The sequence below is a fragment of the Burkholderia sp. MSMB1589WGS genome (assembly GCF_001636105.1).
In the GTDB taxonomy this organism is placed as follows: Bacteria; Pseudomonadota; Gammaproteobacteria; order Burkholderiales; family Burkholderiaceae; genus Burkholderia; species Burkholderia humptydooensis.
Map to the genome: position 1 here is coordinate 1140390 of NZ_LNJT01000006.1, position 112567 is coordinate 1252956.

Here is a 112567-nt window from a genome sequence, read left to right on the forward strand (position 1 = left end):
TGATCTGCGCCTGGATCGTCACGTCGAGCGCGGTCGTCGGCTCGTCGGCGATCAGGAGCTTCGGATTGCACGCGACCGCCATCGCGATCATCACGCGCTGGTTCATGCCGCCCGACATCTGGTGCGGGAAGGTGTCGATGCGGTTCTTCGCATCGGGAATCCCGACCTGGTCGAGCAGTTCGAGCGTGCGCTTTCTCAGCGCGTCGCCGCGCAGGCCCTCGTGCAGCCTCAGCACCTCCTTGATCTGATAGCCGACCGTGTAGCTCGGGTTCAGGCTCGTCAGCGCGTCCTGGAACACCATCGCGACGTCCTTGCCGATGATCCTGCGGCGCGCCTTCGGGCTCGCCTTCAAGAGATCGACGCCGTCGAACGTGACTTCGTCGGCGGTGACGATGCCGGGCGCGTCGATCAAGCCCATCAGCGCCATCATCGTCACGCTCTTGCCCGAGCCGGATTCGCCCACCACGCCGACCACTTCGCCGCGCGCGACCGACAGGTTGATCCTGTCGACCGCGGGCAGCCCGTTGAAGTTCACCGCGAGATTGCGGATGGTCAATAAATCGCTCATGTCAGGCCATCCGCTTGAGTTTGGGATCGAGCGCGTCGCGCAGCCCGTCGCCGAGCAGGTTGATCGCGAGCACCGAGATCAGGATCGACAGGCCCGGCATCGTGACGATCCACCATGCGTTGTCGATGTAGTCGCGCGCCGACGCGAGCATCGCGCCCCACTCGGCCGTCGGCGGCTGCACGCCGAGGCCGAGGAAGCCGAGCGCGGCCGCATCGAGGATCGCCGACGAAAAGCCGAGCGTCGCCTGCACGATGAGGGGCGCCGTGCAGTTCGGCAGCACCTGCGAGAACATCAGGCGCGGCGTGCCCGCGCCCGCGACGCGCGACGCCGTCACGTACTCCTTCTGCAGCTCGCCGAGCGCCGACGCGCGCGTGAGGCGCACGTACGCGGGCAGCGCGACGATCGCGATCGCGAACATCGTGTTGGTCAGGCCCGGGCCGATGATCGCGACGACCGCGACCGCGAGCAGCAGCGACGGCAGCGCGAGCAGCACGTCCATCACGCGCATCACGGGCGTGTCGGCCCACTTCTGGAAGAACGCGGCGACGAGCCCGAGCACGACGCCCGGAATCAGCGCGAGCACGACCGAGACGAAGCCGATCCAGAACGACATCCGCGCGCCGTACATCAGCCGCGAGAGGATGTCGCGGCCCGCTTCGTCGGTGCCGAGCACGAATTGCCAGTTGCCGCCCGCGAGCCACGCGGGCGGAATCTTCACGTGGTCGCGGTACTGCTCGATCGGGCTGTGCGGCGCGAGCACCGGCGCGAGCAGCGCGACTGCGACCAGCGCGAGCACGACGATGCCGGCGCCGACCGCGCCGCGGTTGCGGGAGAAATTCGCCCAGAATTCGCGCAGCGCGAGCACGCGGCCGCTTGCGGGCGCCGCCTGCGACGGCATCGCGTTTTGCAGGTCGCTCATCGGGCCTCCCGCGTGGCCGCGCGCGCGCGGTCGAATGCCGCGGCGGCGCTCGGGCGCCGGCGCAGCGAATGGATATGAGTATGGGGATGCATGTTCGATTACCTCGTATGGCGAATGCGCGGATTCAGCACGCCGTACAGCAGATCGACGACCAGGTTCACGACGATCACGAGCGTCGCGATCATCAGGATGCCGCCTTGCACGACCGGATAGTCGCGGCGGCCGATCGCGTCGATCAGCCATTTGCCGACGCCCGGCCACGAGAACAGCGTCTCGGTGAGCACGGCGCCCGCGAGCAGCGTGCCGACCTGCAGGCCGATCACCGTGACGACCGGAATCAGCGCGTTGCGCAGCGCATGCACGACGACGACGCGCGCGGGCGACAGCCCCTTCGCGCGCGCGGTGCGGATGTAGTCCTCGCGCAGCACTTCGAGCATCGACGAGCGCGTCATCCGCGCGATCACCGCGAGCGGAATCGTGCCGAGCACGATCGCGGGCAGGATCAGGTGGCTCACCGCCGACGCGAACGCGCCCTCCTCGCCGGAGAGCAGCGTGTCGATCAGCATGAAGCCCGTCGCATGAGGAATCTCGTATTCAACGGCGATGCGGCCCGACACGGGCGTCCAGCCGAGCGTCGCCGAGAACACCATGATGAGGATGAGCCCCCACCAGAAGATCGGCATCGAATAGCCGGTGAGCGCCGTGCCCATCACGCCGTGATCGACGATCGTGCCGCGCCGGAGCGCGGCGAACACGCCGGCCGGCAGCCCGAGCGCGAGCGCGAACGCGAGCGCGCAGATCGACAGCTCGACCGTCGCCGGAAAGCGCGCGAGGAACTCGCCCATCACGCTCGTGTTGGTGATGATCGACATGCCCAGGTCGCCGCGCAGCGCGCGGCCGACGTAGTGCAGGTACTGCATGGGAAGCGGCTCGTCGAGCCCGAGGCGATGCAAGGCTTCCGCATGCATCGCCGGATCGACGCCGCGCTCGCCCATCATCACTTCGATGGGGTCGCCCGGTATCAGGTGGATCAGCGCGAACGCGAGCACCGTGATGCCGATGAAGGTCGGGATCACCATGCCCACGCGGCGCAAGACGAATCGGAACATGACGCTTCTCGATATTTTCTTGTGGGAAATGTGCGACCGGCGACGAGGAGCTCGTGGCCCCCCGTCGCCGGGTGATTATCGTGCAGTCGGGCTAACGGCGCACCAACGCGCTTATTTCACGCTGACGCCGTCGAAGCGCGCATAGCCGAGCGGCTCGATCCGCATGTCGACGACGTTCTTGCGCACGGGCTGATAGACGGTCGAGTTCGCGATCGACGAAAACGGCAGTTGCTGCGCGAAGATCTGCTGCGCCTGCATGTAAATCTTCGTGCGGCCGTCCTGCGACGTCGTCACGCGCCCCTTCTGGATCAGCTCGTCGAACGGCTTGTAGCACCACTCGGAGAAGTTGTTGCCCTTGACCGCCTCGCAGCCGAGCAGCGTGCCGAGCCAGTTGTCGGGGTCGCCGTTGTCGCCGTTCCAGCCGATCAGCATCGTATCGTGCTCGCCCGCATGTGCGCGCTTGATGTACTCGCCCCACTCGTACGTGACGATCTTCGCCTGCACGCCGATCTTCGCCCAGTCGGCCTGGATCATCTCGGCCATCAGCTTCGCGTTCGGGTTGTACGGGCGCTGCACGGGCATCGCCCACAGCGTGATCGGGAAGCCGTTCGGGTAGCCCGCCTTCGCGAGCAGCGCCTTCGCCTTCGCCGGATCGTAGGCGGCGGCCTTCAGGTTCTTGTCGTACGACCATTGGGTCGGCGGCATCGGCGCGCTCGCCGCCTGGCCCGCGCCCTGATAGACGGATTCGAGAATCGCCTTCTTGTTGATCGCCATGTCGAGCGCCTGGCGCACTTCGAGCTTGTCGACCGGCTTGTGCTGCACGTTGTACGCGAGGTAGCCGAGGTTGAAGCCCGGCAGCGACGGCATGTCGACGTTCGAATCGGCCTTCAGCGTCGCGATGTCGGCGGGCCGCGGATAGCTCATCACCTGGCACTCGTTGCGCTTGATCTTCTGCACGCGCACGCCCGGATCGGGCGTGATCGAGAAGATCAGCTTCGAGATCTTCACCGCGCCCTTCTTCCAATAATCGGGATTGCCGTCGAAGCGGATCGTCGCGTCCTTCGTGTAGCTGCGGAAGATGAACGGGCCCGTGCCGATCGGCTTCTGATTGATGTCGGCCGCCTTGCCCGCCTTCATCAACTGGTCCGCGTATTCGGCGGACAGCACCGACGCGAATTCCATCGCGAGGTTCTGGATGAACGGCGCGTTCGGCTCCTTCAGCGTGAAGCGGACCGTATACGGATCGACCTTCTCGATCTTCACGATCAGCTTGTCGAGGCCCATGTCGGTGAAGTACGGGAACGACACCGGATACGCCTTGCGGAACGGCTGGTTCGGATCGAGCATCCGCTCGAACGTGAACGTGACGTCGTCCGCGTCGAATTCGCGCGTCGGCTTGAAGAAATCGGTCGTGTGGAATTTGACGCCGTGGCGCAGATGGAACGTGTAGACCTTGCCGTCGGGCGAGATGTCCCACTTCTCGGCGAGGCCGGGCTCAACCTTCGTGCCGCCGCGCTCGAACTCGACGAGGCGGTTGTAGATCGGGAACGTCGACGCGGTGAAATCGACGCCCGTCGTGAATTGCGCGGAATCGAAGCCCGCCGGGCTGCCTTCTGAGCAGTAGACGAGCGTTTTGTTCGGGATCTGTGCGAATGCAGAGCCCGCGATGCCGCAAGATGCCGCTGCAACGCCCGCGATGGCGGTAACACGCAGTGCGCGCAACAGACGGTTATGTTCCATGTTTCCTCCAGGTCTCCGGTTCAAGGCCGGCCCAGGCCGGCGTAGGCGGATATTACTTGAGCTTTCGTAAGAGGAACAAGCTGGAGAAAAAACCGTTCGTCATATGCTCGCAATCGTCAATTGCAAGGAGATGCGCGGCTTTGCGGCGCAAAACGCGCGCGATGCCGAGCCGATTCGGCACGATGCGCCGAGATCAGCGTTATCCCTTATATCTTCGTATATTCGCAACGGTCTTCGGAGATCGAACGGATTCGGGCCGCGGCTGTTACGGAATGCGTGATGCTTTTCGGCGTGCGGCCGTCAACGTCGATCAATCGGGATCGTTGCTTCTCGCCGGCACGAACGCGAGCGCGACGACCGACAGCGCGAGCCCCGCCATCACGTAATAGGTCGGTGCAAGCGGCGTGCCCGTCGTCTTGATGAGCCACGTGACGATGAACTGGCCGAAGCCGCCGAACACCATCACCGCGACGTTATAGGCGAGCGACAGCCCCGTCGAGCGCACGTTCGCCGGAAAGAGCTCGGCGATCATCGCGCCGAACGGGCCATAGTAGCCGGCGAGCGTCACCGACAGGATCGCCTGCACGACGATCAGCCGCGCGATGCTCGGCAACGCGTCGAGCCACACGAAGAGCGGATAGATCATCACGAGCGTGAGCCCGAGCGCCCACAGCGAGAGCCCCTTGCGCCCGATCCGGTCGGACCACGCGCCCGCGACGGGCGACAGCGCGGTCAGCAGCAGGTTGCCGATGATCACCGCGTAGAACGATTGCCCGTAAGGCAGCTTCAGTTGCTTGACGGCGAACGTCGGCAGATAGCTGATCAGCACGTAGACGGTGACGGTGAGCGCGATCACCGCGCCGAGCCCGCACATCACCGCGCGAGCGTGCCGCGCGAACACTTCGCGAAGCGTCACGTGCTCGCCGCGCTCGCGCGCCTGCAGGAACGCCTCCGAATCGACGAGATGGCGGCGCACGTAGAAGCCGACCGGCCCGATCACGAGCCCGATCAGGAACGGCACGCGCCAGCCCCACGCATGCAGGGCCTCGGTCGACAGGCCGCGCGTCACGGCCACGCCGACGAGCGAGCCGAGCAGAAGCGCCGCCGCCTGGCTCGCCATCTGCCAACTGCCGTAGTAGCCGCGCCGCGAAAACGGCGCCGCCTCGATCAGCAGCGCGGTCGCGCTGCCGAATTCGCCGCCCGCGGAGAAGCCCTGCAACAGGCGGCCGAGCACGATGAGAAGCGGCCCGCCGATGCCGATCGCCGCATACGGCGGCGCGACCGCGATCAGGAAGATGCCGACCGTCATCAGCAGGATCACGAGCGACAGCGCCGCCTTGCGTCCCGCGCGATCCGCGTAGAGGCCGAGCACGATGCCGCCGATCGGCCGCATGAAGAACGCGACGCCGAACGTCGCGGTGGTGAGGAGCAGCGACGAATATTCGTTGCTGGTCGGAAAGAACAACTGCGCGATCACGACCGTCATGAAACTGAAAACGGTGAAGTCGTACCACTCGAGCGCGTTGCCGATCACGGCCGCCGCCACCGCGCGCCGGTTCAGCGCATGTCCCGCCGTTTTCGTCGAAACCGCAATGGATGACATCCTCGCTCCTCGCTGTCGTCGTGCTTTCGTGATGCGCCGTGCGCCGATATCGCCGCCTGAAAAAAAGGGCGGGCGCCGCGCCGAGCGTCGTGGAGCGAGTGTAGAAAGCGGCGGAATCGATTTCAAGCAATAAAAAAAACGCCCGCCGTCGTCGGACGGCGGGCGTCTGTGCATGTCGATTCGGCACGGTGCGGCGCGGCGCGACGCCGCGCCAGGCCTGCGTCACGCCATCTTCTTCGTGAACGCGCTGCACCAGCCCTTCGCCACCACCTGCTTGCCGGGGAACGCGCCGCACGGGCCCGATGCCGAGCCCTTCTTGCCCTGATACAGCATGCAGCCCGAACAGGTTTCGCCTGCCACGTATTTCTGGAACTTCGCCTTGTCCACCTTGGTGGCGTCGGCCTTGTAGCCGAGCGCGACGGCGGTCGGATCGGTTTCGGACAGCATCGGCAAATCGACCGAGAACGCTTCGCGCGTGAGCGCGAGCGCCGACACGGCGCCGACGCTCGTGATCAGGAAACTCCGGCGGGACGTTTTCATGGGAATTCGCTCCAACATTGTGGGTTGTCGCTGCTCTGGCGGCAGCAGCGCACAAGCATACCGCTCACGCGCCCCGATGTGTCGCGGGTAATTCCGAAGATAAGCCAACGGAGAACAAGAAATCGTCACGCAGCCTACGCATGCGGCGTGCGCGCCGCCATTTCGCCGACGCGCTGCGCGATCGCGAGCGCCGCGGTGAGCCCGGGCGACTCGATGCCGAACAGGTTCACGAGCCCGCGCACGCCATGCTGCGCCGCGCCCTGGATCACGAAATCGGCAGCGGGCTCGCCGGGCCCGGAGACTTTCGGACGAATGCCCGCGTAAGCCGGCTGAAGCGAGCCGTCGGGCAATCCGGGCCAATACGCACGGATCGACGTGTAGAACGATTCGGCGCGATGCGGATCGACGTCGTAACGCAGCGTGTCGATCCATTCGACGTCGGGCCCGAAGCGCGCGCCGCCGGCGAGATCGAGCGTCAGATGAACGCCGAGCCCGGCGCGGTCCGGCACCGGATAGACGAGGTGCGCGAACGGCGCGCGGCCGGACAGGCTGAAGTAATTGCCGCGCGCGAGATAGAGCGGCGGCACCCAGCGCGAATCGAGCCCGCGGATGCGCTTGGCGAGCGCCTGCGCGCCGAGCCCCGCGCTGTTGATCACGCACGCGGCCTCGATTGCGGCCGGCGCATCGCCGCCCGTGCGCACAACGAAGCGGCCGCCCGCCGCGTCGATCGATTCGACGGGCGAGCGCAGCGCGCACGATGCGCCGCCGCGCTCGGCGTCGCCGAGCAGCGCGAGCATCAATTGATGGCTGTCGACGATGCCCGTGCTCGGCGAGAACAGCGCCTCGATGCATTCGAGCTCGGGCTCGAGCGCCTGCACCTCGTCGCGCGACAGCGTCAGCAGATCGAGCACGCCGTTTTCTTCCGCGCGCGCGGCGATCGCCTTCAACTGCTTCGCCTGCGCGGGCGAGGTCGCGACGACGAGCTTGCCGCAGCGCCGGTGCGGCACGTGGTGCGTGTCGCAGAAGTCGTACAGCAGGTCTCGCCCGTGCACGCACAGCGACGCCTTCAGCGATCCGCGCGGGTAGTAGAGCCCCGCGTGGATCACCTCGCTGCTGCGCGAGCTCGCGCCCGTGCCGACCGCGTCGGCCGCTTCCAGGATCAGCGTCTCGCGGCCGCGCGCGGCCAGCTCGCGCGCGATCGCCACGCCGACAACGCCGGCGCCGATCACCACACAATCAATCCGCTCCATTGTCATTCGCTTCGCTCACGCTTCGAAGGCAGGACCTTCGATTGTACGTCGCGCGAAGCGTGCGCGCGTGGCGGCCGTCAAAAGCCGATCGGCCGGCGTCGCCCCGCGCTTTCGTCGGTGCGGATGTCGCGCGGCGCGATCGCGTCCCGCCCGTCGAGCCGCGCCGCGCCGAACGCGTGCAGCAGCACGCGGCGCATCGTGCGCGGCGGCATCGCGGCGAGCACGTCGAGCGCGTCGCAGCCGAGCGCGTCGGGAAAGCGCCGCCCCCACGCGTGCGCGTTGCGGATCTCGCCGTAGATCGTCTGCGCGATGCGGCGCGCGCCCGACGCGTCGGGCGGCTCGATCTCGTACACGTTCATCCGGTTCATGATCGGCTCGGGAATCGCGCTCGCGTCGTTCGCGGTCGCGATCCAGATCACGTTGCCCGCGTCGATCGGCACCTCGGCGAATTCGTCGACGAACGCGCACGCGGTATCGTGCTCGAGGAGCGCATACAGCGCGCCGAGCGGATCGTACTGCGCGTCGCTGCCCGCCTTGTCGATCTCGTCGATCGCGATCACGGGGTTCGAGTAGCAGCCGTTGACGAGCGCGTCGAACACCTTGCCCGGCTTCGCGTTCTTCCACTGCGACGACGCGCCCGACAGCACCCAGCCGGCCGTCAGCGAACTCATCGGCACGTAGTGGTAAGCGGTCCCGAGCATCTTCGCGAGCGCCTTCGCGAAATACGTCTTGCCGATGCCCGGCTCGCCGAGCAGGAGGATCGGCATCAATTCGAGACGGTCGTCGGTTTCGAGGCACAGCGCCACCTGCTTGCGCACGTCGTCGAGCGGCTCGGCGAAGTTCGGCAATTCGTCCGTGAGCGAATCGAACGCGGGCATGCGCGTCGGCTTCACGCAAAAGCGCAGGTTGCCCGTCTTCAGCATCTTCTCGTAAGTCGCGCGCAGCGCATCGCTCGCGCCTTCGTTCAGATCATTCAGCGCCGTCTCGACTCGCTCGATATCGTAGACCGTGCTGAACGAAGCCACCGCCAGTTCCTGTTTCACCATCGCCGTCGTCATCGCCCACCTCGCCTTGCTACCGCTGTCCGTCCATCGGACCCCTTCGATTTCAGTGTAGCCAGCCCGGCATCCCGTGCAAGCGAGCAGCCGTCGGGGTCTGCTGCTGACATGCTCGCGATGCTGCACGCGACACGCGCCGCGCGTATGATCATGAGTTCACGTCGTGCGCATCGCGCCGCCATCCGCGGCGCGCCGCCCCTGCGCGCCGCGCCGCCGCGCCCGTTTGCCGCGTCGCCCGACGCTTGAAAAATCCGCGCGTCGCGCACATGTCGTCGATGTCCCCGATAACGGCGCCGCGCGCGAAAATTGAACCGAGCAAAAACCCGCGCGGTCGGAAGTTCGATGATTTCGTTTAAGCGTAAGATGTCCGCCTGTCCCGCCTCCCGGCTCGCCCGCGCCGGAGAATTCGTGCTCGAAGCCTGCGTCGCGGGCGCGCTCGCCGGCGCCGCGCTCGTCGCGCATGCGCAAAGCGGCCCGCAGCCCGTGATCGATTGGGAGATCCAGGTGGTGCGCGACGGCCAGACGATCGACACGTTCGAGCAGAAAACCACCGTCGGCCAGGCCCGTTCGGACACGCACAGCTTTCCCGTCGCGCCGGCGCAAGGCTGCGCCGCAGCGGCCGCGTCGGCGGCCGACGCACCCGGCTCCGGCCTGTCGCGCACGATCACCGTCGCGCCGCTGTACGTCGAGGACGGCGCGGTCGCGCTCGCGATCGACGCGCAGGAGACGCTCGCCGACGAAGGCGCGGCGCCGTCCGCCGGCGCGCCGTGCACGTCGGCGCCGCCGCGGCGCATCGTCGCAAGCCACCCGGACTTGAACGCGCGCGCCGCGCAGTGGACCGACTGGACGCTCGCCGACCGCGGCCCGCAGCTCGTCTACCGCGTGCGCGCACGCGTCGTCGCGGACTGAGCGGCCATGCACGTCCCCGAAACCGTGCTGCTCGCCGAGCCGCTGCCCGCCGCCAACGAGATCACGGCGGTCAGTTGGAATCTGCACAAGGGGCGCTCGCCGCTCGGCTTCACCGCGTGGGACGCGATGCGCAGTTGGGTGGAATCGACGCACGCGGACATCTATTTCCTGCAGGAAGCGATGGCGCGGCGCATGCCGCGCCCGGTGCTCGCGTCCCGCTTCGGCACGCCGATGGCGGAGCCCGTCGACGACATCTGGCACTGCCAGGCGACCGAGATCGCGCGCGCGCTCGACTGGCAGATCGCGCTCGGGCCAAACGTGTTCAAGCCGTCGTGGCGGCACGGCAACGCGATCCTTTCGCCGCACCCGCTCGATCTCGGCGGCCGCTGGGACATCTCCGCGCACCGCTTCGAGCGCCGCGGCCTGCTCGTCGCGCGCGCGACGCTCGCGGGCGGCGCGCCCGTGACGCTGCTGTGCGCGCACCTCGCGCTCACGCGCGCCGCGCGGCTGCGGCAGATGCACTGGATCGCGCACTGGATCGTGCGCAACGCGAGCACGGGGCCGCTCGTGCTCGCGGGCGACTTCAACGACTGGCGCAACGATTCGATCCCGCTTTTCGGCGAGATCGGCCTGTCGGAAGTGGCGACGCTGCTCGGCGAGCCGGGCCGCACGTTTCCGGCGTTCTCGCCCGCGCTCGCGCTCGACAAGATGTTCGTGCGCGGGATGACGCCGCTCGAATGGCGTGCGCCCGGCGACGAGACCGCATGGCTGTCCGACCATCTGCCGTACATCGCGCGGCTGCGGCTGGACCCGCCGTGAGCGCGGCGGCGCGGCACGCGCTACATTAACGGCTTGCCCCCGCCGCCGAGCCCGCGCCGCCATGAACCTGTTGCCGATCCTGCTGCAAATCGCCGCCGTCTACCTCGTCGCGCTCGTCACGCCGGGCCCGAACGTCTTCATGATCTCGCAGTTGTCGCTCTCGGGCCGCCGCGGCCTCGGCGCGGTGTCGGCGCTCGGCGTCGGCACCGCGTCGCTCACGTGGGCGACGCTCGCGATGCTCGGCCTCGCGGCCGTGCTGCACCAGCTCGCGTGGCTGTACGAGGCGATCCGGATCGGCGGCGCGATCTATCTCGTGTATTTCGGCCTCAAGCTGCTGCGCGCGAGCGCGCGGCGCGAGCCGGCGCTGGCGGCCGACCGCCCGGACGACGCCCGCGCCCCCCTGCCGCCGCCCGCGATGCGCGATTACCTGCGCGCGTACCGGACAGGGCTCTTCACGTGCCTGACCAACCCGAAATCGTGCGCGTTCTGGACGAGCGTGTTCGCGGCGATGATGCCCGCGCACGTGCCGCTGTGGTTCAACGGCGCGACGCTGCTGACGATCGGCGCGATGTCGGGCGGCTGGTATTGCAGCGTCGCATACCTGTTCGCGAACCCGCGCGCGCAGCGCGGCTACCGGCGCGTGCGGCGCCCGCTCGACGCGCTGTGCGGGGCGGCGCTCGTCGGCCTCGGCGCGAAGCTCGCGGCCGACCGATGACGGTCGTCGGCGCGCATTCGCTGCGCCAAATCCGCGCGCGCCGCGGGGGTCAAGCCCGCGCTTGCCCCAAGCAGGGTAAAATGGCAAGTTCCTCAATCGTCTTTTGATCGAGAAGGCGCGTGTCCGACGCGCCGGCCGGCCGATCCGTGATCGGGCCGACGCCCTCGGTTTGGGCCCGTTTTGGGGCCCGTTATACGCGTCAGTTTCCGAATCCATGAGCAAATTCGACACCGCTACCGTCCTGTCCGTCCACCACTGGACCGACACGCTGTTCAGCTTCACCTGCACCCGCGACCAAGGCCTGCGCTTCAACAACGGCGAGTTCACGATGGTCGGCCTGGAGGTCGACGGCAAGCCGCTCACGCGCGCCTACAGCATCGTGAGCCCGAACTACGAGGAGCATCTCGAATTCTTCAGCATCAAGGTGCAGAACGGGCCGCTCACGTCGCGGCTGCAGCACCTGAAGATCGGCGACCCGGTCCTGATCGGCAAGAAGCCGACGGGCACGCTCGTCGCCGACAACCTGCTGCCCGGCAAGACGCTGTGGCTGCTGTCGACGGGCACGGGCCTCGCGCCGTTCATGTCGATCATCCGCGATCCGGACATCTACGAGCGCTTCGACAAGGTTGTCCTCACGCACACGTGCCGCCTGAAGGGCGAGCTCGCGTACATGGACTACATCAAGCACGACCTGCCGGGCCACGAGTACCTTGGCGAGGTGATCCGCGAGAAGCTCGTCTACTACCCGACCGTCACGCGCGAAGAGTTCGAGAACGAAGGCCGGATCACCGATCTGATCGCGTCCGGCAAGCTGTTCGCGGATCTGGACGTGCCGCCGTTCTCGCCCGAGCACGACCGCGTGATGCTGTGCGGCAGCACCGCGATGCTGAAGGACACGACCGAGCTGCTGAAGAAGGCGGGCCTCGTCGAAGGCAAGAACAGCGCCCCTGGCCACTACGTGATCGAGCGCGCGTTCGTCGACTGACCCCGATTCTTAATCGACATCAAAAACCGGAGCCTCGCGCTCCGGTTTTTTTGTGCCAAATCCTGGCAACATGGTTACAAAATGTCATATTTGCATCTCAAAATAGTTACAAGTTCTCGTTGGCTTGCGGCATTTGTCTGTCGGTGTTTGTCCTACATCGGGAACATCCCGACGCGTGACAATCGCCTTCAAATGTCCGTCTGGTATGACCTTTTCTATAATTCTGCGATATCATGCGCCGCTGTGAAAACGGTCCCACACGCTGTTACAGTGCCAGACCAAATGTTACAAGATGTAAATAATGTTTCCGCGCCACGTGGCTGACGCCGCCCCGGCAAATCGCGCCGGTCGGCCATCGTTTCAGCAGGTGTCTGAACAGCTTTCTGAACAGAAAGGGAGAGTCATGGATACGCCGTCCGTTGCGCCGTCGATTGCAAGCGCCTCCGCTTCGTCGTCGGGCGACCTCGCCCGCGAGGTCGGCACTCCTTTCGTTTCCCGCTCCGCCCCGCCCGCGCCCGCCGCCGAGCGGCTCGGCGCGCGCGTCGCGCAGTTGTCCGCCGAGCTCGTCGCCGCCGACGAATCCGCGCGCCGCCATCTCGCGGGCGAACTCCACGACGGCCTCGGCGCCGATCTCACCGCCGCGCGCTTCGCGCTCGCGAACGTCGAAACGTGGCTGCCGGACGGCGCGCCCGACGCGTGCCGGCGCGCGCTCGCGCTCGCGCAGCAGGCGCTCGACGCCGCGACGGCCGCGAATCGCCGCCTGATCGACGGCCTGCGCACGCCCGCGCTCGAAGCCGGGCTCGTCGGCGCGCTCGCCGCCTGGATCGGCGCGCACGGCGCGCGCACCGGGCTGCGCACGAGCTTCGTCTGCGCGGCCGACGCGCGCGTCACGCAGTTGTCCGCCGACGGCGCGCTCGCCGTCTTCCGCGTCGCGCAGGAAGCGCTTGCAAACGTTGCCAAGCATGCGCGCGCGTCGGCCGCCGACGTGCGGCTCGACGTCGACGACACGCACCTGACGCTCGTCGTCGCCGACGACGGCGTGGGCATCGCGGCCGCGCGCCGCCGCGGCGGCTACGGGCTCGGCAGCATGCGCGCGCGCTGCGAGGCGCTCGGCGGCACGCTCGAGCTCGCTTCGGCGCGCGCGGGCGGCACGGGCGCCGCGCTGCGCGCGCGCTTCGCATGGAGCGCGCTCGCCGCCGCGCGCGCGCCGGCCGCCGCGCGCAGGGTGCGCCAGGAGGCGAGATGAGCCTGCAGATCCTGCTCGTCGACGACCATGCGATCGTCCGCCAAGGCATCCGCCAGTTGCTGATCGACCGCGGCATCGCGCGCGAAGTCACGGAAGCCGAGTGCGGCAGCGAAGCGCTCGCGATCGTCGAGAAAAGCGCGTTCGACGTGATCCTGCTCGACATCTCGCTGCCCGACATCAACGGCATCGAGGTGCTCAAGCGCCTGAAGCGCAGGCTGCCGCGCGCGCCGGTGCTGATGTTCTCGATGTACCGCGAGGATCAGTTCGCGGTGCGCGCGCTGAAGGCGGGCGCGGCCGGCTACCTGTCGAAGACCGTGAACGCCGCGCAGATGGTGTCGGCGATCAGCCAGGTCGCCGCGGGCCGCAAGTACGTGAGCCCGGCGATGGCCGAGGCGCTCGCCGAGTACGTGTCGTTCGAGAACGAGCCGCTGCCGCACGAGAAACTGTCCGACCGCGAGTACCAGACGCTTTGCATGATCGCCTCGGGCAAGCGGCTCACGGACATCGCGCACGCGCTGTCGCTGTCCGTGAAGACGGTCAGCGTCTATCGGACGCGCCTGCTCGAGAAAATGAAGCTGTCGAACAACGCGGAGCTTACGTTCTACGTGATGAGCAACCGCCTCGTCGACATGAACCCGGCGATCGGCGCGTAGACGTGTGACAAGACGGCGGCCCGGCCCCGGCCGCCGCATGCAAGCAATTGTTTTCATTGGGCGATTTTTTTGCTCCCCGCGTCACGATCGCGCATCGTCCGGCGCGGGCGAGCACGCCATATCCGCTAAAATGGCGGATTTTCCACTTGTCCGGCGCGCGCCCCGCGCCGCCCGGTAATCCCTCGCAATGTCTCTCTTCCGCAAGAAAAACGTCGACCGCATGATCGCCGGCGCGCACGCGGCCGGCCTCAAGAAAGCGCTCGGCGCGGTCGACCTCACCTTTCTCGGCATCGGCGCGATCATCGGCACCGGCATCTTCGTGCTGACCGGCACGGGCGCCGTGCAGGCCGGCCCCGCGCTGATGCTGTCGTTCGTGATCGCGGCGCTCGCGTGCGGCCTCGCCGCGCTGTCGTACGCCGAATTCGCGTCGACGATCCCCGTCGCCGGCTCGATCTACACGTATTCGTACGCAACCCTCGGCGAGCTCGTCGCGTGGATCATCGGCTGGGACCTGATGCTCGAGTACGGGCTCGCGGCGTCCGCGGTGTCGGTCGGCTGGTCCGGCTACCTGCAATCGCTGCTGCAAGGCTTCGGCGTGTCGCTGCCGACGGCGCTCACCGCCGCGCCGGGCGCGCTGCCGGGCGTCGTCACGTATTTCAACCTGCCCGCGTTCGTCGTGATGCTCGTCATCACGACGCTGCTGTCGATCGGCATCCGCGAATCGACGCGCGTGAACAACATCATGGTGTTCATCAAGGTCGCCGTCGTGCTGCTCGTGATCGCGGTCGGCGTCTTCCACGTGACGCCCGCGAACTGGAAGCCGTTCATGCCGCACGGCTGGAACGGCGTGTTCGGCGCGGCGGCCGTGATGTTCTTCGCGTTCATCGGCTTCGACGCAGTGTCGTCGGCCGCCGAGGAAGTGAAGAATCCGAAGCGCGATCTGCCGGTGGGCATCATCGCGTCGCTCGGCGTGTGCGCGTTCCTGTACGTCGCGGTCGCGGCGATCGCGACGGGCATCGTGCCGTGGGCGCAGTACGCGAACGTCTCGCACCCGATCTCGTACGCGCTGCAGGTCGCGGGCGAGAAGTGGGTCGCGGGCTTCATCGATCTCGGCGCCGTCATCGGCATGCTGACCGTGATCCTCGTGATGAGCTACGGCCAGACCCGGATCATCTTCGCGATGTCGCGCGACGGCCTGCTGCCCGCCGCGCTGTCGCGCGTGCACCCGCGCTTCGCGACGCCGTTCCTGACGACCTGGCTCGTCGGCCTGTTCTTCGGCCTGATCGCCGCGCTGATCCCGCTCAACGTGCTCGCCGAGCTGATCAACATCGGCACGCTCGCCGCGTTCTCGATGGTGTCGATCGCGGTGCTCGTGCTGCGCCGCACGCACCCGGATCTGCCCCGCGCGTTCCGCTGCCCGGGCGTGCCGCTCGTGCCGATCCTCGCGGTCGCCGCGTGCCTGTTCCTGATGCTGAACCTGCAGCCCGTCACGTGGATCGCGTTCCTGACGTGGCTCGTGCTCGGCCTCTTCGTGTACTTCGCCTACTCGCGCAGCCGCTCGAAGCTCGCGCGGCGCTGACGCGCCGCCGGCTCGCGCACGCGCGTTCCGCCCGAAACGCTCCCGGCTTCCGGGAGCGTTTTTTTGCGCGCGAAAGCCCTCCTGCACGCTTTCGTCGGACGCGCCATAATCGCGCCATCGAGCGGCCGGCTCTCCCGCCGGCCGGAAAGCTGCAGGGGCGAATCATGGAAAGCGTGGATCTCGAGGTGCTGCGAACGAGCGCACGCTGGCTCGGCGAGGGCCGTCGCGCGCTGCTCGTCACGGTCGTGCGGACCTGGGGTTCGTCGCCGCGCCCCGAGGGCGCGATGCTCGCGGTGCGCGACGACGGGCTCGTCGTCGGTTCGGTGTCGGGCGGCTGCATCGAGGACGATCTGATCGCGCGCGTGCAGGCGTCGGGCGTCGCGAGCTGGACGCGGCCCGAAGCGGTCAAGTACGGCGTGACGGCCGAGGAGGCGCATCGCTTCGGCCTGCCGTGCGGCGGCACGATCGAGCTCGTGCTCGAGCCGCTCGCGCCGGCGAGCGGCATCGCCGCGCTGTGCGACGCGGTCGAGCACGGCCGGCTCGTCGCGCGCACGCTCGAGCTCGCGACGGGCGAGGCGACGCTCGCGAGCGCGATCGCGACCGACGGGCTGCATTTCGACGGCGCGCGCCTCGTGACGATCCACGGGCCGCGCTATCGAATGCTCGTGATCGGCGCGGGGCAACTGTCGCGCTACCTGTGCCAGATCGCGGCGGGGCTCGATTATCAGGTGACGGTCTGCGATCCGCGCGACGAGTACACGGATGCGTGGGACGTGCCGGGCACGCGCGTCGTGCGGACGATGCCCGACGACACCGTGCTCGACATGCAGCTCGACCGCCGCTCGGCGGTGATCGCGTTGACGCACGATCCGAAGCTAGACGATCTCGCGCTGATGGAGGCACTGAAGACGCCGGCGTTCTACGTCGGTGCGCTCGGCTCGCGGCGCAACAGCCAGGCGCGGCGCGAGCGGCTGCGCGAATTCGATCTGAGCGCGGCGGAGCTCGCGCGGCTGCACGGGCCGGCGGGCATCTACATCGGCAGCCGGACGCCGCCGGAGATCGCGGTGTCGATCCTCGCCGAGGTGACGGCGGCGAAGAACGGCGTGTCGCTGCCAACGATCCTGCAGGTCGAAGGGGCGAAGGCGGCGCGGGAAATCGGGGCGAACAGCGGCGTGGCTTGCGGGATTTAGTGCGGCGGCCGCGCCCCGATCGAATGCTCGCCGTCGCCGCCGCGACGCTCAGCGACCGCGCGCCCCGCCCCGCGTGGGCCGCGCGACGCCCGTCGTCCCGCGCACCAGCAATCTCGGCGCGGAAGTCGTCCGCACGCGCGCCGTGGCCGGCAGCGCGCCTTCGCCCTCGCCGCCCGCCTCGCGCAACGCGTTGAGCAGCTCGACCGCCAGGTCCGCCGCTTCGTCGATCGGAATCGCGACGGTCGTGAGCGCCGGCCGCACGTCGTTCGCCAGATGAATGTTCGTGATCCCGACGATCGACAGATCGTCCGGCACCCGCATGCCGCGCTCGGCCGCCGCGTGCATCGCGCCGATCGCGGGCAGGTCGTTCGTCGCGAAGAGCGCGCTCAGATGCGGCTTCGCGTCGAGCAGCCGGCGCGCCGCGCGCACGCCGCCGTCGATCGTGTCCGGCTCGCACGCGATGGCCGCGACATCGAGCCCATGCTCGCGCATCGCGCCGGCGAAGCCGTCGAATCGCGCCGCGTGCACGCCGGTCTCCGAGCGGCCGCCGACGATCACGCCGACGTCGCGATGCCCGAGCTCGATCAGATGCTGCGCCGCGAGCCGTCCCGCGAGCCGGAAATCGACGGCGACGCACGGCAGCGCTTGCGGCGGCGCGTCGGGGCGCTCCCACATGCAGAGCACGACGGGCACACCGCGCCGCTGCGCGTCGAGCAGGTCCGGCAGATGCAGATTCGCGTTCGTCACGAGAATGCCTTCGGAAATCGTCCCGGCGATCTGGTCGAGATACGCACGCCCTTCGGGCGGGTTGTCGTTCGTATTGCAGACGATCAGGAACTGCCCGTTGCGCCGCACCGCCTTCTCGACCGCGAGCGCGAACTCCGGATAGAACGGATTCGCGATGCTCGACACCATCAGCGCGACCGTCGGCGCGCGCCCTTCGGCAAGCGCGCGAGCGGCGAGGTGCGGCCGATAGCCGAGCGCGCGCACCGCGTCCAGCACACGCGCCCGCGTATCGGCGCCGACGCGCCCGCGATTGCGCAGCACGTTCGATACGGTTGCGGCCGTCACCCCCGCGCGCCGCGCGACTTCGTTCAGCGTTGCCATCCCGTCTCTCACTATATGAGAAGCCAATTCAATATTTGATTCACCGATTTTTCCGGCGCACCATCGTCGCACATCGAGTCGCCCGCGATACGGGCGCGATACGGGCGCGACGCCACCGCGATCGCACGCGTTATACGCAGTCGTTTTTCGAGCCCGATGATTAAGCGCTTAATCATACTCGATGCATCAGAACATGGAGTGGAGACAATGGCGAGCATTTCATTGAGGCGCGTGCGCAAAGCCTATGGTGACGGCGCGCCCGTCATCCGCGACGTCGATCTGGAGATCGGCGCGCACGAATTCTGCGTCTTTCTCGGTCCGTCCGGCTGCGGCAAGTCGACCTTGCTGCGGATGATCGCCGGGCTCGAAGACCCGAGCGACGGCGAGCTGCTGATCGACGGACGGCGCGTCGACGACGTCCCCGCCGCCGAGCGCGGCGTCGCGATGGTGTTCCAGAGCTACGCGCTGTTTCCGCACATGACGGTCTACGAAAACATGGCGTTCGGCCTGAAGCTCGCGCGCACGCCGAAGCCCGTGATCGACAGGAAAGTGCGCGACGCCGCGCGCATCCTGCAGCTCGACGCGCTGCTCGAGCGCAAGCCGAAAGCGTTGTCGGGCGGCCAGCGGCAGCGCGTCGCGATCGGCCGCGCGATCGTGCGCGAGCCGGGCGTGTTTCTGTTCGACGAGCCGCTCTCCAACCTCGATGCGACGCTGCGCGTGCAGACCCGCATCGAGATCGCGCGCCTGCACGCGCAGTTCGCGAACGCGAGCGTCGTCTACGTGACGCACGACCAGACCGAGGCGATGACGCTCGCCGACAAGATCGTGCTGCTGCACGCGGGCGCCGACACCGCGCGCGCCGGCAGCATCGCGCAGGTCGGCACGCCGCTCGAGCTGTATCACCAGCCGAACAGCCGGTTCGTCGCGGGCTTCATCGGCTCGCCGCGGATGAACTTCCTGCCGGCCGTCGTCGCCGGCCGCGACACCCATCGCACAACCGTCACGCTCGCCACCGGCGAAGCGCTGACGCTGCCGCGAGGCGACGCCGCGCTGCGCGTCGGCGATGCGGTGACGCTCGGCATCCGCCCCGAGCATCTCGCGCTCGCCGACGCCCAGGCGAGCGCGACGCTCACACGCGACGTCGCACTCGTCGAGCACCTCGGCGAGCTGAGCTACGTGCATCTCGACGAGCCGGGCGGCGCGACGCTCGTCGCAAAGGTGCCGGGCGACGCGCGGATGCGCGCGGGCGATCGCGTGCGGCTGCAGGCGAGCGCCGCCGCCTGCCATCTCTTCACCGAAGACGGCCGCGCGGTGCCCGCGTGCGCCGACGTTCCCCACTACGCATAAGGACCCGGCATGCGCATCGGCGTTTGTTACTACCCGGAACACTGGCCCGAATCGATGTGGGCGGAAGATGCCCGCCGGATGAAGGCGCTCGGCATCGAGCAGGTGCGGATCGGCGAATTCGCGTGGAGCCGCATCGAGCCCGAGCCCGGCGAATACGACTGGGGCTGGCTCGATCGCGCGATCGACGTGCTCGGCGCGGCGGGGCTCGACGTCGTGATGTGCACGCCGACCGCGACGCCGCCGAAATGGCTGATCGACCGCCATCCCGACATCCTCGCGATCGGCGCCGACGGCCGGCCGCGCGCGTTCGGCTCGCGCCGCCACTACGATTTCTCGTCGCCGGCGTACTACGAAGCCTCGCAGCGGATCTGCACGGCGGTCGCCGGGCGCTACGGCCGGCATCCGGCCGTGCGCCACTGGCAGACCGACAACGAGATGGGCTGCCACCACACGGTCGTCAGCTACTCGAGCGCCGCGCTCGCGCGCTTTCGCGACTGGCTGAAGGCGCGCTACGGGACCGTCGACGCGCTGAACCGCGCGTGGGGCACGGTATTCTGGAGCATGGAGTATCGGCGCTTCGACGAGATCGACGCGCCGGTCGGCACCGTGACCGAAGCGCATCCTTCGCATCGCCTCGACTATCGCCGCTTCGCGTCGGATGAGCTCGCGCGCTATCACCGGATGCAGGTCGACGCGATCCGCGCGCACTCGCCCGGGCGCGGCGTCACGCACAACTTCATGCAGCTCTTCACCGAGTTCGATCACTACGCGGTCGCGCGCGATCTCGATTTCGCCGCATGGGACAGCTACCCGCTCGGCGCGCTCGAAGAGCAATGGTTCGCGCCGGAGCTGAAGGCGCGCTGGCTGCGCACGGGCCATCCGGATTTCGCATCGTTCAACCACGACCTCTATCGCGGGATGTCGAAAGCGCCGTTCTGGGTGATGGAGCAGCAGCCCGGCCCCGTCAACTGGGCGCAATGGAATCCGGCGCCGCTGCCCGGCATGGTGCGCCTCTGGAGCTGGGAAGCGTTCGCGCACGGCGCGGGCTGCGTGTCGTACTTCCGCTGGCGGCAGGCGCCGTTCGCGCAGGAGCAGATGCACGCCGGGCTGAACACGCCGGACGACGTGCTCGACGTCGGCGGGCATGAAGCCGCGCTCGTCGCGCAGGAGATCGCCGCGCTGCGCGACGCCGCCGGCGCGCAGGCCGACGCGGCCGTGCGCGCGCCGGTCGCGCTGATCTACGACTACGAAGCGAAGTGGCTGTTCGAAGTGCATCCGCAGGGCGCGGACTTCCACTACCCGCGCTTCGCGTTCGAATACTACTCGGCGCTGCGCGCGCTCGGCTTCGACGTCGACGTGATCCCGGCCGACGCGCCGCTCGACGGCTATCGGCTGATCGTCGTGCCGCCGCTGCCCGTCGTGCCCGATGACTTCGCCGCCCGGCTCTCGGCGTCGAGCGCGCACGTCGTGCTCGGCCCGCGCACCGGCTCGAAGACGCGAGACCTGCAGATCCCGCCGACGCTGCCGCCCGGCCCGCTCGCCTCGATCGTGCCGATCCGCGTGTGGCGCGCCGAGTCGCTGCGGCCGAATGTCGCCGAACGCGTCGAAGGCGCGCTCGGCGACGGCACCGCATTCTCGGGCGCCGCGCGTCACTGGCGCGATCTCGTCGAGCTGCGCGACGCCGCGCGCGGCGACGTGCGCGCCCGCTTCGCCGACGGCCATCCGGCGTGCGTCGCGCACGGCCGGCTGCACTATTGGGCCGCCCTCTTCGACGAAGGGACGACCGCGCGGCTCCTCGCCGACGTCGCCGCCGAGGCGGGGCTCGCGCCCGTGCCGCTTGGCGACAGCGTCCGCGTAAGCCGCCGCGGCGGCATCACGTACGTCTTCAACTACGGCAACGCGCCGTACACGATCGACGCGATCCCGCCGTCGGACTTCGTGCTCGGCGCGGCACGGGTCGAGCCGCGCGGCGTCGCGGCCTATCGCGGCTGACGGAGCCGGCCGTACCGGCGCCCGCGCGGCGCCGCTCACCCACACCCACATCGGAGACATACATGGACCATCGCCCCATCCGCTTCGTCGCCGGGCTCGCGGCGGCCGCCGCCGTCGCGGCCGCGTCGTTCGGCGCCGCATCGCCCGCCCGCGCGGGCACGCTCGCGGTCAACATCGCGTTCAAGGGCGCGAGCCAGCGCGCGGTATGGCAGTCGACATTCGACGCGTTCCACAAGGCGCACCCGGACATCGACGTGAAAGCGACCTTCGTGGACGAAGAAGCGTACAAGGTGCAGTTGCCCGCGTGGCTCACGACAGTCGCGCCCGACATCGTCAACTGGCACGCGGGCGAGCGGATGGCGTACTACGCGCGGCGCGGCCTGTTCGAGGACCTGAGCGCCGACTGGGCGAAGAACGGCTGGAACGCGATGTACGCGTCGACGCGAGACGCGTCGTCGTACAACGGCAAGCAGTACGCCGCGCCGACCGTCTACTACTCATGGGGCCTCTTCTACCGGAAGGACCTGCTGCGCAAGGTCGGCGTGACCGACGAGCCGAAGACCTGGGATCAATTTCTCGCCGCATGCAAGAAGCTGAAGGCGGCGGGAATCACGCCGATCGCGATCGGCGGCCGCGACGCGTGGACGCTCGCCGGCTGGTTCGACTATCTCGATCTGCGGATCAACGGCAACGCGTTCCACCAGCGGCTCATGGCGGGCGACGTGCCGTACACCGACCCGCGCGTGAAGAAGGTCTACACGGCGTGGAAGACGCTGATCGACGCCGGCTACTTCATCGACAACGCGCTGTCCTACGATCTCGACGGCGCGCAGCCGTTCCTGTTCCAGGGCAAGGCGGCGATGATGCTGATGGGCACGTTCATCGCGGCGGGTTTTCCGCAGAACGTGAAGCCGCAAATGGGCTACTTCCAGTTTCCGATCATCGATGCGTCGGTGCCGACCGCCGAGGACGGTCCGGTCGAGTCGCTGCACATCCCGGCGAAGGCGAAGAACAAGGCCGACGCGCGCACGTTCCTCGCGTTCGTCGAGACGCCGGAGATCGGCGCGAAGCTCGCGCAGGGGCTCGGCTCGCTGTCGGCGAACAGCAAGTCGCCGGAACCCGACGATCCGATCTCGCGCATCGGCTTCCGGATTCTCTCGGACACGAAGGGCGGCGTCGCGCAGTTCTACGATCGCGACATGACAAAGGAGATGGCCGACGAAGGAATGAAGGGCATGCAGCAGTTCATGGCCAGTCCCGCGCAACTCGACGCCGTGCTCGCGCAACTCGAGCAGACCCGCAAGCGAATCTACAAGAAGTAAGCCGGCGGCGGCCGCGCGCCGCCGCCTTCCTTCCGGTTCAGGAGTTCGCCGTGACCCGTTCGACCATGCCCCGCCGAGTCGACGCCCGCCCCGCCGCGCGATCGCGCCGGGACGCCGGGCCTCGCGCGCCCGTCGCGCCAATCGCATCCGCCATGCCGGCCATGCCGGCCGCGCGCCGGCCGTCGCGCACCGCGCGCGGGCAGCGGCGCGCCGCGTGGCTCTTTCTCGCCCCCGCCTGCGCGATGGTCGCCGTCTACGTGATCTGGCCGATCCTGTCGACGATGTGGCTGAGCCTCTACAACTGGGACGGCATGACGGCGCGCACCTTCGTCGGCGTCGCGAACTACGTCGAGCTGCTGCACGCGCCGACGTTCTACACCGCGCTGAAGAACAACGTGATCTGGCTCGCGCTCTTCATGCTCGCGCCGCCGCTCGGCCTCGCGTTCGCGCTGTACCTGAACCAGGCGGTCGGCGGCATCCGGCTCGTCAAATCGCTTTGCTTCGCGCCGTTCGTGCTGTCGGGCGTCGTCGTCGGGCTGATCTTCTCGTGGTTCTACGATCCGACCTTCGGCCTGCTCGCGCTTGTCGTCGGACACGGCGTGCCCGTGCTCGGCGACGCGCGCTATGCGACGTTCGGCATCGTGCTCGCCGCACTGTGGCCGCAGACCGCGTACTGCATGATCCTCTACCTGACCGGCCTCACGGCGCTCAACGCCGAGCAGATCGAGGCCGCGCGGATGGAGGGCGCGCGCGGCTTCACGCTGTTCTGGCACGTCGTGCTGCCGCAACTGCGGCCGACGACCTTCATGGCGCTCGTCGTCACCGTGATCGGCGCGCTGCGCAGCTTCGACCTGATCTCGGTGATGACGGGCGGCGGCCCGTTCGAGAGCTCGACGGTGCTCGCGTATTACATGTACGACCAGGCGATCAAGTATTACCGCCTCGGCTATTCCGCATCGATCGCCGTCGTGCTGTTCGCGATCATGCTCGTCTACATCGTCTTCCAACTGCGCCGCATGCTGCGCAACGAACAGTGAGGTGCCGCCATGTTTCCGATGCCGGTCCAGCAATGGAAGCCCGTCTCGCGCAATCTGTACAGGCTGTCGCTGCCCGTCGCGCTCGTCGTCTGGCTGCTGCCGATGATCGCGGTGCTCATCACGTCGGTCCGCTCGACCGAGGAGCTCCAGGAAGGCCGCTACTGGGGCTGGCCGAAGCGCTTCTCGATGATCGAGAACTACCGCGACGCGCTGACGGGCTCGCCGATGCTCCATTACTTCTGGAACAGCGTGCAGATCACGGTGCCTTCGGTGCTCGGCTCGATCGCGCTCGCGGCAATGGCGGGCCACGCGCTCGCGACCTATCGCTTTCGCGGCAACACCGCGCTGTTCGGCACGTTCGTCGCGGGCAACTTCGTGCCGGTGCAGGTGCTGATGATCCCCGTGCGCGATCTGTCGCTGCGGCTCGGCGTGTTCAACACGGTCGAGGCGCTGATCCTGTTCCATGTCGCATTCCAGACGGGCTTCTGCACGCTGTTCCTGCGCAACTTCATCAAGCAGTTGCCGTTCGAGCTGATCGAGGCCGCGCGCGTCGAGGGCGCGGGCGAATGGACCGTGTTTCGCCGCATCGTGCTGCCGCTCATCCGGCCCGCGCTCGCCGCGCTCGCGATCCTCGTCTTCACGTTCGTCTGGAACGACTATTTCTGGGCGCTGTGCCTCACGCAGGGCGACGAGGCGGCGCCGATCACGGCGGGCGTCGCGGCGCTGAAGGGGCAATGGACGACGTCGTGGAATCTCGTGTCGGCGGGCTCGATCCTCGCCGCGCTGCCGTCGGTCGCGATGTTCTTCGCGATGCAGAGGAATTTCGTCGCGGGAATCACGTTCGGCGCGACGAAGGGGTGAGTGGGGCGATCCGCGCGTCGGGGCGCTCGGGCCGCCGCAAAGCGCGCGTCGCGCGCGTCGCCCGGAAAGCGGCGGCCGGCGGCGCGCGCGTCAGGACAAGCCCGCCACCAGCGCCGCGGCCACCGAGCCGGCGACGAGCACGACGCCGACCGTGCGCCGCTTGTTGAGCTCGGTCCAGAGCAGCACGCCCGTCAGCGACAGCAGCACCATCGATCCCGCGATCGTATCCATCAGCAGCACCCAGAACAGGTTCATGCCGACGCCGCGATGCAGGTTGTTGAGCGTCGTGAGGAACGCGTTGTCGGTGTGCTTCACCGACACGTAGCCGTTCCCTTTCCAGTATTCGACCTGCACGTTGCTGCGCGGCCCGAAGAGGCCGAACTGCCAGTGCTCGGGCTGCTCGACGCGCCGGCCGCCCCACGCGACGGGCTGCGCGGGGTCCTTGCGGACGCGGCCGAGCCGGCCGTCGAACGCGAGCTCGCGCCGGACCCACGCGGCCATCGCGTGAGGCGTCGCGGGCGCGGGCGACGGCAGCGCGAGCTGGAGCTGGCTGACCTGCGGCTCGCCGGACGAGATCTTGAGCGGCGGCGCGCGGTGATTGAGGAGCACGCCCGTCACGCCGAACAGCAGGCCGAGCACCGCGCCCCACAGGCCGACCCAGCCGTGCACCTTGCGCAGCCATTTGATGAACGTCGCGCGCCGCGAGCGGCGGCGGCGATCGGCCAGCGCGGATTCGTCGAGCTTGCGCGGCGAGCCCGGATACGGCACCACGACGCCGGAGTGTTTTTCGATCGATTCGGGCGCGTTCACGCTTCGGCTTCCATTCGCACAAAATATCGGGCGGCGCGCAACCGAGTCGCGCGCCGCCCGCATCAATTAAATGAGAATGGATATCATTACATAAAATGGCGACGGACTCAATGTCGCCGGATGGGGGATCGCCGAACAGCAAGGTCCCGAGGCGGAGCCGTCGGGCCATTCGTCGATCGTTCGACTTGTCGATCCGGCGATGCGGCGATCCATCGATCCCCCGATTCCTCGCCTCACCGCCCCCAAGTCCCGCGAAGCGACCGGCCGGCGTCACGCGCGCCGAGCCCGAAACGCCCGCCACACGCGGGACACCTCGCGCCCACGCTCGACGTCCGGCGCCAAGGCACTCACCGCTTCGGCAGCGGCGGAAAAACCGGCAGCGCGCCGCCGCCATCGCCGCTGTCGCCCGCGCCGCTTTCGAGCGCGTACAGCCACGCCAGCAGTTCCGCGACCGCCCGATACAGTTGCGGCGGAATCCGCGCGTCGAGGTCGACCTGCATCAGCAGCGACACCATCTCCGGCGCGGTGTGCACGTACAGTCCGGCATCGCGCGCGCGCTCGATGATCCGCTCGGCGACGAGCCCGTAGCCCTTCGCCACGACGCGCGGCGCGGTGTCGCCGCCCTTCGCGTCGTACGCGAGCACCGCGGCGCGCTTGCGCTGCGGCCCGCTCATCGCGCGAGCTCCCAGTCGTCGCCGGCCCCGACCTGCGACGGCGGCTCACGACGCCCGGCGCCCGACGCGCCGGCCATCCCCGCCGCCCCGGCTTCGCCGCCCGCCGCCGCGCGCGCATACGCGGAGGCGGCCGCCCGCGCGGCCGCCGTGTCGAAGCCGTCCGGCGCGCCGTCGATCGCGCGGATCGACAGGCCGCTCACCTGCAGCCCGAGCGCCTGCAAACGCGCGCGCAGCGCCTCGCCGTGCAGCGCGAGCCGCGCCGCGCCCGCCTCGCTCGCGCGCAGCCGTGCGGCAAGCTGCTCGCCGTTCAGCACGAGCTCCGCGTCGACCGTGCCGAGCAACGGCAGCGCGAGCGTGAGGCGCGTGCGCCAGCCGCGCGCATCCGGGAAATCCGCGTCGGACGCGGGCCGCTCGCGGCCTTGCTGCTCGTCCGGCTCGATCGTCCAGTCGAGCCGCGCGCCCGGCCACGCCTCGCCGATCCAGCGAAACTGATCGGTCGCGAGCAGATCGAGCTGCTGGCGCACGATCGGCAGCGTCGCCGCATGCAGCGAGGCCGCGACCGGCGCCGACGCGTCGACGCTCGCCGCCGGCATGCCGGGCCGCGCGAGCGCCGCCTGCGCGGCCGGCGCGCCGACGGGCTTGCCATTGGCGTCTGCGAGCGCCGCATACGCATCGACGGAACGCGCGAGCGCCGCCGCGTTCTCCCGCGCGCGGCCGGACGCCGCCGCGCCTTCGTCCGCGCCGCCCCCCGGCGGTGCCGGCGCGCGCGCGCCCGCCTGCGCGGGCGCATCGCGGCCGCCCTCCGGCAGCGGCAGACGCGCGGCGAGCAGATCGGCGAGCGCATCGTCGAGTGCATCGCCCGCTTGGCCGGCCGGCGCGCCCGGCGGAGCGCCGCTTGCAAGCCGCGCCTGCGGCTCGCGCGCGAGCTCGGCCGTCGTGCGCTGGCCGGCGAGCCATTGGGCGAGGTGGGACTCGTAGAAGAGGCCGCTCTGAGCAACAGCCTGCGCGAGCGCGAGGCTCAGCGCGGCGGCGGGCGACGCCGCCAAAGCCGCTTGCGCGGCGGCCTGCGCGCCTGGCGCGCCCGCCTCCGCCGCGGAAGGCGCAGGATTGCCGGCGCGGGCATCGGGCGTGACGAGCAGCGGATCGAGCAGCGCCGCCCGCACGGCGGAAGCGGCAAAAGCGGCGGAAGCAGCGGGCGCCGCGGGCAGCAGCGGCGCGGCGCCGACGACGGCGGGCGTCGCGCCGCCGCCGTAGCGGGAAATCGCGTCGAGCGTGAGTCCGACCTCGGACAGCGCGGCCTGCGCGGACGCAGGCGGCGGCCCGCCCGCACCCGGCTGCGGTGTCGCGGCCGCGGGCGGCGTGCCGGACGTGCCGACCTGCGCCGCCGCAGCGCCGCCCGCCGAGGGCTGGATCGCGTCGAGAAGGCTGTCGATGCGGCTCGCCAGGATGGCGGCGGCAGCGGTGTCGATACCGGTCATCGTGAATCCTGACGCGCGCCGAATGAAATCCGGGCCATCCGCGGCAACGAACGCGCGCCGTTCGTCCGCGCGAGCCGGCGCGCCAGAAGGCGGCGGCGCGCCCTGCCCTTTAGCCGCGCGCCCGGTACAGATCCTTGAGCGTCGAGCGGCCCGCGTGGAAGAACGCGGACAGCCGCGCGACCTCGGGGCTCGCGAGATTGCGGATCGCGGCGTCGTCGGCGAGGATGCGGCGGATCAGCTCGAACTTGCGGGTGCGCTCGGCTTCGTCGAGCAGGACGCCCCGCTCGGCCTCCTTCAGCCCGTCGACGAGCCGCAGATATTCGTCCTGAAGCCCGCCCATCGCGTGCCATGCCGCATCGCGAGCCGCGACGAGCATCCGCCCGGACACGTCGGCGATCGCTTCGTAACGGGCAAAGTATTCGTCGTTCCGATTCATCGCGACTGTTCCGTTGCCGCTTGCGCGCTCATCCTGGCCACTTCCGGGCCGATGCCCGTCCACGCGTCCTCGAGCGTCGCGAGCAGGCCATCGACTTCGATCAGCATCGGCTCGCTCGCATCGGCGTTCGCCTGCAGCAGACGCCGGCAGACATACGCGTAGAGCGCGTCGAGGCGCGATGCGATGTCGCCGCCGGCTTCCAGATTCAGCGACTGCTGCAGGCCGCTCTCGACGATGCGGATCGCCTTGCCGATCGCCTCGCCGCGCGCGGCGACGTTGCCCTGCTGCAAATGCAGCCGCGCATGCGCGATCGCCTGGCGCGCGCCCTGATACAGCATCGCAATGAGCCGGTGGGGAGACGCGCCCATCACCCCGGTTTCGACGCCGACGCGCGCATAGGCACTAGCTCCCGCGTGGCCTGGGGTAAACATGGCGTTGCTCCTCTTTGGTGCATTCGATTCGATACCCCCGCTCCGTGCGCGGCACGGCGCGGGCTTGTATCGACGTTATCGGTAAGGAAGCCCGAAAGCTTTAGCGAAATGACGCAGCGCCGGCGGGCGCCGTCAGACGGACATCTGCATGATCTCGTTGTAGGCGCTCACTAACTTGTTGCGCACCTGGAGCCCGAACTGAAAGCCGATGTTGGCCTTCTGCATGTCGACCATCACGTCGTTGAGCGACACGTTCTGCGCGCCGATCTCGAACGCGTGCGCCTCGCCGAGCGCCTTTTGCTGATCGCCGCTGATCTTGTCGAGCGAGGCCTTCATCGCGCTCGCGAACGAGCCGGCCGTCGCCGCGCCGGAGCCGGCGAGCGCCGTGGCCGGGCCTGCCGCGCCGCCCGCGGCCTGCGCGGCCATCGCCTGCATCTGTTGCAGCGCCGAAGCGATGCCGTTGACGGGGGCAACCATGTGATCTCCGCAAAAGAAGCCGGGCCGCGCGGGCCCGGCGGGGGGAACTCCGGCTTCCCGCGAGCGTTGCGAGGGCCGGATTGCGAAAAAGCATAGCAGCCGCGCCACGGCGAAAGCCGCAGAAGTACGGCCGAAACCCGGCTCTATTCGTCCGATCGCGCTTGGCCGCGCTGCGGATAATCGCACCGTGTCAATGTCCGCCTGCTCCGCCGAGCCGGCATTCAGCCCGCAGTGGAGATACTCGACGCATGGACTCGCAGGCCAACTCGCTGATCAACCCCGACGCCCGTTCGAGCCTCGCGGGCGCGCCGCCGCAAGCCGCGGCCGCGGCGGGCGCGCTGCCCGGCGCAGCGGCGGGCGGCGCGGATTTCGGCCTGGGCGGCTTCGCCGAACGCATCCCGGGCCTCGCGCGGATGAGGACCAATCCGCGGCTGCCGCTCCTGATCGGCGCGGCGCTCGCCATCGCCGCGATCGTCGCGATCGTGCTGTGGAGCCGCGCGCCCGACTATCGCGTGCTGTACAGCAACCTGTCCGACCGCGACGGCGGCGCGATCATCACCGCGCTCCAGCAGGCAAACGTTCCCTATAAGTTCGCCGACGCGGGCGGCGCGATCCTCGTGCCCGCGAACCAGGTGCACGAGACGCGCCTGAAGCTCGCCGCGATGGGGCTGCCCAAGGGCGGCTCGGTCGGCTTCGAGCTGATGGACAACCAGAAATTCGGCATCAGCCAGTTCGCCGAGCAGGTCAACTACCAGCGCGCGCTCGAAGGCGAGCTGCAGCGCACGGTCGAATCGATCAACGCGGTGCGCGCCGCGCGCGTGCATCTCGCGATCCCGAAGCCGTCGGTGTTCGTGCGCGACCGCGAGGCGCCGTCGGCGTCGGTGCTCGTCGATCTGTACCCGGGCCGCGTGCTCGACGAAGGGCAGGTGCTCGCCGTCACGCGGATGGTGTCGTCGAGCGTGCCCGACATGCCCGCGAAGAACGTGACGATCGTCGACCAGGACGGCAACCTGCTCACGCAGACCGCGTCGGCCACGGGCCTCGACGCGAGCCAGCTCAAGTACGTGCAGCAGATCGAGCGCAACACGCAAAAGCGCATCGACGCGATCCTCGCGCCGATCTTCGGCGCCGGCAACGCGCGCGCGCAGGTGAGCGCCGACGTCGACTTCTCGAAGATCGAGCAGACCTCGGAGAGCTACGGGCCGAACGGCACGCCGCAGCAGAGCGCGATCCGCAGCCAGCAGACGAGCACCGCGACCGAGCTCGCGCAAAGCGGCGCGTCGGGCGTGCCGGGCGCGCTGTCGAACACGCCGCCGCAGCCCGCGTCCGCGCCGATCGTCGCGAGCAACGGCCAGCCGGCCGGCCCGGCCGCGACGCCCGTCAGCGACCGCAAGGATTCGACGACGAACTACGAGCTCGACAAGACCGTGCGCCACGTCGAGCAATCGATGGGCACGATCAAGCGGCTGTCGGTCGCGGTCGTCGTCAACTATCAGCCGGCCGCCGACGCGAAGGGCCGCGTGACGATGCAGCCGCTCGCCGCGGACAAGCTCGCGCAGGTCCAGCAGCTCGTGAAGGACGCGATGGGCTACGACGAGAAGCGCGGCGATTCGGTCAACGTCGTCAACAGCGCGTTCTCGGCCGCGGCCGACCCGTTCGCGAACCTGCCGTGGTGGCGCCAGCCCGACATGATCGAGCTCGGCAAGGACATCGCGAAGTGGCTGGGCGTCGCCGCGGCGGCGGCCGCGCTGTACTTCATGTTCGTGCGCCCGGCGCTGCGCCGCGCGTTTCCGCCGCCCGCCCAGCCCGTGGCGGCGGCCGTGCCGGCGCTCGACGGCCCGGACGACGCGCTCGCGCTCGACGGCCTGCCGAGCCCCGACAAGAAGCAGCTTGTCGAGGAGGACGAAGAGCATCCGGCTCTGCTCGCCTTCGAAAGCGAGAAGAACCGCTACGAACGCAACCTGGACTACGCGCGCACGATCGCGCGCCAGGACCCGAAGATCGTCGCAACCGTCGTGAAGAACTGGGTGTCCGATGAACGCTGAAGGCTTGACCAAGAGCGCGCTCCTGCTGATGTCGATCGGCGAGGAAGAGGCCGCGCAGGTATTCAAATTCCTCGCGCCGCGCGAAGTGCAGAAGATCGGCGCCGCGATGGCCGCGCTGAAGAACGTCACGCGCGAGCAGGTCGAGGACGTGCTCAACGATTTCGTTCAGGAAGCCGAAAAGCATACCGCGCTGTCGCTCGATTCGAGCGAGTACATCCGCTCGGTGCTGACGAAGGCGCTCGGCGAGGACAAGGCGGGCGTGCTGATCGACCGGATCCTGCAAGGCAGCGACACGAGCGGGATCGAAGGGCTCAAGTGGATGGATTCGGCGGCCGTGGCCGAGCTCATCAAGAACGAGCATCCGCAGATCATCGCGACGATTCTCGTGCACCTCGACCGCGACCAGGCGTCCGAGATCGCGTCGTGCTTCACCGAGCGGCTGCGCAACGACGTGCTGCTGCGGATCGCGACGCTCGACGGCATTCAGCCGACCGCGCTGCGCGAGCTCGACGACGTGCTGACGGGCCTCCTGTCCGGCAGCGACAACCTGAAGCGCGCGCCGATGGGCGGCATCCGCACCGCGGCCGAGATCCTGAACTTCATGACGAGCGTGCACGAAGAGGCGGTGCTCGAAAACGTCAAGCAATACGATCCCGATCTCGCGCAGAAGATCATCGACCAGATGTTCGTGTTCGAGAACCTGCTCGACCTCGAGGACCGCGCGATCCAGTTGCTGCTGAAGGAAGTCGAATCGGAGGCGCTGATCGTCGCGCTGAAGGGAGCGCCGCCCGCGCTGCGGCAGAAGTTCCTGTCGAACATGTCGCAGCGCGCGGCCGAGCTGCTCGCCGAGGATCTCGACGCGCGCGGCCCGGTGCGCGTGTCCGAAGTCGAGACGCAGCAGCGCAAGATCCTGCAGGTGGTGCGCAACCTCGCCGAGAGCGGCCAGATCGTGATCGGCGGCAAGGCGGAAGACGCGTATGTCTGATCGCGCGAGCGTGCCGGGCAAGCCCGTCACCGCGTACCAGCGGTGGGAGATGGCTTCGTTCGATCCCCCGCCGCCGCCTCCGCCCGACGACGGCGGCGCGGCGGCGGCGGCGCTCGCCGCCGAACTGCAGCGCGTGCGCGACGCCGCGCACGCGGAAGGACTCGCCGCCGGCCATGTCGAAGGCCAGGCGCTCGGCTATCAGGCCGGCTACGAACAAGGGCGCGCGAAGGGCTTCGACGAAGGCCAGGTCGAAGCGCGCGCGCACGGCGCGCAGCTCGCCGCGCTCGCCGCGTCGTTTCGCGACGCGCTCGCGGGCGTCGAGCGCGATCTCGCCGACGACATCGCGACGCTCGCGCTCGAGATCGCGCAGCAGGTCGTGCGCCAGCACGTGCAGCACGATCCGGCCGCGCTGATCGCGGCCGCGCGCGAGGTGCTCGCCTCGGAGCCCGCGCTCGCCGGCGCGCCGCATCTGATCGTGAATCCCGCGGATCTGCCCGTCGTCGAGGCGTATCTGAAGGACGAGCTCGACACGCTCGGCTGGAGCGTGCGCACCGACGCGGGCGTCGAGCGCGGCGGCTGCCGCGCGCACGCGTCGACGGGCGAAATCGACGCGACGCTCACGACCCGCTGGGAGCGGGTCGCGGCCGCGCTCGGCAAGGTGAGCGCATGGTGAACGACGCCTGCGGCGACGTGCTCCGCCGCGACGAACTCGACGCGCTCGAGCGCGAGCTCGCGCTCGCGTCGCGCGGCCCCGAGCACGAAGACGCGGCCGCGCGCGACGGCGGCTTCGGCGCCCATCACCACGCGCCCCCGCGCCCGCTCGCGACGGGCACGCCGAGCCCGCGCGCGGCGCTCGCGAATCCGCATCTCGCGCACTGGCGCACGCATCTCGACGGCATCCGCGAGCGCAACGCGCGCGCGCTGCCGCTGCGCCCGTGCGGACGCCTCACTCGCGCGGCGGGCCTCGTGCTCGAAGCGATCGGGCTGCGGCTGTCGGTCGGCGCCGAGTGCACGATCGAGCTGCCCGCAGGCAGCGCGCTGCCGTATGCGCAAGCCGAGGTCGTCGGCTTCGCGGGCGAGCGCCTGTTCCTGATGCCGACCACCGCGGTCGCGGGCGTGCTGCCCGGCGCGCGTGTCTGGCCGCTCGAAAGCGCGCCCGTGGCCGATCCGCTCGCGGGCGCGAAGCGCCTGCCCGTCGGCTGGGAGATGCTCGGGCGCGTCGTCGACGCGTCGGGCCGCCCGCTCGACAATCTCGGGCCGCTCGCGTCGAAGGTCGACGCGCCGCTCACCGCGCCTTCGATCAACCCGCTCGATCGCGAGCCGATCCATCACGTGCTCGACGTCGGCGTGCGCGCGATCAACGGGCTGCTGACCGTCGGCCGCGGCCAGCGGATGGGCCTCTTCGCGGGCTCGGGCGTCGGCAAGTCGGTGCTGCTCGGCACGATGGCGTGCTACACGAGCGCCGAGGTGATCGTGATCGGCCTGATCGGCGAGCGGGGCCGCGAAGTGAAGGAATTCATCGAGCAGATCCTCGGCGAGGACGGGCTCGCGCGCTCCGTCGTCGTCGCGGCGCCCGCCGACGTGTCGCCGCTGTTGCGGATGCAGGGCGCCGCATACGCGACGACGCTCGCCGAATACTTCCGCGATCAGGGCAAACACGTGCTGCTGCTGATGGATTCGCTCACGCGCTACGCGATGGCGCAGCGCGAGATCGCGCTCGCGATCGGCGAGCCGCCCGCGACGAAAGGCTATCCGCCGTCGGTGTTCGCGAAGCTGCCGGCGCTCGTCGAGCGCACCGGCAACGGCCCCGAAGGCGGCGGCTCGATCACCGCGTTCTACACGGTGCTCACCGAAGGCGACGACCAGCAGGACCCGATCGCCGATTCCGCGCGCGCGATTCTCGACGGCCACATCGTGCTGTCGCGCTCGCTCGCGGAAGCCGGCCACTACCCGGCCATCGACATCGAAGCGTCGATCAGCCGCGCGATGACCGCGCTGATCGACGACGCGCACCTCGAGCGCGTGCGCCAGTTCAAGCAGATGCTGTCGCGCTACCAGCGCAATCGCGATCTGATCGCGGTGGGCGCATACGCGCCGGGGCGCGACGCGCAGCTCGACCGCGCGATCGCGCTATACCCGCGCATCGAATCGTTCCTGCAGCAGGGCTTTCGCGAATGCGCGCCATACGCGCCGAGCCTCGCCGCGCTCGATGCGCTGTTCGAATCCGAAGGAGGCTGATCGTCATGGCCCAAACGTTTCCGCTCCAGCTCCTGCTCGACCGCGCGCAGGACGAACTCGACACCGCGACGAAGCAGCTCGGGCGCGCGCAGCGCGAGCGCACCGACGCGCAGGCGCAGCTCGACGCGCTCGTGCGCTATCGCGACGAGTATCGCGTGCGCTTCGCCGAGTCCGCGCAATCGGGGATGCCCGCCGGCAACTGGCGCAACTTCCAGGCGTTCCTCGACACGCTCGACGCGGCGATCGAGCAGCAGCGGCGCGTGCTCGCCGCCGCGCAGACGCGCATCGACACGGCGCGCCCCGAGTGGCAGGCGAAAAAGCGCACGCTCGGCTCGTACGAGATCCTGCAGGCGCGCGGCGCGCGCCAGGAAGCGCAACGCGCCGCGAAGCGCGAGCAGCGCGACGCCGACGAGCATGCGGCCAAGGCGCTGCGCATGCGCGCGGACGCGGCGAAGTAAGCGCCCTCCATCGAACCCGAACACGAGATCCGCCATGCCTCCTCTTCCCCTGATCGGTACGCTGCTCGGCGCAGCGAGCGCGATGGTCAAGTCGTCGGCCGGCGCCGCGGCGAACGCGTCCGGCGCATCGGGCGCGCCGTCCGGCGACGCATCGTCCGCCGCGCCGTTCGCGCAGACGCTCAGGCAAAGCGTGCAGACGCAGCGCCAGGCGAACGCGAGCGCCGGCGCGCCAAACACCGGCAATGCGACGAATGCCGCGACGAATGCCGCGACGAAACCCGCAACGAATGCCTCGACAGATACCGCGACGGGCAATGCCGCGAACGCTTCCACGCCGAGCGCGAGCGGGCAGACGGCGGCGAGCGCGAACAACGCGAAGGCGTCCGGAAAGCCGGACGATCAGGACGACGACAAGAACGCGACGCAGTCTGCATCAGCGGATGCCGCGACGCTCGCCGCGGCTGCATCGCTGCAAGCGCAATTGCAGGCGCGGCCGGATGCGCAGGCCGCGCAGGCCGCGCAGACCGCCGCCGCCGCGCAAGCGGGCGCGAGCGACGCCGCGCATCCGCCGACGACGCCCGCGACGAACGCCGCCGCCAACGGCGACGCCGATTCGTCCGCGCCCGCCGGCGCGCAGCCGCCGGTCGGCGATGCGCTGAACGCGGCGTTGAGCAAGCTGACAGGCGCCGGCCGGACGAGCGCGCCGGCCGCGCAGCCGGCGGGCCGGGGCGGCGGCGCGCCCGCCTCGCTTGCCGCGAACGGCGCCGCATTCGACAAGGTGCTCGCGGGCGCGAAGGCTCCCGCCGCGCAAGCGGCGCTTGCCGACGCTTCGGGCGCAAACCCGGCGAACGCAAACACAATCGCGAACGCGGCGGCGAACGCCGCCCGGCCCGACGCGCTGCGGGACGCCGCCGATTCCGCCCGCTCGACGCTCGCGGCGTCGAGCGCGCCGGCCGCGCTGCAACAGACGGCGCCCGCCGCGCTCGCCGCGAACGCGAACGCGAACGCCGCGGCGGCATCGGCTGCGCCGTCGCTCGCGCCGCCCGTCGGCACGCCGGACTGGACCGACGCGTTGAGCCAGAAGGTCGTGTTCCTGTCGAACGCGCATCAGCAGAGCGCGGAGCTCACGCTGAATCCGCCCGACCTCGGACCGCTGCAAGTCGTGCTGCGCGTTGCCGACAATCACGCGCATGCGCTCTTCGTATCGCAGCACGCGCAAGTGCGCGAAGCGGTCGAAGCCGCGCTGCCGAAGCTGCGCGAAGCGATGGAAGCGGGTGGACTCGGGCTCGGCAGCGCGAGCGTCAGCGACGGCGGCTTTGCGTCCGCACAGCAGCAGCAAACCCCGCAACGACAATCGCCGGACGGCTCCGCGGCGCGGCGCGCGTCCGGCGCATCGACAGCCGACGCCGCGCCCGGCGACGCGGCGGCAGCATCTTCCAGCGGCGCGACGCAGCGCACCGTCGGGATGGTCGACACGTTCGCCTGACGGTCGCGCCCGCGGCATCTCGCGCGGCGGCGCGCATCAGCCGCCGTGCGTCGCCGCGACCCGCTCGTGAGGAACGGACGCGGCCTGCCCGTTGCGCGCGGCCACGATGAAATCCGCCGCGCGCTCGCCGATCATCACGGTCGGCGCATTCGTGTTGCCGCCGATCAGCGTCGGCATCACCGATGCATCGACGATCCGCAACCCGTCCACCCCTTTCACGCGCAATTGCGGATCGACGACGGCGCGCGCGTCGGTGCCCATCCGGCACGTGCCGACCGGATGGTAGATCGTGTCCGCGTGCGCGACGATCGCGGCGCGCAACTGCGCGTCGGTGTCGCCCGGGTCGGTATACAGCTCGCGGCCGCCCTGCGACGCGAGCGGCGCGGCCGACAGAATCCGGCGCATCGCCTTCGCGCCGCGGATGAGCAGTTCGAGATCGCGTTCGTCGCTGAAGAAGCGCGGATCGATGAGCGGCGCGACGCGCGCATCGCCGCTCGCGAGCGCGACGTTGCCGCGGCTCTTCGGCCGCAGCGCGCACACGTGCAGCGAATAGCCGAAGCCCCAGTGCATGTTGCGGTTGTGGTCGTCGACGAGCGCCGTGCAGAAGTGCAGTTGCAGATCGGGGCGATCGAGGCCGGGGTCGCTCTTGATGAAACCGCCCGCCTCGGCGACGTTGCTCGTCATCATCCCTTCGCGCTTCGACAGGTAGCTGAACAGCGCGGGCGTCATCTTCGCGGCGCCGCGCACGCAAATGCCGACGAGCTCGGACGAATTCACGCGCTTGTTGATGATGAAATCGATGTGATCGATCAGGTTCTCGCCGACGTCGGGCGCATCGTGCACGAGCGCGACGCCGTGACGGCGCAACTGAGCGGCGGGCCCCACGCCCGAGCACATCAGCAGTTGCGGCGTATTGAACGCGCCTGCGGACAGAATGACTTCCGCGCGCGCGCCGAGCGTCTCGACGCGCCCGCCGCGCGCGAGCTCGACGCCCGTGGCGCGCTTGCCGTCGAACACGACGCGCAGCACCGTCGCATCGACGATCACGTGCAGGTTCGGCCGCGTGCGGCCGTACACATAGGCGCGCGCGACGCTGCAGCGCGCGCCGTCGCGATGCGTGACCTGATAGAAGCCGACGCCTTCCTGATTCTCGCCGTTGAAGTCGTCGTTGAGCGGATAGCCCGCTTCGTGCGCGGCCGCGATGAATCGTTCGGAGAACGGATTATGGAAGCGCAGGTCGGACACCGTGAGCGGGCCGTCCGCGCCGTGCCATTCGTTCGCGCCGCGCTCGTTGCCTTCGGCGCGGCGGAAGTACGGCAGCACGTCGCGCCATCCCCAGCCGGTGCAGCCGAGCCGCTCCCATTCGTCGTAATCGTGCGGATGGCCGCGCGTGTAGATCATCGCGTTGATCGCGCTCGAGCCGCCGAGCCCGCGGCCGCGAGGCTGATAGCCGCGGCGTCCGCCCAGGCCCGGCTGCGGCACCGTTTCGTAGCCGTAGTTCGTGCCGAGCCTGAACGGCACGAGCGCCGCGATTCCCACCGGCATGTTGACGAGCAGATTGCGTTCGGTGTGACCGCCTGCTTCGATCAGCGCGATCGTCGCGTCCGGGCACGCGTCGGCCAGGCGACCCGCGAGGCTCGCGCCGCCCGACCCTGCCCCGACAATAATGTAGTCGTACTGCATGTCACGTCTCCCTGTTTTGTCATCCACGCACCGGCGACTGGAATCGCAATCGAGACCGCCGGATGAGGCCTGTCATGTTCGCGCATTTTAGGAACGCAAAACGAGCCGGGACATCCCGACTCAAGAGCGATTCCTCTAAACGTCGGCGTGAACTAAATTTAAGATGACCGGATTCGCCTCGCGCGGAGGACGCGGTCAACAGAAGCCGGGCCCCGCGAAATGGGAGACAAAGGCATGCAGCAAAACCTGATGACGGCGACGCACCGGGTGACGAACCAGGCGCCGCCGCTTTCCGATTACAACGCGTTTGAAACGGATGCCGCGCTCGTCGATGCCGTTCGACGATACGACGCGAGCTGGCATCAAACGGCGCTATCACGCGACGGCGCCGCGCTGACGACGCCCGATGCGCTCGCGCTCGCCGAGCTCGCGAATCGGCATGCGCCCGAGCTCGCGACGCACAGCCCGCGCGGCGAGCGGATCGACGCGCTCGAATTCCATCCGAGCTGGCACCAGTTGCTCGCGCTGCTGCGCGGCGAAGGGCTGCACGCGCTGCCGTTCTCGGAGCCGCAACCGGGCGCGATGGCCGCGCGCTGCGCCGGCTATTTCCTGCATGCGCAACTCGAATCCGGCTCGCTCTGCCCGCTCACGATGACGTTCGCGAGCATTCCGGTGCTGCAACACGAACCGGCCCTTTTTGCGACGCTACGCGAGAAGCTGTATGCGCGCGAGCACGACGCGCGCGACGTGCCGCTGCCGCAAAAGCGCTCGATGATGGTCGGCATGGGCATGACCGAAAAGCAGGGCGGCTCCGACGTGCGCAGCAACGAGACGCACGCGTACCCGCTCGGCGCGGCAGGGCGCGGGCAGGCGTATCGGCTCGTCGGTCACAAATGGTTCTTCTCCGCGCCGCAATGCGACGCGCATCTCGTGCTCGCGCGCACGTCCGGGCGCGCGGGCATCTCGTGCTTCTACGTGCCGCGCTTTTCGCCCGACGGCGGCAAGAACGCGGTGCACGTGCAGCGCCTGAAGGACAAGCTCGGCAACCGCTCGAACGCGAGCGGCGAAGTCGAATTCCTGAACGCGTACGGCGTGATGATCGGCGACGAAGGGCGTGGCGTGCCAACGATCATCGAGATGGCGAACCACACGCGGCTCGATTGCGTGATCGGCAGCGCCGCGCTGATGCGCGCGGCGCTCGTGCAGGCGATCCATCACGCGCGGCATCGCAGCGCATTCGGCCGCCTGCTCGCCGAGCAGCCGCTGATGCGCAACGTGCTCGCCGATCTGGCGCTCGAATCGGAAGCGGCGACCGCGCTCTTCATGCGGCTCGCGCACGCGTTCGAAGAAGACGCGGCCGCGCGCTCGCCGCAGGCGCGCGGCTGGCGGCGCATCGTCACGCCGGCCGCGAAGTTCTGGGTCTGCAAGCGCACGCTCGAATTCACGGGCGAAGCGATGGAAGTATGGGGCGGCAACGGCTACGTCGAGACCGGGCCGATGGCGCGCTTCTATCGCGAGGCCCCGGTCAATTCGATCTGGGAAGGTTCGGGCAACGTGATGTGCCTCGACGTGCTGCGCGCGATCGAGCGCGAGCCCGACGCGGCCGCCGCGCTCTTCGACGAATGGCGCGACGCGGCGCGGTACAGCGCGCCGCTTGCCGACGCGCTCGCGGAATTGACGCGCCTGCTGTCGCTCGAACCCGAGCCGCGCGAAGCGTGCGCGCGCCGGATCGCACAACGCATCGCACTCGTCGCGCAGGCCTCGCTGCTGCTGCGCGACGGGCCCGCCGCCGTCGCGCAGGCATTCGTCGCCACGCGCTTCGGCAACGCCAGCAGCGAAACCGGACGCGTCTTCGGCACGCTGCCGGCCACCATCGATCACGCCGCGCTCATCGAGCGGGCGTTCCCGGCCTGAATGCCGGCCACACCCGTATCGCACAGGAGACGCCATGAAGAACGATCTGCCCGGCTTGGCCACGCTCGACGCGCTGTTGCGCGACCAGCGCGCCGCGTATCTGCGCGCGCCGTATCCGTCGTGGGCGACGCGCGCCGACCATCTGCGCGCGCTGCGCAAGATGCTGCTCGACCATCGCGACGCGCTCGCGGCCGCGATCCATGCGGACTTCGGCCATCGCGCGAAGGAAGAAGTGCTGATGTCCGAGATCTGGCTCGCGAAAGAGGAAATCGACGAAGCGCTCAAGCACGGCAAGCGCTGGATCAAGCCGAAGAGCCGGACGATGAACAAGTGGCTGCGCCCCGCGCGCGCGAAGGTGATGCCGCAGCCGCTCGGCGTCGTCGGCATCGTCGTGCCGTGGAACTACCCGGTGCTGCTCGCCGCGGGCCCGCTCATCTGCGCGCTCGCCGCCGGCAATCGCGCGATCGTCAAGATGTCCGAACTGACGCCGCGCACGTCGCAACTGTTCGAGGAACTGATCGCGAAGACCTTCGCGCGCGATCACGTCGCGGTCGTCAACGGCGATGCCGAAATCGGCGCCGCGTTCAGCAGGCTGCCGTTCGATCACCTGCTCTTCACCGGTTCGACGAACGTCGGCCGTCACGTGATGCGCGCGGCCGCCGAGAACCTCACGCCCGTCACGCTCGAGCTGGGCGGCAAGTCGCCCGTGATCGTCGGGCCGCGCGCGCGCTTCGACGCGGCGGTCGACGCGATCGTCACCGGCAAGACGCTGAACGCGGGCCAGACCTGCATCGCGCCCGACTATGTGCTCGTGCCGCGCGGCCGGGAAGCCGAATTCGTCGCGCGGGCGCGCGAGCGGATGGCGAAACTCTATCCGAATCTGCCGACGAACCCGGACTACACGTCGATCATCTCCGAGCGCCACTTCGCGCGGCTGCAGCGGCTCGCGAGCGAAGCGCAGGCGGGCGGCGCGCAGCTCCACCCGCTCACCGACGCCGCGCCCGATCCCGCGCTGCGCCGCCTGCCGCCCGTGCTCGTCACGCAGGCGCCGGAAGCGTCGCAGTTGATGCAGGAAGAGATCTTCGGCCCGCTGCTGCCGATCGTCCCTTACGACACGCTCGACGATGCGATCGCCTACGTGAACGCGCGCCCGCGGCCGCTCGCGCTGTATCTGTTCGACGAAGACCGTTCGAGCGTCGAGCGCGTGATGCGCAATACGATCTCGGGCGGCGTGACGGTCAACGACACGCTGATGCACATCGCATGCGGCACGCTGCCGTTCGGCGGCGTCGGCGCGAGCGGGATGGGCGCGTACCACGGCTACGACGGCTTCGTCACGTTCTCGAAGATGAAGCCCGTGCTCACGCAGCCGCGCCTGAACACGCGCGCGATGATCGCGCCGCCGTACGGCAAGCGCTTCGCGGCCATCCTCAAGCTGATGCTGAAGTTCTGACGCGCGCTATCCGGTGCATGACGCACGAAGGGCCGCTCGCGCGCGGCCCTTTCCTGCGGGATTCGCGTGCGCGAGCTCCGCTCAACCGCCCGCGCTCGACGCCGCGCGCGCATGCTCGGGCGCGGCGTTCGACGGTGCGCGGGGCTGCGCGTCGGGCAGCAGCGTCCACACGACAATTGCGCCGACGATATCGAACGCGGCCAGCGCGACGAACAGTGGATCGTAGCCGACGACGGCGACGAGCGCGCCGACCGCGAGCGAGAAGAGCGTCGCGCCGAGATAGCCGGACATCCCCGCGAGCCCCGTCGCCGTCGCCACTTCGTGCCGGCCGAACACGTCTGACGCGAGCGTGTAGAGCGCGCCCGACAGCGTCTGATGCGCGAAGCCGCCGATGCAGAAGAGCGCGATCGCGGTGTACGGGCTCGTCGCGAGCCCGATGCACGCCGGCCCGATCATGCACAGCGCGCCCGTGGCCATCACCATCTTGCGCGACGCGATCAGCGTCGTGCCGAAACGCTTCCGGTACCACGGCGCGAGATAGCCGCCGAACAGGCAGCCAAGGTCCGCCGCGAGGAACGGCAGCCACGCGAACATCGCGATCTCCTTCAGGTTCATGTGGCGCACGGTCGCCATATACAGAGGAATCCAGAAGTTGAACGTCTGCCACGCGGGCTCGGACAAGAAGCGCGGAATCGCGAGCCCCCAGAAGCGCCGGCTCCTGACGATCGCGCTCCACGACGGCTTCGCCGCATCCGTGCGCGGCGCTTCCTGCCCGGCGACGATGTAGTCGCGCTCGGCGGCGCGAAGGCGCGGCTGCTGCGCGGGCGATCGATAGAACGCGAACCACAGCGCGCTCCACACGAGCCCGATCGCGCCGACGACGACGAACGCGATGCGCCAACTGCCGTGCAGCATGCACCAGACGACGAGCGGCGGCGCGATCAGCGCGCCGAGCGACGAGCCGATATTGAACCATCCGGTCGCGATCGAGCGCTCGTGCGCGGGAAACCACTCGGACGTCGCCTTCAGCGCCGACGGAAATCCGGCCGCCTCGGTGATGCCGAGCAGGCCGCGAAACGCGGCGAGCGCGATCCAGTTGCCGGCCGTGCCGTGCAGCATGCAGACGAGCGACCACGCCAGCGCGAAGAGGGCGAAGCCCACCCTCGTGCCGAGCAGATCGAGCGCGTAGCCCGCGATCGGCTGCATCACCATGTATGCCGCCTGGAACGACGCGACGATGTAGCCGTATTGCTGCGTCGAGATGGCCAACAGCTTGTTGACTTCGGGCGCCGCCGTCGCGAGCGCGTTGCGCGCGAGATAGTTGACGATGAGGCCCAGCGTCACGAGCCCGATCATCCACCAGCGCACGTTGCCGATCCGTTTTCCGCTCATGGTGTCTCCGTCCTTTGTCGTATGTCGTTGTACGTCGTCGTATGTCTTCACATGCTCGCGCGAGCCGCGCGCCGCGGCTCGCGCGCACCGAATCAGAGTCGCAGCGCGGGCTCCGGCAGGCCGCGCGCGTGCGGATCGAGCGCGAACGTCGCGCCCGACAGCGGATCGTCTCCGGTGCGAATCGACGTGACGAACAGCGTGTCGCGCCGCGCGCCGCCGAACGCGCACATCGAAGGCTTCGCGATGGGCACCGCGATGCTGCGATCGAGCCGCCCGTCCGGCGTGAAGCGATGCACGCATCCCGCGTCGACGCCGCAGATCCAGTAGCAGCCGTCCTCGTCGATGGCCGCGCCGTCGGGCCGGCCCGCGTGCGCGTTCATGTCGACAAACACGCGCCGCCCGTGCGGATGCCCGGCGTCGACGTCGTAGTCGAACGCCCAGACGATCCGCCGCGCCGGGTGCGAGTCCGACAGGTACATCGTGCGGCCGTCCGGACTGAACGCGAGGCCGTTCGGCACGATCAGCGCGTCGCATTCGGCAGCGAGCGCGCGTTCGCTCGCATCGAGCCGATAAAGCCTGCCGGACGCGCGCGCGAGCGACGTGTCGCACGTCATCGTGCCCGCCCAGAAGCGTCCCTGCCGATCGCAGCGGCCGTCGTTGAAACGCATGCCGTCGGCCGCGTGCGCGACGCGCGCGAGCAACGCGGGCTCGGGCAGCGGCACGTCCGGCGCCGGCCGCGGCACGCGGTAGACGCCGGTCTGCATCGCGAGCGCGATCCCGCCGCCCGCGATCAGCGCGATCGAGCCCGCCATCTCCGGCAGCGGCCACGCGTGCGCGCGATTCGTTTCGGATTCCCAACGCCACAGCGCGCGGCCCGTGATGTCGGTCCAGTAGAGCGCCGCCTCGCCGTCGTGCCACACAGGGCTTTCGCCGACGCCGCAGCGCATGTCGCCGATCCGTTCGATCGACGCAGATGCAAAGGCCGATGCCGATGCGCGCACGAGCGTCAGCCTCCGAACGGTCCGGCGGCGACGAACGCACCGCCCTGATAGCGGCGCACCGGATCGTCGTCGGCAAGCGGCGGCTGCGTGCGCTCGATCGATTCGCGCCACGGCTCGCTCGATTGCGTCGGCCGGTAGCCGAGATGCGCGGCGTGCGCGTTGTCCCACCACGCATCGCGGTTCGCCGACATCCCGTAGACGATCGTGCAGCCGACGCGCGGCACGAACATCGCGCGGCGCACGAGTTGCTCGAGGTCGTCGTAGCCGAGCCACGTGACGAGCATCCGCCGATCCTTCGGCTCGGAGAACGACGAGCCGATCCGGATGCACACGCTCTCGATTCCGTAGCGATCCTGATAGAACCGCGCGAGCTGCTCGCCGAACGCCTTGCTCAAGCCGTAGTAGCCGTCGGGCCGCGGCGGCGCGGCCGTGTCGATGCGCTCGCCCTGCTCGTAGAAGCCCGTCACGTGATTCGAGCTCGCGAACACGATGCGGCGCACGCCGTGCCGGCGCGCGGCTTCGTACACGTGATACGTGCCCGCGATGTTCGCGGGCAGCACGGTGTCGAACGGATGCTCGACCGACACGCCGCCGAAATGCACGATCACGTCGACGTCGCGCACGAGCGCGTCGACAGCCGCCGCGTCGGCGAGGTCGCAGCGCACGCACTCTTCGCCGGCGCGCGCGTCGCCGAGCGGTGCGACGTCGGAGACGCGCACGACATCCGCGTAGCGGCGCAGCCGCTCGCGCAGCACGCGGCCGAGATTGCCGGCCGCGCCCGTGAGCAGGATGCGGCCGCAGTGGGTAACGACGCCGTCGAGCGGGTCGTCGCCCGCCGCGCTCGCATCTTGGTTCGAATGCAGGAGGTCGGTCATAATCAGGTCACCGGTGCGGGATTGAACAGGACGAGCGCGTTGTGCAGCCCGAGCTTGTCGGCGCACACCTGGCGGCGGCCGCTCGCGACGTCGAGAATCAAATGGAACAGCTCCCAGCCCACGTCGGCGATGCTCGCCTCGCCGGTCGCGATGCGCCCCGCATCGAGATCGATCAGATCGTGCCAGCGCTCGCTCAATGCCTTGCGCGTCGCCACCTTGACGACGGGCGCCATCGCGAGGCCGTATGGCGTGCCGCGCCCCGTCGTGAACACTTGCAGGTTGATGCCCGACGCGAGCTGCAGCGTGCCGCACACGAAATCGCTCGCGGGCGTCGCCGCGAAGACGAGCCCCTTGCGGCGCATCTTCTCGCCGGGGCCGAGCACGTCGACGATCGGGCTCGTGCCCGACTTCACGATCGAGCCGAGCGCCTTCTCGACGACGTTCGACAACCCGCCCGTCTTGTTGCCCGGCGACGGATTCGCGCTGCGATCGGTCTCGCCGCGCAACAGGTAAGCGTCGTACCACGCCATCTCGCGCAACAGCGCGCGGCCAACGTCCTCGTCGATCGCGCGCGGCGTCAGCAGATGAATCGCGTCGCGCACTTCGGTCACTTCGGAAAACATCACGGTGCCGCCCGCGCGCACGATCAGGTCGGCCGCGAAGCCGACCGCAGGGTTCGCGGTGACGCCCGAAAACGCATCGCTGCCGCCGCATTGCACGCCGACGACGAGATCGGACGCCGGGCACGGCTCACGACGGCGACGATTCAAATGTTCGAGGCGTGTGTCCGCCATCCGCATGATCGCGTCGACCATCGCGCCGAAGCCGTCGAACGCTTCGTCCTGCAGACGAAGCACGGGCGAATCGGCGGTGCCCGCCACCTCGATCGGAATGCGGCCGCCGGGCGCGAGCGAGGCCGGCACGAGGCGCTCCGGCACGAGCTTCTCGCAGCCGAGGCCGATCACCATCACCTCGCCGCCGAAGTTCGGATTGAGCGCGAGGTTCTGCAACGTGCGGATCGGCACGATCGCCGCCGGCGCGTTGATCGCGACGCCGCAGCCGTACGAGTGATTCAGCGCGACGACGTCGTCGACGTTCGGATAGCGCGGCAGCAGCTCGCGCTTGATGCGCGCGACCACGTAGTCGGTCACGCCTGCGACGCACTGCACGCTCGTCATGATGCCGAGCACGTTCTTCGTGCCGACCGTGCCGTCCGCGTTCCGATAGCCGTCGAACGTGTAGCCGTCGAGCTTCGGCAGCCTGGGGTCGGCGCGCGTCGCGAGCGGCAGCTCGTCGAGCGCGGGCGCGAGCGGCAGCTTCACCGCGTGCTCGTTGACCCAGGCGCCGCGCGGCAGCGGCTTCGCCGCGTAGCCGATCACCTCGCCGTAGCGGATCACCGCGTCACCCTCGGCGAGATCGGCGAGCGCGACCTTGTGCCCCTGCGGCACGCCTTCGACGAGCACGGTGCCGTCGGCAAGCGTCGCGCCGGCCGGCAGCCCGCGCGCGTTGACGACGATCGCGACGTTGTCGCTGTCGTGCACGCGAATCGTCAGCGCGCGCTCCGCTCGCGTGCGCGTGTCGTCGGTCAATGTGGATTCCTGCATCGAATGCTCCATGAAGGGTCTGCTTCGTTCAGCGCACGAGGCAAGGGCGCTTGTTGTCGAACGTCCAGTTCGGCACGAGGTACTGCATCGCGGCTGCGTCGTCGCGGCTGCCGAGGCCGTGCTTCAGATACAGCTCGTGCGCGGCGGCCAGCGCGTCCTCGTCGATCTCGACGCCGAGCCCGCCGCGTTGCGGCACCGCGACGTGGCCGTCCTCGATGCGCAGCGGCTCGCGCGTCAGGCGCTGGCCGTCCTGCCAGATCCAGTGCGTGTCGATCGCGGTGATGTTGCCGGGCGCGGCCGCCGCGACATGCGTGAACATCGCGAGCGAAATGTCGAAGTGATTGTTCGAATGCGAGCCCCACGTGAGCCCCCATTCGTCGCACAGTTGCGCGACGCGCACCGAGCCGCGCATCGTCCAGAAATGCGGATCGGCAAGCGGAATGTCGACCGAGCCGAGCCTGATCGCGTGGCCGAGCTGGCGCCAGTCGGTCGCGATCATGTTGGTCGCCGTCGGCACGCCCGTCGCGCGGCGGAACTCGGCCATGATTTCGCGGCCCGAGTAGCCGTTCTCCGCGCCGCACGGATCTTCCGCGTATGCGAGCACGCCGCCCTTGTCGCGGCAGAGGCGAATCGCCTCCCGCAGCGGCCACGCGCCGTTCGGATCGAGCGTGATCCGTGCATTCGGAAAGCGCTTCGCGAGCGCAGTCACGGCGGCGATTTCATCGTCGCCCGACAGCACGCCGCCCTTCAGCTTGAAGTCCTGAAACCCGTAGCGCGCGTGTGCGGCCTCGGCAAGGCGCACGATCGCATCGGGCGTGAGCGCCGCTTCGTTGCGCAGGCGAAACCACGCGTCGCCGGCGTCGGTCTCGCTGCGGTAGTCGAGATCGGTACGCTTGCGATCGCCGACGTAGAACAGATAGCCGAGCATCGGCACGCGGCCGCGCTGCTGGCCTTCGCCGAGCAGCGCGGCGACGGGCACGCCGAGATGCTGGCCGAGCAAGTCGAGCAGCGCCGCTTCGAGTGCCGTCACCGCGTGAATCGCGATGCGCAGGTCGAACGTCTGCAAGCCGCGGCCGCCCGCGTCGCAATCGGCAAAGCGCGCGCGCACCGTATTGAGCACGTCCTGCCAACGGCCGAGCGGCTGGCCGACGATGAGCGCGCGCGCCTCCTCGAGCGTGCGCCGAATGCCTTCGCCGCCCGGCACTTCGCCGACGCCGGTATTGCCCGCGCTGTCGCGGATCAGCACGACATTGCGCGTGAAGAAAGGTCCGTGCGCGCCGCTCAGGTTCAACAGCATGCTGTCGCGCCCGGCGACGGGCACGACGCGCAGGTCGGACACGACAGGCGTCGCCGCGGGGCTCAATTCGGTTCGAATCACGAGTGTCTCCATCGAAGCGTTCATGCGCCGCGCGCGGCTGCGCGCGCGGCGGTGCCGAAGCTCGGCCGTTTCGGGTCGTAGGTCCAGCCCGGCATCAGGCATCGCATTGCCCGCGCATCGTCGCGTGCGCCCGGGCCGAGCGTTTCGTACAGCGCATGAGCCTGCATCACGCGGTCCATGTCGAGCTCGATGCCGAGCCCGGGCCCCTCCGGCACCGCAACGTGCCCGCGCGCGATTGCAAGCGGCTCGCGCGTCAGCCGCTCGTCGGCTTCCTGCCAGATCCAGTGCGTGTCGATCGCGGTGATGCGGCCGGGCGCGGCGGCTGCGACGTGCGTGAACATCGCGAGCGAAATGTCGAAGTGATTGTTCGAATGCGAGCCCCACGTGAGCCCCCATTCGTCGCACAGTTGCGCGACGCGCACCGAACCCTGCATCGTCCAGAAATGCGGATCGGCGAGCGGAATGTCGACCGCCTGCAACGCCGCTGCGTGGCCGAGCTGACGCCAGTCGGTCGCGATCATGTTGGTCGCCGTCGGCACGCCCGTCGCGCGCTTGAATTCGGCCATGATCTCGCGGCCCGAATAGCCGGCCTCCGGCCCGCACGGATCTTCCGCATACGCGAGCAGATCACGCCGGCCCCGGCACAGCGCGATCGCTTCGTCGAGCGACCATGCGCCGTTCGGATCGAGCGTCACGCGCGCGCGCGGAAAGCGCGCCTTGATCGCCGCGACCGCTTCCATCTCGTCCTCGCCGTCCATCACGCCGCCCTTCAGCTTGAAATCGGCGAAGCCGTAGCGATCGGCGGCGGCTTCGGCTAGACGCACGATGGCGGCCGGCGTCAGCGCCGCCTCGCGGCGCGCGCGCAGCCATGCGTCGCCGCCGTCCGCGCCCGCAGGATACGGCAGATCGGTGTCGCGGCGCTCGCCGACGTAGAACAGGTACGCGAGCATCGGCGCCGCGTTGCGCTGCCGGCCCGCACCGAGCAGATCGGCCACCGGCGCGCCGACGAACTGGCCGAGCAGATCGAGAAGCGCCGCTTCGACCGCGGTCACGACGTTGTCCATCCGCAGGTTGATCTCGTGCGGCTGCCGCAGCACCTCGGCCTCCGACGCCGAGCTCACCTGATGGACGGTGGCCTGATGCGCGGCGGGGCCGTCGCCCGCGAGCGAGCGGCGAATCCCGGCGAGCACGCCGTTCATGCGGCCAATCGACTGCCCGACGACGAGCGGCGCCGCACGCTCGAGCGCGCGGCGAATGCCTTCGCCGCCCGGCACTTCGCCGGCGCCCATATGCCCGGCATCGTCGTTCAGGATCACGATGTTTCGCGTGAAGAACGGCGCGTGCGCGCCGCACAGATTCAGCAGCATGCTGTCGCGGCCCGCGACGGGAATCACCCGCATCCGCGTGACGAGCGGCGTCTGCGCGTGCGCTTGTGCGATAGCGTCGATCGTATTCTGCGTCATGTTCGGCATGCCTCGCTTCACGATGCCGGCTTCAGTTCGACGCGCCTGATCTCGCCCACCACGAACAGATAGCAGACGCACGCGACGAGCGCATGAAGCCCCACGTAGACGAGCGCGCCGTTGAACGAGCCTGTCCTGTTGACGATGTAGCCGATCGCGATCGGCGTCGTGATGCTCGACAGGTTGCCGAACGTGTTCATCAATGCGCCGGACAGGCCCGCGATCTGCTTCGGCGCGGTGTCCGAATTGACCGCCCAGCCGAGCGCGCCCATGCCCTTGCCGAAGAACGCGAGCGCCATCACCGCGACGACGATGCCCTGCGTGTCGACATAATTGCAGATCACCATGCTGATCGACAGCAGCATGCCGAGCACGATCGGCACCTTGCGCGCGACCGACAGCGACGCGCCGCGGCGCAGCAGCGCATCGGAGACGATTCCGCCGAGAATGCCGCCGAGGAAGCCGCACACGGCCGGCACCGACGCGACGAAGCCCGCCTTCAGGATCGACATCCCGCGCGCCTGCACGAGGTACACCGGGAACCACGTGATGAAGAAGTACGTGAGCGCGTTGATGCAGTACTGCGCGACGTAGATGCCCATCATCATCCGGTTCTTCAGCAACTGCCTGATGTAGCCGAGATCGGGGCCTTCCGCCTTCGCGACGCCCGCGCGATCCATGTTGACGAGGCCGCCGCCGTTCTCGATGTATTCGATCTCCGCTCGGGTCATGCGCGGGTGATCCTTCGGATCGCGTACGAAGAGCCGCCACGCGCACGCCGCCGCGATGCCGATCACACCCATCACGACAAACACGTAGTGCCAGCCGAAGCGATGCACGAGCCACGCCATCAGCGGCGCGAAGATCACTGTCGCCGCGTACTGCGCGGAGTTGAAGATCGCGGAGGCGGTGCCGCGCTCGTTCGCCGGGAACCATGCGGCCACGATCCGGCTGTTCGCCGGAAACGAAGGCGCCTCCGCGACGCCGACGAGAAAGCGCAGCGCGAACACGGCCACGATCGCGGCGATGCCGGTGAAGAAGCCGATCGCGCCTTGCGCGAGCGTGAAGATCGACCACGTCAGGATGCTCGCCGCATAAACGCGCCGGGAACCGAAACGATCGAGGAGCCAGCCGCCCGGAATCTGCGCGATCACATACGCCCAGCCGAATGCGGAAAAGATGTAGCCGAGCGATACCGCGTCGATGCCGAGATCCTTCTGCATCGCCGAGCCGGCGATCGAGATCGTCGCGCGGTCCGCGTAGTTGATCGTCGTCACGACGAACAGCATCGCGAGAATCATGAAGCGCACGCGGCTCACGCGCTCGACGCGCGGCGTGCTGCGCGCACCCACGGCGGGGGCTTTGATGTCCATTGTCTCCTCCTTCCGCCGGCGTCCATTATGCGCCGGTCGTTTCAGCGCCGGGCCTGCCGCGGCCCGGCTTCGCGCGAATATCGCGATCAGGCCCAGGTTCCGTCGACGAGGCGGCGCAGCCGCAGCGGATTGTCGTCCTGCAGCGCGGGCGGCAGCAGCGCGGCGGGCAGGTCCTGATAGCAGACGGGCCGCAGGAAGCGCTCGATCGCCGCGGTGCCGACCGACGTTGCGCGTGCATCCGTCGTCGCGGGCCACGGGCCGCCGTGCACCATCGCATGACAGACTTCGACGCCCGTCGGCCAGCCGTTCGCGACGATGCGGCCCGCCTTGCGCTCGAGCACGGGCAACAGCGCGCGAGCGAGCGACGCGTCACCGTCGTCGAGATGCAAGGTCGCGGTCAACTGGCCGTCGAGCCGCTCGGCGATCGCGCACAGCTCGGCCGCGTCGCGGCAGCGCACGAGAAGCGCCGTCGCGCCGAAGATCTCGTCGTGCAGCGCGGGCTGCGCGATGAAGTGCCGCGCATCCGTCTCGAACAAGCCGGCGCGTCCGCGATTCGGCAGGTCGCTCGCATCGCCGCGCGCGACGCACCGCACGCCGGCCGTAGCCGCGAGGCGCTCGACGCCGCGCACGTACGCCGAGTGAATGCCGGGCGTGAGCATCGGCTGCGCGGCGCTCGTGGCGAGCGCATCGGCGGCGGCGTGCACGAACGCATCGACGCCCGGCCCGTCGATCGCGAGCAGCAGGCCCGGATTCGTGCAGAACTGCCCGGCGCCGAGCGTGAGCGACGCGACGAATTGCCGGCCGAGCGCGCCGCCGCGCTGCGCGAGCGCGTCGGGCAGCAGGAACACGGGATTGATCGCGCTCAGCTCGCCATACATCGGAATCGGCTGCGCGCGCGATTGCGCGATGCGCAGCAGCGCCTCGCCGCCCGCGCGCGAGCCGGTGAAGCCGACCGCCCGGATGCGCGGATCGGCGACGAGCGCGAGCGCGACGTCGTTGTCCGCCTGCACGAGCGAGAACACGCCCGCCGGCAGCGCGCATCGCGCAAGCGCGGCGGCGAGCGCGCGGCCGACGAGCTCGGAGGTGCCTGGATGCGCGGGATGCGCCTTCACGACGACCGGGCAGCCGGCCGCGAGCGCGGATGCGGTATCGCCGCCCGCGACCGAGAACGCGAGCGGAAAATTGCTCGCGCCGAACACCGCGACGGGGCCGAGCGCGATGCGCCGCATCCGCAGATCGGCGCGCGGCAGCGGCTCGCGCGCGGGCAGCGCGGAATCGATGCGCGCGCCGACCGCGTCGCCCGCGCGCACGACCGAAGCGAACAGACGCAATTGACCGCAGGTGCGCGCGCGCTCGCCTTCGAGACGCGCGCGCGGCAACGCGGTTTCGGCGATCGCGCGTTCGATCAGCGCATCGCCGAGCGCCTCGATCTCCGTCGCGATCGCTTCGAGAAACGCGGCGCGCGCGTCGGGTTCGGTGTCGCGATACGCGTCGAACGCGGCGGCGGCCAGCTCGCAGGCACGCGCGACGTCCGCAGGCGTCGCGAGCGCGAACGGCGGCTCGAGCGTCGCGCCTGTCGCCGGATCGATCGCGCGCACGGCGCGCTCGCCGGGCGCGACGCGTTCGCCGCCCAGCATCAGCTCGCCGCTCACAGGCATGCTTGCACCTCGGCCACCTCGGCGACGTCGGCGATCCGCGCGACGAGCACCGACAGCTCGGCCAGCTCCGCGCCCGTCAGATCGACAAGCGGCGCGCGCACGGGGCCCGCGCCGCGGCCGACCACCTTCATCCCGGCCTTCACGATCGACACCGCATAGCCGCGCTTGCGATTGCGCAGCGCGATGTACGGCAGAACGAACTGATCGAGCATCGCGTACACCTTCGCATGATCCTGCGCGCGCACGGCCGCGTAGAAATCGAGCGCGAAGCGCGGCACGAAGTTGAAGATCGCCGACGAGTACGTCGTCACGCCGAGCGTCAGGTACGGCAGCGCGAACGTCTCCGCGGTCGGCAGGCCGCCGATGTATGTGAAGCGCTCGCCGAGCCGCGTGTAGATGCGCGTCATCAGCTCGATGTCGCCGACGCCGTCCTTGAAGCCGACGAGGTTCGGGCAGCGCTCGGCGAGGCGCGCGAGCGCGTTTTCGTCGAGCACCTGGTTCGCGCGGTTGTAGACGATCACGCCGAGGCGCGTCGCGCGGCAGACCTGCTCGACGTGCGCGGCGACGCCGTCCGCCGCCGCCTCCGTCAGATACGGCGGGAACAGCAGGATGCCGTCGGCGCCCGCCGCCTCGGCGGCCTTGCAATAGTCGATCGCCATCGCGGTGCCGTAGCCCGCCGGCGCGATCACGGGCAGCCGGCCGCCGGTTTCGGCGACTGCCGCGCGCACGACGCGGTCGACTTCGGCGGGCGTGAGCGAGAAGAACTCGCCCGTGCCGCCCGCGGCGAAGAGGCCCGCGGCGTCGTGGCTGAAGAGCCAGCCGAGGTTCGCGCGGTAGGCGGCCTCGTCGAACGACAGATCGGGCTTGAAATGCGTGACCGGAAAGGACAGCAGGCCAGAGCCGATCTGGCGGGCGAATTCGGTGGGCGTATAGCGTGACATGAGCGTTCGTGCCGGTGCGGCGTGACAAGGGGTAAGCGAAGTAGTGAGCGGATTCTTGCACCATGAACGATTCAAGTCCAAGATAACCGATAACTCAATCAATACACGTTTTGAATCAATGTTCGAACTCAGCCAGCTTCGCTGCTTCGTCGCCGTCGCGGAGGAATTGCACTTCGGGCGCGCGGCCGAGCGCCTGCACATGACGCAGCCGCCGCTGTCCCGGCAGGTGCGCCTGCTCGAGCACCAGATCGGCACCGAGCTGCTCGAGCGCACGAGCCGCTCGGTGAAGCTGACGGCGGCCGGCCGCGGCTTCCTGCCCGATGCGGCCCGCATTCTGCGGCTCGCCGACGAAGCGGCGGCCACCGCGCGCCGCGTCGCGACGGGCGCGGCCGGCACGCTCGCGATCGGCTTCACCGCGTCGGTGGGCTATGGCCTGTTGCCGTCGCTCGTGAGCGCGGTGCGCGCGGCGTCGCCGGACGTGCGCCTCACGCTGAAGGAGATGGTGAGCGGCGCGCAGCTCGAAGCGCTCGACGCTCGGCTGATCGACGTCGGGCTGCTGCGCCCGCCCGTCGAGCACGGCGAGCTCGCGTCGGCGCCGTGCGTGCGCGAAGCGCTCGTGCTCGCGCTGCCGCAGGCGAGCGCCGGCGCGTGGCCGAAGCATCCGACGCTGCGAGATTGCGAAGGCAAGCCGCTCCTGATGTATTCGCCTTACGAGGCGCGCTATTTTCACCAACTGGTGAGCGGGCTGCTCGAGCGCGCCGACGTGCTGCCCGACATCGTCGAATACGTGAGCCAGATCCATTCGATGCTGGCGCTCGTGCGCGCGGGCATCGGGGCCGCACTGATTCCGGCGGCGGCATCGATGCTGCACTTCGAAGGGGTCGTCTACCGGCCGGTGCGCACGACGCCGGCGAAGCCCGTCGAGCTGACGCTCGCGTATCGCAAGGACAACGACAATCCGGTGTTCGGCGCGCTGAAGGATGTGCTGCGCAAGTCGCTCGCCGGAGGGCGATGAAGGAACGCATGCCGGCGCAGCCGAGCGTCGAGCGGTGGAGAGGGAAGCGACATCACACCGGCCACAGCGGCCCTTCCTGCATCGCGCCGATCTGCTCGCGCAATTCGAGCACGCGCGCTTCCCAATAGCGATGCGTGTTGAACCACGGAAACGCGGCCGGAAACGCGGGATCGCCCCAGCGGCGCGCGAGCCACGCCGCGTAATGGATGAGCCGCAGCGTGCGCAGCGCCTCGATCAGATGCAGCTCGCGCGGATCGAATTCGCAGAAGTCCTCGTAGCCCGCGAGCAGATCGGCGAGCGCGCGCGACGCGCCCGGCCGGTCGCCGGGCAGAAGCAGCCACAGGTCCTGCACGGCGGGCGCCATCCGGCTGTCGTCGAAGTCGACGAAGTGCGGGCCCGCGTCGGTCCACAGCACGTTGCTCGGATGGCAGTCGCCGTGCGCGCGCAGCATCCGCACGTCGCCCGCGCGCTCGTACGCGTGCTCGACGCCTTCCAGCGCGAGCGCGACCGCCGCTTCGTAGGCAGGCCGAACGTCGTCCGGCACAAAGTCGTGCGACAGCAGGAAATCGCGCGGCTCATAGCCGAACGTATGAATGTCGAGCGTCGGCCGCGCGGCGTACGGCTTCGTCGCGCCGACTGCGTGAATGCGTCCGATGAAGCGGCCGAGCCATTCGAGCGTGTCGCGCCGGTCGAGCTCCGGCGCACGGCCGCCGCGCCGCTCGAAGATCGCGAAGCGAAAGCCCTCGAACTCGTGCAGCGTGCGGCCGTCGAACGCGAGCGCCGGCACGGCCGGAATCTCGCGCGCGGCCAGCTCGGCGACGAACGCATGCTCTTCGAGGATCGCGTCGTTCGGCCAGCGATGCGGACGATAGAACTTCGCGACGATCGACGCACCGTCCTCGATGCCCGCCTGATAGACGCGGTTCTCGTAGCTGTTGAGCGCGAGCAGGCGCCCGTCGGTGCGCGAACCGGCGGGAATCAGCACGCTGTCGAGCGCATCGAGCACGCGCTCCGGCGTGAGGCCTGCAAAAGGCAAGCCGGCGCTTGCGCCGGCTGCGTTGGATTCGGAAGTGGCGTCGTTCATGCCCCGCATTGTGCCGCGCGCGGGGCCGAAAGACGAGCGCTCAGTGCAGCGCCGCGCCCGCGGGGAGCACGGATTCGCCGGTGTCGATCAGGTCCTCGAGAAAGAACGGCTCGGTGTTGAGCTCCTTGGATTCGCCCGGCACGCCCGCGTACCAGGTCACCATCGCCATGTCCCCCAGAATGCGCTGGACGATGCCGCGCGCGCCCTTCGGCACGGCGATGTGGGTGGTGCAGACAATCGAACCGACATGCATGATGTTTCCCCGCTTTCAAAGCCGGCCGCGTGCTGCCCGGCCGGAAATACCCGAATTGCGCATCCATGAGGCGACGAATCGCGCGTATTCCATGGTTCATCGCTCATGGAATCGCGAAAGCGCGAGTTGACGACAAACGCGCCGCCAATTCGCGGGATGCATCGATTCCGCCGCCGCGACGCGCCGCTTTCGAGGCAGCGCGTCGCTCCATCATACCCCGACGCGCGCAGCCGCCATCCGACGATTCATTCGGAAGTGCGGTCAAAAGCCAACGCATCGTCCGACGAAACGACGCCGAACGGGCAACCGGCGTATCGTTGAGGTTTGCCTCGCATGGAGAATCCAGCGTGACTGTATCATCCGGGGCGCCGGGGCCCGCCGCCGGCGCCCGCCCAAGCTCGACGCATGCCGCGCGAGGCGCGTCGTCCGTTTCACCCGCCCCATATCTCGAACGCGGCTCGCGCAGCTACTGGCACGCGAGCGTCGCGCTGCTGTTCGCCGGTTACGCGACATTCTCGCTGCTCTACTACGTGCAGCCCCTGTTGCCCGAGTTCTCGAAAGCATTCGGCGTGAGCCCCGCGCAGAGCAGTCTCGCGTTGTCGTTCTCGACCGCCGCGCTCGCCGCCGCCGTGTTCGTCGCGGGCTTCGTCTCCGAAGCATTGAGCCGCCACCGGCTGATGACGGCGTCGCTCACCGCGTCGTCGCTGCTCACGCTCGCCGCCGCGTTCGCGCCGCACTGGCATCAACTGCTGATCCTGCGCGCGCTGACGGGGCTCGCGCTCGGCGGCGTGCCCGCCGTCGCGATGGCGTATCTCGCCGAGGAAGTGCATCCGGACGGCCTCGGGCTCGCGATGGGGCTCTATGTCGGCGGCACCGCGATCGGCGGAATGGCGGGGCGCGTGATCACGGGCATTCTCACCGACCTGTTCTCGTGGCGCATCGCGGTCGGCGCGATCGGCGTGCTCGGCCTCGCATCGATGCTCGCGTTCCGCATGCTGCTGCCGCCGTCGCGGCACTTCACGCCGCGCCGCGGCCTGAGCCTCGCGCATCACCGCATGTCGCTCGTCCATCATCTCGGCAAGCGGCGCGAGCTGCCCGTGCTGTTCGCGATGGCGTTCGTGCTGATGGGCAGCTTCGTCACGCTCTACAACTACATCGGCTATCGGCTGCTCGCGCCGCCGTATTCGATGGGACAGGCGACGATCAGCGCGATCTTCGTCGTCTATCTGGTGGGCGTCGTCGCGTCGCCCTTGTCGGGACGGCTCGCCGATACGCTCGGCCGCGGCCGCGTGCTGATCGCGAGCCTCGCGGTGATGCTCGCTGGCGTCGCGCTGACGCTGCTGCATCCCGTCGCCGCGATCACCGCGGGCATCGCGTGCGTGACGTTCGGTTTCTTCGCGGGCCACGCGGTCGCGAGCGGCTGGGTCGGCCGGCTCGCGCAGCACGGCAAGGGCCAGGCGGCCGCGCTCTATCTGCTCGCGTACTACATCGGCTCGAGCGTCGTCGGCTCGCTCGGCGGACGCTTCTGGAGCACGCTCGGCTGGCCCGGCGTCGCGGCGCTCGTCGGCGCGCTGCTCGCGCTCGGCGTCGTCGCGGCCGCATGGCTGCGCGCGCGCGAGCGCGCCGGCGCCGCGTGATCGCCTGTCGCGTTCACGGCCGTGGCGGTTGCCAGATCGCGCGTCGATGCGTTACCTTTGGCGTTCCTGCATTTTCCTTCACACCTTCGCACGTTTTGCGATGAAACCCTCGTTGCCCGCCCGCGCCCTGTCGAAGCCGTCCATCGCACGGCTGCCGCGCGCGTGCGCGCATCGTCCGCCTGCCGCGCCGCCGCCCGTCGGCGCGCCGCCTCCTCCGGCGCTGCTCGGCTAAACGCCGCGCAAGCTCTCACGCTCTCCGTTCGCCGCTGATCGAACCGTTCCGTGCGCTTCGCGCACAGCGCGTTCGCGTGCGCGCGCGACCGGAGCGTTCCGATTCGATCGACAGGTGGATTTCAAATGGCTTCAGTCAGACCCGCGCTCGCCGCGCATGGGGCAACGTCGCTTTTCGTGCTGCTATGGAGCAGCGGAGCGATCTTCGCCGAACTCGGCCTGCGGCATGCGTCCGCATTCGCTTTCCTGATCGCGCGCTTCGCGCTCGCATCGCTCGTGCTGCTCGTGCTGTCGCTCGCGCGGCGCCGCTGGCTGCCGCCGCGCGGCGCGCGCCGCGCGACGGTCGCGACCGGCCTGCTGCTCACGGGCGGCTATTCGATCCTGTATCTGCTCGCGCTCGAGCGCGGGCTCGCGCCCGGCATCCTCGCGACGATACTCGGCGTGCAGCCGATCCTCACGCTCGTCGTGCTCGAACGCCGCGCATCGGGCGCGCGGCTTGCCGGCCTCGCGCTTGCGCTGACCGGCCTGGGCCTCGTCGTCTATCGCAGCATCGCGGGCGGCGACGCGCCGGTATCGGGCGCCGCGTGCGCGCTCGGCGCCTTGCTCTCGATCACGGCGGGCGCGCTGCTGCAAAAGCGCGTGCGCGCCGCGCCGATCGACGTGCTGCCGCTGCAGAACGCGCTCGGCCTCGGGCTATGCGCGCTGATCGCGCCGTTCGAGCCGATCGCGTTCGAAGCGAGCTGGTCGTTCGCGCTGCCGCTCGCGTGGCTCGGCATCGTGATCTCGGTGTTCGCGCAGTTGCTGTTCTACCGGCTGATGCAGCGGGGCGATCTCGTCAACGTGACGAGCCTCTTCTATCTCGTGCCGGTCGTGACCGCGCTGATGGATGCCGCGTGGCTGGGCAACCGTCTCGCGCCGCTCGAGATCGCCGGCATGATCGCGATCCTCGCCGGCCTCGCGCTCGTGTTCCGGCGCGCCGTGCGCGATTGACGGCGACGTCGGCGACGCGGTAACGGCGCGCCCGCACTGCAACATGCGGGCGCGCCGTTCATTGCATCGCAACGCCGACAAGCGATTGGAAAGACGAAATGAAAGCATTTCGTCGGATTGTTCGCGCCAAACCGCGCGATCTGCGTGTTTTCGTCGCGCTGCGAAGCTTCGGATAACCAAAAAACGCCGGCCGTTATCTATACTCGAAACAACCGGCCGCCCCGCACGCGACCGGGCGGATAAAAAAGGAGACACGCATGTCGACCTATTTCACGATCGCCGACTTCATCCTGCTGATCCCGATGGCGCTTGCCGGCGCGCTGTTCCTCGGCGCGGTGCCGTGCGCGACCGAGTTCCGCCACAACGTGCTGCGCGTGCTCGGCGCGATGCTCGGCATGGCGGTCGGCGTACTGCTGGTCGAAGGGCTGCCCGCGCTGATCTAGCTGCCGCGCCCGCGCCCCGTGCATCCGCCTGCGCCGCCTTCGGCGCGCCGAGAGCGGGCAGCAGGCGTATCGTCAGAATCGCTATCGATCATATCGCCTGATCGGTGGACGGTTTTTCCCACAGATTGATCCCGCCTTCCGTCGCATGGCGGTCGATCTCGGCGATCTCGTCGTCGCCGAACGCGAGATTGGCGAGCGCCGCGACGTTCTCGCGCACCTGCTCCGCGCGGCTCGCGCCGATCAACGCGGACGTGACGCGCGAATCGCGCAGCACCCACGCGAGCGCCATCTGCGCGAGGCTCTGGCCGCGCCGCTGCGCGATCTCGTTCAGCTTGCGCACGTGCTCGAGGTTCTCCGCGCTCAGGTGCTCCCCCTTCAGCGATCCGCCGCCCGGCTTGTTGATCCGCGCATCGGCCGGCACGCCGTTCAGATACTTCGACGTGAGGAGCCCCTGCGCGAGCGGCGTGAACGCGATGCAGCCGGCGCCAGTCTCGTCGAGCGCGTCGAGCAGTTCGCGCTCGACCCAGCGATTGAGCATGTTGTACGCGGGCTGGTGAATCAGGAGCGGCACCTTGTATTCGGCGAGCAGCTTCGCGATCTCGCGCGTCTTCGCCGCCGAATACGACGAGACCCCGACATAGAGCGCCTTGCCCTGCTGCACGGCGGTCGCGAGCGCGCTCGCGGTTTCCTCGAGCGGCGTGTGCGCGTCGAAGCGGTGCGAGTAGAAGATGTCGACGTAATCGAGCCCCATGCGCTGCAGGCTCTGGTCGAGGCTCGCGAGCACGTACTTGCGCGAGCCGCCGCCGCTGCCGTACGGGCCGGGCCACATGTCCCAGCCGGCCTTCGTCGAGATCAGCAGCTCGTCGCGGTACGGCCTGAAATCCTCGCGCAGCAGCCGGCCGAAGTTCGTTTCGGCGCTGCCGTACGGCGGCCCGTAGTTGTTCGCGAGATCGAAGTGCGTGATGCCGAGATCGAATGCGGTGCGCAGGATCTCGCGCTGCGTCGAGATCGGCGTCGTGTCGCCGAAGTTGTGCCACAAGCCGAGCGAAAGCGCCGGCAGTTTGAGCCCGGATTTGCCGCTTACGCGATACTGCATGTCCGCATAGCGTTCGGAAGCTGCTTCGTAGGCCATCTGAATTCCCGTCGAGACGTTGAACGAGGCCGGATGCGATCCGGCCGGACGTACCCCAGCGGGCCATGTTAGCCAACCGTCGCGAATCGTGCAGCAACGCCGCGCCGCGATGGACGCCGAGGCGGCGCTCCCCTACACTGCGGCGTCTTCATCATCCGTTTCAGCGAGGATCTTCATGACTCGAGCGATTTCCGTTGCGCTCATCGTCGGCGGCGTCGTGCTGCTGTATTTCGGCGGCCAGTCGTTTCATTCGATCAACGACGGCGTCGCACGCTTTTTCACCGGTTCGCCTTCGACGAAGACGATCACGCTGATCGCGGGCGGCGTCGTCGCGACGCTCGTCGGGCTGATCGGCCTGTCGATGCCGAGCGGCAAGCGCTGACGCGCGCGTTCCGGCTCGATCCCGAAACGAAACGGGCGGCCCGCATGTAGCCGCCCGTTTCGGCCGGTCGTTATCGAGACCGCCATCGCCATGCGCGCGGCTGCGCACCTTTCATCTCATCCCGCGCCGGACGAAGCGCGCCACATCGAGCGTCGCGCCGCCTCGCGCGAACCCTGAACTAGAACCGCACCTCCGGCTTCGACGCCGACCGCGAGCCCGGCACGGGCCGATTGCTGTCGCCGTGATACGTGAACACGAGCGAGAGCTTCACCCGATCGGTGCGGTTCTGACCCGCCGAATGCAGCGTGTTGCAGTGAAAGAACACGACGTCGCCCGCCGCGAGCTCCGGGCACACCGCCTGCTCGATCAACGCCCGGTTCGCCGGCGCGTCGCTGCGGAAGAACTTCGCTTCGTCGAAGCTCTCCGGCCCGAATTCCGCGTCATGCGAGCCCGGCACGAGCCACAGCGCGCCGTTGTCGTCCGTCTCCGGCCCGAGCGCGAGCCACACGGACACGAGGTCCGGGCGCTCGAACGACCAATAGCGCACGTCACGGTGCCAGCCGGTCAGGCTGCCGTACGCCGGGTGCTTCGTCATCACGCAATTGTGATGCGTGCGCGACAGCACCGGTGTCTCGCCGAAATATGCTCGCATCCACGCGCCGATCTCGGGTGCGGTCGCGCGCCTGGCGAACGCCGCGTCGCGCGCATAGGCGTCGAGCAGCCGTCGCACCGTATGACCGCCCGGCGCATGCCGCGATTCGGGCGCGCCCGGATAGCGCAGATCGGCTTCGAATTCGAGCGGCTGCGCCGCCTCGTGCAGTTGCCGCTCGGCGATCGCCTTCAGTTGCGCGCACCCCTCGGGCGCGACGAGCCCCGGTGCGACGACGAAGCCGCGCTCGCGCAGCGTCTGGACCTGCGTGTGAATCAACTCCGGGTGCAAGAAAGACATGGGATGATCGACATAATTGTTATCAACGATCGATTGTAAAGCGGGCGTGCGCGACATGCTCGCAACAATGCCGCGAAGCGAAAAAAGGCACGCGATCGTCGCCGCGAATTTGATGTAACGCAAAGGAACTGTCGGGCGCGCGCTCGCCACTAACTTTGGCTGCCCCGGGGCGGCGCGCCCGGCGCACGAGGGTTAGCGCGACTTCCTGGCGTCACGAAGCCCCTGTAGCCTCGGCACACCTGCTAGTTTTCGCGGGCAGCGGCGCACCGATGCTTTCGGTACGATGGGTTCGACCCTTGCCGCACAACGGCCGTTTTGACATTCGCGCCCTGAAACGGGCCACACTACGAGCGAATTACTTTCGTCATGCCTTTCCGTCTGACTTCCCGTCTTCACCGCACCCCGAAGAGCGCGCCGTCGGCGCCGCACCGGATCGTGCGCGCGTTGCGCCACCACAGCGCGCGCTCGAGCGTGCTCGCCGAGCGCGCGCGCCAGCACCAGCCGCGGCTCGATGGTCTGCGCGCATGGCTGCACGCGTTCCTGTCGCTGATGAGCGCCCATGCCGCAGCGCGTCGCACCGCGCTGCGCTCGCTGCTGCAAAAGCCGTCGCTGCGGCTGCGCGCACCGTCGCTGCACCGCGCAAGTGTCGCGCCGCGCCGGATCAACCGGCCGCGCCGTCTCGCGACGAGCACCGGCTGGTTCGTGTTCGCCGCGCGCTAGGCGCGGCATCACACGGCACGCGCCGCCGCGCGCGTCCGACGCGGATCGCGCCGATGCGCAACGCGAGCCGCGGCCCGAAGCGCAACCGAAAATAAAAAACCCCGGCGATACCGGGGTTTTTGTTTGCCATCGCGAACGTGCGTCAGGCGACTTGCACGGCCGGCTCGACGCCCGCCGCCTCGGCGAGCGCGAGCGCCTTGTCGGCGGCTTCCCACGAGAATTCCGGCTCTTCGCGGCCGAAGTGGCCGTAAGCGGCGGTCTTCTCGTAGATCGGACGCAGCAGATCGAGCATCTGGATGATGCCCTTCGGACGCAGGTCGAAGTGCTCGCGCACGAGCCTCGTGATCGTCTCGTCGGACACGCGGCCCGTGCCGAACGTGTTGACCATCACCGAGGTCGGCTCGGCGACGCCGATCGCATACGACACCTGGATCAGCGCGCGCGACGCAAGGCCCGCGGCGACGATGTTCTTCGCGACGTAGCGGCCCGCGTAAGCGGCCGAGCGGTCGACCTTCGACGGGTCCTTGCCCGAGAACGCGCCGCCGCCGTGCGGGGCTGCGCCGCCGTAGGTGTCGACGATGATCTTGCGGCCGGTCAGCCCGCAATCGCCTTGCGGGCCGCCGATCACGAAGCGGCCGGTCGGATTCACGAGGAACTTGATGTCGCCCTTGATCAGGTCGGCGGGCAGCGTCGGCTTGATGATCTCTTCGATCACCGCTTCGCGCAGCGCGGGCAGATCGATGTCCGGCGCGTGCTGCGTCGACAGCACGACGGTATCGATCGAGTGCGGCTTGCCGTCGACGTAGCGAACCGTCACCTGCGATTTCGCGTCCGGACGCAGCCACGGCAGGCGGCCGTCGCGGCGCAGGTTCGCCTGGCGCTCGACGAGGCGGTGCGACAGATGGATCGGCAGCGGCATCAGCTCGGGCGTTTCGTCGCACGCGTAGCCGAACATCAGGCCCTGGTCGCCCGCGCCTTGATCGAGGTTGTTGTCGTGCGCGCGATCGACGCCTTGCGCGATGTCGGGCGACTGCTTGTCGTACGCGACGAGCACCGCGCAGCCGCGGTAGTCGATGCCGTAATCGGTGTTGTCGTAACCGATGCGCTTGATCGTGTCGCGCGCGATCTGGATGTAGTCGATGTTCGCCGTCGTCGTGATTTCGCCGGCCAGCACGACGAGGCCGGTGTTGCACAGCGTTTCGGCCGCAACACGGGAGTACTTGTCTTGCGCGAGGATTGCGTCGAGGATCGCGTCGGAGATTTGGTCTGCGACCTTGTCCGGATGGCCTTCGGAAACGGATTCGGACGTAAAGAGATATTCGTTTGCCACGTTCTCAGGCTCCTGTTGTGGTTACGGTTGAAGTTCACGTAGCCAGCTTCCAGAGGCCCGAAGTGGCGACGCTTTAGCGGATTTCCTGCGCCGTGGGCGCTCGTCGCGCCCGCCGGCTTCGCCCCGCAAGTTGTCAGTTAACTCGGCGAAGCCCGTATTATAGCGGCTTTCTCGAATTGTCACAGAGCGTCCATCGTGCGGCTCCTTCCACTGTCCTTCAACCCTGCTCTCATCGCGCCGGCCGGCCGGATCGACGGAGGATTCGCATGCTAGGCCGTCTCGGCACACAGCTCGCCGTCGCGTTTCTCAAATTCCTCGCGGTCCTGCCCTACGGCCTGACCGCGCGACTCGGCGACGGCCTGGGCTGGCTGCTCTACCAGATCCCCAGCCGGCGCAAGCGCATCGTACACACCAATTTGAAACTCTGCTTCCCTGATTGGAGCGACGCGCGCCGCGAGGAAGTCGCCGGCCGGCACTTCCGGCACGCGATCCGCAGCTACGTCGAGCGCAGCATCCAGTGGTTCGGCTCCGCGAAAAAGCTCGAAAAGTTGATCCAGGTCGACAGCGCGGTCGACCTCGCCGACCCGAACCTGCCGCCGACGCTCTTCCTCGGGCTGCACTTCGTCGGCATCGAGGCGGGCTCGATCTGGCTGAACCGGTCGCTGCAACGCCGCTGCGGCTCGCTGTACCAGCCGTTCTCGAACCCGACGCTCGAAGCCGTCGCGAAAGCCGCGCGCGGCCGCTTCGACGCCGAGATGGTCGGCCGCGCCGACAGCGCGCGCGTCGTGCTGCGCTGGCTGCGCGACCGCAAGCCGGTGATGCTCGGCGCCGACATGGATTACGGCCTGCGCAACTCGACGTTCGTGCCGTTCTTCGGCGTCCCCGCGTGCACGCTGACCGCGGTCGGCCGGCTCGCGAAGACGGGCCATGCGCAGGTCGTGCCGTTCATCGGCGAAGTGCTGCCCGATTACCGGGGTTATCGGCTGAAAATCTTCAAGCCTTGGGAAAATTATCCGACGGGCGACGACGACCTCGACGCGCGCCGGATGAACGCGTTCCTCGAAGAGCAGATTCCGCTGATGCCCGAGCAGTATTACTGGGTGCACAAGCGCTTCAAGACGCGCCCGCCCGGCGAGCCGAGCCTCTATTGACCCCGCCGCCGCGGCATGCCCGCGGCATACAATAGCGCCCATGAAACTCTCGTTTACCAAGATGCACGGCGCGGGCAACGACTTCGTCGTGCTCGACGGCTACAGCCGCGCGCTGCCCCCGCTCACCGGCGCGCAGGTGCGCGCGCTCGCCGACCGCCACTTCGGGATCGGCGCCGATCAGTTGCTGCTCGTCGAAAAGCCCACCGTCGACGGCGCCGATTTCAAATACCGGATCTTCAACTGCGACGGCGGCGAGGTCGAGCACTGCGGCAACGGCGCGCGCTGCTTCGTCAAGTTCGTCCGCGACCGCGGGCTCACCGACGAGGCAAGCGTGCGCGTCGAAGTCAAGCACGGCGTGATCACGCTGACGATGCAGGACAACGGCGAGGTCGTCGTCGACATGGGCGCGCCCGTGTTCGAGCCGGCGCGCGTGCCGTTCGACGCGAGCGGCCTCGAAGGCCGCCGCGAGGGCGCCGACACGCTGTGGCCGCTGCCCGTGAACGGCGCGACGCGCTGGATCTCGGTCGTGTCGATGGGCAATCCGCACGCGGTGCAGATCGTCGACGACGCAAAGGCGGCCCCGGTGCTCGCCGATGGCCCCGCGATCGAGCGCCACCCGCGTTTCCCGCAGCGCGTGAACGCGGGCTTCATGCAGATCGTGTCGCGGCACGAGGTGAACCTGCGCGTGTACGAGCGCGGCGCGGGCGAGACGCTCGCGTGCGGCACGGGCGCGTGCGCGGCCGTCGCGGCGGGCATCCGGCGCGGGCAACTCGATTCGCCCGTCACGGTCCATACGCATGGCGGCACGCTGACGATCTCGTGGGACGGCGCGCGCGACGAACGCGCGCCGCTCAAGATGGCCGGCCCCGCGACGACCGTCTTCGAAGGCGTGATCGAGCTGCCCGCCTGACCTTTTGTAGCCTGACCTTTCATTTGCCGAAGCCGAACGAAGCGCCATGAACGATCGCGAAGTCGCAGACTACCTGCTCGCCAACCCCGAATTCTTCGCCCAGCACGCGGAACTGCTCGCGACGATCAAGCTCGCGAATCCGCACGGCAAGGCCGCGGTGTCGCTTCAGGAGCGGCAGATGGAGATGCTGCGGGACAAGAACAAGCATCTCGAACGCCGGCTCGCCGAGCTGCTGCGCTACGGTCACGAAAACGACGGGCTCGCCGCGAAGTTCAACCGCTGGACGGCGCGCGTGATCGCCGAGCGCGATCCGTACGCACTGCCGCGCGCGATCGCGGGCGGCTTGGCCGACGTGTTCGACGTCCCGCAGACGGCGCTCAGGCTCTGGGACGTCGCCGAGACCTACGCGCAAGCCGATTTCGCGCGCAACGTCGGCGAGGAGGTGCGCCTCTTCACGAACAGTCTTGCGACCCCATATTGCGGCGCGAATACCGGCTTCGAGGCCGCGCAGTGGCTCGCGCCCGTCGCGGCCGCGCCCGTCGCAGCCGACGGCGAAGCCCCCGCGGCGAGCGGCGCCGCCGAATCGGTCGCGCTGATCGCGCTGCGCGCGAGCGCCGCGGGCGAAGGCGCGGGCGCGTTCGGCCTGCTCGTGCTGGGCTCGCCTGACCCGCGGCGCTTCCACGACGGCATGGGCACCGACTTCCTCGCGCAGATCGGCACGCTCGCGAGCGCAGCGCTCACGCGCCTGCTGCCGCACTGACGGCCGCGCGCCGCGCCCCGCCTTCCGCCCGCCGACACGCGCCATGACCGCCGATCCGATCGCCGACTACCTGTCGAACCTGCGGCACGTGAGGAAGCTGTCGGATCACACGCTGCGCGCGTACGCGCACGAACTCGACGAACTGAAGAAGCTCGCGAACGGCCGCCCGCTCGAAAGCCTCACGGCCGTCGACATGCGCGGCGCCGTCGCGCGCGCGCATGCGGGCGGCCTGTCCGCGCGTTCGATCTCGCACCGGCTGTCCGCGTGGCGCGCGTTCTACCGCTGGTTTTCGCAGCACGTCGAGATGAACGCGAATCCGGTCGCGGCCGTGCGCGCGCCGAAGCACGCGAAGACGCTGCCGAAGGCGCTGTCCGTCGACGACGCGGCCGCGCTGATGGACGCGCCGACGGCCGGCACCGCCGAGAGCCTGCGCGATCACGCGATCCTCGAGCTGTTCTATTCGTCCGGGCTGCGGCTCGCCGAGCTGATCGGCCTCGACATCGAATACGCGAAGGACGGCGACTACCGCTCCGAAGGCTGGCTCGACCTCGCCGAAGCGGAAGTCACGGTGCGCGGCAAGGGCGACAAGGAGCGCAAGGTGCCCGTCGGCCGCAAGGCGATCGACGCGCTGAACGCCTGGCTCGCGGTGCGCGGCGAGTTCGTGAAGCGCGATCCGCGGCCGCTCTTCCTGTCGGTGCGCGGCAACCGGATGTCGCCCGGCGTCGTGCGCGAGCGCGTGAAGCGCGCGGCGCTCGCGGCGGGCATTCCGGCGAACGTGCATCCGCACGTGCTGCGCCACTCGTTCGCGACGCACGTACTGCAATCGAGCGGGGATCTGCGCGCGGTGCAGGAGCTGCTCGGCCACGCGAGCATCTCGGCGACGCAGGTCTATACGTCGCTCGACTTCCTGCATCTCGCGAAGATCTACGACAGCGCGCATCCGCGCGCGAAGAAGCGCGACTGACGCGCGCCGCCGCGCTCGCCGAATCACTGAATCACCGAATCACACTCCGCCGCGCCCGGCGCGGCTTTTTCGATCCCGACATGCATACCGTTACGCTCAAGCCGTCGAAAGACAAATCCCTGCTGCGCCGCCATCCGTGGGTCTACGCGAACGCGATCGACCGCGTCGACGGCAAGCCCGCGCCCGGCGCGACCGTCATCGTTCGCGCGCACGACGGGCGCTTCCTCGCGCGGGCGGCGTACAGCCCGCATTCGCAGATCCGCCTGCGCGCGTGGAGCTTCGACGAGAACGAGCCGATCGACCACGCGTTCTTCAAGCGGCGCGTGCAGCGCGCGATCGCGCATCGCCGCGCGATGATCGCGGGCACGGGCGCGGTGCGTCTCGTGTTCGGCGAGGCGGACGGGCTGCCGGGGCTCATCGTCGATCACTACGTCGCGGCGCCGATCCCCGCCGGCGACGCCGCCGCGCGCGCCACCGAAGGCGATGCGGCGCAGCAGGCCGCGCCGGGCGAAGGCGCGGGCCGCGGCCAGCTCGTCTGCCAGTTCATGGCGGCGGGCGTCGAGCACTGGAAGGACGCGATCGTCGCGGCGCTCGTCGCGGCGACCGGTTGCCCGAACGTCTACGAGCGCTCGGACGTATCGATCCGCGAGAAGGAAGGGCTCGAGCAGACGACGGGCGTGCTCGCGGGCGACGCGCCGCCCGACACGCTGATCGCGAACGAGAACGGCGTGCTGTATCACGTCGACGTCCGCAACGGCCACAAGACGGGCTTCTACGTCGACCAGCGCGAGAACCGCGCGCTCGTCGCGCAGTACGCGCGCGGGCGCGACGTGCTCAACTGCTTCTGCTACACGGGCGGCTTCTCGCTCGCGGCGCTCAAGGGCGGCGCGAAGCGGGTCGTGTCGATCGATTCGTCGGGCGACGCGCTCGCGCTCGCGCAGCGCAACGTCGCCGCGAACGGCTTCGACGCCGCGCGCGCCGAGTGGCTCGACGCCGACGCGTTCAGGACGCTGCGCCGTCTCGTCGATGAAGGCGAGCGCTTCGACCTGATCGTGCTCGACCCGCCGAAGTTCGCGCCGACGCGCGACAGCGTCGAGCGCGCGGCGCGCGCGTACAAGGACATCAACCTGAGCGGCTTCAAGCTGCTGCGCCCGGGCGGCCTGCTGTTCACGTACTCGTGCTCGGGCGCGATCGACATGGACCTGTTCCAGAAGATCGTCGCGGGCGCGGCGGCCGACGCGAAGGTCGACGCGCGGCTCCTGAAGCGGCTCGGCGCGGGCGTCGACCACCCGCTCCTGACCGCGTTCCCCGAAGGCGAATATCTGAAGGGGCTGCTGTTGCAAATCGCGTGATCGCCCCGATCTGAGCGGGCGGCGCTGTGCGAGCCCGCGCCGCGCCGGCCGTCCGGCCGGCAGCGGGGGCTTGACAGGTATGTTTCAATAAACGGCTGAGCGCTCGAAAAAGTTTCGCCGGGCGCGCTGTTTCCAGCCGTTTTGACCCCGTTTCACGAACCACAGGCGACCGACGACATGGCCATTCCCGTCACCATCCTCACGGGCTTCCTCGGCAGCGGCAAGACGACGCTGCTCAAGCGCATCCTGAACGAACAGCACGGCATGAAGATCGCCGTGATCGAAAACGAGTTCGGCGAAGAAAACATCGACAACGAAATCCTCGTCCAGGATTCGAACGAGCAGATCATCCAGATGAGCAACGGCTGCATCTGCTGCACGATCCGCGGCGACCTCGCGCGCGTGCTCGCCGAGCTCGCCGCGAACAAGCGCGACGGCAAGTTCGACTTCGACCGCGTGGTGATCGAGACGACGGGCCTCGCGAATCCGGGCCCCGTCGCGCAGACGTTCTTCATCGACAGCGAGATCGCCGACGAATTCCTGCTCGATGCGGTCATCACGCTCGTCGACGCGAAGCACGCCGACACGCAGCTCGACGAGCACGAGGTCGTGCAGCGGCAGGTCGGCTTCGCCGATCGCCTGTTCATCACGAAGGCGGACCTCGTCGACGACGAGACGGTGTCCGAGCTGAAGCACCGCCTGCTGCACATGAACCCGAGGGCGGCGATCAAGGTCGTGAACTTCGGCGATGCGGACATCAAGGAGATCTTCGACCTGCGCGGCTTCAACCTGAACGCGAAGCTCGAGATCGATCCGGACTTCCTCGCGGAAGACGAGCACGAGCACGCGCATCACCACGATCACGACCACGATCACGCGCATTGCGATCACGATCACGGCCATTGCGAGCACGATCACGAGCACGGCCACCATCATCATCACGCGCACCACGACGACAAGATCAAGTCGTTCGTCTACCGCAACGATCGCCCGTTCGATCCGAACAAGCTCGAAGACTTCCTGGGCGGGATCCTGCAGATCTACGGCGAGCGGATGCTGCGCTACAAGGGCGTGCTGTACATGAAGGGCGTCGACCGCAAGGTCGTGTTCCAGGGCGTGCACCAGATGATGGGCAGCGATCTCGCCGCGAAGTGGCTGCCGGTCGAGAAGAAGACCAACAAGATGGTGTTCATCGGCGTCGACCTGCCGCGCGACCTCATCACCGACGGCCTCGACGCCTGCCTCGCGTAACCTGCCGCCCGCCGGGAAGCCCGCCGGGCCGGCGCACGGCCGTCATCGCTTTTTCCTGATTTGCGGGTTATATTTTCAGGATACCGCTTGACCGGCAGGGGATCGACCCGATACGGCGAGGGCTTGCGATTCAGTTACAATACCTGCCCGCTGGAGAAGGGCGGCGGCAGGCCCGATCCTCGCGTGAAGCCCGGGCGGCAGGTAGAGCGCAGGGGACGGCCGCCCGCCGGTCACGCGCAATCCGGTCCCCGAGGGAGTACTGAACGAAACGGGCCGGGTATCCGGAGGCTTTCGGCCCCGTCACAGCGAATGGCAAACAATTGCAAGGGCTGTTGCGGGTAATCCCAAAGTGCGGGCAATATCCATGGATTCGCCGCACATTGAAGAAGCAAGCAGATGACGAAGAAACTCTTGACCGAAGCCGAAATCCTGAAGATGAGCGACAAGGATTACATGAATGAGGATCAGCTCGCCTTCTTCAAAAATCGGCTCGAACAATTGCAGGCGGAAATTCTCCGCAATGCGGGCCAGACGACCGAGAATCTGCGCGAAACGGTGATCGTGCCGGACCCCGCCGATCGCGCGACGATCGAGGAAGAGCACGCGCTCGAACTGCGCACGCGCGACCGCGAACGCAAGCTTCTCAAGAAGGTCCAGCAATCGCTCGCCCGCATCGAATCGGGCGAGTACGGCTGGTGCGAAGAGACGGGCGAGCCGATCGGCATCCCGCGTCTGCTCGCACGTCCGACGGCCACGCTGTCGCTCGAAGCGCAGGAGCGCCGCGAGCTGCGTCAGAAGCTGTTCGGCGACTGACACCCACCCGGCGCGGCCCGCCTTCCGCGCCTCACACGCTTTGTCCAAAGCGCGCGGCCTGCCGCGCGCTTTTGTTTTGCCCGCCGCCGCTTTGCTTTCCGCCGCGGCGGCGCCCGCCGCACGCCGCCCTTGATATCGCGGCGCCCGCCCTAAAATGAAGACCATGCGCGTCGAGCCGGCCGGCAGGGCCCCGCTCGCGCGCGCCGCAGCACGCGGCGGCGCCTTCGCGCGTCCCGCCTCCCCCGTCTTTCTCGAGGAATCCAGATGGAGCAATTTCACGGCACGACGATCGTCTCCGTGCGGCGTGGCGACAAGGTCGCGCTCGGCGGCGACGGCCAGGTCACGCTCGGCAATATCGTGATGAAGGGCGGTGCGCGCAAGGTGCGCCGCATCTACAACAACCAGGTGCTCGTCGGCTTCGCGGGCGGCACGGCCGACGCGTTCTCGCTCCTCGACCGCTTCGAGGCGAAGCTCGAAAAGCACCAGGGCAACCTGACGCGCGCGGCCGTCGAGCTCGCGAAGGACTGGCGCACCGATCGCATGTTGCGCCGCCTCGAAGCGATGCTGATCGCGGCCGACGCGACGTCGACGCTCGTCATCACCGGCAACGGCGACGTGCTCGACCCCGAGGGCGGGATCTGCGCGATCGGCTCGGGCGGCGCGTATGCGCAGGCCGCCGCGCGCGCGCTCGCCGAGAACACCGATCTGTCCCCGCGCGAGATCGTCGAGAAGGCGCTCGAGATCGCGGGCGACATGTGCATCTATACGAACCACAACCGGATCATCGAGACCATCGAGTAAGGAGAAGCCGTGAGCACCATGACCCCTGCCGAGATCGTCTCGGAACTCGACAAGCACATCATCGGCCAGGACAAGGCGAAGAAGGCCGTCGCGGTCGCGCTGCGCAACCGCTGGCGCCGCCAGCAGGTCGCCGAGCCACTGCGCCAGGAGATCACGCCGAAGAACATCCTGATGATCGGGCCGACGGGCGTCGGCAAGACCGAGATCGCGCGGCGCCTGGCGAAGCTCGCCGACGCGCCGTTCATCAAGATCGAGGCGACCAAGTTCACCGAAGTCGGCTACGTCGGGCGCGACGTCGACAGCATCGTGCGCGACCTGATCGAGATCTCGGTCAAGCAGACCCGCGAAACGGAGATGCGCAAGGTGCGCAGCAAGGCGACCGATCTCGCCGAAGACCGCATCCTCGACGTGCTGCTGCCGCAGCCGCGCGCGGTGGGCTTCGGCGCGAGCGCCGAGCATGCGAACGACGACAACAACGCGACGCGCCAGACGTTTCGCAAGCGCCTGCGCGAAGGCCAGCTCGACGACAAGGAAATCGAGCTCGACATCGAGCAGCCGACGGTCGGCATGGACATCATGGCGCCTCCCGGCATGGAGGAGATGACCGAGCAGATCCGCTCGATGTTCTCGAACCTGGGCGGCGGCAAGAAGCAGCGCCGCAAGGTGAAGATCAAGGAGGCGCTGAAGCTGCTGACCGACGAGGAAGCGGCGAAGATGCTCAACGACGAGGAAGTGAAGACGAAGGCCGTGCAGAACGTCGAGCAGAACGGCATCGTGTTCCTCGACGAGATCGACAAGATCACGTCGCGCAACCACGAAGGCGGCGGCGGCGAGGTGTCGCGGCAGGGCGTGCAGCGCGATCTGCTGCCGCTCGTCGAAGGCACGACGATCAACACGAAGTACGGGATGGTGAAGACCGATCACATCCTGTTCATCGCGAGCGGCGCGTTCCATCTCGCGAAGCCGAGCGACCTGATTCCCGAGCTGCAGGGGCGCTTTCCGATCCGCGTCGAGCTCGAGTCGCTGTCGGTGAAGGATTTCGAAGCGATTCTCGTCGCGACCGACGCGAGCCTCGTCAAGCAGTATCAGGCGCTCCTCGCAACCGAGGACGTCAAGCTCGAATTCGCCGACGAAGGCATCCGCCGGCTCGCCGAGATCGCGTATGCGGTCAACGAGAAGACCGAGAACATCGGCGCGCGGCGCCTGTACACGGTGATCGAGAAGCTGCTCGAGGAAGTGTCGTTCGCGGCGGGCAATCACGCCGGCCAGAGCGTGACGATCGATGCGGCGTATGTCGACCGCGCGCTCGGCGAGGTGTCGAAGGACGAGGATCTGTCGCGCTACGTGCTGTGACGCGAAGCGGCTTCGCCGCCGTTGCTCGAGAAAAACGGGCCGTCCCTTGCGGGGCGGCCCGTTTTTTCGTTGCGCCACGTAGCGGATCTTCGGTGTCGATCGGTCGAAACCGGCGATCGATTGCGGACCGGCTGCGGCCGGTCATCCGCCGACCGGCCATTGGTCAACTGCGAGTCAACTGCGGGTCAACTGCCGCCGGCCGACGTCCGCGGCGCGCCTTTTACTGCCGCACCGGCTTCTTCGCGAGCTTGCGCTGCAGCGTGCGGCGGTGCATGTTCAGCGCGCGCGCGGTCGCCGAGATGTTGTTGTTGTTCTCCGCGAGCACGCGCTGGATGTGCTCCCATTCGAGCCGGTCCACCGACAGCACGACCGGATTCTCGAGCGCCTCGTCGGCCTGCACCTCGCTCGCGTTCGTCTGCAGCGCCGCAAGGATCGACTCGACGTTCGCCGGCTTCGCGAGGTAGTTGTCCGCGCCGTCCTTCACCGCCTGCACCGCGGTCGCGATGCTCGCGTAGCCGGTCAGCACGAGGATCCGCGCGTCGGGCTGCAGATCGCACAGCGGCGCGATGAGGCTCAGGCCCGAATCGTTGCCGAGGTGCAGGTCGACGGTGATGAACTGGAACTTTTCGGCGCCCGCGAGCTTGAGCGCCTCGTCCTTGTTGTGCGCCTGCCGCACCACGTAGCCGCGGCGCTCGAGCCCGCGCGCCAGCGTACCGGCAAACACTTCGTTGTCGTCAATCACGAGGAAATTCTTGTCGCTCATTTGCATCACTCCATCTGGTCTATCCGTTTTCGTTCGCCATCTCGGCCGCTACCTGGCGTGCGACCGGCAGCCGCAGGATCGCCCGCGTGCCGCGCGGCCGCGCGTCGGCGAGCTCGATCGAGCCGCCCAGGCGCGCCGCCGCGCTGAACGCGAGGTACAGGCCAACCCCGTGGCCGCCCTGCGTGCTGTCGACGGGCGCCGCACCGAGCGTGTCGCGCAACGCGGCCGGGATGCCCGGCCCGTTGTCGCAGACCTCGAACTCGATTTCGTCGTGCGCGCCGTCGTGCGCGATCGTTGCCGCCAGCGTAACGCGATCGCGGCTCGCGCGCGCGGCATTGTCGAGCAGGATGGTCAGGATCTGGCCGACCGCGACCGTGTCGTCGAGCGCGACGCCCGAGGGCTGCGGCCCCAACTGCTCGAACAGCACGTGCGGATGGCGCAGCCGCCAATGCTCGACGAACGTGTCGAGCCACTCGCCCACGGGCTCGCGGCTCGGCCGCTCCGATGCGCGGCTTCTCAGGCGCGCGAGCGCCGACGTGCACTGCGACATCTGCTCCTCGAGCACCTTCAGGTCCGCATCGTAGCGCGCGAGCCCCGCGTCCGTGCGGGCGGCCTCGCGCAATTCCTCGGTCAGCATCGCGATCGTCGACAGCGGCGTGCCCATCTCGTGCGCGACGGTGGCCGCCTGCACGCCGAGCGCGACCGCGCGCTCATCGCGCAACAGCGCCTGCTGCGCCTCGCCGAGCGCCGCGTCGCGCTGGCGCAGCGCGCTCGACATCCGCGCGACGAACCACGCGATGAGCCCGACGCTCACCATGAAGTTCACCCACATGCCCGCACGAAAATAATCGAACAGATTCGCGGGATTATCCAGGTTGAGCGGCACCGAATCGAAGCCGAGCGCGAGGTAGCACGCGACCGCGAACGCCGCGAGCCAGATCATCAGGTGCCACGGCAGCACCGCGGCCGCGATCGCGAGCGACGGCAAGTAGAGCGAAACGAACGGGTTCGTCGTCCCGCCAGACAGGAAGAGGAGCGCCGAAAGCGCGCCCAGGTCGACCCACAGTTGGCCGAGCAGCTCGAAATTGGTCTCGGGCCGCGCGCGCAACACGCGCACCCACGTGAGCGCGTTGAACACGATTTCGAGCGCGATCACCATCAGCATCGCGGGCAACGGCAAATGAACGCCGAAATAGGTCTGTACGACAGCGATCGTGACCAGTTGGCCGATGATCGCCAGATTGCGCAACCAGAACAGATGGCTCAGGTTGACACGTCCGGTAGTGGTGATTCGTTGCATCCGCGCAGTTTACCTTCTCAGTCTTCGCGCTCTGGGCGATCCGTCCCTTCGTCCCTCATGCCAGCCGCGACACGCCGGGCGATCTCGTCGGCCAGGCATTCCGGGCACAGGCAGCGCGCCCCCGTCGCGGGTTGCGCGCCCGCCGGCAGCGCCGGCATCGCCGCGCACCAGCAGGTGAACGGACGCGTGCGGGCGCCGCAGTCGAACGCGCTGCCGCAGCGCGGGCAGCGCTTGCTGGTCAGGCCGGACGGGGCGGCGGGCTCGGTCATCGCAATTGGGCCGGGTCAAGCCAGGACAGGGACGAAAACGACAAAAAGGGTGAATGTCTGCGCCGGCCGCAACGGCGATCCGCCGCCTCGCGGCGCGCAGCCGGGCGTCACGTGCCAAGCATAAGCGCCGCACGCGGAAATTGCATGCGGATCGCGCAGGAAAACCGCACTTTTTCCGGTCGCGGCGCCCGGTTTCGATGTGCGCGCCGCCCATCGTCCGAACGGCCAAAAACCCCATGCTGCGCTGCGCCACTCCTGTACAATTCCGCCTGTTTCAACGTTTCGCACCCGAGCCGCCGCCATGTCCGAGCCGATTGACCTCTCGCAGATCTCCCCCTCCCTGAAAGCCGAAATCCTCGCGGAAGCGCTGCCGTACATTCGCCGCTATCACGGCAAGACCGTGGTGATCAAATACGGCGGCAACGCGATGACGGAAGAACGGCTCAAGCAGGGCTTCGCGCGCGACGTGATCCTGCTGAAGCTCGTCGGCATCAACCCTGTGATCGTGCACGGCGGCGGCCCGCAGATCGACCAGGCGCTCAAGAAGATCGGCAAGCAGGGCACGTTCATCCAGGGGATGCGCGTCACCGACGAAGAGACGATGGAAGTCGTCGAATGGGTGCTGGGCGGCGAGGTGCAGCAGGACATCGTCACGCTGATCAACCATTTCGGCGGCCACGCGGTCGGCCTGACGGGCAAGGACGGCGGCCTCATCCACGCGCGCAAGCTGATGATGCCGGACCGCGACAGCCCGGGCGAGTACGTCGACATCGGCCAGGTCGGCGAGGTGGAGGCGATCAACCCGGCCGTCGTGAAGGCGCTGCAGGACGACGCGTTCATCCCGGTGATCTCGCCGATCGGCTTCGGCGAGGACGGCCTGTCGTACAACATCAACGCGGACCTCGTCGCGGGCAAGCTCGCAACCGTGCTGAACGCCGAGAAGCTCGTGATGATGACGAACATCCCCGGCGTGATGGACAAGGAAGGGAACCTGCTGACCGACCTGTCCGCGCGCGAGATCGACGCGCTCTTCGAGGACGGCACGATCTCGGGCGGCATGCTGCCGAAGATCTCGTCCGCGCTCGACGCGGCGAAGAGCGGCGTGAAGTCGGTCCACATCGTCGACGGCCGCATCGAGCACTCGGTGCTGCTCGAGATCCTGACCGAGCAGCCGTTCGGCACGATGATCCGCTCGCATTGAGCGCGCGCCGACAGCCGCGTCGCGCGGCCTCGCCGCCGGCGAGCGAGCAGACGCCCGGACGCCGGCGCAAGCCGCGCGCCCGCCCGCAGGCGGGCGGCCCCGTCTGGCTCTTCGACCTCGACAACACGCTGCACCACGCGTCGCACGCGATCTTCCCGGCGATCAACCAGGCGATGACGCAGTACATCATCGATACGCTGAAAGTCGAGCGCGCGCACGCCGATCACCTGCGCACCCACTACACGCGCCGCTACGGCGCGGCGCTCCTCGGCCTCGCGCGCCATCATCCGATCGATCCGCACGATTTCCTGAAAGTCGTCCACACGTTCGCCGACCTGCCGTCGATGGTGCGCGCGGAGCGCGGGCTCGCGCGGCTCGTCGCCGCGCTGCCCGGCCGCAAGATCGTGCTGACGAATGCGCCAGAAGCGTATGCGCGCGCGGTGCTGCGCGAGCTGGGGATCGAACGCCTGTTCGAGCGCGTGATCGCGATCGAGCAGATGCGCGACCGCCGCGCGTGGCGCGCGAAGCCCGACGCGGCGATGCTGCGCCGGGCGATGCGCGCCGCGCACGCGCGCCTGTCCGACGCGATCCTCGTCGAGGACACGCGCGGCCACCTGAAGCGCTACAAGCGGCTCGGCCTGCGCACCGTCTGGATCACGGGGCATCTGCCCGGTCATCTGCCAAGCTACGGACGACCGCACTATGTCGATCGTCGCATTGGTTCGCTAAAATCGCTGCGATTGGGCACTCGATCGGGGCGACAAAAATGCAGCCGACTCACCCGCAGGACCCGGCAGTAACCACAGCGGCGGACGACGAACGCAACGCCGCCTCCGCGAGCCGCGCGCGCCCGAAGCCGGGCGAGCGCCGCGTGCACATCCTGCAGACGCTCGCGTCGATGCTCGAATCGCCGAAGCGCGAGAAGATCACGACCGCTGCGCTCGCCGCGCGCCTCGACGTGTCGGAGGCCGCGCTGTACCGGCATTTCTCGAGCAAGGCGCAGATGTTCGAAGGCCTGATCGAATTCATCGAGGAAACGTTCTTCGGGCTCGTCAACCAGATCGCCGCGAACGAGCCGAACGGCGTGCTGCAGGCGCGCTCGATCGCGTTGATGCTGCTCAATTTCTCCGCGAAGAATCCCGGCATGACACGCGTGCTGACGGGCGAGGCGCTCGTCGGCGAGCACGAGCGCCTCGCCGAGCGCGTCAACCAGATGCTCGAGCGGATCGAGACGTCGATCAGGCAATGCCTGCGCGTCGCGCTCCTCGAAGCCCGCGCGCACGCGGACGGCGGCGGCCCGCCGCCGCCGCCCGTGCCGCTGCCGGACGACTACGATCCGGCGCTGCGCGCGAGCCTCGTCGTCAGCTACGTGCTCGGCCGCTGGCACCGCTATGCGAAGAGCGGCTTCACGAAAGCGCCTGGCGAGCACGCCGACGCGCAGTTGCGGCTGATCCTGCAGTAACGGCGCGCGGAGCCGCGGCAAGCATCCTGCCCGCAGCGGCAAGCAAGCCATGCCGGACGCGCGATTCCCTTCCATCGCCGCGACGCCGAAGTTTTTCCGTTATACTTGCCCGACTGTCGTCGCCGCTTTGCGGCGATGCTCGGAAAGCGCGCCGATTTGCTGACTCGATTGCGGGCGCGCGAACCGGCCGGGGCTGTCGTCCCGGCGGTTCACTACAAATGCGGCTAAAGAGGTCGTCAGCCTGCTCCCCGCTTTCCGCGCACGCCCGACAACCATTTAGCCGCCCAGTCATAAGGCGGAACGAATGGAATCGATCGGCGTCGTCGCTCCACAAACCATGCATTTCGCCGAACCGCTGCGCCTGCAAAGCGGCAGCGTGCTCGGCAACTATCAGCTCGTCGTCGAGACCTACGGCGAGCTCAACGCCGCGCGCTCGAACGCGGTGCTCGTCTGCCACGCGCTCAACGCGTCGCATCATGTCGCGGGCGTCTACGCGGACGATCCGCGCAGCACCGGCTGGTGGGACAACATGGTCGGGCCCGGCAAGCCGCTCGACACGAACCGCTTCTTCGTGATCGGCGTGAACAATCTCGGCTCGTGCTTCGGCTCGACGGGGCCGATGAGCATCGATCCGTCGACGGGCACGCCATACGGCGCGCGCTTTCCCGTCGTGACGGTCGAGGACTGGGTGCACGCGCAGGCGCGCGTCGCCGATGCGTTCGGCATCGAGCGCTTCGCCGCGGTGATGGGCGGCAGCCTCGGCGGGATGCAGGCGCTCGCGTGGAGCCTGCTGTATCCGGAGCGGGTCGCGCACTGCATCGACATCGCGTCGACGCCGAAGCTGTCTGCGCAGAACATCGCATTCAACGAAGTCGCGCGCTCGGCGATCCTGTCGGACCCCGATTTCCACGGCGGCGACTACTACGCGCACGGCGTGAAGCCGCGGCGCGGCCTGCGCGTCGCGCGGATGATCGGCCACATCACGTATCTGTCCGACGACGACATGGCCGAGAAATTCGGTCGCGCGCTGCGCCGCGCGGACGGCGCGCTCGACGCGTACAACTTCAACTTCGACGTCGAGTTCGAAGTCGAATCGTACCTGCGCTACCAAGGCGACAAGTTCGCCGACTACTTCGACGCGAACACGTACCTGCTGATCACGCGCGCGCTCGACTACTTCGATCCGGCGAAGGCGTTCAACGGCAACCTGAGCGCGGCGCTCGCGCATACGAAGGCGAAGTATCTCGTCGCGAGCTTCGCGACCGACTGGCGCTTCGCGCCCGCGCGCTCGCGCGAGATCGTGAAGGCGCTGCTCGACAACCGGCGCTCGGTATCGTACGCGGAGATCGATGCGCCGCACGGGCATGACGCGTTCCTGCTCGACGACGCGCGCTACCACAACGTGGTGCGCGCCTATTACGAACGGATTGCCGAGGAGGTGGGCGCATGAATCAACAGGCGCTGAATACGCTGTCCGCGCGCGCGGACTTTCGCGCGATCGCGCGCTGGGTCGAGCCGCGCTCGACGGTGCTCGATCTCGGCTGCGGCGACGGGTCGCTGCTGTCGCTCCTGACCGAGGAGCTGGAGGTGTCCGGCTACGGCGTCGAGATCAACGACGCGGGCGTGCTCGCGAGCGTGAAGAACGGCATCAACGTGATCCAGCAGAATCTGGAGGACGGCCTGCGCCTCTTCGAGGATCACAGCTTCGATTTCGCGATCCTGTCGCAGACGCTGCAGACGATCCACCAGACGGCCGCGATCCTGCGCGAAACCGCGCGCGTCGGGCGCGAATGCATCGTGTCGTTCCCGAACTTCGGCTATTGGGCGCACCGGCTGTCGGTGCTGCGCGGCCGGATGCCGGTGTCGAAATCGCTGCCTTATCAATGGCACAACACGCCGAACGTGCGGGTGCTGACGATCAAGGATTTCGAAGCGCTCGCGCCCGAAGTCGGCGTGGAGATTCTCGACCGCGCGGTGCTGCACGAAGGGCAACCGATTCGATGGGGAGTGAACTGGCGTGGTAGTCTTGCGGTCTACCGCGTCAAGCGGAGACAACCCTAGTATTTAGTTCGATGACCAAACCGCCGCACGACGCGCCCGCCCTCAACGCCCACGAGGATCACCCGGGCTGGCGCGCGTTTCTGAACACGCACATGCTGATCTGCGTCTTTCTCGGCTTCACGTCGGGACTGCCGCTCTTCACGCTCGTCTACCTGGTGCAGGCCTGGCTGCGCTCGGAAGGCGTGAACCTGAAGGAAATCGGCCTCTTCGCGCTCATTCAGTTCCCCTACACGTGGAAGTTCCTGTGGGCGCCGCTGATGGACCGCTTCATCCCGCGCCTGCCCGGCTGGCGGCCGGGGCGGCGGCGCGGCTGGATGCTCGTCACGCAGTTGCTCGTCGCCGTCGCGATTGCCGCGCTCGGCTTCGTGTCGCCGCGCGAATCGATCTGGACGGTCGCCGCCCTGACGACGCTCGTCGCGTTCTTCGGCGCGAGCGCCGACATCGTGATCGACGCATACCGCCGCGAGCTGCTGCGCGACACCGAACAGGGCCTGGGCAACGCGGTGCACGTGAACGCGTACAAGGTCGCCGCGCTGATTCCCGGCTCGCTGTCGCTGATCCTGTCCGACCATCTGCCGTGGGACGCCGTGTTCGCGCTCACCGCCGGGTTCATGCTGCCCGGCATCTTGATGACGCTCGTCGTGCGCGAGCCGGACGTGCACGGCGCGCCGCCGAAGAGCCTGTCGGAGGCGGTGATCCTGCCGTTTCGCGAGTTCATCGGCCGCGACGGCTGGCGCGGCGCGCTGCTCGTGCTCGGCTTCATCTTCCTCTACAAGCTCGGCGACACGATGGCGACAACGCTGTCGACGTCGTTCTTCCTCGACCTCGGCTTCAACAAGACGCAGATCGGCGTGATCGCGAAGACGACCGCGTTCTGGGCGAGCCTCGCGGGCGGCATCATCGGCGGCGTGTGGCTCGTGAAGATCGGCATCGCGCGCGGGCTGTGGATCTTCGGGGTCCTGCAGATCGTGTCGACGCTCGGCTTCGCGTGGCTCGCGAAGGCGGGCCCGGACCCCGTGCTGATGGCCGCCATCTACGGCTTCGAGACGTTCTCGACGGGCCTCACGCTCGCCGCGTTCACCGCGTACATCGCGAGCACGACGGACCCGCGCTATACCGCGACGCAATTCGCGCTGTTCACGAGCCTCGCGTCGGTGCCGCGCACGCTCGCGTCGGCGTCGAGCGGCTTCATCGTGGCGCAGATCGGCTGGTTCGACTATTTCCTCGTCTGCGCGGCGCTCGGCATTCCCGGGATGCTGCTGCTGTTCAAGATCGCGCCGTGGAACGGCAGCATGTCTGGCAACGAGGCCGCCCGTGCAGGCTAAGCTGCGCGTCGCCCGCGCCGCGCTCACGTTCGCGAGCGGCGTCGCGCTCGGCATCGCGGGCCCGGCGCTCGGGCTCGAGCTGTGCATGGCCGAGCCAATGCTCGTCGCCGATGGCGGCCCGCCGTCCGCGACGCCGGCGGGCGCGCCCGCCGGCAATCCGCAGCCGTATGGGCTCGGCGATCAGCAGGTGCGCTACGGCAACGCGATCGTGTTCCGCAGCCTGATTCCGTCGCCGCTCCTCGAACAGTTGACCGACAACGAATACCGGCAGACCGTGCAGGACGCCGTGCAGCGCGAGCGCCTGCTGCCGCCGAACAACGCGCGCGTGAAGCGGCTGCGCACGATCGTCACGCGGCTCGCGCCGTATGCGGTCAAGTGGAGCGAGCGCGTGAAGGGTTGGAACTGGGAAATCGAGGTGCGGCGCTCGCGCTCGATCCGCGCGTTCTGCCTGCCGGGCGGCAAGGTGCTCGTCGATAGCGGGCTGCTCGACCGGCTGCGCCTCACCGACGACGAACTCGGCGTACTGTTCGCGCACGAGATCGCGCACGCGCTGCGTGAGCATGCGCGCTCGAGCCTCGGCGAACAGCAGGCCGCGTCGCTCGGCACGGGCGCGGCGCCGCTGCCGCCCCTCTTCGGGCTGTCGGAGCCGCTGCCCGCGCCGCTCGGCATCATCGAGCGCTTCGCGTCGGTCCGCTACGATCCGACCGACGAAACCGAAGCCGACGTGATCGGCGGCGACATCGCCGCGCGCGCGGGCTTCGATCCGCGCGCGGCGATCACGCTGTGGGACAAGCTCGCGGTCGCGACGCGCGCCGACAAGGACAACGGCTTCATCTACACGCACCCGTACGACACGCGGCGCCGCAACGATCTGCGCAAGCGCCTCGCCGACCTGATGCCGCTCTACCGGAAGGCGCTCGTCAAGAACGCCGACGCGGGCGCGAAGCAGCGCGCCACGGCGGCGAATCGCTGAGCGACGGCGGCCAGGCGTTGCTGTTCGCGGCTGCGTCCGCGGCTGCGTCCGCGCCGCGTCGCCGACGGCTCGCGCACCGGTTCGCATTCGCCCTCAGCGTCGACTGCCCCCGCTCGCGCGTCGATCACGCGATCCGTCGCGGCGCTCCGCGTTCGGCCCGCCCATCACGCTCGGCCGCCCGCGATCACTCTCCCGCCTCGAGCCCGACCGGCTGCCGGCCGCCCGCCTGCACCCAGCGCACTTCGTCGCTCGGACTGCGCCCGAACAGCCGCTTGAACTCGCGGCTGAACTGCGACGCGCTCGCATAGCCGACCCGCGCCGCCGCCGCGCCCGCGTTCAGCCCGTCCTGCACCATCATCAGCCGCGCATGATGGAGCCGCATCGCCTTCACGTACTGCATCGGCGAGCTCGCGGTCACGCTCTTGAACTGCGCATGAAACACGGCGAGGCTCATCCCCGCTTCGCTCGCGAGCGTCTCGACGTCGAGCTCGCCGCTCAGGTCCGCATGGATCCGCCGCAGCGCCCTCGCGACTCGCCCGAAATGATGCTGCTGCGCGAGCGCCGCGCGGATCGCGTCGCCCTGCGCGCCCGTCAGCACGCGATAGCCGATCTCGCGCATGATCGCCGGCCCGAGCACGCGCGTGTCGGCAGGCGACGCGAGCGCCTCGAGCAGGCGCAGCACCGCGTCCGCGAGCGGCGCGTCGAGCGGCGTCGAATAGATGCCGCGCGGCTCGCTGATCGACGCGCCGTGCGTCTCGTCGAGCAGGATCGCGAGCTCGGCGATCACCGCGAGATCGATGCGAATCGAAATCGCGAGAAACGGCTCGTCCGGCGTCGCGAACGTCTCGCACTCGAACGGCAGCGGCACCGACAGCACGAGATACTGCTGCGCGTCGTAGACGAAGGTCTGCTCGCCGACATAGCCGCGCTTGCGCCCCTGACACACGACGACGATGCTCGGGTCGTACAGCACGGGCATCCGCGGCACCGGCCGGTTCGAGCGAATGAAGCGCACGCCGTCGATCACGGCGTGCGTGTAGCCTTCGTTCGGCGCGAGCCGGTCGAACAACGCGAGGATGCGGCGCTGCAGGCGCGCGCCGCCGTCGGGGAAAAGGGGTTCGAAACTCATCGGGCTTCCTTCGTGCCGCAAGAGAAACAGGCTTGCAATCTAGCACCGGACCAGCCTTCTTTCCGCACTCCGCTCGAAATTCAAGAGAAATAGGCAAACCTTCAAGATCTTCAGGTATTCCGGGCGTCCAGCCGCATGCTTAGGATTGCTCCCGTGCCGCTGCGCCGCCGCATTCCGCGGCCGCGCGCGGCACACGTCTTTTCGAGTCAGGAGCCTTCATGAGCACGACTTACGCTTACGCGGCAACGAGCGCCTCGACGCCGCTCGCGCCGTTCGAATTCCAGCGCCGCGCGCTGCGCGATCTCGACGTGCAGATCGAGATCCTCTACTGCGGCGTCTGCCACTCCGATCTCCACCAGGTCCGCAACGAATGGAAGAACACGACGTACCCGATCGTGCCGGGCCATGAGATCGTCGGCCGCGTGACGGCCGTCGGTCCGCAGGTCACGCGCTTCAAGGCGGGCGAGCTCGTCGGGGTCGGCTGCCTCGTCGATTCTTGCCGCACGTGCCCGAGCTGCGCGCAGGGGCTCGAGCAGTACTGCGAGAACGGTTTCGTCGGCACCTACAACGGCCGCGACCGCGCAACGGGCGACATCACGTACGGCGGCTACTCGACGCAGATCGTCGTCGACGAGGCATTCGTGCTGCGCGTGCCCGACACGCTGGACCCGGCGGGCGCGGCGCCGCTCCTCTGCGCGGGCATCACGACGTACTCGCCGCTGCGCCAGTGGGGCGCGGGCCCCGGCAAGAAGGTCGGCATCGTCGGCCTGGGCGGCCTGGGCCACATGGGCGTGAAGCTCGCGCGGGCGATGGGCGCACACGTCGTGCTGTTCACGACGTCGCCGTCGAAGATCGAGGACGGCAAGCGGCTCGGCGCGCACGAAGTCGTGATCTCGAAGGACGAAGCGCAGATGAACGTGCATCTGAACAGCTTCGACTTCATCCTGAACACGGTCGCCGCGCAGCACGATCTGAATCCGTTCCTCCATCTGCTGAAGCGCGACGGCACGATGACGCTCGTCGGCGCGCCGGAGCACGATCATCCGTCGCCGCAGGTGTTCAACCTGATCTTCAAGCGCCGCCGCCTCGCAGGCTCGCTGATCGGCGGCATCGCCGAGACGCAGGAGATGCTCGATTTCTGCGCGCAGCACGGCATCACGTCGGACATCGAAGTGATTCCGATGTCGCAGATCAACGCGGCCTACGAGCGGATGCTGAAGAGCGACGTGAAATATCGGTTCGTGATCGATATCGGGTCGGTCAGGCCGCAGCGCGCCGCATAATGGATGATGCGCAGTGACGCGCGGCGCGGCTGACGCGCCGCGTCACTTGTAGTCGTAATCGACCGTGAGCGGCGCGTGATCGCTGAACTTGACGTCGCGGAAGATCGCCGTGCTTTTTGCCGTGCCGGCAACGCCCGGCGTCGCGATCTGGTAATCGATCCGCCACCCGACGTTCTTCGCATAGGCCTGACCGCGGTTGCTCCACCACGTGTACTGCTCGGGCCGCTGATCGAGCGTGCGGAACACGTCGACGTAGCCCACCTCGTCGAACAGCTTCGTGAGCCATGCGCGCTCCTCCGGCAGGCAGCCGGAGTTCTTCTGGTTGCTCTTCCAGTTCTTGATGTCGATTTCCTTGTGGACGATGTTCACGTCGCCGCACAGGATCACTTCGCGCTTCGCCTTCAGCTCGGCGAGGTGCGGCATGAATTCGTCCATGAAGCGGTACTTCGCCTGCTGGCGCTCGTCGCCGCTCGACCCGGACGGCACGTACACCGACACGACCGACAGCTTGCCGAAGCGCGCCTCGACGTAGCGGCCCTCCGAATCGAACTCGCTGCTGCCGTAGCCGATGATCACGTCGTCGGGCTCGCGGCGCGAGTAGAGGCCCGCGCCGCTGTAGCCCTTCTTCTCCGCATGATGGAAGTAGCTTCGGAAGCCGTGCGGCTCGACGAACTCGGTGGGCAGATCGTCCGCCGACACCTTGATTTCCTGCACGCAGACGCAATCGGCGCTCTGCTCGCCGAGCCAGTCGAAGAAGCCCTTTTTCGCGGCCGAGCGGATGCCGTTCAGATTCGCGGTGATGACACGCAGCATGGTGAATTCCGTCCAGTGATTTCGTTGCGGTTTATTGAATCCTGATGCCGGCGAGCTCGGGTTTCTCGGGCGGATATTCGAGCTTCATCGCGGTCAGCTCGCGCAGCAGCAGCTCGGCGATCATCACGTTGCGATGCGTCTTCGAATCGGCCGGAATCACGTACCACGGCGCATGCTCGGCCGACGTCGCGGCGAGCGCGTCGCGGTAGGCCGCCTGATACGCGTCCCAGTGCTTGCGCGCTTCGAGATCCGAAATGTCGAACTTCCAGTGCTTGTTCGGATCGTCGATGCGCGCCTGCAACCGGGCGCGCTGCTCCTCCTTCGAGATGTGCAGGAAGCACTTGACGACCCGCGTGCCGGATTCGGCGAGCATCTCCTCGAACTGCCGGATCTGCTTGTAGCGCCGCTCGCACTCGGCCTTGTCGACCGCCCCCGTCACGCGCGGCACGAGCACGTCCTCGTAATGGCTGCGGTTGAAGATCGTCAGCTCGCCGGCGGCGGGCGCCTGCGCATGCACGCGCCAGAGGAAGTCGTGCGAGAGCTCGACGGGCGTCGGCGCCTTGAACGACACGATGCGCAGCCCGAGCGGGTCGACTTCGTGGAACACCGCGCGCACCGTGCCGTCCTTGCCGCTCGAGTCCATCCCTTGCAGCACGAGCAGCATGCGCTTGTGCCGCTGCGTGTGCAGCCGCTCCTGCAGCGTGTCGAGCTGCAACGCGACGGCGGACAGCCGCTCGCGGTCGATTTCCTTCGCCCCGTTCGAAAACGGCTTCGCGGCCGGATCGAACGCGTCGAGCATGAACGCGGCGGCTTCTTTTTCGCGCGTGTGATACGGCACGCGGTAGTCGTCGAGCGACGGTTGCTTGGCCATCGACACCTCCTCTCGTATTGCACGAAGCGCGGCCAGGCGCTTCGCGAAACGCGAGCGGGCCGCCCCGAACGCCGGTTCGGCGGCGGCCCGCTCGCATCAGTGCGGCTTCAATTCGGCGGCGCCCGCTCAGCCGAGCTTCTTCTTCAGGAGCTCGTTGACCTGCTGCGGGTTCGCCTTGCCCTTCGTCGCCTTCATCGCCTGGCCGACGAGCGCGTTGAACGCCTTTTCCTTGCCTGCGTGGAACTCCTCGACCGATTTCGCGTTCGCCGCGAGCACCTCGTCGATGATCGCCTCGAGCGCGCCCGTGTCGGAAATCTGCTTCAGGCCCTTCGCTTCGATGATACGGTCGGCCGCGCCTTCGTCGGCCGCCTGCTCGTCCCAGATCGTCACGAAGATTTCCTTCGCGATCTTGTTCGAGATCGTGCCGTCGGCAATCCGCTGCAGCACGAGCGCGAGCTGCGCGGCCGACACGGGAATCGCGTCGATCTCGACGCCGTCGCGGTTCAGTTGCGACGAAACGTCGCCCATCAGCCAGTTCGCGGCGATCTTCGCGTTGGCCGCGCCCGCCTTCGCGACGACGGCCTCGAAGTACGCGGCCATCGCCTTCGTCGACGTCAGCACGCCCGCGTCATAGGCGGACACGCCGTACTGCTCGACGAAGCGCTGCTGCATCGCGGCCGGCAGCTCGGGCATCTCGCCCTTCACGCGCTCGATCCAGTCCGCGCCGATCACGAGCGGCATCAGGTCCGGATCGGGGAAGTAGCGGTAGTCGTGCGCGTCTTCCTTGCTGCGCATCGAGCGCGTCTCGCGCTTGTCCGGATCGTAGAGGCGCGTTTCCTGCACGACTTCGCCGCCGTCCTCGATCAGCTCGATCTGGCGACGCACCTCATAGTTGATCGCGTCTTCGAGAAAGCGGAACGAGTTCAGGTTCTTGATCTCGGCGCGCGTGCCGAACTTCTCCTGGCCGAGCGGGCGCACCGACACGTTTGCGTCGCAGCGGAACGAGCCTTCCTGCATGTTGCCGTCGCAGATGCCGAGCCACACGACGAGGGCGTGCAGCGCCTTCGCGTATGCGACCGCCTCGGCCGCGCTCCTCATTTCCGGCTCGGTGACGATCTCGAGGAGCGGCGTGCCCGCGCGGTTCAGGTCGATGCCCGTCATTCCCGCGAAGTCCTCGTGCAGCGACTTGCCGGCGTCCTCTTCGAGGTGCGCGCGGGTCAGGTTGACCGTCTTCGAATACGCGTCCTTGCCGGCCTTTTCGTTGGCGGGCACCTGGATCGTGATCTGGCCGCCCTGCACGACCGGAATCTCGTACTGGCTGATCTGATAGCCCTTCGGCAGATCCGGATAGAAATAATTCTTCCGCGCGAAGATGCTGCGCGGCGCGACGGTCGCGCCGATCGCGAGGCCGAAGCGGATCGCCCGCTCGACCGCGCCGCGGTTCAGCACGGGCAGCACGCCCGGCAGCGCGAGGTCGACGGGGCACGCCTGCGTGTTCGGTTCCGCGCCGAACTGCGTCGACGCGCCCGAGAAAATCTTCGAGACGGTCGACAGTTGCGCGTGCGTCTCGAGGCCGATAACGACTTCCCACTGGGTCATGCTCACACTCCTGCCGGTTTTTGTACGTGCCAGTCGGTCGCGCGCTGGAACGCATCGGCGACCTGCAGCACCCGGGCTTCGTCGAAATAGTTGCCGATGATCTGCAGGCCGACAGGCCGCTTCGCGTTCGCGCCCGCGCCGAAGCCGCACGGCACGCTCATGCCGGGCAGGCCCGCGAGGCTCACCGACAGCGTATAGATGTCCGCGAGATACATCTGGACGGGGTCGTCGCCCTTCGCGCCGAGGTCCCACGCGACGGTCGGCGACGCCGGGCCCATGATCACGTCGCAGGACTTGAACGCCTCCTGGAAATCCTGCGCGATGATGCGGCGGATCTTCTGCGCCTGCAGGTAGTACGCGTCGTAGTAGCCGTGCGACAGCACGTACGTGCCGACGAGAATCCGGCGCGTCACTTCGGGCCCGAAACCCTCGGCGCGCGACTTCTTGTACATGTCGAGCAGATCGCGGTATTCGGCCGCGCGGTGGCCGTAGCGCACGCCGTCGAAGCGCGACAGGTTCGACGACGCCTCGGCGGGCGCGATCACATAATAGACGGGGATCGACAGCTCCGTCTTCGGCAGCGACACCGGCACGAGCGTCGCGCCGAGCGCTTCATACGCCTTGAGCGCCGCGTCGACCGCCGCGCGCACGTCTGCGGCGAGGCCCGCGCCGAAATACTCGTCCGGCAGGCCGATGCGCAGGCCCGCGAGCGGCTTGCCCGCGTCGTTGCCCGGCGCCCACGGCTCGCCGAGGCGGCGCGTGAAGTCTTCGCCGGCGCGCTCGAGGCTCGTCGAGTCGCGCTCGTCGAAGCCCGCCATCGCGTTGAGCAGCAGCGCGCAGTCGGCGGCGCTGCCCGCCATCGGGCCGCCCTGGTCGAGCGACGACGCGAACGCGATCATCCCGTAGCGCGACACGCGGCCGTAGGTCGGCTTGATGCCGGTCACGCCGGCGAACGACGCCGGCTGGCGGATCGAGCCGCCGGTGTCGGTGCCCGTCGCGGCCGGGGCGAGGCGCGCGGCGACGGCGGCCGCGCTGCCGCCCGAGCTGCCGCCCGGCACCGCGTTCGTGTCCCACGGGTTCCTCACCGGGCCGAACGCCGAGTTCTCGTTCGACGAGCCCATCGCGAACTCGTCCATGTTGGTCTTGCCGAGCGTGACCATGCCGGCCGCCGAGAGGCGAGCGACGACGGTCGCGTCGAACGGGCTCGTGTAGTTCGCGAGCATCTTCGAGCCGGCGGTCGAGCGCCAGCCGCGCGTGACGAACACGTCCTTGTGCGCGATCGGCAGGCCGGCGAGCGGGCTGGCCGCGCCCCGCGCGAGCGCGGCGTCGGCGGCCTTCGCCTGCGCGAGCGTCAGCTCGGGATCGACGTGGACGAACGCGTTCAGATCGTGCGCGGCGTCGATCCGTTTCAGATAGTGCTGCGCCAGTTCGACGGCCGAGCATTCCTTGGCGTCGAGCGCGGCGCGCAGTTCGGTCAGGCTTTTTGCGTGCATTGCGTGGGTTTCCTGGATTCTTCGGCGCGCGGCGACTAGGCGCGCGCGGGCGAACAAGCGGCGGGACGGGCGGGCGGAGCCGCTTTCGCGGCCGCGGCCCGAACCGGGCGCTTACTCGATCACCTTCGGCACGAGGTACAGGCCGTCCTGGACGGCCGGAGCCGGGCGCTGATTGTCGTCGCGGTTCACGTGCTCCGTGACGGCGTCGTCGCGCAGCCGCTGCGCGACCTCCAGAATCTGCTCGATCGGATGCGCGAGCGGCGCGATGCCCGTCGTGTCGACGGCCTGCATCTGCTCGACGAGGCCGAAGAACTCGTTGAGCTGGGCCAGCGTGCGCTCGGCGTCGGCGTCGGCCATTTCGAGCCGCGCAAGGTGCGCGATGCGTTTCACATCGGTCAGGGTCAAAGCCATGCGGTCACCGGAAAAACAAGGGCTTGGCGCAGCGTGAAACTTGCGTTGCGTCAGGGGGTTGGAAGGTTCGATCTAACCCTCAAAAATCGGGGGCGAAGCGGCGAAAATACAGCCCGTTTCGGTTCAAATACAGCGAAATTATAAGGTATCATTACGCGTTCGACCCAGACCCGGACTGCCTTTGCCGCGCCGCCGCCGCCGCTTTGACGAAGCGAAGCCGCGCGGGCTTCGCGCCGGTCCCGGAAGATTTCACTCGCAGCTTCGCGTTTTTCGAGCGGCCGCCCCCGCCCGATCCGAGGCTGTTATTTTTTCCGCTGCCGCCCTTCGCGCCATGTCCGCATGGGGCCGGCCCCAGAGCGAAACAGGATTCTGAATGTTCGGTTTTTTGCGCAGCTATTTCTCCAACGATCTCGCGATCGACCTCGGCACCGCAAACACCCTGATCTACATGCGCGGCAAGGGCATCGTGCTCGATGAGCCGTCCGTCGTCTCGATCCGCCAGGAAGGCGGCCCGAACGGCAAGAAAACGATTCAAGCAGTCGGCAAGGAAGCGAAGCAGATGCTCGGCAAGGTGCCCGGCAACATCGAGGCGATCCGTCCGATGAAAGACGGCGTGATCGCCGATTTCACGGTCACCGAGCAGATGATCAAGCAGTTCATCAAGACTGCGCACGAATCGCGGATGTTCTCGCCGTCGCCGCGCATCATCATCTGCGTGCCGTGCGGCTCGACCCAGGTCGAGCGCCGCGCGATCAAGGAAGCGGCCCACGGCGCGGGCGCGTCGCAGGTCTACCTGATCGAGGAGCCGATGGCGGCTGCGATCGGCGCGGGCCTGCCGGTGTCGGAGGCGACGGGCTCGATGGTCGTCGACATCGGCGGCGGCACGACGGAAGTCGGCGTGATCTCGCTCGGCGGCATCGTCTACAAGGGCTCGGTGCGAGTCGGCGGCGACAAGTTCGACGAGGCGATCGTCAACTACATCCGCCGCAACTACGGGATGCTGATCGGCGAGCAAACGGCCGAGGCGATCAAGAAGGAAATCGGCTCCGCGTTCCCGGGCTCCGAAGTCAAGGAAATGGAAGTGAAGGGCCGCAACCTGTCGGAAGGCATTCCGCGCAGCTTCACGATCTCCAGCAACGAAATCCTCGAGGCGCTCACCGATCCGCTGAACCAGATCGTGTCGTCGGTGAAGATCGCGCTCGAGCAGACGCCGCCCGAACTCGGCGCGGACATCGCCGAGCGCGGCATGATGCTGACGGGCGGCGGCGCGCTGTTGCGCGACCTCGACCGCCTGCTCGCCGAGGAAACCGGCCTGCCCGTGCTCGTCGCCGAGGATCCGCTCACCTGCGTCGTGCGCGGCTCCGGGATGGCGCTCGAACGGATGGACAAGCTCGGCAGCATCTTCTCGTACGAGTGATCGTCTAGGCATCCGTATATCGCTCGCGCGGCGTGGCAGGCTCGCTCGTTTAGAACGAACCGCCGCGCCGTTCGCGCGTCTGAGCAACATCTAAACCGATCACGCGCCCGGCGCCGACCATGGAATACAGTCCGCCGCCCCTCTTCAAACAAGGTCCGTCCGCGCTCGCGCGGCTGATCTTCTTCGTCGTCCTGGCCATCGCGCTCCTCGTCTCGGACGCGCGCTTCAACACGCTCGAAATCGTCCGCGGCGTGCTCGGCACCGTGCTCTATCCGCTGCAGCGCGCGGCGCTCGTGCCGCGCGACCTGATCGTCGGCGCGGCCGAGCTCGCGACGTCGAGCACCGCGCTGCGCCACGAAAACCAGCAATTGCGCGACCGCAACCTGAAGCTGTCGCTGCAGGCGAACCAGGCGGGCCAGCTCGCCGCCGACAACGCGCACCTGCGCGCGGTGCTCGAGCTGCGCCAGCAGATCGCCGCGCAGGCGACGCCCGTCGAGATCCAGTACGACACGGGCGATCCGTTCTCGCAAAAGATCATCATCGGCCACGGCTCGCAGGCGGGCATTCAGAACGGCGCGCCCGTCGTCAACGAGGACGGCGTGATCGGCCAGGTCACGCGCGTGTTCCCGCTGCAGTCGGAAGTCACGCTCGTCACCGACCGCGACCTCGCGATTCCGGTCCAGGTGCTGCGCACCGGGCTGCGCAGCGTGATCTACGGCACGCCGAAGGGCGATGCGCTCGATCTGCGCTTCGTGCCGACGAGCGCCGATCTGCTCGCGGGCGACGAGCTCGTGACGAGCGGGCTCGACGGCGTCTATCCGCCGGGGCTGCCGGTCGCGAAGGTCGTGCGCGTCGACAAGCTCGCGGACACCGCGTTCGCGCACGTCGTCTGCGCGCCGATCGCGGCGGTGCGCGGCGCGCGCGAGATGCTCGTGCTGCACTACCGCACCGACGTTCCGCCGCGCCCCGCCGCCGACGAAGCCGCGAGCGACGCGAACGCGAAATCGGCAAGGGGCAAAAAGGCGGCGAAGGGCGCGGACAAGAACGCGAAGGCCGCCGACAAAGGCGCGGACAAGGACAAGGGCGCAAAACCGGCCGCCGCGCCGCCCGCGCCCGCGCAGAACCGGCCGGCCGGTGCGGCGCAACCCGCCGCGCCGCTCAAGCCCGCGGCCGCGCCGTCGCAAGGAGCGCCGCGATGAGCCGCCCTCAGTACATCCTGCAGCCCGTCAATCCGTACTTCATCGTCTTCAGCCTCGCGGCCGCGTTCCTGCTGAACCTGATGCCGTGGGGCCGGATTCCGGGCGTGCCCGATTGCGTCGCGCTCGTCCTGCTGTTCTGGAACATCCATCAGCCGCGCAAGGTCGGCATGGGCGTTGCGTTCGCGCTCGGCATCCTGATGGACGTTCACGACGCGGGCCTCCTCGGTGAGCACGCGCTCGCGTACACGCTGCTGTCGTACGGCGCGATCACGATCCACCGGCGTGTACTGTGGCTGCCGCTCGGCGTGCAGATCTTCTATGTCGCGCCGCTCCTCGTGCTCGCGCAGCTCGTGCCGTTCGTGATCCGGCTGCTGATGGGCGCCGCGTTCCCCGGCTGGAGCTATCTCGTCGACGGCTTCGTCGAGGCGGCGCTTTGGCCGGTCGCGAGCCATCTGCTGCTGATGCCGCAGCGCCGTCCGGTCGACCCGGACGACACGCGGCCGATCTGACGCGCCGCGCCGCCAGGAATTTCGCGTTGAACGCCCGCCGATCGACCGACCGAACGCTCGCCGCCGGCGCGTTGCGGCCGCCGCGCGGCGGCGAAAGCGCGCCCCTTCATCCGTAATCGCATGACCGAATTCAAGGACACACAACAGCAGCTCTCGAAGTTCCGCCTGCGCGTCGCGGCGGCGGGCGTGTTCGTGTTCGTCTGTTTCGGCCTGCTCGCCGCGCGGTTCTTCTACCTGCAGGTCTGGCAGCACGGCAAGTACGCGCTGCAGGCCGAGGAAAACCGGATCTCGGTCGCGCCGATCGTCCCGAACCGCGGGATCATCACCGATCGCAACGGCGTGGTGCTCGCGAAGAACTACTCCGCGTACACGCTCGAGATCACGCCGTCGAAGCTCACCGACACGCTCGAGAACACGATCAACGCGCTCGCCGAGGTCGTGCAGATCGACGCGCGCGACCGCCGCCGCTTCAAGAAGCTGCAGGAGGACTCGAAGAACTTCGAGAGCCTGCCGATCCGCACGCGCCTGACCGACGACGAAGTCGCGCGCTTCACCGCGCAGCGCTGGCGCTTCCCGGGCGTCGACGTGCGCGCGCGCCTGTTCCGCCAGTATCCGCTCGGCCCGACGGCCGCGCACGTGATCGGCTACATCGGCCGGATCTCGAAGCGCGACCAGGACAGAATCGACGCGATGAGCGACGAGAACGACAGCGATCCGGAAAGCTACGATCCGCGCCGCGACGCGAACAACTACAAGGGCACCGACTACATCGGCAAGATCGGCGTCGAGCAGAGCTACGAGACCGATCTGCACGGGATCACGGGCTTCGAGGAAGTCGAGGTGACGGCGGGCGGGCGGCCCGTGCGCACGCTGTCGCGCACGCAGGCGACGCCCGGCAGCAACCTCGTGCTGTCGCTCGACATCGGGCTGCAGCAGATCGCCGAGCAGGCGTTCGCCGGCAAGCGCGGCGCGCTCGTCGCGATCGAGCCGAAGACGGGCGACGTGCTCGCGTTCGTGTCGTCGCCGAGCTTCGATCCGAATTCATTCGTCGACGGCATCGACCAGCAGACCTGGGACGAGCTCAACAACTCGCCCGACAAGCCGCTCCTGAACCGTCCGCTGCACGGCACCTATCCGCCCGGCTCGACGTACAAGCCGTTCATGGCGCTCGCGGGCCTCGCGCTCGGCAAGCGCACGCCCGGCTGGGGCTTCCAGGACCCCGGCTACTTCACGTTCGGCGGCCACACGTTCCGCAACGACGTGCGCTCGGGCCAGGGCTGGGTCGACATGAACCGCGCGATCATGGTGTCGAACGACACGTATTTCTACATGCTCGCGCGCGACCTCGGCGTGACCGCGATCGCGAACTTCATGAAGCCGTTCGGCTTCGGCCAGTTGACGGGCATCGACATCCAGGGCGAGGCGCGCGGGATCCTGCCGTCGCCCGAATGGAAGAAGAAGACGTTCAAGAAGGCCGCGCAGCAGAAATGGTTCGACGGCGAGACGATCAGCCTCGGGATCGGCCAGGGCTACAACTCGTTCACGATCCTGCAGCTCGCGCACGCGACGGCGACGCTCGCGAACGACGGCGTCGTCATGAAGCCGCACCTCGTGAAGGAGGTCGAGAACCCGATCTCGCGCGCGCGGCACCTGACGGTGCCGAAGGAAAGCGGCACGATCCCGCTCAAGCAGGGCGACCTCGACGTCGTGAAGCGCGGGATGGAGAACGTCGTCGAGAGCCCGTCGGGCACCGCGTTCAAGGTGTTCCGCGGCGCGCCGTACCTTGCGGCGGGCAAGACCGGCACCGCGCAGGTGTTCTCGCTGCAGGGCGGCAACTACCGCGGCCACCTGCTCGCCGAGCATCTGCGCGACCACGCGCTGTTCATCGCGTACGCGCCCGTCGACCATCCGCAGATCGCGCTCGCGCTGATCGTCGAGAACGGCGGCTGGGGCGCGCAGTCGGCAGGCCCGATCGCGCGGCGCGTGCTCGATTTCTACCTGATCGACCGCAAGAATCCGACGACGGAAGCGGCGGCCGTCGCGGCGGCCGCGTCGGCGACCGAGCCCGTCAACGCGCCCGTGATCGGCGATGCGACGAGGCCTGTCGGCGTCGCGGCCGGGTTCAAGGCACTGCCGCAGCCGACGCCGCCCGCGCCGGCGAGCGGCGCGGCGATCACCGCCGCCGCGCCGTGGCGCGACCAAAGAAAGTCCCCGCAGGACGACAACCATGCCGTCTCCGCCGCCAAGCCGGCGACGGGCGGCATCGACGAGTAACGGAGACAGGCATGCAATTCGACAAGCGCGCCTCGCTCGACAAGATCAAGCAGATGTTCGCGGGCTTCGACCGGCCGCTCGCGCTCATCGTGTTCCTGCTGCTGTGCGTCGGCATCGTCACGCTGTACAGCGCGAGCGTCGACGTGCCGGGACGCGTCGAGGACCAGTTGCGCAACATCATGCTGACGTTCGTGCTGATGTGGGTGATCGCGAACATCCCGCCGCAGACGCTGATGCGCTTCGCGGTGCCGCTCTATTCGTTCGGCGTCGCGCTGCTCATCGCGGTCGCGCTGTTCGGGATGACGAAGAAGGGCGCGAAGCGCTGGCTGAACGTCGGCGTCGTGATCCAGCCGTCCGAGATCCTCAAGATCGCGACGCCGCTGATGCTCGCGTGGTACTACCAGCGGCGCGAAAGCAGCCTGCGCTGGTACGACTTCGTCGTCGCGTTCGTGATCCTGATGGTGCCCGTCGGGCTGATCGCGAAGCAGCCGGATCTCGGCACCGCCGTCCTCGTGTTCGCCGCGGGCCTCTTCGTGATCTATCTCGCGGGGCTGTCGTATAAGCTGATCGTGCCGGTGCTCGTCGCCGGCGTGCTCGCGGTCGGCTCGATCGCCGTGTTCGAGGAGCGCATCTGCCAGCCCGAAGTCGTCTGGCCGCTGATGCACGACTATCAGAAGCACCGCGTCTGCACGCTGCTCGATCCGACGTCCGACCCGCTCGGCAAGGGTTTCCACACGATCCAGGCGGTGATCGCGATCGGCTCCGGCGGCCCGCTCGGCAAGGGGTATCTGAAGGGCACGCAGGCGCACCTCGAATTCATTCCGGAAAAGCACACCGACTTCATCTTCGCGGTGTTTTCCGAGGAATTCGGGCTCGTCGGCGGGCTCGTGCTGCTGACGCTGTACATGGCGCTGATCGCGCGCGGGCTCTACATCGCCGCGCAGGGCGCGACGCTGTTCGGGCGGCTGCTCGCCGGCTCGCTCACGCTCGCCTTCTTCGTCTATGCGTTCGTCAACATCGGGATGGTGAGCGGCGTGCTGCCCGTCGTCGGCGTGCCGCTGCCGTTCATGAGCTATGGCGGCACGGCGCTCACGACGCTCGGCATCGCGGTCGGGCTCATCATGAGCGTCGGACGGCAGAAACGGCTGATGAAGAGTTGATCGAAGCGGCGCGATGCGCCGTTTTTTGTGGTCGTCGTCGGGATGACGTCGGGCGCGGCCGGCGCCGCGAACGGGACGGGCGTCAGCCGCACCGGCCGTCAGTTCGGCGGCCCGGACGCCTTCGGCGCCGACGCGCCGCCCGGCCCCGCCTTCAATGCCGCCGTCAGCTCGCGGTACTTGAGCGCCGCCGCGCCGTCGCCTTGCGCGGCGGCGGCCGCATAGTACGCGCGGGCGATGTCGAGATTGCGCGCGACGCCGTCGCCGCCGCGCTCGTAAAACGACGCAGTCACGTATTGCGAAACCGGCTCGCCCGCATCGGCCGCCCGCTTGTACCACACGAACGCCTGCCGGTTGTCGCGCGGCGTGCCGCGCCCGTCGAGAAACTGGTTCGCGAGCGCGAGCTCGGCCTGCACGTGCCCTTGCCGCGCGGCCTTCAGGAACCAGCCGTGCGCGGCCGCCGGATCGCGCGCGACGAATTCGCCGTCGTCGAGCATCCGGCCGTACACGTACTGCGCCTGCGACATCCCCGCGTCGGCCGCGCGCCGCAGCCAGCGCAGCCCTTCCGGCACGTTCGCCGTCACGCCTTCGCCGTTGATCAGCATCATCGCGTAGTCGAACGCGGCGAGGCGGTTGCCGCGCGCCGCCGCGTCGTGAAACTGCACGAGCGCCGCGCGCAGATTGCCCGCGTTGTAGTCGGCGACCGCCGACTCCGTCTCGCGCTCCGGGTTCGACTGGCTCGGCCCGCCCGATGCCTGCGCCCCCGATGCCTGCGCGAACGCGCCGCCCGCGGCCGCGACGAATGCCGCCGCGACGAACGAGTCGATCGCCGCGCCGCGAAGCGCGTGCCGCGCGCGAGCCGAGAACGGCGCGCCGCGGCGCTTCCCGTTCATCCCCGCACCTCCTGCAACGCCTGTCGCGTCGCACGCAGCAGCCACACGACATCCGCCGACAACGCGACCACGCGGAATCCGGCTTCGAGAGACTGGCGCGCGCCGGCCGCGTCCGCGGCGAAAATACCCACCGGCACGCCGGCGCGCCGCCCGGCCGCGAGCACGTGCTCGAGCGCGGCGGTGACATCCGGATGCTTCGTGTCGCCAAGATGCCCGAGGCTCGCCGACAGATCGGCGGGCCCGACGAATACGCAATCGACGCCCGGCGTCGCCGCGATCCGCTCGGCTTCGTCGATGCCGCGCGCCGATTCGATTTGCACGATCGCCGCGATCTGCGCGTTCGCCGTCTGCACATAGTCGCGCCGCATCCCGTACGCGGCCGCGCGGACGATGCCCGCGACGCCGCGCAGCCCGTCCGGCGCGTCGGGCGCCTGAAAGCGGGTGAGCCGCACCGCATGCGCGGCCTCGTCGGCCGTCTCGACGCCCGGGAACATCAGCGTGCGCGCGCCCGCGTCGAGCGCCCGCTTGACGAGCCACGGCTCGCGCGCCGGCACCCGCACGACGGGCTCGCTCGGCAGATGCGCGGCCGCGAGCGCGCGCAGTTGCGCGGCGACGTCGCGACTGTCGTTCGGCGCGTGCTCCATGTCGATGCACAGCCAGTCGAAGCCGGCGTGCGCGAGCGCCTCGGTCGCCGCCGCGCTCGAGAGCGTCAGCCACAGGCCGAGCAGCGGCTCGTCGCCGTCGCGCAAACGTGCTTTCAGGGAATTGGTGAGCGTGCTCATCGGCGGCCTCCTGTCGTGCGGCGCACGGGCGGACTGCGATTCGGAAAGAGGAGCGGCGAGGCCGCCGGGCGGAGCGCTGCGCCGCAACAGGCGGGGCGCGCGACGCGTTCGTCGCGGCGGACGATCCGCGATTCGATCATACCGTGATCGCGCCCGCGCGCGGATTCGGAAAACACCGATGCCGGGCCGGCCGGCCCTTGGCGGATTCAGGCAAAGAACGGAGCAGGTGGGAAGCCATGAGCAGCGCGGCGCGACTCACGCGGCGCGCCGCCCGCGTCAGCCGCGCGGATCGCGCTCGACGTCGGCCCAGCAGTTCGGCGTCTCGTACAGACGCACGCGCTCGAGGCGCAGATTGACGCCGTAATGCGCGTCGTACACGTTCGCGAGGATGCCGAACGCGATCGCGGCGAGATTCTCGACGGTTGGAATCCGGTCGAGCACGACCGTCTTGTGGTCGGCCATCCTTTCGAGGAACGAGCGCACGATTTCGTCGCGCGCATAGACGAGAAACGCGTGATCCCACTTGCTGACGAGGTGCTCCATCGCGAGCGCCTTCACGTCGGCGAAATCCATCACCATCCCGCGGTCGGGCGCGCCCTCGGTCTCGACGAGATCGCCGCGCAGCGTGATTTCGAGCACGTAGCGATGCCCGTGCAGATTCCGGCACTGGCTGCGGTGATCGGGAATGCGGTGTCCCGCGTCGAATTCGAGTTTTCGGGTAATCAGCACGATGAATGAAGCGTAAGGCTCAGGGAATGTTCAGGTACTTGTGCGTCTGCATCGACAGCCGCCATTGCGGATGGCGCTTGCACCAGTCGATCGCGAGCTTCGTATTGAGCTCGCGCGACGGGCCGTCCATCGGCTGCACGAGGAAATGCTCGAAGTCGAGCTTCGCGTAATCGGCCAGGTGCTGGTTGTCCTGCGGCACCACCACCTTCAGTTCGTTGCCCTTCGTGACGACGAGCGGCGCATCCGCCTTCGGGCTCACGCAGATCCAGTCGATCGATTCGAGCACGGGCAGCGAGCCGTTCGTCTCGATCGCGATCGTGAAGCCCGCCGCGTGCAGCGCGTCGACGAGCGGCTGATCGAGCTGCAGCATCGGCTCGCCGCCCGTGCAGACGACAAAGCGATGCGCCTCGCCCGCCGGCCAGAGCGACGCGATCTTCTCCGCGAGCGATGCGGCATCCTTGAACTTGCCGCCGTTCTCGCCGTCGGTGCCGACGAAATCGGTATCGCAGAAGCGGCACACCGCGCCGTCGCGATCCGCCTCGCGCCCGGTCCACAGGTTGCAGCCGGCGAACCGGCAGAACACGGCGGGACGACCGGCGTTCGCGCCCTCGCCCTGCAATGTATAGAAGATTTCCTTGACCGTGTACGTCATGCTGCTTCGTTCCGGCTTGCGCCGCTCGCCTTCCGTTACTCGATGAATCCTGTTGCCGCTCGCGCCCACGCGCGAGCGCCACGCCGCGCCGCGCGTCAGACGGGCGCCTCCGTCACGCTTTCGCCGCGCAGATACGCTTCGAAGCCGCGCTTGCGCAGCTTGCACGCCGGGCATTCGCCGCAGCCGAAGCCCCAGTCGTGCAGCTCCGAGCGCTCGCCGACGTAGCACGTGTGCGTCTCCACGCGGATCAGCTCGACAAGCGGCTTGCCGCCCAGTTGCTCGGCGAGCCGCCACGTATCGGCCTTGTCGAGCCACATCAGCGGCGTCTCCAGCACGAAGCGCGAGTCCATGCCGAGATTGAGCGTGACCTGCAGCGCCTTCATCGTGTCGTCGCGGCAATCCGGATAGCCGGAGAAATCGGTCTCGCACATGCCGCCGACGAGCACGCGCAGCCCGCGCCGATACGCGATCGCCGCGCCGATCGTCATGAACAGCAGGTTGCGGCCCGGCACGAACGTGTTCGGCAGGCCGTTCGACGCCGTCTCGATCTCGATCGCGCGCGTCATCGCCGTGTCGCTGATCGCGCCGAGCACCGACAGATCGACCATGTGATCGTCGCCGAGCTTGTGCGACCACTGCGGAAAACGCCGCTTCAGCGCATCGCGCACGCCCTCGCGGCATTCGAGCTCGACGCGGTGGCGCTGACCGTAATCGAAGCCGAGCGTCTCGACGGTCTGATAGCGCTCGAGCGCCCAGGCAACACACGTGGCCGAATCCTGGCCGCCGGAAAACAATACGAGCGCGCCGTCCTTAGCGTCTGTCCGAATCACCGTGATACTCCGTGAATGATGAGCGAGCGCGCCGGCGATCCGACGCGCGCCGGCCCACCCAGTATAGGCAGCAGCGCGCGGCCCGAAACGGCGCGGCGCTTATGTCGCTCATCGCGCCGCGCGGGCGGCGCACGGACCCGCGCGATGCACGAGCCGCCGAAACGAAAAAAGGACTTGCGGCGCCTTCTCGCGCATCCTCAAGTCCTCTAAGTCTTTGAGTCGACGAAGATTTTATCACGCCGCCCCGCAATCGGCCGAGGACCGGAATGCCGCGCCACAAACGAAAAACCCCAAGAACCTGGCGATTCTTGGGGTGGGATACTGCTGGTGGCCTGGGGCGGAATCGAACCACCGACACGCGGATTTTCAAAACGTACCGCCGACACCAGCGCCCCGTCTGGCAAGGCATCGCGGCCGCCCAAGAAGCGAAAAGCAGCCTGAAGTATTACACAACTTGGCACATTCCGGGCACAGCCCGGTTCATCCTCGGCACACGCGGCATCCGCCAGCAAGCCCCCGCGCGACGCTGAACGGGATGCCGGATCGCTCACGCGCGCCATGCGGCAGAATTGAGCGTGGACATGTAGCCCTCAAGCACCGCCTTCGGAGCTTTACCGGCACACCACAATCCGTTAAAAATCAATGCCTTGCGCAACTCGCAATTTGCAAAACCAAGGCTAATCAAGGGCAATCAAGGCCATCCCAGCTCATCCAAACTGTATTTTCACTGTACAGCGCAAGTCCGGATCGGGGCCTGACGCGGTCTCGCGAGACGTCGATTTTTCAAAAATCTAGGTGTGCGCGAGCATTCGTAGCACTTCTATCAGGTCACCGATAATCCGCTGTTCCGGCTGCACCCCAGCGGAAAGGTCGTCGAAAGAAATCCCCGACTGTCCATCAGTAAACCCAATCTTTTTTGCATACACACGAGCTACCATGCCGGCAAGTCGGCCTGTGCTCTTCGAAATTCGAACGCTCTTTCCGCCCGGCACGGGACCGTGGAGAATCCACGCACTTCTGTCCGCGCTGCTCTTTACGCGCCCGCCGGCTTCCTTAATTTTTTCGAGAAAGGCTGCTACGCGGACTTCGCCGTTGGCGCGCTCAACCTTCTTGCATCGATGCTTCAACCATTCTTCGATGCCCGCAACAAGCTCGTCGGGCTCTTGTCGTCCATCAACGTCAGGTAATTGGCCTTTCGCGATGCTCGTGACCAACTTAAAAAGATCGTGGTCTGTTGCCTCGATGCGTCGCTCGTTCATATCAAGAAACCGCACCATCGACACCAACGCTGTGCGCTTGTTCCCATTATGGAAGGCGTGATTCTGTACGAGGGAATGAAACAACGCGGCTGCCTTCGCCTCGACGGTACGATACTTTTCGACTCCTCCAAGCGAAACTCGTGGGCGACCCGCGGCCGACGAGACAAGACTAGCCTCGGGGTCACGAGGCCCGGACGGCTCAATGGGATCACCGTCCTCCCTGAAGACGATCGCAAGAACCTCATGAATGTAAAGAACGTCCGTGTCGGACAAGTACCGGATCATCTCGCCCCCGCTTCTATCGAATGCTGACCTCAATCGATCGAAATGTCATACGGCCCGTGACCGCTAGGCTACACCGATAGTGACCGACGACAGTAGGTCAGTTAGGGGAAACGTCAGGATGATCGAGGTGTCAGAGGCAGCTTGATGATTGGTGAGATCTGGTACATTTCCGCCTATGCTGGTGTATGAGAGAGATCGTTACCTCGTCTGAGAAAGGGGCAGAGAGCCTGATTGCACCAGCCCACGGCTTCGAAAGGTAAGAAATACCTATCGGGCCTACGGGCGGCGCTCTGCTCGTGAATCCTCGCCCTAGGCGAACAACGCAATTCACATGACTGACATTCTGAGCCTTTCTCCCGAAGTCCTAGATTGGGCCGCCAGTCAAACCGGGGGCTCGCTGGAAGACATCGCGCGGACGATCTCGAGACGCACCCCGGAAAAGATCATCGCGGGAACGCTTACAACTTCTCAGGCAATTAAGTTTGCGTCCGCAGCAAAGGTGCCGTTTGGCTATCTATTCTTAAAAGCTCCCCCTGCGCCGCGGGTTCGTCCAGAGCTCGTAGATTTCCGCACGATCGACTCGTTGTCGGCGCCTTTGTCGCGTGATTTCTTCGAAGTGTACGACGATGTGAAATTCAAGCAGGTTTGGTACAAGGATTTCCTCGAAAGAGAAGGGGCCGAGCCGCTGGAATTTGTTGGTCGAGGACGCAGGCAATCTCTTGATTCCGCGCAAGTTGCCGCGCAAATCCGCGCCGCGCTTCGCTTGGATACCGTTGCGATGGGAAAAAGCAGAACTGCCGAAGAGCTATTCAGTTACTTGTCCGCGCAGACAGAGGCAATCGGCATACTTGTATTTAAAAATGGGATCGTGGGAAACAACACGTCCCGGCCGCTATCTGTTTCGGAATTTCGTGGCTTCGCGATCAGCGACCCAATTGCGCCAGTCGTATTTATTAATGGCCGTGATGCTCCCGCAGCCTGGATGTTTACACTCATACACGAGATCGCTCATATCTGGCAGGGAGATATCGGCGTTTCGGACGCAGATACGGTGTCGCATAACGGGGACGAAAGATTTTGCAACGCGGTAGCTGCCGAAGTACTTGTGCCCTCGGCGGACTTTACCTCGATGTGGGCGCAGGCGCGGGGTGCTTCTAAGGCACGGCTTAACGAATTGCGTCGTCAATTCAAGGTAAGCTTGCTCGTCTTGGCGCGACGCGCATTAGACTTCAATTATATTAGTGAGTCGTTATACCGTGAAATCTATCTGATCTCGCAAAAATCGGCGGCGAAGGTGGACGACACGGGCGGTGGAAATTTTTACGCGACACTTGCGGTGCGAAATAGCAGGAAATTGGCGAGGCGCGTCGCGTCGCTGGCAACCTCGGGTAACATCAGTTTGCGTGAGGCAGGTCAGCTATTAAATACAAATCCCAATAACGTCGTTACTTTCTATGAGAAGCAGCGTGCGCTTCCTGCTTGATTCTGACGTCCTGATTACTGCGAAAAACCTGCACTACAATCCAAATTTTTGCACAAATTTCTGGATGTGGGTGGCGCACGGATTCCAACATGGCACTGTGTATAGTATCGATAAAGTGCGGGATGAATTGCTGAATGGAAAAGAAGACGATCCGCTTCGTGGGTGGGCATCCCAGCCAGCGTTGGACGGCTTTTTCCTAAACAGCGTCCCGAGTGCCCCTAAGTGGCAAAAATTAGCTACCTGGGCGATCGAGCACGTGCCGCCGTTTCAAGCTGCCGCGCAGGACAAGTTTCTGGACGTAAAGTCGGCCGATGCATGGCTGATCGCGTTCGCGGCTCACAATCCTGGATACGTGATCGTGACGAATGAACAGCCTGCACCGGAAAGTCGCAAATCCATCAAGCTACCGGATGCTGCCGCGGCGGTCGGCGTTAGCACAATGTCTTTGTTTGACTTGCTATCGCAGCATGCAATTGGTGATTTCGCCTTTAAGGCTTAGCCGATCCGCAACATCGCGCATCAAAACGCACGATTTCCGCGCACTGAGATACGGCTGGAAACCCGCACCACAATCGGCCGCAGGCTAAGCGACCATGCGCACGAAAACAACCCTATCAAGCGAAGCCCGCAGGCGAGGAGGGGACTGCGCAAAAGCCGCCGCAGTGACCGTCGGTGCGCAGGCGGGCCGGACCCTCAAATACCCCGTGCGGCCGCGTCACGGCCTCGTGGAGCCGCTCGCGGCGCGCGGCCGGAACGCGGCCACCCTGCCAGCGCCAAGCCGCTGTAGGCCCTCTAATCGCGCCGTCGGAATCGCCCCATACCGCTTTCGCAGCCTCGCGGCAACAGCAATCGGGACGATGGGACGCTAGATGGGACAACGGGACGCTAGTCGGGACACAGATGGGACAGCGACGGGACACGCCGCGCGCCGTCCCACCGAGTCGCTCTGCGGTTCGCGTTCCCCAGACGCAAAAAAGGGCCGCGCCCGGTTGCCCGGTGCGCGGCCCTGCCTTTGGCCGATGCGATTCGTTACGCTGGTTTGTGCGTCTTGAGCCACTCCTTCAACACGGCATTCACCCGCGTTTGCCAGCCTCGGCCGGTCGCTTTGAAGGCGTCGAGCACGTCATCGTCGAGCCGAATCGTCGTCGCGGTTTTGTGACTGCCGAGCGGCCGCCCCGGCCCACGGCGGACCAAGCGGTCGCCGACGTACTCGTCCGCCCGCTCAAAAAATTCGTCGGTCAGCTCCGGCGCGTCGTCCGGATCAACCCAATCTGTGTGCGTAGCGCGCTTGCTCACGGTCATTTGCTTTCCTCATGCTGATAATGCGGCGAGCCTCGCCGCGTGGCGTCCAAACCATCACGATCATGCGGCCGTCCAGCGTGCCGACCGTGATGTAGCGCGATTCAACGTAATCCTCCCGCGTATCCTCCAACGTGAAGTGGTGCCCGGCGAACACCTCCACTGCACGCGCGAAATCCAGCCCCCGCTCGGTCAGTGTCTTGTCGCGTTTGTTCGGATCGTATTCAAGTTCCATGAGCTTTATTGTAAGTACAAAAATATCCCGGCGCAACGAATATTTGTACATACTTTTATCCGTGTGAGGCAGCGTTCGCGGGCGCGGACGCGTCCCGCTCAATGCGCTACGCCGCGACCGGCGCCGGCGGAATCTCGTAATCGTCGAACGTCACGACCTCGTCGCCGAGCCAGTCGTTCAGCTCGGCGAAGCGCGCCTGTAGCGGCCTGATTTCGTTGCGCCCGAACACGCGCGCGGCGGTATCCGGCGTGCCGAACCCGCCCGAATTGCTCGGCACGATGCCGAGCAACTGCGGCGGCACGCGGTGTGCGGCGAGCAGGTCATCGCGCGTCACGTTCTTGATGTTGAAGAACTCGTCCTTCGCGGCGACCTCGGACACGGGAATGAGCTGGATGCCGTCCTTCTTCCCGCCCGGCGCGTACATGAACACGTTGCGAAAGTTGCCCGGCCCCTTCGCGTTCTTCAGCGCGTCGCGCATGTTGTCCACGTCGTCCTGCTTCTGCGCGGCGTCGGTCATGTACAGGATGAAGCCGGCGTGGCTGCCGTTCTCGTAATACTTGCGCCGGAACAGCGTCGACGATTCGTTCAGCCACGCCGAGTGCAGCGAGCTCAGATACTCGGGCAGGCCATAGACCTCCTGATTGATGTCCGGCCGCACGAGCTGGAACACGCTGTCGGGCTCGAACTCGTGCCGCTCCTGCCAGCCGTTCACGTACACGAAGCCGCTGAAATCGGCCTTGCGCCGTACGTACTTCGCGAGCGCGGGCTCGAGCCGCAGCGTGCCGCCGACCATGTTGCGGCGGCGTTCCAGATAGCCGTTGCCGAACGTCAGGAAATCGAGCGCCCACCGCTCGAACGCGTGCCGCGACAGCCAGCGGTGCGGGCGAAACGTCGACGCCAGCACGTTCGCCTTGAAGAACAGCGCCGAGCTATGGTGCGTGCTCGCGCGAAACGATTTCGCCAAGCCGGCGAAGCTGACCGGCGGCTCGAACCATTCGCCGTTCGACCAGCACTCGACGTAATCGAGAATCTCGGCCCGGTTCATGACGGGCGTCGGATCGTCGAACGTGAAGACCTCGGCGCGCGCCGGCGCGGCGCTGCCGGCGCTCGGATTGGGCGCGGCCGCGAACGTGCGTGGCGCGCGCGATCGGCGCTTGCTCATGCGTAAAACTCCGTGAATGAAGATGAATGAATGCCGCCGCCGGCGAGCGGCTCGCGGTCGATCGCGTGCAGGCACGCCCACGCCAGGTCGGCGTGGCCCGTCTCGTCGGTGCGGCCGGCGGTGTAGGTCGCCTGACGGCCGCTCGCCGTCATCGTCTGTTTGATCGCCATGAACGCGGCGGCCAGATCGGTCCAGCCCGCGTCGAATTGCAGCCGGCCGTTCCGGACGACGGATTGGCCCTTGAGCACGAGGCGGGTTTTCACCTCGGGCGAGTAGTTCAGCGCGACGGCGGCCGGGAAGAACTTGCGCACGAGCTGGTAGACGCCTTGCCCCATGCCCGTGGTGTCGATCGCGATGTAGCCGACGTTGTAGCGCTGCGTGATCGCCTCGATCGCCGCGGCCTGTTCCTCAAAGTCGTTGCCGCGGAACTGGTGACGTTCGAGCACGCGGAAGGCGCCGCCGTCGACGCGCGGCGGCGCCACGACGACGAGGCCCGCCGAGTCGCCCGTGAGCGCCGGATCGTAGCCGACCCACACCTCGCGATAGCCGAACGGCCGCAGCAGCAGCGGCGAGAAGTCGTCCGCCCATTCCTCCCACGAGTCGACCATGCAGCGTTGCAGGTCCGACAGCTTGAACACCGACAGCGAATCGTCGATGAAGTGGCACATCAGCAGGTTCGCGAATTCCTCGGCGCTGTATTCGCGGCGCAGCTCGTCGATGTCGAACAGGTTGCAGCCGCCCGCCATCGCGTCGAGCACGGTCACGATCTGCCGCCACTGCGCGTCCCCGCACAACATGCCGCGCACGAGCGCCTCGTGGCTCGTGTCGATCTGGATGCGCTCGCCCGCGGCGCGGCCGCGGTTCGCGTGCGCGCCGCTCCAGAACGCGTACGCCTCGTGCGTGACGCTGGACGGCGTGCTGAAGTAAGTCTTGCGCCAGCGCTTGTGCATCGCCATGCCGGAGGCGACCTTGTTCAGCTCGCGGAACTTCGGAACCCAAAAGTATTCGTCGAAGTAGAAGTTGCCGTGGTACGACTGCGCGGTGCGCGCGTTCGTCCCCAGGAAGTACAGCGTCGCGCCGCTCGGCAAGATGATCGGATCGCCCGTGAGCTCGATGTCGGCCGCCGCGCGCGCGAACTGCGTGATGTACTGCTTGAAGACGTGCGCCTGAGCCTTGCTCGCCGACAGGAAGATTTGATTACGGTCGGTGTCGAGCGCGTCGACGAGCGCCTCGCGCGCGAAGTACCACGTCGCACCGATCTGCCGCGATTTCAGGATGTTGCGCGTGCGCTGATCGCCGTTCCGATACCAGACTTTCTGATAGTCGAACAGCGAATCGCGGAACGCTTCGATGATGCGCTTGTGCTGTTCGTCGCTGATTTCGTTACGGGGCGCACGGCGTTTCGGGCCGGCGTTGCGCGACGCAATCTTCGGATTCAGGTCCGATTCCTTCCCCGTCTCGTCGTACTTGCGCACGCGCGCGAGCCGCTCGACTTGGCGGCCGAGCAGGTCGATTTCCTTGTAGTCCGCGCCGTCCTTCTTCTCCTTCGCGATCAACACCATCATGCGCACTTCGAGCGATGCCTCGATGCGCTCGACGGGCGTTGCGTCTTTCCACTTTTCGCGGCGGCACCACGACGCGACGGTCGCGGGCTTGATGTCGAGATGGCGAGCGATCGACGCGATGCGCCAGCCTTGCCAATAGAGCGTGCGCGCGACCTTGCGCACGTCGTTTTCGAGCTGATGAGGGTCCGTAGTTTCAAGCATGCGGCCAAGCGTAGGCCGCCGCGTGCGCGCGAGCACGCGCAGCGCGCTGTACCCGCGTGACCCACAAACGCCGCTCGTTGAGCCGTAGCGCATGAACGCCGAACATGAGAAGCACGCTCACTCAACCACGTTCGACCCTCTCTATGGCAAGCAAAACCAAATTCTTCCGCGTCGCAGTGGAAGGCGCGACCGTCGACGGTCGCGAGATCAAGCGTGAATGGCTCACGCAGATGGCGAAGCACTACGACCCGAAGCTGTACGGCGCGCGCGTCAACCTCGAACACCTGAAGGGCTGGGCGCCGCTCTCGGCGAACAACCCGTTCGGTGCATACGGCGACGTGATCGCGCTGAAGGCGGCCGAAATCGAAGACGGCCCGCTGAAAGGGAAGATGGCGCTGTTTGCGCAGATCGATCCGACCGACGAGCTCGTCGCGCTGTCGAAGAAGCGCCAGAAGATTTTTACGTCGATCGAAATCAACCCCGACTTCGCCGACATCGGCGAGGCGTATCTCGTCGGGCTCGCCGCGACCGACGACCCGGCGAGCCTCGGCACCGAAGCGCTGCAATTCGCCGCGAAGCGCTCGAACAACCTCTATTCGCCGGCGTGCGAGACGGCGATCGAATTCGAAGGCGCGACCGAAACGGCCGGCCTCAAGGAATGGGTGAAGGGCCTGTTCGCCCGCAATCGCGAGAACGACGACGAGCGCTTCGCCGACGTGCGCGAAGCGGTCGAACGGGTCGCCACCCATGCGCACCACACGGGCCGCGAAGTCGCGACGCTGAGCGCGGCTGTCACGAGCGCCACGAGCGCGGCCGCCGACGCGAAGAAGCGCGCTGACGAAGCGTTCGCCGCCGTCGAAGCGCTCACCGAGAAACTGTCGAACACCGGCAACGGCGCGCCGCAGCGCCCGCCGTCGACCGGCTCGACGGGCGAGCTCGTGACCGACTGCTGACCGACTGCTGACCCATCCCGCACACCACACAGGAGAATTTCCCGATGAGGAAGGAAACGCGCAAAGCGTATGAAAAGTTCGCCGCGCAAATCGCCAAGCTGAACGACACGGCCGACGTGTCGGCGAAGTTCGCGGTCGAGCCGACCGTGCAACAGCGGCTCGAAACGAAGATGCAGGAATCGAGCGAGTTTCTCAAGCGCATCAACGTGCTGCCCGTGACCGAGCTCGAAGGCGAAAAGCTCGGCCTGTCCGTGTCCGGCCCGATCGCGAGCCGCACCGACACCACGAAGGCCGCGCGTCAACCGATCGACCCGACGGCGCTCGACAGCAACCGCTACCGCTGCGAGAAGACCGACTACGACACGGCGATTCCGTATCGCAAGCTCGACATGTGGGCGAAGTTCGCCGACTTCCAACAGCGCATCCGCGACGTGATCCTCAACCAGGGGGCGGTCGATCGCATCATGATCGGCTGGAACGGCGTGAAGGCGGCCGCGACGACTGACCGCCAGGCGAACCCGCTGTTGCAGGACGTGAACATCGGCTGGCTGCAACAGTACCGCGAGCGCGCGGCGCAGCGCGTGCTGCACGAAGGCGCGAAGCAGGCCGGCAAGGTGCTCGTCGGCAAGGCGGGCGATTACGAGAACCTCGACGCGCTCGTGATGGACATCGTTTCGTCGATGATCGACCCGTGGTTCCAGGAAGACACGGGCCTCGTCGTGATCTGCGGCCGCGAGCTGCTGCACGACAAGTATTTCCCGATCGTCAACGCGACGCAGGCGCCGACCGAGCAGCTCGCGGCCGATCTGATCGTGAGCCAGAAGCGCATCGGCAATCTGCCGGCCGTGCGCGTGCCGTTCTTCCCAAAGCGCGCGCTGATGGTCACGAAGCTGTCGAATCTGTCGATCTACTACCAGGAAGGCGCGCGCCGGCGCACGCTGAAGGAAGTGCCGGAACGCGACCGCATCGAGAACTACGAATCGTCGAACGACGCCTACGTGGTCGAAGACTTCGGTTGCGGCTGCGTGGCCGAAAACATCGAACTGGCGGCGGCATGACGATCAACACGCCCGCCCGCGCACACTTCAATCGCGTCTCGGCCGCGCGCGCGGCGGCGGCCGCGTCGCCCGGCGCGACGATGAAGGGCGCGACCGCCTATGAGCTGATGCTCGCGAAGCTCGCGGCCGACCGCCGCGCGCTCAAGGGCATTCAGTCGATCGAGCGGAAGATCGAGCTGAAACGCAAGCTGCTGCCGGACTACGCCGACTACGTGGCGGGCGTGTTGAGCGGCGGCCGCGGCGCGCAGGACGACGTGCTCGTGACGGTCATGGTCTGGCGCATCGACGCCGGCGACTTCGACGGCGCGCTCGCGATCGCGGCCTACGCGCTCGCGCACGGCCTGACGCTGCCCGACCAGTTCGAGCGTTCGCTCGCGTCGCTCGTCGCCGAGCAGTTCGCCGACGCCGCGCTGTCGTCGTTCCTCGACGGCGAGACGTTCGACGCGGCGAGCCTCGAGCTCGTCGACGATCTGACGCGCGCGGCCGACATGCACGACCAGGTGCGCGCGAAGCTGTACAAGGCGCTCGGCTACGCGACGCAGGCCGCCGCGCCGGCGCGCGCGCTCGACTATCTGCGCCGCGCGGTCGCGCTGAACGATCGCGTCGGCGTGAAAAAGGACATCGACCGGCTGACGAAGCAGGTCGAAGCTGCGGGCCGTCGGGGCGACGGCGCCGACGGCACGTAAAGAGCCCACCTCGGCATGGCGGCACCGGCGCCCAGGCCCTACGCCTGACGGTCACGGACCTGGTGCGCCGGTCCACCGCCACCTCATTGTGAACCGACCATGAACAGCTTTGTTGCCACCGCCGCGCCCGCCGTCGCGGCGACGCCGATCGAAGGCACGTTGACGAACGACGGCTTCTTCCCGGACATCGATCTGTCCGCGCTGCGCGACGCGATGCGCCTGGACGGCACCGTGACGGCCGAGCGGCTGCGGCACGCCGCGCGCGACGCGCTGCTGACCGTGAACGACGAGCTCGCCGCGTGGCGCGCACGGCAGCGCGCGGCGGGTGCGGCGACGCTCGCCGACGTGCCGGCGCCGCGCATCGATGGCGAATCGGCACACGTGGCCCGCTACCGGCGCGCGGTGTACCACCTGACGCTCGCGGACGTGACCGAGAAGTACCGCGGCTACGACACGACGAAGAGCGGCGGCCAGGTCGCGGCCGATCTGGCTGCGACGGTCGACGACGCACGCCGCGCTGCGCGATGGGCGATCAGCGACATTCTTGGCCTGGCGCGCTCGACGGTGGAACTGATCTGATGGCCCGCCCCCTGTACCGCATTCGTCAGTTCGCGCAATCCCGCGTGCGCGGCGGAAAGCTGTTCTGCGCCGGCGCGTGCCAGGTGCAGCAGCGCGTCGCTGGCCTGTTCTGGCTGGAGATTGCCTATTGCTCGGATCACACCGGCGCGGAGGCCGCAATACGAGCCGCCGTGCTCGCGCGCCGGCGAGCCCGACTCAAGCCGCGCGTGCTCGGCCTGTTCGATCGCGACGGGCAGGCGCTCGGCGAATGAAGATTTCAGCGCTGCAAGGCGAGACGCTCGACGCGCTGTGCTGGCGGCACTACGGCAGCACGGCGGGCACGGTCGAAGCCGTGCTCGAAGCGAACCCCGGCCTCGCCGAACTCGGCGTGGTGCTGCCAATGGGAACCGTCGTGGAGATGCCCGAGCGCAGCGCGATCGAGACGACCACGCCGCTATTGCAACTGTTTGACTGACCGGAGCCGAATGAATGGCTGAACCGAACACCACCTCGGCTGCGGCGCTGTTCGCCGCGGTCGGCCTCGCCGGCATCGCGCCGGGCGTCGACGGCGACGCGCTGATTGGCGCGTTCGCGGGCGCGGCGCTCGTCGTCGTCACGTCGAAAGACCTCGGCCTCGCGAAGCGCGCCGCGTACATGCTCATCTCGCTCGTGATGGGCTACCTCGCCGCGCCCGAAATCATTCACGCCGTGCCGATCCGCTCGACGGGCGTCGCCGCGTTCTTCGCGGCCGCGCTCGTGATCGCGGTCACGCTGACGCTGATCGAGCGCGTGAAGGGCATGGACCTGTTCGCGCTGTTTCGCAAGGGAGACTGACGTGCATGTCTCGTCCGCACTCGTCGCGCTCGCCGCGCACCTGGCCGTCATCGTGCGCGTGCTGACCTACCGCAAGAACGGCGCGCGGCATCGCTTCCACGTCGCGTGGGCAGCCTGGGTGATCGTCGCGATTTCCGGCGGCTCGGCGATCGAGCTGCTGTTTCATCCGAAGCCGACCGGCTTCTTTCACGCGGCGCTCGCGGTTCTGCTCGCCGTGTTGGTGTACCTCGCGCGCGGCAACGTCGCGCGCCTTCTACGGAGTGACGAAGCGTGAACATCCTTCGATTCAACGATCACGGCGCGGAAGTCGGGCTGCTGCAGCAGCGCCTCGTGCGCGCCGGCTACCCGGTCGACGTGTCGCACCTTTACGACGAACAGACCGAGCGAGCCGTCCAGACGTTGCAGGCGGCCGCGGGCCTCGTCGTCGACGGCATCGCCGGCCCGAAGACGTACCGGGTGCTCGCCAGCGGGCAGCGCGACCCCAAGCACCTGACGGACGCCGACCTCGCGCGCGCGGCCGCGACGCTCGGCGTATCCGTCGCGTGCGTGCGGGCTGTCAACGAAGTTGAGTCCCGCGGCGTGGGCTTTCTGGACGACGGCCGGCCGAAGATCCTGTTCGAGCGGCATGTCATGTATCAGCGGCTCGTCGCGAATGTCGGCAGGGAAGCGGCGGACGCTGCCGCCGCACGATGGCCGGGCGTCGTCAACCCGAAGCGCGGCGGCTACCAGGGCGGCGCCGCCGAATACGTGCGGCTCGACACCGCGGCGCGGATCGACGCGACATCCGCTTACGAGTCCGCGAGCTGGGGCGCGTTCCAGATCATGGCGTATCACTGGAAACGCCTGGGTTACGCGAGCGTCGACGAATTCGTGTCCCGTATGGAGCTGGGCGAAGCCGAGCACCTCGACGCGTTCGTGCGGTACGTCGCGGCCGACAAGAAACTGTTGGTCGCGCTTCGTGCCCGGAAGTGGGCGGCGTTCGCGGAAGGCTACAACGGCCCGGAATTCGCGATCAACCTGTATGACGTGAAGCTCGACCGCGCGTATGCGAAGTACGCCGGCGCGGGCAAGGCGGCCGCATGAGCTTCGCCCGCCTGACGCCGTGGCTGGCGCTGATCGCGCTGATTGCGTTGGTCGCGAGTTGCCAGCACGGCCGCGCGCTGCGCGCGCAGCTCGACCGGGCGACCGACGACGCGCGCCGCGCGAAACACGAGGCGCAGGCGAGCGCTGCCGTCATCGAGCGTCTGTTGGCCGATGCCAAGGCGAAAGAT

Annotated in this window: 109 protein-coding genes and 1 pseudogene (2 of these 110 only partly in view); 61 read left to right on the forward strand and 49 right to left on the reverse strand. The window is 68.1% G+C overall.

Features of this window, described 5'->3' with window-relative positions:
• The 8 genes from WT16_RS07525 to WT16_RS07560 form a co-directional block, all read right to left on the reverse strand.
• On the reverse strand, positions 1-568 hold the 5' portion of the coding sequence (locus tag WT16_RS07525; protein WP_063532996.1) for an ABC transporter ATP-binding protein. Its footprint begins 425 nt before the window's first position; 568 of the gene's 993 nt are visible here — the first part of the coding sequence; its start codon is at positions 566-568; its stop codon lies off the left edge, out of view.
• A 1-nt stretch (position 569) separates the two neighbouring features.
• Positions 570-1487, reverse strand: a complete 918-nt coding sequence (locus WT16_RS07530; protein WP_006024198.1) for an ABC transporter permease subunit — start codon at positions 1485-1487, stop codon at positions 570-572.
• Between the two features lie 98 nt (positions 1488-1585).
• Positions 1586-2596 (reverse strand): ABC transporter permease subunit, encoded by a 1011-nt coding sequence (locus tag WT16_RS07535; RefSeq protein WP_006024197.1) that lies wholly within the window; start codon positions 2594-2596, stop codon positions 1586-1588.
• A 111-nt stretch (positions 2597-2707) separates the two neighbouring features.
• Entirely contained in the window at positions 2708-4336 is a 1629-nt protein-coding gene (locus tag WT16_RS07540) for an ABC transporter substrate-binding protein (protein ID WP_015602142.1), read from the reverse strand.
• A gap of 310 nt (positions 4337-4646) precedes the next feature.
• Positions 4647-5939 (reverse strand): MFS transporter, encoded by a 1293-nt coding sequence (locus WT16_RS07545; protein WP_063532997.1) that lies wholly within the window; start codon positions 5937-5939, stop codon positions 4647-4649.
• A gap of 222 nt (positions 5940-6161) precedes the next feature.
• Positions 6162-6479 (reverse strand): high-potential iron-sulfur protein, encoded by a 318-nt coding sequence (locus WT16_RS07550; protein WP_063532998.1) that lies wholly within the window; start codon positions 6477-6479, stop codon positions 6162-6164.
• Positions 6480-6613: 134 nt separating this feature from the next.
• Entirely contained in the window at positions 6614-7735 is a 1122-nt protein-coding gene (locus WT16_RS07555) for an NAD(P)/FAD-dependent oxidoreductase (protein WP_041861786.1), read from the reverse strand.
• A gap of 71 nt (positions 7736-7806) precedes the next feature.
• Positions 7807-8787, reverse strand: coding sequence for an AAA family ATPase (locus WT16_RS07560; RefSeq protein ID WP_015602040.1), 981 nt, complete (start codon positions 8785-8787; stop codon positions 7807-7809).
• 342 nt (positions 8788-9129) lie between these two features.
• On the opposite strand from WT16_RS07560, the gene WT16_RS07565 reads away from it, so the two are divergent.
• From WT16_RS07565 to WT16_RS07600, 8 genes are all read left to right on the forward strand, one after another.
• Positions 9130-9696: a hypothetical protein gene (locus WT16_RS07565; RefSeq protein ID WP_015601668.1), complete on the forward strand. Its 567-nt coding sequence runs from the start codon at positions 9130-9132 to the stop codon at positions 9694-9696.
• Between the two features lie 6 nt (positions 9697-9702).
• Positions 9703-10515, forward strand: coding sequence for an endonuclease/exonuclease/phosphatase family protein (locus WT16_RS07570; RefSeq protein WP_009911022.1), 813 nt, complete (start codon positions 9703-9705; stop codon positions 10513-10515).
• Positions 10516-10576: 61 nt separating this feature from the next.
• Positions 10577-11230 (forward strand): LysE family transporter, encoded by a 654-nt coding sequence (locus tag WT16_RS07575; protein ID WP_015601308.1) that lies wholly within the window; start codon positions 10577-10579, stop codon positions 11228-11230.
• 214 nt (positions 11231-11444) lie between these two features.
• Positions 11445-12215 (forward strand): ferredoxin--NADP reductase, encoded by a 771-nt coding sequence (locus tag WT16_RS07580; protein ID WP_006024186.1) that lies wholly within the window; start codon positions 11445-11447, stop codon positions 12213-12215.
• A 403-nt stretch (positions 12216-12618) separates the two neighbouring features.
• Positions 12619-13461, forward strand: a complete 843-nt coding sequence (locus tag WT16_RS07585) for an ATP-binding protein (RefSeq protein ID WP_059930607.1) — start codon at positions 12619-12621, stop codon at positions 13459-13461.
• The gene (gene rqpR / locus WT16_RS07590; RefSeq protein ID WP_006024184.1) at positions 13458-14114 is read left to right on the forward strand and encodes a response regulator transcription factor RqpR; all 657 of its coding nucleotides are present in this window, start codon (positions 13458-13460) and stop codon (positions 14112-14114) included. The genes WT16_RS07585 and rqpR overlap by 4 nt, the downstream gene beginning before the upstream one ends.
• Before the next feature lie 187 nt (positions 14115-14301).
• Entirely contained in the window at positions 14302-15693 is a 1392-nt protein-coding gene (locus WT16_RS07595; protein ID WP_006024183.1) for an amino acid permease, read from the forward strand.
• Positions 15694-15857: 164 nt separating this feature from the next.
• The gene (locus WT16_RS07600; protein WP_063532999.1) at positions 15858-16883 is read left to right on the forward strand and encodes an XdhC family protein; all 1026 of its coding nucleotides are present in this window, start codon (positions 15858-15860) and stop codon (positions 16881-16883) included.
• A 48-nt stretch (positions 16884-16931) separates the two neighbouring features.
• Here the strand turns inward: WT16_RS07600 and WT16_RS07605 are convergent, their stop codons facing one another.
• Complete coding sequence (locus tag WT16_RS07605) at positions 16932-17990, reverse strand: LacI family DNA-binding transcriptional regulator (RefSeq protein WP_063533000.1); 1059 nt, start codon at positions 17988-17990, stop codon at positions 16932-16934.
• Positions 17991-18197: 207 nt separating this feature from the next.
• Between WT16_RS07605 and ugpC the strand changes: the two genes are divergently transcribed.
• The 5 genes from ugpC (at position 18198) to WT16_RS07630 (ending at position 24549) form a co-directional block, all read left to right on the forward strand.
• Positions 18198-19337 carry a sn-glycerol-3-phosphate ABC transporter ATP-binding protein UgpC gene (ugpC, locus tag WT16_RS07610; RefSeq protein WP_059930613.1) on the forward strand — a complete coding sequence of 380 codons (1140 nt, stop codon included), beginning with the start codon at positions 18198-18200 and terminating at the stop codon, positions 19335-19337.
• A gap of 9 nt (positions 19338-19346) precedes the next feature.
• A complete protein-coding gene (locus tag WT16_RS07615) occupies positions 19347-21329 on the forward strand; it encodes a beta-galactosidase (RefSeq protein ID WP_059930614.1) in 1983 nt (660 codons plus the stop codon).
• Between the two features lie 62 nt (positions 21330-21391).
• Entirely contained in the window at positions 21392-22651 is a 1260-nt protein-coding gene (locus WT16_RS07620) for an extracellular solute-binding protein (protein ID WP_063533001.1), read from the forward strand.
• 152 nt (positions 22652-22803) lie between these two features.
• The gene (locus WT16_RS07625) at positions 22804-23688 is read left to right on the forward strand and encodes a sugar ABC transporter permease (protein ID WP_156521407.1); all 885 of its coding nucleotides are present in this window, start codon (positions 22804-22806) and stop codon (positions 23686-23688) included.
• 9 nt (positions 23689-23697) lie between these two features.
• Entirely contained in the window at positions 23698-24549 is an 852-nt protein-coding gene (locus WT16_RS07630) for a carbohydrate ABC transporter permease (RefSeq protein WP_015601769.1), read from the forward strand.
• Positions 24550-24639: 90 nt separating this feature from the next.
• Here the strand turns inward: WT16_RS07630 and WT16_RS07635 are convergent, their stop codons facing one another.
• The 6 genes from WT16_RS07635 to fliE form a co-directional block, all read right to left on the reverse strand.
• Complete coding sequence (locus WT16_RS07635) at positions 24640-25359, reverse strand: PepSY-associated TM helix domain-containing protein (RefSeq protein WP_063533002.1); 720 nt, start codon at positions 25357-25359, stop codon at positions 24640-24642.
• Positions 25360-25706: 347 nt separating this feature from the next.
• Positions 25707-26033: an EscU/YscU/HrcU family type III secretion system export apparatus switch protein gene (locus tag WT16_RS07640; protein ID WP_006024174.1), complete on the reverse strand. Its 327-nt coding sequence runs from the start codon at positions 26031-26033 to the stop codon at positions 25707-25709.
• Positions 26030-27511, reverse strand: a complete 1482-nt coding sequence (locus tag WT16_RS07645) for a flagellar hook-length control protein FliK (protein ID WP_063533003.1) — start codon at positions 27509-27511, stop codon at positions 26030-26032. Before WT16_RS07645 ends, WT16_RS07640 begins: the two co-directional genes overlap by 4 nt.
• Positions 27512-27620: 109 nt before the next feature.
• A complete protein-coding gene (locus tag WT16_RS07650) occupies positions 27621-27947 on the reverse strand; it encodes a flagellar protein FliT (RefSeq protein ID WP_006024172.1) in 327 nt (108 codons plus the stop codon).
• Positions 27944-28378 carry a flagellar export chaperone FliS gene (fliS, locus tag WT16_RS07655; RefSeq protein ID WP_063533004.1) on the reverse strand — a complete coding sequence of 145 codons (435 nt, stop codon included), beginning with the start codon at positions 28376-28378 and terminating at the stop codon, positions 27944-27946. The genes WT16_RS07650 and fliS overlap by 4 nt, the downstream gene beginning before the upstream one ends.
• A gap of 132 nt (positions 28379-28510) precedes the next feature.
• The gene (gene fliE, locus WT16_RS07660; protein WP_015600580.1) at positions 28511-28855 is read right to left on the reverse strand and encodes a flagellar hook-basal body complex protein FliE; all 345 of its coding nucleotides are present in this window, start codon (positions 28853-28855) and stop codon (positions 28511-28513) included.
• 248 nt (positions 28856-29103) lie between these two features.
• Between fliE and fliF the strand changes: the two genes are divergently transcribed.
• Genes fliF through WT16_RS07690 form a run of 6 tightly spaced genes read left to right on the forward strand, consistent with a single transcriptional unit; the run spans position 29104 to position 36067 of the window.
• Positions 29104-30900, forward strand: a complete 1797-nt coding sequence (gene fliF / locus WT16_RS07665; protein WP_006024169.1) for a flagellar basal-body MS-ring/collar protein FliF — start codon at positions 29104-29106, stop codon at positions 30898-30900.
• Complete coding sequence (fliG, locus tag WT16_RS07670; protein ID WP_009911003.1) at positions 30890-31885, forward strand: flagellar motor switch protein FliG; 996 nt, start codon at positions 30890-30892, stop codon at positions 31883-31885. Before fliF ends, fliG begins: the two co-directional genes overlap by 11 nt.
• Positions 31878-32558 carry a flagellar assembly protein FliH gene (fliH, locus tag WT16_RS07675; protein ID WP_063533005.1) on the forward strand — a complete coding sequence of 227 codons (681 nt, stop codon included), beginning with the start codon at positions 31878-31880 and terminating at the stop codon, positions 32556-32558. Before fliG ends, fliH begins: the two co-directional genes overlap by 8 nt.
• Positions 32552-34123, forward strand: coding sequence for a flagellar protein export ATPase FliI (gene fliI / locus WT16_RS07680; protein WP_063533006.1), 1572 nt, complete (start codon positions 32552-32554; stop codon positions 34121-34123). The genes fliH and fliI overlap by 7 nt, the downstream gene beginning before the upstream one ends.
• A gap of 5 nt (positions 34124-34128) precedes the next feature.
• Entirely contained in the window at positions 34129-34581 is a 453-nt protein-coding gene (gene fliJ / locus WT16_RS07685) for a flagellar export protein FliJ (RefSeq protein WP_006024164.1), read from the forward strand.
• A 34-nt stretch (positions 34582-34615) separates the two neighbouring features.
• Positions 34616-36067, forward strand: coding sequence for a flagellar hook-length control protein FliK (locus WT16_RS07690; protein WP_063533007.1), 1452 nt, complete (start codon positions 34616-34618; stop codon positions 36065-36067).
• Positions 36068-36103: 36 nt separating this feature from the next.
• On the opposite strand, the gene WT16_RS07695 is transcribed toward WT16_RS07690, so the two are convergent.
• Entirely contained in the window at positions 36104-37750 is a 1647-nt protein-coding gene (locus WT16_RS07695) for a GMC family oxidoreductase N-terminal domain-containing protein (RefSeq protein WP_063533008.1), read from the reverse strand.
• 234 nt (positions 37751-37984) lie between these two features.
• Here WT16_RS07695 and WT16_RS07700 point away from each other — a divergent pair, with 234 nt between their 5' ends.
• Together WT16_RS07700 and WT16_RS07705 are read left to right on the forward strand one after the other, a co-directional pair.
• Complete coding sequence (locus WT16_RS07700) at positions 37985-39664, forward strand: isovaleryl-CoA dehydrogenase (protein ID WP_063533075.1); 1680 nt, start codon at positions 37985-37987, stop codon at positions 39662-39664.
• 34 nt (positions 39665-39698) lie between these two features.
• Complete coding sequence (locus tag WT16_RS07705; RefSeq protein ID WP_059930630.1) at positions 39699-41117, forward strand: coniferyl aldehyde dehydrogenase; 1419 nt, start codon at positions 39699-39701, stop codon at positions 41115-41117.
• Positions 41118-41198: 81 nt separating this feature from the next.
• On the opposite strand, the gene WT16_RS07710 is transcribed toward WT16_RS07705, so the two are convergent.
• The 9 genes from WT16_RS07710 to kdgD all read right to left on the reverse strand — a co-directional run bounded on the left by WT16_RS07710 (position 41199) and on the right by kdgD (position 52802).
• Entirely contained in the window at positions 41199-42509 is a 1311-nt protein-coding gene (locus WT16_RS07710) for an MFS transporter (protein ID WP_006024159.1), read from the reverse strand.
• A gap of 92 nt (positions 42510-42601) precedes the next feature.
• A complete protein-coding gene (locus WT16_RS07715; protein ID WP_063533076.1) occupies positions 42602-43456 on the reverse strand; it encodes an SMP-30/gluconolactonase/LRE family protein in 855 nt (284 codons plus the stop codon).
• A 59-nt stretch (positions 43457-43515) separates the two neighbouring features.
• Positions 43516-44385 (reverse strand): NAD(P)-dependent oxidoreductase, encoded by an 870-nt coding sequence (locus tag WT16_RS07720; RefSeq protein WP_063533009.1) that lies wholly within the window; start codon positions 44383-44385, stop codon positions 43516-43518.
• Positions 44386-44387: 2 nt separating this feature from the next.
• Positions 44388-45989, reverse strand: a complete 1602-nt coding sequence (garD, locus tag WT16_RS07725; protein WP_015600196.1) for a galactarate dehydratase — start codon at positions 45987-45989, stop codon at positions 44388-44390.
• 28 nt (positions 45990-46017) lie between these two features.
• Positions 46018-47379 (reverse strand): glucarate dehydratase, encoded by a 1362-nt coding sequence (gudD, locus tag WT16_RS07730; protein WP_197486458.1) that lies wholly within the window; start codon positions 47377-47379, stop codon positions 46018-46020.
• A gap of 8 nt (positions 47380-47387) precedes the next feature.
• Positions 47388-48830 carry an enolase C-terminal domain-like protein gene (locus WT16_RS07735; RefSeq protein WP_063533077.1) on the reverse strand — a complete coding sequence of 481 codons (1443 nt, stop codon included), beginning with the start codon at positions 48828-48830 and terminating at the stop codon, positions 47388-47390.
• A 17-nt stretch (positions 48831-48847) separates the two neighbouring features.
• The gene (locus tag WT16_RS07740; RefSeq protein ID WP_009910985.1) at positions 48848-50203 is read right to left on the reverse strand and encodes an MFS transporter; all 1356 of its coding nucleotides are present in this window, start codon (positions 50201-50203) and stop codon (positions 48848-48850) included.
• An 86-nt stretch (positions 50204-50289) separates the two neighbouring features.
• Entirely contained in the window at positions 50290-51861 is a 1572-nt protein-coding gene (locus WT16_RS07745) for an aldehyde dehydrogenase (NADP(+)) (RefSeq protein ID WP_063533011.1), read from the reverse strand.
• Positions 51852-52802 (reverse strand): 5-dehydro-4-deoxyglucarate dehydratase, encoded by a 951-nt coding sequence (kdgD, locus tag WT16_RS07750; RefSeq protein ID WP_006024152.1) that lies wholly within the window; start codon positions 52800-52802, stop codon positions 51852-51854. The genes WT16_RS07745 and kdgD overlap by 10 nt, the downstream gene beginning before the upstream one ends.
• A 118-nt stretch (positions 52803-52920) precedes the next feature.
• Here kdgD and WT16_RS07755 point away from each other — a divergent pair, with 118 nt between their 5' ends.
• Positions 52921-53817 carry a LysR substrate-binding domain-containing protein gene (locus tag WT16_RS07755; protein ID WP_009910981.1) on the forward strand — a complete coding sequence of 299 codons (897 nt, stop codon included), beginning with the start codon at positions 52921-52923 and terminating at the stop codon, positions 53815-53817.
• A gap of 52 nt (positions 53818-53869) precedes the next feature.
• Here WT16_RS07755 and WT16_RS07760 read toward each other — a convergent pair whose 3' ends face one another.
• Together WT16_RS07760 and WT16_RS07765 are read right to left on the reverse strand one after the other, a co-directional pair.
• On the reverse strand, positions 53870-54901 hold the full coding sequence (locus WT16_RS07760) for a serine/threonine protein kinase (protein WP_063533078.1): 1032 nt from the start codon (positions 54899-54901) through the stop codon (positions 53870-53872).
• Positions 54902-54941: 40 nt separating this feature from the next.
• A complete protein-coding gene (locus tag WT16_RS07765; protein WP_004198969.1) occupies positions 54942-55154 on the reverse strand; it encodes a hypothetical protein in 213 nt (70 codons plus the stop codon).
• A 347-nt stretch (positions 55155-55501) separates the two neighbouring features.
• Between WT16_RS07765 and WT16_RS07775 the strand changes: the two genes are divergently transcribed.
• The 3 genes from WT16_RS07775 to WT16_RS07790 all read left to right on the forward strand — a co-directional run bounded on the left by WT16_RS07775 (position 55502) and on the right by WT16_RS07790 (position 58455).
• Entirely contained in the window at positions 55502-56791 is a 1290-nt protein-coding gene (locus tag WT16_RS07775) for an MFS transporter (RefSeq protein WP_063533012.1), read from the forward strand.
• A gap of 357 nt (positions 56792-57148) precedes the next feature.
• Positions 57149-58012 carry a DMT family transporter gene (locus WT16_RS07785; protein ID WP_015600616.1) on the forward strand — a complete coding sequence of 288 codons (864 nt, stop codon included), beginning with the start codon at positions 57149-57151 and terminating at the stop codon, positions 58010-58012.
• Between the two features lie 257 nt (positions 58013-58269).
• Positions 58270-58455 (forward strand): hypothetical protein, encoded by a 186-nt coding sequence (locus WT16_RS07790; protein WP_006024145.1) that lies wholly within the window; start codon positions 58270-58272, stop codon positions 58453-58455.
• 88 nt (positions 58456-58543) lie between these two features.
• Here the strand turns inward: WT16_RS07790 and mgrA are convergent, their stop codons facing one another.
• The gene (gene mgrA, locus WT16_RS07795; RefSeq protein ID WP_063533013.1) at positions 58544-59587 is read right to left on the reverse strand and encodes an L-glyceraldehyde 3-phosphate reductase; all 1044 of its coding nucleotides are present in this window, start codon (positions 59585-59587) and stop codon (positions 58544-58546) included.
• 175 nt (positions 59588-59762) lie between these two features.
• Between mgrA and WT16_RS07800 the strand changes: the two genes are divergently transcribed.
• A complete protein-coding gene (locus WT16_RS07800) occupies positions 59763-59969 on the forward strand; it encodes a DUF3185 family protein (RefSeq protein ID WP_015601268.1) in 207 nt (68 codons plus the stop codon).
• A gap of 178 nt (positions 59970-60147) precedes the next feature.
• Here the strand turns inward: WT16_RS07800 and WT16_RS07805 are convergent, their stop codons facing one another.
• Positions 60148-61041, reverse strand: a complete 894-nt coding sequence (locus tag WT16_RS07805) for a phytanoyl-CoA dioxygenase family protein (RefSeq protein WP_231892033.1) — start codon at positions 61039-61041, stop codon at positions 60148-60150.
• A gap of 243 nt (positions 61042-61284) precedes the next feature.
• On the opposite strand from WT16_RS07805, the gene WT16_RS07810 reads away from it, so the two are divergent.
• Complete coding sequence (locus WT16_RS07810) at positions 61285-61638, forward strand: hypothetical protein (RefSeq protein ID WP_059930647.1); 354 nt, start codon at positions 61285-61287, stop codon at positions 61636-61638.
• Between the two features lie 142 nt (positions 61639-61780).
• On the opposite strand, the gene metK is transcribed toward WT16_RS07810, so the two are convergent.
• Complete coding sequence (gene metK / locus WT16_RS07815; RefSeq protein WP_006024140.1) at positions 61781-62968, reverse strand: methionine adenosyltransferase; 1188 nt, start codon at positions 62966-62968, stop codon at positions 61781-61783.
• A 266-nt stretch (positions 62969-63234) separates the two neighbouring features.
• Here metK and WT16_RS07820 point away from each other — a divergent pair, with 266 nt between their 5' ends.
• From WT16_RS07820 to hslU, 9 genes are all read left to right on the forward strand, one after another.
• Entirely contained in the window at positions 63235-64119 is an 885-nt protein-coding gene (locus WT16_RS07820; protein ID WP_006024139.1) for a lipid A biosynthesis lauroyl acyltransferase, read from the forward strand.
• 40 nt (positions 64120-64159) lie between these two features.
• Positions 64160-65029, forward strand: coding sequence for a diaminopimelate epimerase (gene dapF / locus WT16_RS07825; protein WP_009910968.1), 870 nt, complete (start codon positions 64160-64162; stop codon positions 65027-65029).
• Between the two features lie 46 nt (positions 65030-65075).
• Positions 65076-65789, forward strand: coding sequence for a DUF484 family protein (locus WT16_RS07830; RefSeq protein ID WP_015601168.1), 714 nt, complete (start codon positions 65076-65078; stop codon positions 65787-65789).
• Positions 65790-65832: 43 nt separating this feature from the next.
• Positions 65833-66753, forward strand: coding sequence for a tyrosine recombinase XerC (xerC, locus tag WT16_RS07835; protein ID WP_063533015.1), 921 nt, complete (start codon positions 65833-65835; stop codon positions 66751-66753).
• 80 nt (positions 66754-66833) lie between these two features.
• The gene (locus WT16_RS07840; protein ID WP_015602026.1) at positions 66834-68105 is read left to right on the forward strand and encodes a class I SAM-dependent rRNA methyltransferase; all 1272 of its coding nucleotides are present in this window, start codon (positions 66834-66836) and stop codon (positions 68103-68105) included.
• Positions 68106-68282: 177 nt separating this feature from the next.
• Positions 68283-69356, forward strand: a complete 1074-nt coding sequence (locus tag WT16_RS07845; protein ID WP_006024134.1) for a GTP-binding protein — start codon at positions 68283-68285, stop codon at positions 69354-69356.
• A 396-nt stretch (positions 69357-69752) separates the two neighbouring features.
• On the forward strand, positions 69753-70169 hold the full coding sequence (gene dksA / locus WT16_RS07850) for an RNA polymerase-binding protein DksA (RefSeq protein ID WP_006024133.1): 417 nt from the start codon (positions 69753-69755) through the stop codon (positions 70167-70169).
• Between the two features lie 264 nt (positions 70170-70433).
• A complete protein-coding gene (gene hslV / locus WT16_RS07855; RefSeq protein WP_006024132.1) occupies positions 70434-70970 on the forward strand; it encodes an ATP-dependent protease subunit HslV in 537 nt (178 codons plus the stop codon).
• Between the two features lie 9 nt (positions 70971-70979).
• Positions 70980-72323, forward strand: coding sequence for an ATP-dependent protease ATPase subunit HslU (gene hslU, locus WT16_RS07860; RefSeq protein ID WP_015601087.1), 1344 nt, complete (start codon positions 70980-70982; stop codon positions 72321-72323).
• A gap of 220 nt (positions 72324-72543) precedes the next feature.
• Here the strand turns inward: hslU and WT16_RS07865 are convergent, their stop codons facing one another.
• From WT16_RS07865 to WT16_RS07875, 3 genes are read right to left on the reverse strand one after another with little or no spacing between them, the layout of a single operon-like run.
• On the reverse strand, positions 72544-73086 hold the full coding sequence (locus WT16_RS07865; protein ID WP_006024130.1) for a response regulator transcription factor: 543 nt from the start codon (positions 73084-73086) through the stop codon (positions 72544-72546).
• A 19-nt stretch (positions 73087-73105) separates the two neighbouring features.
• Complete coding sequence (locus WT16_RS07870; RefSeq protein ID WP_006024129.1) at positions 73106-74386, reverse strand: ATP-binding protein; 1281 nt, start codon at positions 74384-74386, stop codon at positions 73106-73108.
• A 17-nt stretch (positions 74387-74403) separates the two neighbouring features.
• Positions 74404-74655 (reverse strand): cysteine-rich CWC family protein, encoded by a 252-nt coding sequence (locus WT16_RS07875; RefSeq protein ID WP_015601868.1) that lies wholly within the window; start codon positions 74653-74655, stop codon positions 74404-74406.
• A 301-nt stretch (positions 74656-74956) separates the two neighbouring features.
• Between WT16_RS07875 and argB the strand changes: the two genes are divergently transcribed.
• From argB to WT16_RS07910, 7 genes are all read left to right on the forward strand, one after another.
• On the forward strand, positions 74957-75856 hold the full coding sequence (gene argB, locus WT16_RS07880; RefSeq protein WP_006024127.1) for an acetylglutamate kinase: 900 nt from the start codon (positions 74957-74959) through the stop codon (positions 75854-75856).
• Entirely contained in the window at positions 75853-76656 is an 804-nt protein-coding gene (locus WT16_RS07885; RefSeq protein ID WP_015601368.1) for a pyrimidine 5'-nucleotidase, read from the forward strand. The genes argB and WT16_RS07885 overlap by 4 nt, the downstream gene beginning before the upstream one ends.
• A complete protein-coding gene (slmA, locus tag WT16_RS07890; protein ID WP_063533016.1) occupies positions 76623-77318 on the forward strand; it encodes a nucleoid occlusion factor SlmA in 696 nt (231 codons plus the stop codon). Before WT16_RS07885 ends, slmA begins: the two co-directional genes overlap by 34 nt.
• A gap of 304 nt (positions 77319-77622) precedes the next feature.
• Positions 77623-78768, forward strand: a complete 1146-nt coding sequence (locus WT16_RS07895) for a homoserine O-acetyltransferase (RefSeq protein ID WP_009910959.1) — start codon at positions 77623-77625, stop codon at positions 78766-78768.
• Positions 78765-79379, forward strand: a complete 615-nt coding sequence (gene metW / locus WT16_RS07900) for a methionine biosynthesis protein MetW (protein WP_006024122.1) — start codon at positions 78765-78767, stop codon at positions 79377-79379. The genes WT16_RS07895 and metW overlap by 4 nt, the downstream gene beginning before the upstream one ends.
• A gap of 11 nt (positions 79380-79390) precedes the next feature.
• Complete coding sequence (locus WT16_RS07905) at positions 79391-80704, forward strand: AmpG family muropeptide MFS transporter (protein ID WP_063533017.1); 1314 nt, start codon at positions 79391-79393, stop codon at positions 80702-80704.
• Positions 80694-81677, forward strand: coding sequence for a M48 family metallopeptidase (locus WT16_RS07910; RefSeq protein WP_063533018.1), 984 nt, complete (start codon positions 80694-80696; stop codon positions 81675-81677). Before WT16_RS07905 ends, WT16_RS07910 begins: the two co-directional genes overlap by 11 nt.
• A 184-nt stretch (positions 81678-81861) precedes the next feature.
• On the opposite strand, the gene WT16_RS07915 is transcribed toward WT16_RS07910, so the two are convergent.
• On the reverse strand, positions 81862-82806 hold the full coding sequence (locus tag WT16_RS07915) for an AraC family transcriptional regulator (protein WP_015601116.1): 945 nt from the start codon (positions 82804-82806) through the stop codon (positions 81862-81864).
• Positions 82807-83024: 218 nt separating this feature from the next.
• Between WT16_RS07915 and WT16_RS07920 the strand changes: the two genes are divergently transcribed.
• Entirely contained in the window at positions 83025-84089 is a 1065-nt protein-coding gene (locus tag WT16_RS07920; RefSeq protein WP_059930655.1) for an NAD(P)-dependent alcohol dehydrogenase, read from the forward strand.
• A gap of 42 nt (positions 84090-84131) precedes the next feature.
• Here the strand turns inward: WT16_RS07920 and WT16_RS07925 are convergent, their stop codons facing one another.
• From WT16_RS07925 to gatC, 5 genes are all read right to left on the reverse strand, one after another.
• On the reverse strand, positions 84132-84902 hold the full coding sequence (locus tag WT16_RS07925) for an exodeoxyribonuclease III (RefSeq protein WP_063533019.1): 771 nt from the start codon (positions 84900-84902) through the stop codon (positions 84132-84134).
• Between the two features lie 31 nt (positions 84903-84933).
• Positions 84934-85773 (reverse strand): PPK2 family polyphosphate kinase, encoded by an 840-nt coding sequence (locus WT16_RS07930; RefSeq protein ID WP_063533020.1) that lies wholly within the window; start codon positions 85771-85773, stop codon positions 84934-84936.
• Between the two features lie 126 nt (positions 85774-85899).
• The gene (gene gatB / locus WT16_RS07935) at positions 85900-87372 is read right to left on the reverse strand and encodes an Asp-tRNA(Asn)/Glu-tRNA(Gln) amidotransferase subunit GatB (protein WP_063533021.1); all 1473 of its coding nucleotides are present in this window, start codon (positions 87370-87372) and stop codon (positions 85900-85902) included.
• A 2-nt stretch (positions 87373-87374) separates the two neighbouring features.
• Positions 87375-88865, reverse strand: coding sequence for an Asp-tRNA(Asn)/Glu-tRNA(Gln) amidotransferase subunit GatA (gatA, locus tag WT16_RS07940; RefSeq protein ID WP_063533022.1), 1491 nt, complete (start codon positions 88863-88865; stop codon positions 87375-87377).
• Positions 88866-88976: 111 nt separating this feature from the next.
• Positions 88977-89276, reverse strand: a complete 300-nt coding sequence (gatC, locus tag WT16_RS07945) for an Asp-tRNA(Asn)/Glu-tRNA(Gln) amidotransferase subunit GatC (RefSeq protein WP_015602347.1) — start codon at positions 89274-89276, stop codon at positions 88977-88979.
• Positions 89277-89649: 373 nt separating this feature from the next.
• On the opposite strand from gatC, the gene WT16_RS07950 reads away from it, so the two are divergent.
• From WT16_RS07950 to rodA, 5 genes are all read left to right on the forward strand, one after another.
• Positions 89650-90693, forward strand: coding sequence for a rod shape-determining protein (locus tag WT16_RS07950; protein WP_004189550.1), 1044 nt, complete (start codon positions 89650-89652; stop codon positions 90691-90693).
• 119 nt (positions 90694-90812) lie between these two features.
• The gene (gene mreC / locus WT16_RS07955; RefSeq protein ID WP_063533023.1) at positions 90813-91892 is read left to right on the forward strand and encodes a rod shape-determining protein MreC; all 1080 of its coding nucleotides are present in this window, start codon (positions 90813-90815) and stop codon (positions 91890-91892) included.
• Positions 91889-92401 carry a rod shape-determining protein MreD gene (mreD, locus tag WT16_RS07960; RefSeq protein WP_006024111.1) on the forward strand — a complete coding sequence of 171 codons (513 nt, stop codon included), beginning with the start codon at positions 91889-91891 and terminating at the stop codon, positions 92399-92401. The genes mreC and mreD overlap by 4 nt, the downstream gene beginning before the upstream one ends.
• 120 nt (positions 92402-92521) lie before the next feature.
• Entirely contained in the window at positions 92522-94675 is a 2154-nt protein-coding gene (gene mrdA / locus WT16_RS07965; RefSeq protein WP_006024110.1) for a penicillin-binding protein 2, read from the forward strand.
• A gap of 11 nt (positions 94676-94686) precedes the next feature.
• On the forward strand, positions 94687-95835 hold the full coding sequence (gene rodA / locus WT16_RS07970; RefSeq protein ID WP_015601947.1) for a rod shape-determining protein RodA: 1149 nt from the start codon (positions 94687-94689) through the stop codon (positions 95833-95835).
• A 98-nt stretch (positions 95836-95933) separates the two neighbouring features.
• On the opposite strand, the gene WT16_RS07975 is transcribed toward rodA, so the two are convergent.
• The 6 genes from WT16_RS07975 to WT16_RS08000 form a co-directional block, all read right to left on the reverse strand.
• On the reverse strand, positions 95934-96725 hold the full coding sequence (locus tag WT16_RS07975) for a tetratricopeptide repeat protein (protein ID WP_063533024.1): 792 nt from the start codon (positions 96723-96725) through the stop codon (positions 95934-95936).
• A complete protein-coding gene (locus WT16_RS07980) occupies positions 96722-97507 on the reverse strand; it encodes an aldolase/citrate lyase family protein (RefSeq protein WP_063533025.1) in 786 nt (261 codons plus the stop codon). Before WT16_RS07980 ends, WT16_RS07975 begins: the two co-directional genes overlap by 4 nt.
• A 276-nt stretch (positions 97508-97783) precedes the next feature.
• Positions 97784-98236: a 6-carboxytetrahydropterin synthase QueD gene (gene queD, locus WT16_RS07985; RefSeq protein ID WP_006024106.1), complete on the reverse strand. Its 453-nt coding sequence runs from the start codon at positions 98234-98236 to the stop codon at positions 97784-97786.
• Positions 98237-98255: 19 nt separating this feature from the next.
• Positions 98256-98888 carry a 7-carboxy-7-deazaguanine synthase gene (queE, locus tag WT16_RS07990; RefSeq protein WP_009910947.1) on the reverse strand — a complete coding sequence of 211 codons (633 nt, stop codon included), beginning with the start codon at positions 98886-98888 and terminating at the stop codon, positions 98256-98258.
• A gap of 95 nt (positions 98889-98983) precedes the next feature.
• Positions 98984-99718, reverse strand: a complete 735-nt coding sequence (gene queC, locus WT16_RS07995) for a 7-cyano-7-deazaguanine synthase QueC (RefSeq protein WP_006024104.1) — start codon at positions 99716-99718, stop codon at positions 98984-98986.
• A gap of 791 nt (positions 99719-100509) precedes the next feature.
• Positions 100510-101250: a type II toxin-antitoxin system death-on-curing family toxin gene (locus tag WT16_RS08000; RefSeq protein WP_161935761.1), complete on the reverse strand. Its 741-nt coding sequence runs from the start codon at positions 101248-101250 to the stop codon at positions 100510-100512.
• A 343-nt stretch (positions 101251-101593) separates the two neighbouring features.
• Here WT16_RS08000 and WT16_RS30560 point away from each other — a divergent pair, with 343 nt between their 5' ends.
• Together WT16_RS30560 and WT16_RS08005 are read left to right on the forward strand one after the other, a co-directional pair.
• Positions 101594-102745: an ImmA/IrrE family metallo-endopeptidase gene (locus WT16_RS30560; protein WP_076823251.1), complete on the forward strand. Its 1152-nt coding sequence runs from the start codon at positions 101594-101596 to the stop codon at positions 102743-102745.
• On the forward strand, positions 102729-103244 hold the full coding sequence (locus WT16_RS08005; RefSeq protein WP_158510039.1) for a DUF4411 family protein: 516 nt from the start codon (positions 102729-102731) through the stop codon (positions 103242-103244). Before WT16_RS30560 ends, WT16_RS08005 begins: the two co-directional genes overlap by 17 nt.
• 530 nt (positions 103245-103774) lie before the next feature.
• Here the strand turns inward: WT16_RS08005 and WT16_RS08010 are convergent.
• From WT16_RS08010 to WT16_RS08025, 4 genes are all read right to left on the reverse strand, one after another.
• The gene (locus WT16_RS08010; protein ID WP_004524430.1) at positions 103775-104047 is read right to left on the reverse strand and encodes a BrnA antitoxin family protein; all 273 of its coding nucleotides are present in this window, start codon (positions 104045-104047) and stop codon (positions 103775-103777) included.
• A complete protein-coding gene (locus tag WT16_RS08015; protein WP_004524431.1) occupies positions 104007-104279 on the reverse strand; it encodes a BrnT family toxin in 273 nt (90 codons plus the stop codon). The genes WT16_RS08010 and WT16_RS08015 overlap by 41 nt, the downstream gene beginning before the upstream one ends.
• Positions 104280-104385: 106 nt before the next feature.
• Complete coding sequence (locus tag WT16_RS08020; protein WP_015985030.1) at positions 104386-105441, reverse strand: phage portal protein; 1056 nt, start codon at positions 105439-105441, stop codon at positions 104386-104388.
• A complete protein-coding gene (locus tag WT16_RS08025; RefSeq protein ID WP_038765882.1) occupies positions 105438-107207 on the reverse strand; it encodes a terminase ATPase subunit family protein in 1770 nt (589 codons plus the stop codon). Before WT16_RS08025 ends, WT16_RS08020 begins: the two co-directional genes overlap by 4 nt.
• A 143-nt stretch (positions 107208-107350) precedes the next feature.
• Here WT16_RS08025 and WT16_RS08030 point away from each other — a divergent pair, with 143 nt between their 5' ends.
• The 10 genes and pseudogenes from WT16_RS08030 to lysB form a co-directional block, all read left to right on the forward strand.
• Positions 107351-108160, forward strand: coding sequence for a GPO family capsid scaffolding protein (locus tag WT16_RS08030; RefSeq protein WP_063533027.1), 810 nt, complete (start codon positions 107351-107353; stop codon positions 108158-108160).
• Positions 108161-108204: 44 nt separating this feature from the next.
• On the forward strand, positions 108205-109218 hold the full coding sequence (locus WT16_RS08035) for a phage major capsid protein, P2 family (RefSeq protein ID WP_063533028.1): 1014 nt from the start codon (positions 108205-108207) through the stop codon (positions 109216-109218).
• Positions 109215-109904 carry a terminase endonuclease subunit gene (locus WT16_RS08040; protein WP_063533029.1) on the forward strand — a complete coding sequence of 230 codons (690 nt, stop codon included), beginning with the start codon at positions 109215-109217 and terminating at the stop codon, positions 109902-109904. Before WT16_RS08035 ends, WT16_RS08040 begins: the two co-directional genes overlap by 4 nt.
• Before the next feature lie 99 nt (positions 109905-110003).
• The gene (locus WT16_RS08045) at positions 110004-110483 is read left to right on the forward strand and encodes a head completion/stabilization protein (protein ID WP_063533030.1); all 480 of its coding nucleotides are present in this window, start codon (positions 110004-110006) and stop codon (positions 110481-110483) included.
• Positions 110483-110734, forward strand: a complete 252-nt coding sequence (locus WT16_RS08050; protein WP_063533031.1) for a hypothetical protein — start codon at positions 110483-110485, stop codon at positions 110732-110734. Before WT16_RS08045 ends, WT16_RS08050 begins: the two co-directional genes overlap by 1 nt.
• The gene (locus WT16_RS08055; RefSeq protein WP_063533032.1) at positions 110731-110937 is read left to right on the forward strand and encodes a tail protein X; all 207 of its coding nucleotides are present in this window, start codon (positions 110731-110733) and stop codon (positions 110935-110937) included. Before WT16_RS08050 ends, WT16_RS08055 begins: the two co-directional genes overlap by 4 nt.
• 14 nt (positions 110938-110951) lie before the next feature.
• Positions 110952-111296, forward strand: coding sequence for a putative holin (locus tag WT16_RS08060; RefSeq protein WP_004553021.1), 345 nt, complete (start codon positions 110952-110954; stop codon positions 111294-111296).
• A gap of 1 nt (position 111297) precedes the next feature.
• Positions 111298-111570, forward strand: a complete 273-nt coding sequence (locus tag WT16_RS08065; protein ID WP_004524440.1) for a phage holin family protein — start codon at positions 111298-111300, stop codon at positions 111568-111570.
• Positions 111567-112379, forward strand: a complete 813-nt coding sequence (locus WT16_RS08070; protein WP_063533033.1) for an N-acetylmuramidase family protein — start codon at positions 111567-111569, stop codon at positions 112377-112379. Before WT16_RS08065 ends, WT16_RS08070 begins: the two co-directional genes overlap by 4 nt.
• A pseudogene (gene lysB, locus WT16_RS08075) lies at positions 112376-112567 on the forward strand (Rz-like lysis system protein LysB); its annotated part runs 165 nt beyond the window's last position; the annotation flags it as partial. The gene WT16_RS08070 and the pseudogene lysB, both read left to right, overlap by 4 nt.

Coding starts and splice junctions, on each gene's coding strand:
- WT16_RS07530 (WP_006024198.1), bottom strand. CDS start 1,487: ATGAGCGACCTGCAAAACGCGATGCCGTCGCAGGCGGCGCCCGCAAGC.
- WT16_RS07535 (WP_006024197.1), bottom strand. CDS start 2,596: ATGTTCCGATTCGTCTTGCGCCGCGTGGGCATGGTGATCCCGACCTTC.
- WT16_RS07540 (WP_015602142.1), bottom strand. CDS start 4,336: ATGGAACATAACCGTCTGTTGCGCGCACTGCGTGTTACCGCCATCGCG.
- WT16_RS07545 (WP_063532997.1), bottom strand. CDS start 5,939: ATGTCATCCATTGCGGTTTCGACGAAAACGGCGGGACATGCGCTGAAC.
- WT16_RS07550 (WP_063532998.1), bottom strand. CDS start 6,479: ATGAAAACGTCCCGCCGGAGTTTCCTGATCACGAGCGTCGGCGCCGTG.
- WT16_RS07555 (WP_041861786.1), bottom strand. CDS start 7,735: ATGACAATGGAGCGGATTGATTGTGTGGTGATCGGCGCCGGCGTTGTC.
- WT16_RS07560 (WP_015602040.1), bottom strand. CDS start 8,787: ATGACGACGGCGATGGTGAAACAGGAACTGGCGGTGGCTTCGTTCAGC.
- WT16_RS07565 (WP_015601668.1), top strand. CDS start 9,130: ATGATTTCGTTTAAGCGTAAGATGTCCGCCTGTCCCGCCTCCCGGCTC.
- WT16_RS07570 (WP_009911022.1), top strand. CDS start 9,703: ATGCACGTCCCCGAAACCGTGCTGCTCGCCGAGCCGCTGCCCGCCGCC.
- WT16_RS07575 (WP_015601308.1), top strand. CDS start 10,577: ATGAACCTGTTGCCGATCCTGCTGCAAATCGCCGCCGTCTACCTCGTC.
- WT16_RS07580 (WP_006024186.1), top strand. CDS start 11,445: ATGAGCAAATTCGACACCGCTACCGTCCTGTCCGTCCACCACTGGACC.
- WT16_RS07585 (WP_059930607.1), top strand. CDS start 12,619: ATGGATACGCCGTCCGTTGCGCCGTCGATTGCAAGCGCCTCCGCTTCG.
- rqpR (WP_006024184.1), top strand. CDS start 13,458: ATGAGCCTGCAGATCCTGCTCGTCGACGACCATGCGATCGTCCGCCAA.
- WT16_RS07595 (WP_006024183.1), top strand. CDS start 14,302: ATGTCTCTCTTCCGCAAGAAAAACGTCGACCGCATGATCGCCGGCGCG.
- WT16_RS07600 (WP_063532999.1), top strand. CDS start 15,858: ATGGAAAGCGTGGATCTCGAGGTGCTGCGAACGAGCGCACGCTGGCTC.
- WT16_RS07605 (WP_063533000.1), bottom strand. CDS start 17,990: ATGGCAACGCTGAACGAAGTCGCGCGGCGCGCGGGGGTGACGGCCGCA.
- ugpC (WP_059930613.1), top strand. CDS start 18,198: ATGGCGAGCATTTCATTGAGGCGCGTGCGCAAAGCCTATGGTGACGGC.
- WT16_RS07615 (WP_059930614.1), top strand. CDS start 19,347: ATGCGCATCGGCGTTTGTTACTACCCGGAACACTGGCCCGAATCGATG.
- WT16_RS07620 (WP_063533001.1), top strand. CDS start 21,392: ATGGACCATCGCCCCATCCGCTTCGTCGCCGGGCTCGCGGCGGCCGCC.
- WT16_RS07625 (WP_156521407.1), top strand. CDS start 22,804: ATGCCGGCCATGCCGGCCGCGCGCCGGCCGTCGCGCACCGCGCGCGGG.
- WT16_RS07630 (WP_015601769.1), top strand. CDS start 23,698: ATGTTTCCGATGCCGGTCCAGCAATGGAAGCCCGTCTCGCGCAATCTG.
- WT16_RS07640 (WP_006024174.1), bottom strand. CDS start 26,033: ATGAGCGGGCCGCAGCGCAAGCGCGCCGCGGTGCTCGCGTACGACGCG.
- WT16_RS07645 (WP_063533003.1), bottom strand. CDS start 27,511: ATGACCGGTATCGACACCGCTGCCGCCGCCATCCTGGCGAGCCGCATC.
- WT16_RS07650 (WP_006024172.1), bottom strand. CDS start 27,947: ATGAATCGGAACGACGAATACTTTGCCCGTTACGAAGCGATCGCCGAC.
- fliS (WP_063533004.1), bottom strand. CDS start 28,378: ATGTTTACCCCAGGCCACGCGGGAGCTAGTGCCTATGCGCGCGTCGGC.
- fliE (WP_015600580.1), bottom strand. CDS start 28,855: ATGGTTGCCCCCGTCAACGGCATCGCTTCGGCGCTGCAACAGATGCAG.
- fliF (WP_006024169.1), top strand. CDS start 29,104: ATGGACTCGCAGGCCAACTCGCTGATCAACCCCGACGCCCGTTCGAGC.
- fliG (WP_009911003.1), top strand. CDS start 30,890: ATGAACGCTGAAGGCTTGACCAAGAGCGCGCTCCTGCTGATGTCGATC.
- fliH (WP_063533005.1), top strand. CDS start 31,878: ATGTCTGATCGCGCGAGCGTGCCGGGCAAGCCCGTCACCGCGTACCAG.
- fliI (WP_063533006.1), top strand. CDS start 32,552: ATGGTGAACGACGCCTGCGGCGACGTGCTCCGCCGCGACGAACTCGAC.
- fliJ (WP_006024164.1), top strand. CDS start 34,129: ATGGCCCAAACGTTTCCGCTCCAGCTCCTGCTCGACCGCGCGCAGGAC.
- WT16_RS07690 (WP_063533007.1), top strand. CDS start 34,616: ATGCCTCCTCTTCCCCTGATCGGTACGCTGCTCGGCGCAGCGAGCGCG.
- WT16_RS07695 (WP_063533008.1), bottom strand. CDS start 37,750: ATGCAGTACGACTACATTATTGTCGGGGCAGGGTCGGGCGGCGCGAGC.
- WT16_RS07700 (WP_063533075.1), top strand. CDS start 37,985: ATGCAGCAAAACCTGATGACGGCGACGCACCGGGTGACGAACCAGGCG.
- WT16_RS07705 (WP_059930630.1), top strand. CDS start 39,699: ATGAAGAACGATCTGCCCGGCTTGGCCACGCTCGACGCGCTGTTGCGC.
- WT16_RS07710 (WP_006024159.1), bottom strand. CDS start 42,509: ATGAGCGGAAAACGGATCGGCAACGTGCGCTGGTGGATGATCGGGCTC.
- WT16_RS07715 (WP_063533076.1), bottom strand. CDS start 43,456: ATGCGCTGCGGCGTCGGCGAAAGCCCTGTGTGGCACGACGGCGAGGCG.
- WT16_RS07720 (WP_063533009.1), bottom strand. CDS start 44,385: ATGACCGACCTCCTGCATTCGAACCAAGATGCGAGCGCGGCGGGCGAC.
- garD (WP_015600196.1), bottom strand. CDS start 45,989: ATGCAGGAATCCACATTGACCGACGACACGCGCACGCGAGCGGAGCGC.
- gudD (WP_197486458.1), bottom strand. CDS start 47,379: ATGGAGACACTCGTGATTCGAACCGAATTGAGCCCCGCGGCGACGCCT.
- WT16_RS07735 (WP_063533077.1), bottom strand. CDS start 48,830: ATGACGCAGAATACGATCGACGCTATCGCACAAGCGCACGCGCAGACG.
- WT16_RS07740 (WP_009910985.1), bottom strand. CDS start 50,203: ATGGACATCAAAGCCCCCGCCGTGGGTGCGCGCAGCACGCCGCGCGTC.
- WT16_RS07745 (WP_063533011.1), bottom strand. CDS start 51,861: ATGCCTGTGAGCGGCGAGCTGATGCTGGGCGGCGAACGCGTCGCGCCC.
- kdgD (WP_006024152.1), bottom strand. CDS start 52,802: ATGTCACGCTATACGCCCACCGAATTCGCCCGCCAGATCGGCTCTGGC.
- WT16_RS07755 (WP_009910981.1), top strand. CDS start 52,921: ATGTTCGAACTCAGCCAGCTTCGCTGCTTCGTCGCCGTCGCGGAGGAA.
- WT16_RS07760 (WP_063533078.1), bottom strand. CDS start 54,901: ATGAACGACGCCACTTCCGAATCCAACGCAGCCGGCGCAAGCGCCGGC.
- WT16_RS07765 (WP_004198969.1), bottom strand. CDS start 55,154: ATGCATGTCGGTTCGATTGTCTGCACCACCCACATCGCCGTGCCGAAG.
- WT16_RS07785 (WP_015600616.1), top strand. CDS start 57,149: ATGGCTTCAGTCAGACCCGCGCTCGCCGCGCATGGGGCAACGTCGCTT.
- WT16_RS07790 (WP_006024145.1), top strand. CDS start 58,270: ATGTCGACCTATTTCACGATCGCCGACTTCATCCTGCTGATCCCGATG.
- mgrA (WP_063533013.1), bottom strand. CDS start 59,587: ATGGCCTACGAAGCAGCTTCCGAACGCTATGCGGACATGCAGTATCGC.
- WT16_RS07800 (WP_015601268.1), top strand. CDS start 59,763: ATGACTCGAGCGATTTCCGTTGCGCTCATCGTCGGCGGCGTCGTGCTG.
- WT16_RS07810 (WP_059930647.1), top strand. CDS start 61,285: ATGCCTTTCCGTCTGACTTCCCGTCTTCACCGCACCCCGAAGAGCGCG.
- WT16_RS07820 (WP_006024139.1), top strand. CDS start 63,235: ATGCTAGGCCGTCTCGGCACACAGCTCGCCGTCGCGTTTCTCAAATTC.
- dapF (WP_009910968.1), top strand. CDS start 64,160: ATGAAACTCTCGTTTACCAAGATGCACGGCGCGGGCAACGACTTCGTC.
- WT16_RS07830 (WP_015601168.1), top strand. CDS start 65,076: ATGAACGATCGCGAAGTCGCAGACTACCTGCTCGCCAACCCCGAATTC.
- xerC (WP_063533015.1), top strand. CDS start 65,833: ATGACCGCCGATCCGATCGCCGACTACCTGTCGAACCTGCGGCACGTG.
- WT16_RS07840 (WP_015602026.1), top strand. CDS start 66,834: ATGCATACCGTTACGCTCAAGCCGTCGAAAGACAAATCCCTGCTGCGC.
- WT16_RS07845 (WP_006024134.1), top strand. CDS start 68,283: ATGGCCATTCCCGTCACCATCCTCACGGGCTTCCTCGGCAGCGGCAAG.
- dksA (WP_006024133.1), top strand. CDS start 69,753: ATGACGAAGAAACTCTTGACCGAAGCCGAAATCCTGAAGATGAGCGAC.
- hslV (WP_006024132.1), top strand. CDS start 70,434: ATGGAGCAATTTCACGGCACGACGATCGTCTCCGTGCGGCGTGGCGAC.
- WT16_RS07865 (WP_006024130.1), bottom strand. CDS start 73,086: ATGAGCGACAAGAATTTCCTCGTGATTGACGACAACGAAGTGTTTGCC.
- WT16_RS07870 (WP_006024129.1), bottom strand. CDS start 74,386: ATGCAACGAATCACCACTACCGGACGTGTCAACCTGAGCCATCTGTTC.
- WT16_RS07875 (WP_015601868.1), bottom strand. CDS start 74,655: ATGACCGAGCCCGCCGCCCCGTCCGGCCTGACCAGCAAGCGCTGCCCG.
- argB (WP_006024127.1), top strand. CDS start 74,957: ATGTCCGAGCCGATTGACCTCTCGCAGATCTCCCCCTCCCTGAAAGCC.
- slmA (WP_063533016.1), top strand. CDS start 76,623: ATGCAGCCGACTCACCCGCAGGACCCGGCAGTAACCACAGCGGCGGAC.
- WT16_RS07895 (WP_009910959.1), top strand. CDS start 77,623: ATGGAATCGATCGGCGTCGTCGCTCCACAAACCATGCATTTCGCCGAA.
- metW (WP_006024122.1), top strand. CDS start 78,765: ATGAATCAACAGGCGCTGAATACGCTGTCCGCGCGCGCGGACTTTCGC.
- WT16_RS07905 (WP_063533017.1), top strand. CDS start 79,391: ATGACCAAACCGCCGCACGACGCGCCCGCCCTCAACGCCCACGAGGAT.
- WT16_RS07915 (WP_015601116.1), bottom strand. CDS start 82,806: ATGAGTTTCGAACCCCTTTTCCCCGACGGCGGCGCGCGCCTGCAGCGC.
- WT16_RS07920 (WP_059930655.1), top strand. CDS start 83,025: ATGAGCACGACTTACGCTTACGCGGCAACGAGCGCCTCGACGCCGCTC.
- WT16_RS07925 (WP_063533019.1), bottom strand. CDS start 84,902: ATGCTGCGTGTCATCACCGCGAATCTGAACGGCATCCGCTCGGCCGCG.
- WT16_RS07930 (WP_063533020.1), bottom strand. CDS start 85,773: ATGGCCAAGCAACCGTCGCTCGACGACTACCGCGTGCCGTATCACACG.
- gatB (WP_063533021.1), bottom strand. CDS start 87,372: ATGACCCAGTGGGAAGTCGTTATCGGCCTCGAGACGCACGCGCAACTG.
- gatA (WP_063533022.1), bottom strand. CDS start 88,865: ATGCACGCAAAAAGCCTGACCGAACTGCGCGCCGCGCTCGACGCCAAG.
- gatC (WP_015602347.1), bottom strand. CDS start 89,276: ATGGCTTTGACCCTGACCGATGTGAAACGCATCGCGCACCTTGCGCGG.
- WT16_RS07950 (WP_004189550.1), top strand. CDS start 89,650: ATGTTCGGTTTTTTGCGCAGCTATTTCTCCAACGATCTCGCGATCGAC.
- mreC (WP_063533023.1), top strand. CDS start 90,813: ATGGAATACAGTCCGCCGCCCCTCTTCAAACAAGGTCCGTCCGCGCTC.
- mreD (WP_006024111.1), top strand. CDS start 91,889: ATGAGCCGCCCTCAGTACATCCTGCAGCCCGTCAATCCGTACTTCATC.
- mrdA (WP_006024110.1), top strand. CDS start 92,522: ATGACCGAATTCAAGGACACACAACAGCAGCTCTCGAAGTTCCGCCTG.
- rodA (WP_015601947.1), top strand. CDS start 94,687: ATGCAATTCGACAAGCGCGCCTCGCTCGACAAGATCAAGCAGATGTTC.
- WT16_RS07975 (WP_063533024.1), bottom strand. CDS start 96,725: ATGAACGGGAAGCGCCGCGGCGCGCCGTTCTCGGCTCGCGCGCGGCAC.
- WT16_RS07980 (WP_063533025.1), bottom strand. CDS start 97,507: ATGAGCACGCTCACCAATTCCCTGAAAGCACGTTTGCGCGACGGCGAC.
- queE (WP_009910947.1), bottom strand. CDS start 98,888: ATGACGTACACGGTCAAGGAAATCTTCTATACATTGCAGGGCGAGGGC.
- WT16_RS30560 (WP_076823251.1), top strand. CDS start 101,594: ATGACTGACATTCTGAGCCTTTCTCCCGAAGTCCTAGATTGGGCCGCC.
- WT16_RS08010 (WP_004524430.1), bottom strand. CDS start 104,047: ATGACCGTGAGCAAGCGCGCTACGCACACAGATTGGGTTGATCCGGAC.
- WT16_RS08015 (WP_004524431.1), bottom strand. CDS start 104,279: ATGGAACTTGAATACGATCCGAACAAACGCGACAAGACACTGACCGAG.
- WT16_RS08020 (WP_015985030.1), bottom strand. CDS start 105,441: ATGAGCAAGCGCCGATCGCGCGCGCCACGCACGTTCGCGGCCGCGCCC.
- WT16_RS08025 (WP_038765882.1), bottom strand. CDS start 107,207: ATGCTTGAAACTACGGACCCTCATCAGCTCGAAAACGACGTGCGCAAG.
- WT16_RS08030 (WP_063533027.1), top strand. CDS start 107,351: ATGGCAAGCAAAACCAAATTCTTCCGCGTCGCAGTGGAAGGCGCGACC.
- WT16_RS08035 (WP_063533028.1), top strand. CDS start 108,205: ATGAGGAAGGAAACGCGCAAAGCGTATGAAAAGTTCGCCGCGCAAATC.
- WT16_RS08040 (WP_063533029.1), top strand. CDS start 109,215: ATGACGATCAACACGCCCGCCCGCGCACACTTCAATCGCGTCTCGGCC.
- WT16_RS08045 (WP_063533030.1), top strand. CDS start 110,004: ATGAACAGCTTTGTTGCCACCGCCGCGCCCGCCGTCGCGGCGACGCCG.
- WT16_RS08050 (WP_063533031.1), top strand. CDS start 110,483: ATGGCCCGCCCCCTGTACCGCATTCGTCAGTTCGCGCAATCCCGCGTG.
- WT16_RS08055 (WP_063533032.1), top strand. CDS start 110,731: ATGAAGATTTCAGCGCTGCAAGGCGAGACGCTCGACGCGCTGTGCTGG.
- WT16_RS08060 (WP_004553021.1), top strand. CDS start 110,952: ATGGCTGAACCGAACACCACCTCGGCTGCGGCGCTGTTCGCCGCGGTC.